This is a genomic window from Vibrio sp. RE86 (assembly GCF_013114545.1).
Taxonomy (GTDB): Bacteria; Pseudomonadota; Gammaproteobacteria; order Enterobacterales; family Vibrionaceae; genus Vibrio.
Genome location: NZ_VTXI01000013.1, coordinates 1 through 113,495, shown reverse-complemented (window position 1 = coordinate 113,495; position 113,495 = coordinate 1). Strand labels below are relative to the sequence as shown.

Annotated in this window: 112 protein-coding genes; 69 read left to right on the top strand and 43 right to left on the bottom strand. The window is 45.6% G+C overall.

Features of this window, described 5'->3' with window-relative positions:
* Nucleotides 1-204: 204 nt before the first annotated feature.
* From metF to F0231_RS13660, 3 genes are all read right to left on the bottom strand, one after another.
* The gene (gene metF / locus F0231_RS13670) at nt 205-1,095 is read right to left on the bottom strand and encodes a methylenetetrahydrofolate reductase (RefSeq protein ID WP_171760263.1); all 891 of its coding nucleotides are present in this window, start codon (nt 1,093-1,095) and stop codon (nt 205-207) included.
* A gap of 225 nt (nt 1,096-1,320) precedes the next feature.
* A complete protein-coding gene (locus F0231_RS13665) occupies nt 1,321-3,732 on the bottom strand; it encodes a bifunctional aspartate kinase/homoserine dehydrogenase II (protein WP_171760262.1) in 2,412 nt (803 codons plus the stop codon).
* The gene (locus tag F0231_RS13660) at nt 3,732-4,898 is read right to left on the bottom strand and encodes an O-succinylhomoserine (thiol)-lyase (protein WP_171760261.1); all 1,167 of its coding nucleotides are present in this window, start codon (nt 4,896-4,898) and stop codon (nt 3,732-3,734) included. Before F0231_RS13660 ends, F0231_RS13665 begins: the two co-directional genes overlap by 1 nt.
* A gap of 219 nt (nt 4,899-5,117) precedes the next feature.
* Between F0231_RS13660 and metJ the strand changes: the two genes are divergently transcribed.
* Nucleotides 5,118-5,438, top strand: coding sequence for a met regulon transcriptional regulator MetJ (gene metJ, locus F0231_RS13655; protein WP_004415993.1), 321 nt, complete (start codon nt 5,118-5,120; stop codon nt 5,436-5,438).
* A 106-nt stretch (nt 5,439-5,544) separates the two neighbouring features.
* On the opposite strand, the gene F0231_RS13650 is transcribed toward metJ, so the two are convergent.
* On the bottom strand, nt 5,545-6,822 hold the full coding sequence (locus F0231_RS13650; RefSeq protein ID WP_171760260.1) for a malic enzyme-like NAD(P)-binding protein: 1,278 nt from the start codon (nt 6,820-6,822) through the stop codon (nt 5,545-5,547).
* A gap of 260 nt (nt 6,823-7,082) precedes the next feature.
* Nucleotides 7,083-7,301, bottom strand: a complete 219-nt coding sequence (gene rpmE / locus F0231_RS13645) for a 50S ribosomal protein L31 (protein WP_004743259.1) — start codon at nt 7,299-7,301, stop codon at nt 7,083-7,085.
* A 281-nt stretch (nt 7,302-7,582) separates the two neighbouring features.
* On the opposite strand from rpmE, the gene priA reads away from it, so the two are divergent.
* The 5 genes from priA to hslU all read left to right on the top strand — a co-directional run bounded on the left by priA (nt 7,583) and on the right by hslU (nt 13,918).
* Complete coding sequence (gene priA, locus F0231_RS13640) at nt 7,583-9,784, top strand: primosomal protein N' (protein WP_171760259.1); 2,202 nt, start codon at nt 7,583-7,585, stop codon at nt 9,782-9,784.
* A gap of 366 nt (nt 9,785-10,150) precedes the next feature.
* Complete coding sequence (gene cytR, locus F0231_RS13635) at nt 10,151-11,158, top strand: DNA-binding transcriptional regulator CytR (RefSeq protein WP_171760258.1); 1,008 nt, start codon at nt 10,151-10,153, stop codon at nt 11,156-11,158.
* A 115-nt stretch (nt 11,159-11,273) separates the two neighbouring features.
* A complete protein-coding gene (locus tag F0231_RS13630; RefSeq protein ID WP_171760257.1) occupies nt 11,274-11,819 on the top strand; it encodes an SPOR domain-containing protein in 546 nt (181 codons plus the stop codon).
* A gap of 169 nt (nt 11,820-11,988) precedes the next feature.
* Nucleotides 11,989-12,531 carry an ATP-dependent protease subunit HslV gene (gene hslV, locus F0231_RS13625; RefSeq protein WP_171760256.1) on the top strand — a complete coding sequence of 181 codons (543 nt, stop codon included), beginning with the start codon at nt 11,989-11,991 and terminating at the stop codon, nt 12,529-12,531.
* A gap of 52 nt (nt 12,532-12,583) precedes the next feature.
* Nucleotides 12,584-13,918 carry an HslU--HslV peptidase ATPase subunit gene (gene hslU / locus F0231_RS13620; protein WP_171760255.1) on the top strand — a complete coding sequence of 445 codons (1,335 nt, stop codon included), beginning with the start codon at nt 12,584-12,586 and terminating at the stop codon, nt 13,916-13,918.
* Between the two features lie 71 nt (nt 13,919-13,989).
* On the opposite strand, the gene frdD is transcribed toward hslU, so the two are convergent.
* Genes frdD through frdA form a run of 4 tightly spaced genes read right to left on the bottom strand, consistent with a single transcriptional unit; the run spans nt 13,990 to nt 17,349 of the window.
* Nucleotides 13,990-14,367, bottom strand: a complete 378-nt coding sequence (gene frdD / locus F0231_RS13615; protein WP_171760254.1) for a fumarate reductase subunit FrdD — start codon at nt 14,365-14,367, stop codon at nt 13,990-13,992.
* 12 nt (nt 14,368-14,379) lie between these two features.
* Complete coding sequence (frdC, locus tag F0231_RS13610) at nt 14,380-14,763, bottom strand: fumarate reductase subunit FrdC (RefSeq protein WP_171760253.1); 384 nt, start codon at nt 14,761-14,763, stop codon at nt 14,380-14,382.
* A gap of 1 nt (nt 14,764) precedes the next feature.
* Complete coding sequence (locus F0231_RS13605) at nt 14,765-15,529, bottom strand: succinate dehydrogenase/fumarate reductase iron-sulfur subunit (protein WP_171760252.1); 765 nt, start codon at nt 15,527-15,529, stop codon at nt 14,765-14,767.
* Nucleotides 15,529-17,349 carry a fumarate reductase (quinol) flavoprotein subunit gene (frdA, locus tag F0231_RS13600; RefSeq protein ID WP_171760251.1) on the bottom strand — a complete coding sequence of 607 codons (1,821 nt, stop codon included), beginning with the start codon at nt 17,347-17,349 and terminating at the stop codon, nt 15,529-15,531. The genes F0231_RS13605 and frdA overlap by 1 nt, the downstream gene beginning before the upstream one ends.
* A gap of 381 nt (nt 17,350-17,730) precedes the next feature.
* Between frdA and epmA the strand changes: the two genes are divergently transcribed.
* From epmA to cysE, 5 genes are all read left to right on the top strand, one after another.
* A complete protein-coding gene (gene epmA, locus F0231_RS13595; protein ID WP_171760250.1) occupies nt 17,731-18,702 on the top strand; it encodes an elongation factor P--(R)-beta-lysine ligase in 972 nt (323 codons plus the stop codon).
* A 147-nt stretch (nt 18,703-18,849) separates the two neighbouring features.
* Complete coding sequence (locus tag F0231_RS13590) at nt 18,850-19,284, top strand: rhodanese-like domain-containing protein (protein WP_171760249.1); 435 nt, start codon at nt 18,850-18,852, stop codon at nt 19,282-19,284.
* A 157-nt stretch (nt 19,285-19,441) separates the two neighbouring features.
* On the top strand, nt 19,442-19,909 hold the full coding sequence (gene secB, locus F0231_RS13585) for a protein-export chaperone SecB (protein ID WP_171760248.1): 468 nt from the start codon (nt 19,442-19,444) through the stop codon (nt 19,907-19,909).
* 171 nt (nt 19,910-20,080) lie between these two features.
* A complete protein-coding gene (gene gpsA, locus F0231_RS13580) occupies nt 20,081-21,115 on the top strand; it encodes an NAD(P)H-dependent glycerol-3-phosphate dehydrogenase (protein ID WP_171760266.1) in 1,035 nt (344 codons plus the stop codon).
* 61 nt (nt 21,116-21,176) lie between these two features.
* Entirely contained in the window at nt 21,177-21,998 is an 822-nt protein-coding gene (gene cysE, locus F0231_RS13575) for a serine O-acetyltransferase (protein WP_171760247.1), read from the top strand.
* 62 nt (nt 21,999-22,060) lie between these two features.
* On the opposite strand, the gene F0231_RS13570 is transcribed toward cysE, so the two are convergent.
* The 17 genes from F0231_RS13570 to aspA all read right to left on the bottom strand — a co-directional run bounded on the left by F0231_RS13570 (nt 22,061) and on the right by aspA (nt 43,937).
* A complete protein-coding gene (locus F0231_RS13570; RefSeq protein WP_171760246.1) occupies nt 22,061-22,600 on the bottom strand; it encodes a PadR family transcriptional regulator in 540 nt (179 codons plus the stop codon).
* 429 nt (nt 22,601-23,029) lie between these two features.
* Nucleotides 23,030-25,663 (bottom strand): phosphoenolpyruvate carboxylase, encoded by a 2,634-nt coding sequence (gene ppc / locus F0231_RS13565; protein WP_171760245.1) that lies wholly within the window; start codon nt 25,661-25,663, stop codon nt 23,030-23,032.
* Between the two features lie 187 nt (nt 25,664-25,850).
* Nucleotides 25,851-26,333 carry a hypothetical protein gene (locus F0231_RS13560; protein ID WP_171760244.1) on the bottom strand — a complete coding sequence of 161 codons (483 nt, stop codon included), beginning with the start codon at nt 26,331-26,333 and terminating at the stop codon, nt 25,851-25,853.
* 169 nt (nt 26,334-26,502) lie between these two features.
* On the bottom strand, nt 26,503-28,230 hold the full coding sequence (locus F0231_RS13555; RefSeq protein ID WP_171760243.1) for a sodium:solute symporter family protein: 1,728 nt from the start codon (nt 28,228-28,230) through the stop codon (nt 26,503-26,505).
* 12 nt (nt 28,231-28,242) lie between these two features.
* Nucleotides 28,243-28,506, bottom strand: a complete 264-nt coding sequence (locus F0231_RS13550) for a DUF4212 domain-containing protein (protein WP_004410602.1) — start codon at nt 28,504-28,506, stop codon at nt 28,243-28,245.
* 221 nt (nt 28,507-28,727) lie between these two features.
* Nucleotides 28,728-29,354, bottom strand: a complete 627-nt coding sequence (locus tag F0231_RS13545; protein WP_171760242.1) for a MarC family protein — start codon at nt 29,352-29,354, stop codon at nt 28,728-28,730.
* 104 nt (nt 29,355-29,458) lie between these two features.
* Nucleotides 29,459-30,094 carry a response regulator transcription factor gene (locus F0231_RS13540; protein ID WP_171760241.1) on the bottom strand — a complete coding sequence of 212 codons (636 nt, stop codon included), beginning with the start codon at nt 30,092-30,094 and terminating at the stop codon, nt 29,459-29,461.
* A gap of 329 nt (nt 30,095-30,423) precedes the next feature.
* Nucleotides 30,424-32,217 (bottom strand): protein-disulfide reductase DsbD, encoded by a 1,794-nt coding sequence (locus F0231_RS13535; RefSeq protein ID WP_171760240.1) that lies wholly within the window; start codon nt 32,215-32,217, stop codon nt 30,424-30,426.
* Nucleotides 32,218-32,383: 166 nt separating this feature from the next.
* On the bottom strand, nt 32,384-32,872 hold the full coding sequence (locus F0231_RS13530) for an arginine repressor (protein ID WP_171760239.1): 489 nt from the start codon (nt 32,870-32,872) through the stop codon (nt 32,384-32,386).
* 287 nt (nt 32,873-33,159) lie between these two features.
* A complete protein-coding gene (pyrI, locus tag F0231_RS13525; protein WP_171760238.1) occupies nt 33,160-33,624 on the bottom strand; it encodes an aspartate carbamoyltransferase regulatory subunit in 465 nt (154 codons plus the stop codon).
* Nucleotides 33,625-33,640: 16 nt separating this feature from the next.
* Nucleotides 33,641-34,570 carry an aspartate carbamoyltransferase gene (gene pyrB, locus F0231_RS13520; protein WP_171760237.1) on the bottom strand — a complete coding sequence of 310 codons (930 nt, stop codon included), beginning with the start codon at nt 34,568-34,570 and terminating at the stop codon, nt 33,641-33,643.
* Between the two features lie 414 nt (nt 34,571-34,984).
* Complete coding sequence (locus F0231_RS13515; protein ID WP_008078865.1) at nt 34,985-35,995, bottom strand: ornithine carbamoyltransferase; 1,011 nt, start codon at nt 35,993-35,995, stop codon at nt 34,985-34,987.
* Nucleotides 35,996-36,088: 93 nt separating this feature from the next.
* Nucleotides 36,089-37,000, bottom strand: coding sequence for a carbamate kinase (arcC, locus tag F0231_RS13510; protein ID WP_171760236.1), 912 nt, complete (start codon nt 36,998-37,000; stop codon nt 36,089-36,091).
* Nucleotides 37,001-37,063: 63 nt separating this feature from the next.
* A complete protein-coding gene (arcA, locus tag F0231_RS13505; protein WP_171760235.1) occupies nt 37,064-38,287 on the bottom strand; it encodes an arginine deiminase in 1,224 nt (407 codons plus the stop codon).
* Between the two features lie 823 nt (nt 38,288-39,110).
* A complete protein-coding gene (locus F0231_RS13500) occupies nt 39,111-40,559 on the bottom strand; it encodes a YfcC family protein (RefSeq protein ID WP_171760234.1) in 1,449 nt (482 codons plus the stop codon).
* A 465-nt stretch (nt 40,560-41,024) separates the two neighbouring features.
* The gene (locus F0231_RS13495; RefSeq protein WP_171760233.1) at nt 41,025-42,332 is read right to left on the bottom strand and encodes an anaerobic C4-dicarboxylate transporter; all 1,308 of its coding nucleotides are present in this window, start codon (nt 42,330-42,332) and stop codon (nt 41,025-41,027) included.
* 153 nt (nt 42,333-42,485) lie between these two features.
* Complete coding sequence (gene aspA / locus F0231_RS13490; RefSeq protein WP_171760232.1) at nt 42,486-43,937, bottom strand: aspartate ammonia-lyase; 1,452 nt, start codon at nt 43,935-43,937, stop codon at nt 42,486-42,488.
* Between the two features lie 330 nt (nt 43,938-44,267).
* On the opposite strand from aspA, the gene F0231_RS13485 reads away from it, so the two are divergent.
* From F0231_RS13485 to F0231_RS13450, 8 genes are all read left to right on the top strand, one after another.
* Nucleotides 44,268-44,786: an FxsA family protein gene (locus tag F0231_RS13485; protein WP_171760231.1), complete on the top strand. Its 519-nt coding sequence runs from the start codon at nt 44,268-44,270 to the stop codon at nt 44,784-44,786.
* Between the two features lie 348 nt (nt 44,787-45,134).
* A complete protein-coding gene (locus F0231_RS13480) occupies nt 45,135-47,738 on the top strand; it encodes an ExeM/NucH family extracellular endonuclease (protein ID WP_171760230.1) in 2,604 nt (867 codons plus the stop codon).
* Between the two features lie 134 nt (nt 47,739-47,872).
* Nucleotides 47,873-48,460 carry an aminodeoxychorismate/anthranilate synthase component II gene (locus tag F0231_RS13475; RefSeq protein ID WP_171760229.1) on the top strand — a complete coding sequence of 196 codons (588 nt, stop codon included), beginning with the start codon at nt 47,873-47,875 and terminating at the stop codon, nt 48,458-48,460.
* A gap of 401 nt (nt 48,461-48,861) precedes the next feature.
* Nucleotides 48,862-50,076, top strand: coding sequence for an aspartate aminotransferase family protein (locus F0231_RS13470; protein ID WP_171760228.1), 1,215 nt, complete (start codon nt 48,862-48,864; stop codon nt 50,074-50,076).
* 112 nt (nt 50,077-50,188) lie between these two features.
* Entirely contained in the window at nt 50,189-51,208 is a 1,020-nt protein-coding gene (gene astA / locus F0231_RS13465; protein ID WP_171760227.1) for an arginine N-succinyltransferase, read from the top strand.
* Between the two features lie 33 nt (nt 51,209-51,241).
* Complete coding sequence (astD, locus tag F0231_RS13460; protein ID WP_171760226.1) at nt 51,242-52,699, top strand: succinylglutamate-semialdehyde dehydrogenase; 1,458 nt, start codon at nt 51,242-51,244, stop codon at nt 52,697-52,699.
* Nucleotides 52,700-53,042: 343 nt separating this feature from the next.
* On the top strand, nt 53,043-53,834 hold the full coding sequence (locus tag F0231_RS13455; RefSeq protein WP_171760225.1) for a DUF1338 domain-containing protein: 792 nt from the start codon (nt 53,043-53,045) through the stop codon (nt 53,832-53,834).
* 228 nt (nt 53,835-54,062) lie between these two features.
* A complete protein-coding gene (locus tag F0231_RS13450; RefSeq protein WP_171760224.1) occupies nt 54,063-56,495 on the top strand; it encodes a CAP domain-containing protein in 2,433 nt (810 codons plus the stop codon).
* A gap of 58 nt (nt 56,496-56,553) precedes the next feature.
* On the opposite strand, the gene crp is transcribed toward F0231_RS13450, so the two are convergent.
* The 6 genes from crp to F0231_RS13420 form a co-directional block, all read right to left on the bottom strand.
* Complete coding sequence (gene crp, locus F0231_RS13445; protein WP_004410522.1) at nt 56,554-57,186, bottom strand: cAMP-activated global transcriptional regulator CRP; 633 nt, start codon at nt 57,184-57,186, stop codon at nt 56,554-56,556.
* A 241-nt stretch (nt 57,187-57,427) separates the two neighbouring features.
* Nucleotides 57,428-58,297 (bottom strand): phosphoribulokinase, encoded by an 870-nt coding sequence (locus tag F0231_RS13440; RefSeq protein ID WP_171760223.1) that lies wholly within the window; start codon nt 58,295-58,297, stop codon nt 57,428-57,430.
* A 90-nt stretch (nt 58,298-58,387) separates the two neighbouring features.
* The gene (locus F0231_RS13435; RefSeq protein ID WP_171760222.1) at nt 58,388-58,600 is read right to left on the bottom strand and encodes a YheU family protein; all 213 of its coding nucleotides are present in this window, start codon (nt 58,598-58,600) and stop codon (nt 58,388-58,390) included.
* 40 nt (nt 58,601-58,640) lie between these two features.
* Nucleotides 58,641-59,615: a hydrolase gene (locus tag F0231_RS13430; RefSeq protein ID WP_171760221.1), complete on the bottom strand. Its 975-nt coding sequence runs from the start codon at nt 59,613-59,615 to the stop codon at nt 58,641-58,643.
* Nucleotides 59,616-59,629: 14 nt separating this feature from the next.
* On the bottom strand, nt 59,630-60,109 hold the full coding sequence (locus F0231_RS13425; protein ID WP_171760220.1) for a TIGR02444 family protein: 480 nt from the start codon (nt 60,107-60,109) through the stop codon (nt 59,630-59,632).
* Nucleotides 60,106-62,028, bottom strand: a complete 1,923-nt coding sequence (locus F0231_RS13420) for an ABC transporter ATP-binding protein (RefSeq protein WP_171760219.1) — start codon at nt 62,026-62,028, stop codon at nt 60,106-60,108. The genes F0231_RS13425 and F0231_RS13420 overlap by 4 nt, the downstream gene beginning before the upstream one ends.
* 170 nt (nt 62,029-62,198) lie before the next feature.
* On the opposite strand from F0231_RS13420, the gene kefG reads away from it, so the two are divergent.
* The 7 genes from kefG to F0231_RS13385 all read left to right on the top strand — a co-directional run bounded on the left by kefG (nt 62,199) and on the right by F0231_RS13385 (nt 68,896).
* On the top strand, nt 62,199-62,783 hold the full coding sequence (gene kefG, locus F0231_RS13415) for a glutathione-regulated potassium-efflux system ancillary protein KefG (RefSeq protein ID WP_171760265.1): 585 nt from the start codon (nt 62,199-62,201) through the stop codon (nt 62,781-62,783).
* On the top strand, nt 62,773-64,569 hold the full coding sequence (kefB, locus tag F0231_RS13410; RefSeq protein ID WP_171760218.1) for a glutathione-regulated potassium-efflux system protein KefB: 1,797 nt from the start codon (nt 62,773-62,775) through the stop codon (nt 64,567-64,569). The genes kefG and kefB overlap by 11 nt, the downstream gene beginning before the upstream one ends.
* A gap of 17 nt (nt 64,570-64,586) precedes the next feature.
* A complete protein-coding gene (locus F0231_RS13405; protein ID WP_171760217.1) occupies nt 64,587-64,781 on the top strand; it encodes a YheV family putative zinc ribbon protein in 195 nt (64 codons plus the stop codon).
* A gap of 91 nt (nt 64,782-64,872) precedes the next feature.
* Complete coding sequence (gene slyD, locus F0231_RS13400) at nt 64,873-65,454, top strand: peptidylprolyl isomerase (RefSeq protein WP_171760216.1); 582 nt, start codon at nt 64,873-64,875, stop codon at nt 65,452-65,454.
* Nucleotides 65,455-65,579: 125 nt separating this feature from the next.
* Entirely contained in the window at nt 65,580-66,521 is a 942-nt protein-coding gene (locus F0231_RS13395) for an isoaspartyl peptidase/L-asparaginase (RefSeq protein WP_171760215.1), read from the top strand.
* A gap of 172 nt (nt 66,522-66,693) precedes the next feature.
* Nucleotides 66,694-68,010: an adenylosuccinate synthase gene (locus F0231_RS13390; protein ID WP_171760214.1), complete on the top strand. Its 1,317-nt coding sequence runs from the start codon at nt 66,694-66,696 to the stop codon at nt 68,008-68,010.
* A 247-nt stretch (nt 68,011-68,257) separates the two neighbouring features.
* Nucleotides 68,258-68,896, top strand: a complete 639-nt coding sequence (locus tag F0231_RS13385; RefSeq protein WP_171760213.1) for a tetratricopeptide repeat protein — start codon at nt 68,258-68,260, stop codon at nt 68,894-68,896.
* A gap of 109 nt (nt 68,897-69,005) precedes the next feature.
* Here F0231_RS13385 and F0231_RS13380 read toward each other — a convergent pair whose 3' ends face one another.
* Entirely contained in the window at nt 69,006-70,415 is a 1,410-nt protein-coding gene (locus tag F0231_RS13380) for an amidohydrolase (RefSeq protein WP_171760212.1), read from the bottom strand.
* A 253-nt stretch (nt 70,416-70,668) separates the two neighbouring features.
* On the opposite strand from F0231_RS13380, the gene rnr reads away from it, so the two are divergent.
* The 30 genes from rnr (at nt 70,669) to rplQ (ending at nt 88,007) form a co-directional block, all read left to right on the top strand.
* Nucleotides 70,669-73,128, top strand: a complete 2,460-nt coding sequence (rnr, locus tag F0231_RS13375) for a ribonuclease R (protein WP_171760211.1) — start codon at nt 70,669-70,671, stop codon at nt 73,126-73,128.
* A gap of 24 nt (nt 73,129-73,152) precedes the next feature.
* The gene (gene rlmB, locus F0231_RS13370; RefSeq protein WP_171760210.1) at nt 73,153-73,890 is read left to right on the top strand and encodes a 23S rRNA (guanosine(2251)-2'-O)-methyltransferase RlmB; all 738 of its coding nucleotides are present in this window, start codon (nt 73,153-73,155) and stop codon (nt 73,888-73,890) included.
* Nucleotides 73,891-74,347: 457 nt separating this feature from the next.
* Nucleotides 74,348-74,659, top strand: coding sequence for a 30S ribosomal protein S10 (gene rpsJ, locus F0231_RS13365; RefSeq protein ID WP_004410492.1), 312 nt, complete (start codon nt 74,348-74,350; stop codon nt 74,657-74,659).
* A gap of 14 nt (nt 74,660-74,673) precedes the next feature.
* A complete protein-coding gene (gene rplC / locus F0231_RS13360; protein ID WP_171760209.1) occupies nt 74,674-75,303 on the top strand; it encodes a 50S ribosomal protein L3 in 630 nt (209 codons plus the stop codon).
* Nucleotides 75,304-75,320: 17 nt separating this feature from the next.
* Nucleotides 75,321-75,923 (top strand): 50S ribosomal protein L4, encoded by a 603-nt coding sequence (rplD, locus tag F0231_RS13355; protein ID WP_004745875.1) that lies wholly within the window; start codon nt 75,321-75,323, stop codon nt 75,921-75,923.
* The gene (gene rplW, locus F0231_RS13350) at nt 75,920-76,222 is read left to right on the top strand and encodes a 50S ribosomal protein L23 (protein ID WP_004398471.1); all 303 of its coding nucleotides are present in this window, start codon (nt 75,920-75,922) and stop codon (nt 76,220-76,222) included. The genes rplD and rplW overlap by 4 nt, the downstream gene beginning before the upstream one ends.
* Before the next feature lie 14 nt (nt 76,223-76,236).
* The gene (gene rplB / locus F0231_RS13345) at nt 76,237-77,061 is read left to right on the top strand and encodes a 50S ribosomal protein L2 (RefSeq protein WP_171760208.1); all 825 of its coding nucleotides are present in this window, start codon (nt 76,237-76,239) and stop codon (nt 77,059-77,061) included.
* 21 nt (nt 77,062-77,082) lie between these two features.
* A complete protein-coding gene (rpsS, locus tag F0231_RS13340) occupies nt 77,083-77,361 on the top strand; it encodes a 30S ribosomal protein S19 (protein ID WP_004745876.1) in 279 nt (92 codons plus the stop codon).
* Nucleotides 77,362-77,371: 10 nt separating this feature from the next.
* Nucleotides 77,372-77,704 carry a 50S ribosomal protein L22 gene (rplV, locus tag F0231_RS13335; protein WP_004410462.1) on the top strand — a complete coding sequence of 111 codons (333 nt, stop codon included), beginning with the start codon at nt 77,372-77,374 and terminating at the stop codon, nt 77,702-77,704.
* Between the two features lie 19 nt (nt 77,705-77,723).
* Nucleotides 77,724-78,422 carry a 30S ribosomal protein S3 gene (rpsC, locus tag F0231_RS13330; protein ID WP_005383161.1) on the top strand — a complete coding sequence of 233 codons (699 nt, stop codon included), beginning with the start codon at nt 77,724-77,726 and terminating at the stop codon, nt 78,420-78,422.
* Nucleotides 78,423-78,433: 11 nt separating this feature from the next.
* Nucleotides 78,434-78,844 (top strand): 50S ribosomal protein L16, encoded by a 411-nt coding sequence (gene rplP, locus F0231_RS13325; RefSeq protein WP_004410459.1) that lies wholly within the window; start codon nt 78,434-78,436, stop codon nt 78,842-78,844.
* Nucleotides 78,844-79,035 (top strand): 50S ribosomal protein L29, encoded by a 192-nt coding sequence (gene rpmC / locus F0231_RS13320; protein WP_004410456.1) that lies wholly within the window; start codon nt 78,844-78,846, stop codon nt 79,033-79,035. The genes rplP and rpmC overlap by 1 nt, the downstream gene beginning before the upstream one ends.
* Nucleotides 79,035-79,289, top strand: coding sequence for a 30S ribosomal protein S17 (gene rpsQ / locus F0231_RS13315; RefSeq protein ID WP_171760207.1), 255 nt, complete (start codon nt 79,035-79,037; stop codon nt 79,287-79,289). Before rpmC ends, rpsQ begins: the two co-directional genes overlap by 1 nt.
* A gap of 164 nt (nt 79,290-79,453) precedes the next feature.
* Complete coding sequence (gene rplN / locus F0231_RS13310) at nt 79,454-79,825, top strand: 50S ribosomal protein L14 (RefSeq protein WP_004745883.1); 372 nt, start codon at nt 79,454-79,456, stop codon at nt 79,823-79,825.
* Between the two features lie 13 nt (nt 79,826-79,838).
* Nucleotides 79,839-80,156, top strand: a complete 318-nt coding sequence (gene rplX / locus F0231_RS13305) for a 50S ribosomal protein L24 (RefSeq protein WP_004410445.1) — start codon at nt 79,839-79,841, stop codon at nt 80,154-80,156.
* A gap of 23 nt (nt 80,157-80,179) precedes the next feature.
* A complete protein-coding gene (rplE, locus tag F0231_RS13300) occupies nt 80,180-80,719 on the top strand; it encodes a 50S ribosomal protein L5 (RefSeq protein WP_004410443.1) in 540 nt (179 codons plus the stop codon).
* 17 nt (nt 80,720-80,736) lie between these two features.
* Nucleotides 80,737-81,042, top strand: a complete 306-nt coding sequence (rpsN, locus tag F0231_RS13295) for a 30S ribosomal protein S14 (RefSeq protein ID WP_004410442.1) — start codon at nt 80,737-80,739, stop codon at nt 81,040-81,042.
* Between the two features lie 29 nt (nt 81,043-81,071).
* On the top strand, nt 81,072-81,464 hold the full coding sequence (gene rpsH / locus F0231_RS13290) for a 30S ribosomal protein S8 (RefSeq protein ID WP_053438824.1): 393 nt from the start codon (nt 81,072-81,074) through the stop codon (nt 81,462-81,464).
* A 12-nt stretch (nt 81,465-81,476) separates the two neighbouring features.
* Nucleotides 81,477-82,010: a 50S ribosomal protein L6 gene (gene rplF, locus F0231_RS13285; protein ID WP_138972782.1), complete on the top strand. Its 534-nt coding sequence runs from the start codon at nt 81,477-81,479 to the stop codon at nt 82,008-82,010.
* Between the two features lie 9 nt (nt 82,011-82,019).
* Nucleotides 82,020-82,373 (top strand): 50S ribosomal protein L18, encoded by a 354-nt coding sequence (gene rplR, locus F0231_RS13280; RefSeq protein WP_171760206.1) that lies wholly within the window; start codon nt 82,020-82,022, stop codon nt 82,371-82,373.
* Nucleotides 82,374-82,387: 14 nt separating this feature from the next.
* Nucleotides 82,388-82,891 carry a 30S ribosomal protein S5 gene (gene rpsE, locus F0231_RS13275; RefSeq protein WP_004745894.1) on the top strand — a complete coding sequence of 168 codons (504 nt, stop codon included), beginning with the start codon at nt 82,388-82,390 and terminating at the stop codon, nt 82,889-82,891.
* A 7-nt stretch (nt 82,892-82,898) separates the two neighbouring features.
* Nucleotides 82,899-83,075: a 50S ribosomal protein L30 gene (gene rpmD, locus F0231_RS13270; RefSeq protein WP_006963207.1), complete on the top strand. Its 177-nt coding sequence runs from the start codon at nt 82,899-82,901 to the stop codon at nt 83,073-83,075.
* Nucleotides 83,076-83,080: 5 nt separating this feature from the next.
* On the top strand, nt 83,081-83,515 hold the full coding sequence (gene rplO / locus F0231_RS13265) for a 50S ribosomal protein L15 (protein WP_171760205.1): 435 nt from the start codon (nt 83,081-83,083) through the stop codon (nt 83,513-83,515).
* Between the two features lie 20 nt (nt 83,516-83,535).
* Entirely contained in the window at nt 83,536-84,870 is a 1,335-nt protein-coding gene (gene secY, locus F0231_RS13260) for a preprotein translocase subunit SecY (protein WP_004410423.1), read from the top strand.
* Nucleotides 84,871-84,909: 39 nt separating this feature from the next.
* Nucleotides 84,910-85,023: a 50S ribosomal protein L36 gene (gene rpmJ, locus F0231_RS13255; RefSeq protein WP_000868186.1), complete on the top strand. Its 114-nt coding sequence runs from the start codon at nt 84,910-84,912 to the stop codon at nt 85,021-85,023.
* Nucleotides 85,024-85,171: 148 nt separating this feature from the next.
* Complete coding sequence (gene rpsM / locus F0231_RS13250) at nt 85,172-85,528, top strand: 30S ribosomal protein S13 (RefSeq protein ID WP_164647230.1); 357 nt, start codon at nt 85,172-85,174, stop codon at nt 85,526-85,528.
* A gap of 18 nt (nt 85,529-85,546) precedes the next feature.
* Complete coding sequence (gene rpsK / locus F0231_RS13245) at nt 85,547-85,936, top strand: 30S ribosomal protein S11 (RefSeq protein ID WP_001118870.1); 390 nt, start codon at nt 85,547-85,549, stop codon at nt 85,934-85,936.
* 27 nt (nt 85,937-85,963) lie between these two features.
* Entirely contained in the window at nt 85,964-86,584 is a 621-nt protein-coding gene (gene rpsD / locus F0231_RS13240; RefSeq protein WP_006878395.1) for a 30S ribosomal protein S4, read from the top strand.
* A 24-nt stretch (nt 86,585-86,608) separates the two neighbouring features.
* The gene (rpoA, locus tag F0231_RS13235) at nt 86,609-87,601 is read left to right on the top strand and encodes a DNA-directed RNA polymerase subunit alpha (RefSeq protein WP_126575282.1); all 993 of its coding nucleotides are present in this window, start codon (nt 86,609-86,611) and stop codon (nt 87,599-87,601) included.
* A 25-nt stretch (nt 87,602-87,626) separates the two neighbouring features.
* Nucleotides 87,627-88,007 carry a 50S ribosomal protein L17 gene (gene rplQ, locus F0231_RS13230; RefSeq protein WP_004410405.1) on the top strand — a complete coding sequence of 127 codons (381 nt, stop codon included), beginning with the start codon at nt 87,627-87,629 and terminating at the stop codon, nt 88,005-88,007.
* 132 nt (nt 88,008-88,139) lie between these two features.
* Here the strand turns inward: rplQ and F0231_RS13225 are convergent, their stop codons facing one another.
* Both F0231_RS13225 and F0231_RS13220 read right to left on the bottom strand, forming a co-directional pair.
* Complete coding sequence (locus F0231_RS13225) at nt 88,140-88,643, bottom strand: DUF2780 domain-containing protein (RefSeq protein WP_171760204.1); 504 nt, start codon at nt 88,641-88,643, stop codon at nt 88,140-88,142.
* Nucleotides 88,644-88,790: 147 nt separating this feature from the next.
* Complete coding sequence (locus F0231_RS13220; protein WP_171760203.1) at nt 88,791-89,411, bottom strand: FKBP-type peptidyl-prolyl cis-trans isomerase; 621 nt, start codon at nt 89,409-89,411, stop codon at nt 88,791-88,793.
* Nucleotides 89,412-89,644: 233 nt separating this feature from the next.
* Between F0231_RS13220 and F0231_RS13215 the strand changes: the two genes are divergently transcribed.
* On the top strand, nt 89,645-90,208 hold the full coding sequence (locus F0231_RS13215) for a LysM-like peptidoglycan-binding domain-containing protein (RefSeq protein WP_171760202.1): 564 nt from the start codon (nt 89,645-89,647) through the stop codon (nt 90,206-90,208).
* Here F0231_RS13215 and F0231_RS13210 read toward each other — a convergent pair.
* From F0231_RS13210 to cpdB, 4 genes are all read right to left on the bottom strand, one after another.
* Nucleotides 90,154-91,062, bottom strand: coding sequence for an EamA family transporter (locus F0231_RS13210; protein ID WP_171760201.1), 909 nt, complete (start codon nt 91,060-91,062; stop codon nt 90,154-90,156). The genes F0231_RS13215 and F0231_RS13210 overlap by 55 nt on opposite strands.
* Nucleotide 91,063: 1 nt before the next feature.
* Nucleotides 91,064-91,516 carry a GNAT family N-acetyltransferase gene (locus F0231_RS13205; RefSeq protein WP_171760200.1) on the bottom strand — a complete coding sequence of 151 codons (453 nt, stop codon included), beginning with the start codon at nt 91,514-91,516 and terminating at the stop codon, nt 91,064-91,066.
* A 70-nt stretch (nt 91,517-91,586) separates the two neighbouring features.
* Complete coding sequence (locus F0231_RS13200; RefSeq protein ID WP_171760199.1) at nt 91,587-92,150, bottom strand: Crp/Fnr family transcriptional regulator; 564 nt, start codon at nt 92,148-92,150, stop codon at nt 91,587-91,589.
* Nucleotides 92,151-92,271: 121 nt separating this feature from the next.
* Nucleotides 92,272-94,251, bottom strand: a complete 1,980-nt coding sequence (gene cpdB / locus F0231_RS13195; protein WP_171760198.1) for a 2',3'-cyclic-nucleotide 2'-phosphodiesterase — start codon at nt 94,249-94,251, stop codon at nt 92,272-92,274.
* 273 nt (nt 94,252-94,524) lie between these two features.
* Between cpdB and cobA the strand changes: the two genes are divergently transcribed.
* Genes cobA through cysC form a run of 5 tightly spaced genes read left to right on the top strand, consistent with a single transcriptional unit; the run spans nt 94,525 to nt 100,183 of the window.
* The gene (gene cobA, locus F0231_RS13190) at nt 94,525-95,394 is read left to right on the top strand and encodes a uroporphyrinogen-III C-methyltransferase (protein WP_171760197.1); all 870 of its coding nucleotides are present in this window, start codon (nt 94,525-94,527) and stop codon (nt 95,392-95,394) included.
* Between the two features lie 55 nt (nt 95,395-95,449).
* Nucleotides 95,450-96,358 carry a sulfate adenylyltransferase subunit CysD gene (gene cysD / locus F0231_RS13185; RefSeq protein ID WP_171760196.1) on the top strand — a complete coding sequence of 303 codons (909 nt, stop codon included), beginning with the start codon at nt 95,450-95,452 and terminating at the stop codon, nt 96,356-96,358.
* A gap of 20 nt (nt 96,359-96,378) precedes the next feature.
* Nucleotides 96,379-97,806, top strand: coding sequence for a sulfate adenylyltransferase subunit CysN (gene cysN, locus F0231_RS13180; protein WP_171760195.1), 1,428 nt, complete (start codon nt 96,379-96,381; stop codon nt 97,804-97,806).
* 22 nt (nt 97,807-97,828) lie between these two features.
* Nucleotides 97,829-99,553, top strand: coding sequence for an SLC13 family permease (locus F0231_RS13175; protein ID WP_171760194.1), 1,725 nt, complete (start codon nt 97,829-97,831; stop codon nt 99,551-99,553).
* Nucleotides 99,554-99,565: 12 nt separating this feature from the next.
* Nucleotides 99,566-100,183: an adenylyl-sulfate kinase gene (cysC, locus tag F0231_RS13170; RefSeq protein ID WP_171760193.1), complete on the top strand. Its 618-nt coding sequence runs from the start codon at nt 99,566-99,568 to the stop codon at nt 100,181-100,183.
* A 78-nt stretch (nt 100,184-100,261) separates the two neighbouring features.
* Here cysC and F0231_RS13165 read toward each other — a convergent pair whose 3' ends face one another.
* The 4 genes from F0231_RS13165 to F0231_RS13150 form a co-directional block, all read right to left on the bottom strand.
* The gene (locus tag F0231_RS13165) at nt 100,262-100,723 is read right to left on the bottom strand and encodes a chemotaxis protein CheX (RefSeq protein WP_171760192.1); all 462 of its coding nucleotides are present in this window, start codon (nt 100,721-100,723) and stop codon (nt 100,262-100,264) included.
* Nucleotides 100,724-100,740: 17 nt separating this feature from the next.
* Nucleotides 100,741-101,205, bottom strand: coding sequence for a zinc uptake transcriptional repressor Zur (zur, locus tag F0231_RS13160; RefSeq protein WP_171760191.1), 465 nt, complete (start codon nt 101,203-101,205; stop codon nt 100,741-100,743).
* Nucleotides 101,206-101,387: 182 nt separating this feature from the next.
* Nucleotides 101,388-104,984: a response regulator gene (locus F0231_RS13155; protein ID WP_171760190.1), complete on the bottom strand. Its 3,597-nt coding sequence runs from the start codon at nt 104,982-104,984 to the stop codon at nt 101,388-101,390.
* 15 nt (nt 104,985-104,999) lie between these two features.
* Nucleotides 105,000-106,037 (bottom strand): two-component system response regulator, encoded by a 1,038-nt coding sequence (locus F0231_RS13150; RefSeq protein WP_171760189.1) that lies wholly within the window; start codon nt 106,035-106,037, stop codon nt 105,000-105,002.
* Nucleotides 106,038-106,304: 267 nt separating this feature from the next.
* Between F0231_RS13150 and dusA the strand changes: the two genes are divergently transcribed.
* The 7 genes from dusA (at nt 106,305) to F0231_RS13115 (ending at nt 113,344) form a co-directional block, all read left to right on the top strand.
* A complete protein-coding gene (gene dusA, locus F0231_RS13145; protein ID WP_367613477.1) occupies nt 106,305-107,309 on the top strand; it encodes a tRNA dihydrouridine(20/20a) synthase DusA in 1,005 nt (334 codons plus the stop codon).
* A gap of 162 nt (nt 107,310-107,471) precedes the next feature.
* Complete coding sequence (gene pspG, locus F0231_RS13140) at nt 107,472-107,681, top strand: envelope stress response protein PspG (RefSeq protein ID WP_171760188.1); 210 nt, start codon at nt 107,472-107,474, stop codon at nt 107,679-107,681.
* Between the two features lie 133 nt (nt 107,682-107,814).
* On the top strand, nt 107,815-108,477 hold the full coding sequence (locus tag F0231_RS13135; protein ID WP_171760187.1) for a TIGR04219 family outer membrane beta-barrel protein: 663 nt from the start codon (nt 107,815-107,817) through the stop codon (nt 108,475-108,477).
* A 151-nt stretch (nt 108,478-108,628) separates the two neighbouring features.
* The gene (locus tag F0231_RS13130) at nt 108,629-108,859 is read left to right on the top strand and encodes a hypothetical protein (protein WP_171760186.1); all 231 of its coding nucleotides are present in this window, start codon (nt 108,629-108,631) and stop codon (nt 108,857-108,859) included.
* Between the two features lie 126 nt (nt 108,860-108,985).
* Nucleotides 108,986-110,839: an assimilatory sulfite reductase (NADPH) flavoprotein subunit gene (locus F0231_RS13125; RefSeq protein WP_171760185.1), complete on the top strand. Its 1,854-nt coding sequence runs from the start codon at nt 108,986-108,988 to the stop codon at nt 110,837-110,839.
* Nucleotides 110,839-112,575 (top strand): assimilatory sulfite reductase (NADPH) hemoprotein subunit, encoded by a 1,737-nt coding sequence (gene cysI, locus F0231_RS13120; protein ID WP_171760184.1) that lies wholly within the window; start codon nt 110,839-110,841, stop codon nt 112,573-112,575. Before F0231_RS13125 ends, cysI begins: the two co-directional genes overlap by 1 nt.
* Nucleotides 112,568-113,344, top strand: coding sequence for a phosphoadenylyl-sulfate reductase (locus F0231_RS13115; RefSeq protein WP_171760183.1), 777 nt, complete (start codon nt 112,568-112,570; stop codon nt 113,342-113,344). The genes cysI and F0231_RS13115 overlap by 8 nt, the downstream gene beginning before the upstream one ends.
* Nucleotides 113,345-113,495 lie beyond the last annotated feature (151 nt).

Here is a 113,495-nt window from a genome sequence, read left to right as displayed (position 1 = left end):
TTTAAAGCCTAGTGTGTAATCACGCTGATTGCGCTTAACGTAGGTATTATTTGAAGTAGTCATAATTCGTCCTCAATGTGTAAACACATTTCAGGACGGGACACGCGACAGAATTGAAGAGGCCGAACATAGTGTTCGGCCTTTTTGTGTTTGAAGTATAAAAAAGGCCGACACAATTGGTCGACCATTTTAGAAGTTCTAAGATTACGCTTTAGGACGAACGCCTAGCGTATGACATAGCGCGTAGGTCATTTCTGCTCGGTTTAGAGTATAGAAGTGGAAGTCCTTCACTCCTTCTCGACTCAGCGTACGCACCATATCGATCGCTTGGCTTGCTCCAACAAGCTGACGAGTTGTTGGGTCGTCATCTAACCCTTCAAACTGCTGAGCCATCCAACCAGGTACTTTTACGTTGTTCATTGCCGCAAAACGAGACGCTTGTTTGAAGTTAGACACTGGAAGAATACCTGGAACGATTTCTACGTCGATGCCAGCAGCAACACTACGGTCACGGAAACGTAAGTAGCTCTCTACATCGAAGAAGAACTGAGTAATAGCGCGATTTGCACCAGCATCTACTTTACGCTTTAGGTTTAGCAGATCTGCTTGAGCGCTTTTCGCTTCAGGGTGTACTTCAGGAAACGCTGCTACTGAGATATCGAAATCATGACGTTCTTTAAGCAGTGTCACAAGGTCAGAGGCATACATCTCAGGTGCGCCGCCGCCAGGAGGAATATCACCACGCAATGCAACGATGCTTTGGATGCCGTTCGCCCAGTAGTCATCAGCGATTTGGATTAGCTCTTCACGAGATGCGTCAATACACGTTAGGTGAGGTGCTGCGACTAAGCCAGTTTGGTCTTTGATCTCTTTGATGATTGAGTGGGTTCTATCACGCTCGCCCGAGTTTGCTCCGTAAGTTACGGAAACAAATTTCGGTTGAAGAGTTTTTAGACGATGAACGGAATTCCACAATGTCTCTTCCATCTTTTCACTACTTGGTGGAAAAAACTCGAATGACACATTGATATTGTCAGAAAGTTCAGCGATATTCTGATTTAAAGCGTCAATATGACTGGCGTGTGTGTATCCCATCTTACTCTCCCTGTGGCAATCCGCGCCGACAAAACTCAAAAATTCCAAATCGACGTTTAGACGTCTATATGTCTACAGAATGTATTGAATACGATTTAATGTCAACAGTGTGATTATGAATTTTTTTCAAGTTTATTATGAGTGAATCTCAAGTTAAGTTGAAAGTGATTCATGATGGGATTGGGGATATCAAGAAGGCGCAGCCAGTGACTGCGCCTGTTGTGGTTAAAGTAGGCTAGAAAGCAGGTTGAGATCCGATTGGATAGCACCCGCGGTGACCTCACGACCAGCCCCTGGACCACGAATGACAAGTGGGTTGTCTTTATACCACTTACTCTCGATAGCGAAGATGTTGTCACAAGGAAGAAGGTTAGCAAGGGCATGTTCTTTGTTTAGCGCTTCTACGCCGACTGTTGCTGTACCATTTCTTTCTAGACGCGCTACGTAACGCAGCACTTTATCTTCGCGCTGCGCTTTCTCTAGACGCTCTGCCAGTAGTTCACTGAGGATGTGGCTCTTATCCAAAAAGTCATCCAGAGAGAGCTCTGCTAAGTCTGATGGAACTAGGCTTTCTACCTTGACCGCTTCCGGCTCGATGGCAAGTCCAGATTCACGCGCCAAGATGACTAGCTTACGCATTACGTCTGAACCATCTAGGTCATTGCGAGGGTCGGGTTCTGTTAACCCTTGCTGCCATGCTAGATCAACCAACTCTGCAAATGGCACACTGCCATCGTACTGTTGGAATAACCAAGAAAGCGTACCTGAGAAGATCCCTGAAAGTGCGATAATGTCATCACCACTTTCACGTAAATCTCGCACTGTGTGGTTGATAGGTAAGCCAGCACCTACTGTGGCGTTATAAAGCCAATGGCGATTGATCTTAGCAAATGCATCTTGTACTTGGTGGTAGTAATCGCTAGAAGCTGAGCCAGCGACTTTATTCGCTGAGATTAAGTGCATGCCTTGTTCGGCAATTTCCAAATAGCGATTAGCAAGAATTTGGCTTGCGGTAACATCAAGCACAACTACATCATCATAGCCTTGCAGAGCACCAAGCTTTTCAATCCAGTTACTGCCTTCATGGCTTACTGACTCTTCATCAAAGTGGCTAGATACTTTGGCTGCATCGATGCCCTTATCGTCAAACCAATAAGTCTGGCTATCAACTACCGCGACCAGTTCAAAGTTCATACCGTGACGTTTTTCGAGTTCGTTCTTCTGAACAGTAAATAACTCTAACCAGCTAGAACCAATATTGCCTTTGCCACATAGTGCGATAGCCACACGCTTCTGAGCTTGGAACAACTGGCTATGAATTGACTTCACCAGAGGATTGGTATCGGTCGAACGCAGCACTGCGACTAAGCTCAAGCCTGATAGAGATTCAGAAATAAACTCGATAGGTGCATTCTTCAGCTGTTGATAGAAGCCGTAGCAGTGATTGGCGTTGGTTGTTACGCCTGCACCAACTGCTGCCACCATTGAGTAGCCTTCTTTGAGCTTAATCTCCGCTTCAATTGCGGCATCTTGTAAGTACTCTAGTGCGCCACCTGCGATTTCTGCGGTGTATGCAAGGCGCAAGCTGTGTTGGTCTGGTTGAGACTCATATGTCAGCGGTTCTAGTTGTGCGCGCTTTAGGCTTGTGAGCACTTCACTTTCAGCTCGTTTGAAATCATGACCAGAGGCGAAATTAAGCTGAATCAGTAGGATTTCATCCAGTGAAGAGATGATTTTAGCGCCTCGACCTGAAGCCAGTACACGCTCAATTCTTGTTGAACCCGATTCTGGTTCGTAGCTGCAGCGTAGATGTAAATCCATCGCGCTTTGAGCGACAGGTTGAAGCGTGCGGCTATGCAGTACAGGGGCTGCAAGACGAGCCAGTTCACTTGCTTCATCTAAGCGAAGCAAAGGCAACAGACAGGCGTCAGAGACAAGACGAGGGTCTGCACTGTAAACACCCGCAACATCGCTCCAAATGGTGACACGTTTTGCTTCAGCTAACGCACCAATGACGGTTGCTGAGTAGTCTGAACCATTACGACCCAGTAGCACAGTGTGCCCTTGGCTATCTTGAGCCATAAAACCAGTAATAACGATACGGTGCTGTGAATGTTGAGCTAATACTTCTTTGATTAGAGGGTAAGACTTACCAAACTCGACTTCTGGTTGTGTTCCTGCTTCCGCTCGTAAGAAAGCACGTGCATCTTGAGCGACCGCTTGTAATTCGTTTTGATTAAGCAGTGCGGCAAGCAGACGAGAAGACCATACTTCACCATGACCAAGTACCGCCGATTTTTCAGCTTCTGTTAGTGGAGCGGTTAGCTCACCCAGTGTGCTGAATTCATCGTTTAGTATCGCAATCAGTTGTTGTTGATCGTCATTGTCTAACAGCTCTTCAATGAGCGACGTTTGAAATTGACGCAAAGCTTGCAGCTCTTCATGAGCAATGCGGCCATCTTTATTCAAGCCTTCAAGAAACGCGATCAAGCGATTGGTTGTTTTACCTGCTGCCGAGACAACAATGAGGTCATCAGGCTTTGAATACTCTTTTAGAATTCCAACCACTCGACGGTAGCACTCCGGATCAGCAAGGCTACTACCACCAAACTTATGCAGTTGACGCTCGATAGTCATTAGAATGCCTCCTTCGCTTTAGCAAAGGCTTGAGTTAAATCTTCAATTAGGTCGTCGGCATCTTCTAGTCCCACAGATAGGCGCAGTAGTTGTTGGGAAACGCCGGCTTCCGCTAACGCTTCTTCACCCATAGCACGGTGTGTCATCGATGCAGGGTGGCAGATAAGGCTCTCTACACCGCCAAGTGACTCTGCAAGAGAGAATAGCTCTAATTGACCAACAAAATATTTTAGCTGCTCGAAGTCACCTGAAAACTCAAAGCTCAGCATTGAGCCAAAGCCAGTTTGCTGCTTCTTAGCAATATCGTGGCCTGGGTGGTCAGGTAGGCTTGGGTGATAAATGTTACCAACCAGGCCTTCTGTCTGAAGGTAGCTTAGGATTTTTGCAGAACTCTCTTCATGAACTTTCATGCGAGCACCAAGTGTGCGAATCCCGCGTAGGGTCATGTAGCTGTCAAACGGTGTTCCCGTTGCGCCAATACAGTTACCCCACCATGCCAACTCTTCGGCATGCTCTTCTGTTTTGGTTATCACCACGCCGCCAATAACATCTGAGTGACCGTTGATGTATTTGGTGGTTGAGTGAATAACGAAGTCAGCACCAAGCTCTAGAGGTTTTTGGAACACAGGGGTCAAAAAGGTATTGTCGACGGCAACTAAGGCGCCAACTTGTTTAGCTTGTTGACACACTTTTGCAATATCAACCACGCGAACCAATGGGTTAGATGGCGTTTCTAATAAGATGAGTTTTGGCTTTTTAGCAATAGCGGCAGAGAGCGCTTGTTCATCTGACTGATCAACGAACTCTACTTTGAAGTCACCTTTATTCGCACGCGTATTAAAAAGGCGGTAAGAGCCACCGTAGCAGTCATGAGGTGCGACAATGAGGTCGTTAGGGCCTAGGAATGCAGACGCCCAAAGGTTGAGTGCTGATGTACCACAGTTAGTCACGACGGCGCCTTTGCCGGACTCAAGTTCAAATAGTGCTGTCTCTAGTAAGCCACGGTTTGGGTTACCAGAACGGGTATAGTCGTATTTTGGTACTTCACCAAAAGCGGGGAAGCCATAGTTGGTCGATAGGTAGATTGGTGGAACAACTGCGTGATGCTGAGTGTCAGACTCGATACCAGTACGTACCGCGATTGTGGCTGGTTTGCGGGTGCTCATAAGTGTTTCCTTTCGAACTTTAGTGACTTCTAATAGGGAATACGCTATACCTGTGGGTTGTTAGATATATGTTACTCCAAATCCATATCTGTTCACTTTACTTGTCATTTATGTGGCCGTCAACACTTCTAGACGTCCATATGTCTTTGCTTATGGCCATAAATCCCGCTAAAATTACGCTTTCGAATTCAAAACATAAATATTTACAAAAGGTGCGCAATGGCAGACTGGAATGGCGAATACATTAGCCCATATGCTGAACATGGAAAGAAAAGCGAACAAGTAAAGAAGATTACCGTTTCTATTCCATTGAAAGTATTGAAGGTTTTAACTGATGAGCGTACTCGTCGTCAGATTAACAACCTACGCCACGCGACAAACAGCGAGCTATTGTGTGAAGCGTTTCTACACGCGTACACCGGGCAGCCACTGCCAACGGATGAAGATTTACGTAAAGATCGCCCAGATGATATCCCTGCTGAAGTGAAAAAACTGATGACAGAGATGGGTATTGAGTTCGAAGCGTTTGACGAAGAATAAAAAGAAATCTAAGCACCTAAGTTTTTCGCTGCGAGCCATAAAGAAATGACATAAAAAAACCGCTGTTACTGACAGCGGTTTTTTCTTTATTCATTATTAGATGCGATTACGCTTCCATGTAGTTCTCTGGCATCTCAATACGAGCCACACCAGATTCTATGGCGGCTTGGGCAACTGCTTTTGCTACGCGAGGAAGCAAGCGAGAGTCCATTGGTTTTGGAATGATGTAACCAGGGCCAAACGATAGCGAATCAACACCTGCAGCTGTGAGAACTTCTGCTGGTACTTCTTCTTTTGCTAGCTGACGAATCGCGTCAACCGCTGCCAGTTTCATCTCATCATTGATCTCACTAGCGCGAACATCTAACGCACCACGGAAAATGAATGGGAAACATAAAACGTTGTTTACTTGGTTCGGGTAGTCACTGCGACCCGTACCCATGATGATGTCATCACGAACTTCGTGTGCAAGCTCTGGCTTAATCTCTGGATCTGGGTTTGAACATGCGAACACAACAGGTTTATCTGCCATCAGTTCTAGTGCTTCTGGAGACAGAAGGTTCGGGCCTGATACACCAAGGAATAGGTCAGCACCTTCGATAACATCTTCCAGTGTGCGCTTGTCTGTGTTGTTAGCAAATAGCTGTTTGTATTCGTTAAGATCTTCACGACGAGTATGGATCACGCCTTTGCGGTCAAGCATGTAGATCTTCTCACGCATTGCACCACATTTAATCAGTAGTTCCATACATGCAACCGCTGCCGCACCCGCACCTAGACAGACGATAGTCGCCTCTTCTAGCTTCTTGCCTTGCAGCTCGATTGCGTTCAGCATGCCTGCAGCCGTTACAATCGCGGTGCCGTGTTGGTCATCATGGAAAACTGGAACGTCACAACGCTCGATTAGCTGGCGTTCAATTTCAAAACAGTCTGGCGCTTTGATGTCTTCAAGGTTAATACCACCGAATGTATCAGCAATGTTCGCCACTGTATCGACGAACTCTTCAATGGTGCGGTGCTTAACTTCGATATCAATTGAGTCTAAACCTGCAAAGCGTTTGAACAGAAGAGACTTACCTTCCATTACAGGTTTTGATGCTAGAGGACCTAAGTTACCAAGACCAAGAATTGCGGTGCCGTTAGAGATCACTGCAACCATGTTACCTTTTGAAGTGTACTTGTAGACGTTATCGGCATTTTGTGCGATTTCACGTACAGGTTCTGCTACGCCTGGGCTATATGCTAGAGCGAGATCTTTTGCTGTCTCGGCTGGTGTTGTTAGGGCAACACCGATTTTCCCTGGAGTCGGGTACGCATGGTAGTCCAAAGCTTCTTGGCGGAATTGTTCTTCAGCGGATAATTCTTGGCGATTGTCATCTGACATGGGTGTAGGTACTCATTGTTTTTATTTGGAAAGGGGGAAATCCATTCTAGAGTAACTAAGTCAAGCTATCTAGGTCAGAATGCGAGCTGAAGCAATAAAATGTGTTAAATGACTGGAGATAAGACCAGATGAATAGAGATATGGCTAGCGAATATCAAATTCACTAAACGATTACTCTATAAAATGAGAGAAAGGTAAGTTAGAGGGCAATAAAAAAGGACGCCGGAGCGTCCTTTTTCAGATTCGATATCAGAGCAGAATTACTTCTTGCTTGATAGAGCACCGAAACGCTTGTTGAAGCGATCAACACGGCCGCCAGTATCAACGATACGCTGCTTACCAGTGTAGAATGGGTGACATTTGTCACATACGTCTAGGTGGATAGACTCTTTAGCTAGAGTTGAGTTGAACTCGAAAGAGTTACCGCAAGAACAAGTTGCTTTAACTGCTTTGTATTCTGGGTGGATACCAGCTTTCATGGGAGAACCTCTAATATAGGCCGTGTCGCTATCCGATTCTAAGCCGGACACCACACGTAGTTAATAAAAAATGATTTAGGATACCGCTACACCAAGGTAGCCATATCTCTAAGGCGCGATATAGTAATGAATAGATGAGGCAGGATCAACCCGTTTGAGCCATAAACTGCTACTTTTTTAGCCTGTATAGCAGATAGCCACTGATTGTTGCTCTCTTTCCAGCTCTCTCCTTTTACCTTAGACTAACAACGTTTCCTTCCAGCGAGCTTTATAGCCAAACTATGCGACCAATGATTGCCCGAGTTGCACTACCTGTGCCACTTGATAAACAGTTCGATTACCAAATTCCTAGTCACCTATTTCCTATTATAGGCGGACGGGTTTCTGTGCCTTTTGGTCGTCAAACGTTAGTGGGTGTTGTGACCGCATTGGTTAATGAGTCTGAATTCGGCTTCGATAAACTGAAACCGATTAAGCAGGTACTTGATAGTCAACCAGTTTGGCCTGATACCTTGTACTCACTGTTGAACTGGTGCAGTCAGTTTTATCAGTATCCATTGGGCGATACGTTGCTCAATGCGATGCCCAGTGCGCTAAGAAAAGGTAAAGAAGCCGACTTTGCGACGCTGGTGGAGTGGCAACTGACTTCAGCTGGGCGTGACCAATTCATGCAAGGGTTCGGTCGTGCAGTTAAGCAAGCCAAGGTTATGCATATGCTAGAAGGGGGCTCTGTTCCTCATCAACGCTTTATTGATGAAGAGGTCTCTTCGTCGGTATTAAAGACCTTAGCGGAGAAAGGTTGGATCGAGTCGATTGAAAAGCGTCCGGTAGTCCGAGATTGGCAAAAAGATGTAGAGGCGCAAGTCGATAAGCCCAAATTGAATGCAGAGCAAGCCGTGGCGATTGCGACAGTGAACAGTGCGGACGGATTTGGCTGCTATTTATTGGAAGGGGTCACTGGCTCGGGCAAGACTGAAGTTTACCTGAACCTAATCAAACCAGTATTAGAAAAAGGGCGACAAGCTCTGGTACTTGTTCCTGAAATTGGTTTAACGCCACAAACCATTAACCGCTTCAAAAAACGTTTCAATGTACCTGTTGAAGTGATTCATTCAGGCCTTAATGATACTGAACGCCTGAATGCTTGGTTGAGTGCACGCGACAATGTCTGCGGCATTGTGATCGGCACACGTTCGGCATTGCTGACGCCTTTTGCTAATTTGGGCATTATCATTGTTGATGAGGAGCACGATGCGTCCTACAAGCAGCAAGATAGTTTGCGTTACCATGCTCGCGATGTGGCGGTAATGCGTGCGAATAAAGAGCAAATCCCGATTGTGCTCGGTTCAGCAACACCTGCATTAGAAACGCTCCATAATGCACTGGCGGGCAAATATCACCACCTTATCCTCTCTTCGCGAGCAGGCAGCGCGACACCGACTACTAATAAAGTGCTCGATGTTAAAGGGTTGTACCTTGAAAGCGGCTTGTCAGCGCCATTAATTGCCGAAATGCGCAAACACCTAACGGCGGGCAACCAGGTGATGCTGTTTTTGAACCGACGAGGCTTTTCGCCAGCCTTAATGTGCCATGAGTGTGGTTGGATTGCAGAGTGTAAACGTTGTGATGCTTACTATACCTATCATCAAAACAGTAATGAGATCCGTTGCCACCACTGTGGTTCGCAGCAGCCAACGATTCATCATTGCCAAGGGTGTGGTTCAACACACCTTGTTACGGTTGGAGTGGGTACTGAGCAGCTTGAAAAGCAACTGGCTGAGCTTTTTCCTGAATACAAAACGATTCGTATTGATCGCGATAGTACGCGCCGCAAGGGAAGCTTAGAGAGTGCACTTGGAGCAATTCGCAATGGGGAGTATCAGATCTTAATTGGGACTCAGATGTTAGCAAAAGGGCATCATTTCCCTGATGTGACCATGGTAGGTTTATTGGACGTGGATGGCTCTCTCTACAGTAGTGATTTCCGAGCCTCTGAACGTTTGGCTCAGCTGTTTATACAAGTGGCAGGGCGAGCAGGACGTGCGAGTAAGCCAGGAGAAGTCGTCTTGCAGACTCACCACCCAGAGCACAGTTTGTTGCAAGCGCTGCTGAATAAAAGTTACCGTCATTTTGCTGAAACGGCATTAGAAGAGCGTAAGCATGCTCAATTGCCACCATACTCCTTCCTTACTCTGTTTAGAGCCGAGGCAAACCACTCTCAAGAAGTGGAAGATTTCTTGCGTCAGGTGCGCCATACACTAGAAGCCCATCCATTGTTTGATAATTTTTGCCAAGTATTAGGTCCAACTCCTGCACCTATGGCTAAAAGGGCGGGTAAGTTTCGTTGGCAGCTTTTGCTACAAACACAAAGTCGTCCTGTTATGCAGAAATTATTGTCGAGTGCTAAGCCCGCTATCCAGATGCTGCCTAATGCCAAAAAAGTGCGTTGGTCACTCGATATTGAGCCACAAGATCTGAGTTAATCAACGGCTCTCTTTGATCTGATTTTTTATAAAATCAGACTCAATCCTCTCCTTTGGTCTGCTTTTAAGAATATTGCATGCATGCCTTTTTCATTTAATTGTGACCAAGATCTCCCATTGGCTGCTCATTTTGTTAAATCTCCCGTAACTTTGTGCCCTTAAATGAATAAACTAGGTGATGTGCAAAGTATTGTTTTCAAGTCATAGTTTGATAGTTAAACGATTGCGTTGTCGAAATTAATGAGAAGATAGGTACTAACCTACAAATAACATCGTATTGTCCGTTTGGTCGATGAGATGCAATTCAATTAGGTTTAGGTGGCAACTGAGCTACCAGATAAGGTTATTTAAGAGGGTTAAGAAAATATGGCGACAATGAAGGATGTTGCCCAGCTTGCGGGAGTTTCAACAGCGACGGTTTCACGAGCGCTAATGAATCCAGAAAAAGTATCATCAGCAACAAGGAAAAGAGTTGAAGATGCGGTTTTAGAAGCTGGTTATTCACCAAACTCGTTAGCACGTAATCTACGTCGTAACGAATCCAAAACAATCATCGCAATCATTCCTGATATCTGTGACCCGTACTATACCGAGATCATTCGTGGTATCGAAGATGCGGCTATGGAGCATGGATACATCGTTCTATTAGGTGATAGTGGCCAACAGAAGAAACGTGAAAGCTCTTTCGTTAATCTCGTGTTCACTAAACAAGCTGATGGAATGCTGTTGCTAGGGACTGATCTTCCATTTGACGTCAGTAAACCTGAGCAGAAAAACTTACCACCTATGGTCATGGCGTGTGAATTTGCGCCAGAGCTTGAATTGCCTACCGTACACATTGACAACTTAACTTCAGCGTTTGAAGCGGTTAACTATCTGACTCAGATGGGGCATAAACGTGTGGCTCAAATCTCAGGGCCAGAATCTGCAGTGCTGTGTCAGTTCCGCCATCAAGGTTACCAGCAAGCGCTGCGCCGTGCGGGAATCACAATGAATCAAAACTTCTGTACATACGGTGATTTCACTTTTGAGGCTGGTGCGAAAGCCGTTCGTCAATTACTTGCTCTGCCTGAACCACCGACCGCGATTTTCTGCCACAACGATGCGATGGCGATTGGCGCAATCCAAGAAGCGAAAAAGCTCGGTCTGCGAGTACCACAAGATCTTTCTGTTGTGGGCTTCGATGATATTCATTTCGCGCAGTACTGCGATCCACCGCTAACCACTATTTCTCAGCCTCGCTACGAGATTGGCCGTCAAGCTATGTTGATGATGCTTGAGCTATTGAGAGGCCATGACGTTCGAGCGGGCTCTCGCTTACTCGAAACCACTTTGGTTGTTCGTGAAAGTGCGGCACCACCTCGTATGATTTAAGCTAGATATCCTAAGCGGCGCATTTTGATGCGCCGCTTCCATTTCTAGTCTGTCATCGCATCGCATTCTGGATTAACATACCGACAGTGGTAACCAACTTTATTGATGTTTAGTCGTGGCAAATAGAGATTATGTAAAACGTGGCCGTGGTGGAAATAGCCGTAAGCCCGCAAAAAAGACAGCGCCTCGCCGTAAGCCTTGGCGCAGTGGTTTACTGGCAGTATTGCTTGTCAGTGCGTTTGGTTATGGCCTGTATCTTTTAAGCAATGATCCTGAGCCGCCAACACCGGTTGTTGAGCCTGCTAAAACAAAACCTAAGCCAAAACCGCAAGCGAAATTACCACCGCCTCCAGAAGAGAAGTGGGATTACGTGGAAAGCTTGCCTAGTCGTGAAGTAGAAGTGCAAGCGAAAGAGCAGGTAATATCGAAAATCCCATACATCATGCAGTGTGGTGCGTACAAGAAGGCTCAGCAAGCTGAAGCGCGCAAACTGGACATCGCATTCCAAGGTATTAGCAGTGAAATCCGCAAGAAAGAGGGCAGCAGCTGGTATCGAGTAGTACTTGGTCCATACAAGCTCAAGCGTGATGCAGAGCGAGATAAGCACAAACTGCAACGTGCGAAGATTGAACCTTGTGCGATTTGGAAAGAGTCGCAGTAAATAGATGAAAAGCGAACCTCGATGGGTTCGCTTTTTTATTTGCTCTAGATGGCGGCAGAATAAATAGATTTCTCATCATTTGTAACCTTCCTTCTCCCCTTGAATTCCTTTGTCTATAACCTCATATAACTTTTAACACCGAGATTAAAACAACTATGAGGCCCTACTCGTGACTACCATTGTATCTGTACGTCGTAATAATAAAGTCGTCATCGCTGGTGATGGCCAAGTATCTCTGGGTAACACAGTAATGAAGGGCAATGCGCGCAAAGTGCGTCGCCTGTACAACAACAAAGTTTTAGCTGGCTTTGCTGGTGGTACGGCAGATGCTTTCACGCTGTTTGAAAAATTTGAAAGCAAGCTGCAAATGCACCAAGGCCATTTAACCAAAGCAGCCGTTGAACTGGCAAAAGATTGGCGTAGTGATCGTGCTCTGCGCAAGCTAGAAGCGCTGTTAGCTGTAGCCGATGAAACAGCATCACTTATCATTACAGGTAATGGTGATGTGGTTCAGCCTGAGAACGACCTGATTGCCATTGGTTCAGGTGGTAACTTTGCTCAAGCGGCAGCCACTGCTCTATTAGAAAATACCGAATTAGATGCTCGTGACATCGCAGAAAAATCACTGAAAATTGCCGGTGATATCTGTGTGTTTACGAACCATCACCACACTATCGAAGAACTAGAAATCCCAGCCGATCAAGCCGAGTAATCTGGCGGAATAAACAAAGATAGTGGCAACAAGAATTTAAAGGAAACTGACTATGTCTGAAATGACTCCTCGCGAAATTGTTCATGAACTGAACCGTCATATCATTGGCCAAGAAAAAGCAAAACGTTCTGTGGCGATTGCACTACGTAACCGCTGGCGTCGTATGCAGCTTGAAGAGAGCTTGCGTGTTGAAGTAACGCCTAAGAACATTCTGATGATTGGTCCAACGGGTGTAGGTAAAACTGAAATCGCTCGTCGTCTTGCTAAGCTAGCCAATGCGCCTTTCATCAAGGTAGAAGCGACTAAGTTTACCGAGGTGGGCTACGTAGGTAAGGAAGTGGAAACCATTATCCGTGACCTAACTGACGTTGCGATTAAGATGACTCATCAGCAAGCGATGGAAAAAGTTAAATTCCGCGCAGAAGAGCAAGCTGAAGAGCGTATCTTAGACGCGCTACTTCCACCGGCTCGTGATGCTTGGGGTCAAAACGAGCAACAAGATGAAAGTTCATCAAACACACGTCAAATCTTCCGCAAGAAGCTTCGTGAAGGCAAGCTAGACGACAAAGAGATTGAAATCGATGTTGCTGCACCACAAATGGGTGTGGAGATCATGGCTCCTCCTGGTATGGAAGAGATGACAAACCAGCTTCAGGGCATGTTCCAAAACCTAGCAGGCGATACGAAGAAAAAGCGCAAGCTGAAAATCAAAGAAGCATTCAAAGCACTGACTGAAGAAGAAGCGGCGAAGCTTGTAAATCAAGAAGAGCTAAAAGAGCAAGCAATCTTCAACGTAGAAAACAACGGTATCGTGTTCATTGATGAAATCGACAAGATCTGTAAGCGTGGTGAGAGCTCTGGCCCTGACGTTTCTCGAGAAGGTGTTCAGCGTGACCTACTGCCTTTGATTGAAGGTAGCACGGTATCGACTAAGCACGGCATGGTTAAGACCGACCATATCCTATTTGTTGCTTCAGGCGCATTCCAAGTGGCCAAGCCATCAGATCTGATTCCTGAACTACAAGGTCGTCTGCCTATTCGTGTTGAACTCGAAGCGCTATCTAGCCATGACTTCAAACGTATTCTCACTGAGCCAAAAGCATCGTTAACCGAGCAATACGTTGCGTTGATGAAGACAGAAGAGGTCGATGTTGAGTTTACGGAAGAAGGTATTACTCAAATCGCTGAAGCGGCGTGGACAGTGAACGAAACCACGGAAAACATCGGTGCTCGTCGTCTACATACTGTGATGGAGCGTTTGATGGATGAAATATCATTTGAAGCAACCGATAAGTCAGGCTCTAAGCTAACCATCGACGCTGAGTACGTGAAAGCGAAACTGGGCGATACGATTGAAGACGAAGATCTAAGCCGCTTTATCCTGTAATCCCAATCGGGATATCAATAGAAACGAAAAAGCCCGCTCAATTGAGCGGGCTTAGTTTTATCTTCTGCTGGTTAAATCATGAAGATAAAAATAACAGCCAATGCCGAGATAAGACCTGCAAATGCGTAACACGCTACTTTACCGACTAAACCAGTATGGAATTTTAGGTCGTGCATACCGTGGTGTACGCGGTGCATTGCATGCCACATTGGTAGGGCAAGCGTACCAATGATAAACAGTGCGCCGATAATGCTGGTGGCAAAGTCTGCAACACGCTCATAGCTTAGCGCTTCTGAGTTAATCACGCCTAGTGGTGCTAATACGCCAAGCACCAAAATAGTGATTGGAGTGATCATCGCAAACCAAGTACCGCCTGCGCCAAATAGGCCCCACCAGATTGGCTCATCAGAACGCTTAGGGGCTCTATCTACAGAATAATTCGGTTTCATAGTCATAGCTCCTTAAACAACGACAAGCACAATCAGTGAAATAAACGCGACTGCAGCCCACTGAGTCAGCACAATGATTTTCTTATCAACTGGCTTTCCTTTAAGGCGAATCGGCATTACTTGCGGCATCATGCTAAAGAAAGTTTGAGCATGCAGCAGGCTACCAAGTAGAGCAACGATGTTAATCGCGATCACAACTGGGTTTGCCATGAAGTTTAGCCACGTTTGCCAAGCTTCAGGGCCTTTCACTAGCGAACCTAGGCCAAAGGTCAGGAACAGTGTGAACAAGATTAGCGGCAGAACGGTTGCTTCACGCAGCATGTAGAAGCGGTAAAACGGGTGGTTCTTCCACCAAGTACGTTTAACTTCGCGAACGTAAGGTTTACGGTTGCTCATCTTACGCCTCCTCTGCAGTTTTTGTTGGTGTGCCATCAGGCTTGAACATAGAGATAACGAAGTCCATTGAAGACTCCACTTTACCTTGGTTTACCGCTGCCGCTGGGTCTACGTTCTTCGGACAAACGTCAGAACAGTAACCCACGAACGTACAGCCCCAAGCACCGTTTTCACCATTGATCAGTGCCATACGCTCTGATTTACCGTTGTCACGGCTATCTAGGTTGTAGCGATGAGCCAGTGTCAGTGCCGCTGGGCCAATAAACTCTGGGTTTAGGCCAAACTGAGGACACGCTGCGTAACACAAGCCACAGTTGATACAGCCAGCGAACTGCTTGTACTTCGCCATCTGCTCAGGTGTTTGCAGGTTCGCGCCATCTTCAGGCTTACGGTCGTTACCAATGATGTAAGGCTTGATTGCTTCTAGGCGCTCGATAAACGGCGTCATATCAACGATTAAGTCTTTCTCGATTGGGAAGTTTGCTAATGGTTCGATCTTCACGCCATTTGGGTAATCACGCAGGAAGCTCTTACATGCTAGCTTAGGCACGCCGTTAACCATGATGCCGCAAGAACCACAGATCGCCATACGACAAGACCAACGGTATGAAAGGTCTTTGTCTAGGTTGTCTTTGATGTAGCCCAGAGCGTCAAGCGTTGACATTGTTTCATCAAACGGCACTTCGAAGGTTTGAAAATGCGGCTCTGCGTCTTTCTCAGGATCGTAACGAAGAACCTCTACTTTTTGGATGCGATTCGCTGACATTATGCTTGCTCCTCTGCTTTCTTCGCTTCTGCTTCAGCAGCTTTTTCAGCAGCCGCTGCTTTCTCTGCGGCTTCACCGTATAGACGTGCTTTTGGTTGTGACTTAGTAATCTTCACGTTGCTGTAGTCGATACTTGGCGCTGCATCTTCTTTAAAGAAGGCCAGAGAGTGCTTAAGGAAGTTCACGTCATCACGTTCCGTGCAGTTGTCATCTAGACGTTGGTGCGCACCGCGTGACTCTTTACGTAGGATTGCAGAGTGAACCATAGCTTCAGCAACTTCTAGGCCGTAGCCCACTTCGATAGCGTAGAGAAGGTCAGTGTTGAACACTTTGCCTTTGTCTTTGATGCTGATGTTTTTGTAGCGTGATTTCAGCTCAGTGATCTTATCGATCGTTGCTTGCATCAGATCTTCTTGACGGTAGATACCACAACCCGCTTCCATGGTGTGACCCATCTCAGTACGGATATCAGCCCAGTTTTCATCGCCTTCTTGATTCATCAGTGCTGCGATGCGCTCTTCAACCGCTTTCACTTGAGCCGCGATAGACTCTTCATTCCAGCCTTTGAATTCTGCAGCGCGCTTCACTGCTTGCTCACCTGCTACGCGGCCGAATACCACGAACTCAGCCAGTGAGTTAGAACCTAAGCGGTTTGCACCGTGAAGACCAACGGAAGCACATTCGCCAACCGCGAATAGACCTTTAATGCGTGTTTCACATTCGCCGTTGGTTTCAATACCACCCATGGTGTAGTGAACAGTTGGACGAATTGGAATCGGCTCTTTCGCAGGGTCAACGTTCACGTAAGCTTTTGCTAGTTCACAGATGAACGGTAGACGCTCTTGTAGATACTCTTCACCTAAATGGCGAAGGTCTAGATGTACGACATCACCAAGAGGGTGCTTGATGGTGTTGCCTTTCTGCTGTTCGTGCCAGAAAGCTTGCGAAACTTTGTCACGAGGACCCAGTTCCATGTATTTGTTCTTCGGCTGGCCAACTGGAGTTTCTGGGCCCATGCCGTAATCTTGTAGGTAACGGTAGCCATTCTTGTTGACGATGATACCGCCTTCACCACGGCAACCTTCGGTCATTAGGATGCCTGTACCAGGAAGACCTGTTGGGTGGTATTGAACGAACTCCATATCACGTAGAGGAACGCCGTGACGGTAAGCCATCGCCATGCCGTCGCCCGTTACGATACCGCCGTTAGTGTTACAGTGATAAACACGACCTGCGCCACCCGTTGCAAGTACAACGGATTTAGCTTTGATAGTGACCAATTCACCTTCTGACATGTGAATCGCGATAAGGCCTTGAACCTCACCTTCGTCCACAAGTAGATCCACCACAAAGTACTCATCAAAACGTTTGATGTTGTCGTACTTCATTGATGTCTGGAATAGGGTGTGAAGCATGTGGAAGCCGGTTTTATCGGCTGCGAACCAAGTGCGCTCAACTTTCATACCGCCGAAGCGGCGTACGTTGACTTCACCGTTCTCTTTACGACTCCATGGGCAGCCCCATTGCTCCATTTGGATCATTTCGCGAGTCGCATTTTCTACAAAGTATTCAACAACGTCCTGTTCACATAGCCAGTCGCCACCGCCAACAGTGTCGTTGAAGTGGTTGTCTAGGCTATCTTCATCCTTGATAACTGCTGCTGAGCCACCTTCTGCAGCGACCGTGTGGGAACGCATTGGATAAACTTTAGAAATAAGCGCTACTTCTAAGTCAGGGTTTGCTTCAGCTGCTGCAATAGCAGTACGAAGACCAGCGCCGCCTGCGCCGATGACTGCGATATCTGTGGTGATAATTTGCACAGTTATCCTCCAGTGTGAAATTGCGGAATAGTCCGCTTGTTATAATAAAATGGGGTTACTCCCCAAAAGTGGTAGGGTTAGTGTAGAAGAGCTAATTTGCAGAAAAATTGATTTATTTAGGGTTTTGCTTCGGTAATGCATCAGAGGGCATAAAAAATATAGGTTATGTGACTGCAATCACGGCAACAATCAATTACCTTGCTCGCCTTTAATAGGGCTTGTTAAAGCGCTGTTACATGACATTGCCATCATTGATATCAGAGTTAATAAAGGATGTTTTTTGCACTGTGCAACGTTATTAACTTGCTTCAATATTGAACTAGGCAAAGCACAGCAAACTTGATATTTTCCTTGCCAGATTTTTATATGAGATTTTCTGCTATGAGCACTGAATGGAAGCCGACCGCATCGGTTGAACAGCTTCGCCAACGCGCAGGTATTTTGGCCAAGATTCGTCAGTTTTTCGCTGAGCGTGATGTTCTTGAGGTCGACACCCCAGCAATGAGTCACGCCACGGTGACTGATGTCCATCTCCATACCTTCCAAACCGAGTTTGTTGGTCCAGGTTATGCGGATGGCAGTCAGCTCTATTTTATGACTAGCCCAGAATTCCATATGAAGCGACTACTGGCGGCGGGCAGTGGTTGTATCTATCAGATTAATAAAGCCTTTCGCAATGAAGAAAACGGTCGTTACCACAACCCTGAGTTCACCATGCTTGAGTGGTATCGAGTCGGGTTTGAGCACCACAAGTTGATGGATGAGATGGATGCACTGCTTCAGCTTGTCTTAGGCTGCGCTTATGCTCAGCGAATGACTTACCAGCAAGCCTTTATAAAAGTGCTAGGGGTATGCCCACTAGAAGGCTCAATGGATGAACTAAAAGCGTCTGCTCGAACGTTAGGCTTGAGTGATATCGCTGATCCTGAAGAAGACAGAGATACACTACTTCAGTTGTTATTCAGTATTGGTGTTGAAGGCAAGATTGGTCAGGATGTCCCTGCCTTTGTCTACGACTTCCCAGCGTCACAAGCGGCATTGGCGAAAATTAATCAAGCGGATCCACGAGTGGCGGACAGATTCGAAGTCTATTTTAAAGGTATTGAATTGGCGAACGGTTTCCATGAGCTGGATAACCCACAAGAGCAGCTCAATCGATTCGAATCAGATAATGTAAAACGTATCGAGATGGGGCTTTCCCCTCAGCCTATCGATCACCATTTAATTGCAGCCCTAGAATCGGGGTTACCAGAATGTGCCGGGGTTGCACTGGGTATCGATCGACTCATTATGCTGGCGATCGGCTGTGATCATATTGATCAAGTGACCGCGTTTCCGTTTCCACGAGCGTAGAGAAATGTGTAATAGATTCCTATTCTGAGTGTAATTGACTCGCTTAGGCATCTTAACCTCGCTATACTTCAGAACTGAATTTTTAGCCTAGAATCGCAATCCCCTTCATCTTAGAAGCTGCGGTTCTATTATCAAAGAGCACAGGACATGCAAGAGTACATCGCATTTTTTCAAGAGAACATGATTCTATCTGTGGTTTGGGTAGGTCTTGTTATCGCCCTGATCATGAACATCGTTAAGTCAACGACAGCGGCTTACAAAGAGATCACTGCAGCACAAACCACTCACCTAATGAACCGTGAAAACGGCGTTGTGGTCGATATCCGTAGTAAAGATGAGTTCCGCAAAGGTCACATTACTGATGCACTTCACATTTTGCCGTCAGATATCAAAGCGGGTAACTTCGGTAGCCTTGAAAACCACAAATCAGACCCAATCATTGTGGTATGTAAGACTGGTCAAACGGCTCAAGAGAGTGCAAACCTTCTTGCTAAAGCAGGTTTTGAAAATGTGAACCTGCTGAAAAGCGGTTTGGTCGCTTGGAGTGAAGCAAACATGCCTTTGGTTAAAGGCAAGAAGTAATTCCAACGCTGATTATCGAAACGCTGATTGAAAAATCGGCGTTTGTTTTAGAGAGATGTGAAGAGTTCCACGAATTTCATTGGAAACCTAGTCATAGCAACGTCTCTCGGTTAGTCTCCAATCAGACTATTTATTGCAGGATTAAAGGATTTTAATAATGGCTGAAGCAGCACCACAACAAGACGCACAGAACTTTGCGATTCAACGTATCTTCCTAAAAGACGTTTCTTTTGAAGCGCCAAACTCACCAGATATGTTCCAAAAAGAGTGGAACCCAGATGTGAAACTGGATCTAGACACTCAAAGCCGTGAACTAGGTGAAGGTGTATACGAAGTTGTTCTACGTCTAACAGTGACAGTTAAGAACGCTGAAGACAATGCATTCCTATGTGAAGTTCAACAAGGTGGTATCTTTACTGCTGGTAACATGGAAGCAGGTCAACTAGCTCATTGCCTAGGTGCATTCTGCCCGAACATCCTATTCCCTTACGCTCGTGAAACTATCTCAAGCCTAGTGGTTAAAGGTACGTTCCCTCAACTAAACCTAGCGCCAGTTAACTTTGACGCTCTGTTTATGAACTACCTACAGCAGCAAGCTCAGACTGAAGGTCAAGCTGAAGCGTAATTGACTTCCTCTGTATAGCAGAGGGGCTGTATAAAATGCACAGAGTGTCCCAGTTGATGCGATGTGCATTTTTTGTTTTTTACACCCAAAGACTGGGCGCTTGTTTTTGATTTCTGCGCAGTGCAGTGGTTAACGACAAGATTCTAGTCACCTTAATGACAATTAGGCGGAATAATGAAAGATAAGACCAACAATGGCTACGGTAGAGAGATTGCAATGACAGTCATCGGTGCGGGCTCATACGGCACATCACTGGCTATCTCATTGGCACGTAACGGTGCGAACGTAGTAATTTGGGGGCACGATCCTGAGCACATGGCTCGACTTGAAGCGGATCGTGCTAACCATGAATTCTTACCAGGCATTGAGTTTCCTGAGTCGTTAATTGTTGAATCAGATTTAGAAAAGGCAGTTCAAGCGAGTCGTGACCTACTGGTTGTGGTGCCTAGCCATGTATTTGGTATTGTGTTGAACAGCGTTAAGCCACACCTACGTGAAGACACTCGAATTTGTTGGGCAACCAAAGGTCTAGAGCCTGAAACAGGTCGCCTACTTAAAGAGGTTGCGTTCGATGTGATCGGTGAAAACTATTCACTGGCGGTACTATCAGGGCCAACGTTCGCGAAAGAGCTTGCGATGGGTATGCCAACGGCGATTTCTGTTGCGTCACCTGATGCTGATTTTGTGGCTGACCTGCAAGAGAAAATCCACTGTAGTAAGACATTCCGTGTATACGCTAACAGCGACTTCATTGGCATGCAGCTCGGTGGGGCGGTGAAGAACGTAATTGCGATTGGTGCGGGTATGTCGGATGGTATTGGTTTTGGTGCCAATGCTCGTACCGCATTAATCACTCGTGGCCTTGCGGAGATGACACGCTTAGGTGCAGCTTTAGGCGCGCAGCCCGAAACCTTTATGGGTATGGCTGGTCTTGGTGACCTTGTTCTTACATGTACTGATAACCAGTCACGTAACCGTCGCTTCGGTTTAGCATTGGGCCAAGGTAAAGATGTTGATACCGCGCAGGAAGAGATTGGTCAGGTTGTTGAAGGTTACCGTAATACCAAAGAGGTTTTCTTGCTCGCTGAACGCATGGGCGTTGAGATGCCAATTGTTGACCAAATTTATCAAGTATTGTATCAAGGGAAAGATGCACATCTTGCAGCGAAAGACCTGCTTGCACGAGACAAAAAATCAGAAGCTTAATAGCGCTCTGTAAGCATAGAGTTATTATCTAGAGACTAGGGATTCAGTACTAGGAATTGAAATGAAACATTGTGAGAAACAGAAGGTTTGGCAAACTATTGTAAAGGAAGCACGAGAGCTTTCTGAGCAAGAGCCAATGTTAGCAAGCTTCTATCATGCCACTATTATTAAGCATGATAGCCTAAGCGCCGCGCTAAGCTATATTCTAGCGAATAAGCTTAATACCGCTTCAATGCCAGCGATGGCGGTGCGTGAAGTGGTTGAAGAGGCACTGAACGCCGATCCAAGTATTAGTGCTGCTGCTGCTTGCGACATCTGTGCGACGGTGAACCGAGATCCTGCTGTCGCAATGTATTCGATGCCTTTGCTTTACTTAAAGGGTTATCACGCTCTGCAAGGCTACCGAGTGGCAAATTGGCTGTGGAAACAGGGCCGTATTGCTCTTGCTACCTATCTTCAAAACCAAATCTCTGTTGCATGTCAGGTGGATATTCATCCGGCGGCTCGCATTGGTCATGGCATCATGCTTGACCACGCGACTGGTATTGTTATTGGTGAAACGGCAGTAGTAGAGAATGATGTGTCTATTCTGCAGGACGTAACCCTCGGCGGTACAGGTAAAGAGTGCGGTGATCGACACCCGAAAATCCGTGAAGGTGTGATGATCGGTGCTGGTGCGAAAATTCTAGGTAATATTGAGGTGGGTGAGGGCGCTAAGATTGGCTCTTGTTCTGTGGTGCTACAGCCAGTACCTGCTCATACAACGGTTGCAGGTGTGCCAGCGAAAATTGTTGGACGACCTAAAACAGATAAGCCTTCTCTGGATATGGACCAGCAGTTCAATGGTCGCTCACAAAGCTTTATCGGTGGGGATGGAATTTAATTCTTAACCTCAAAAACAAGAAAAGGTTGGCAATTGCCAACCTTTTTTCGTTTATGTGTCAGTTATGCCAGCTCTTCTAGCTCGGCTAATACTTCTTCAGCCCACTCGATCCAAGCTTGACGGATTAATAGGTTGCGACGAAGTGTTAGACGCTCCAGACGTTGCTGCTTATCAAGTGCAGCTGTCGCTGGGTAGTATGCATTCTCAATCTCTTGGTAGTGCGCTACTAGCTTGCGAGACTCTTCTACCAATTCAGCAAGCTGTGCTTGGTATGGTGCCGCTGGTTGTACTGCACAAGCCATCAGTTTCGCTGAGAATTCGTCGCGAACTGTTGGGTGTGCCGTTGGTTGGTCGAACCATTCCCCTAGGGCAATGCGACCTGCGTCTGTGATTGAGTAAACCTTACGGTCAGGTTTACCTTCTTGAGGTTCTAAAACACAAGTAACCAAGTTGTTCTGCGCCATTTTGTTTAGCTCGCGGTAAACTTGCTGGTGGCTAGCTTTCCAGAAGTAGCCGATCGTCGCAGAAAACTCTTTAGTGATATCGTATCCAGTTGCGTCGCGTGTGCTTAGAACGGTTAAGATAACGTGTGGTAATGACATGTCTTCAATCCAAATGGTAAATAAACTAAAAAATACAACCACTTATTTGCTGTCGTGCTTCTTGAGGCACTGATCATCAGTAGAGAAAGTGGCACCAACACTTGTTGGTCATGTCACCTTAAAAGCCGTTTATCACCTAAGATCGATAAATGAATTATCGAGGAGCTGCAGTATGTAGATTTGTTATGTGTTACTTACAGCGGTTGAGTAGTATATCTAAATAATAAGCATAAAGTGGAATAGAAGGACAAAATAACCCAAAAAACTGACAAAAATCTCAATAGGGCGGATTGAATGGATTTTTGTATTGATGATTTTGTTTATTTGTCTCTTTTTGTGGTGGTAAATATTGGACTTTTGAGTTTGAGAGATACAAAAAAAGGTTGGTGTTTTCACACCAACCTCTCAGTTTTCTAGGTTATAAAGTGATTAACCTGTGTTACGCATACCCGCAGCGATACCTGCAATAGTCACCATCAGTGCTTCTTCTAGCTCTGGTGCCGACTCTTCGTTTTGACGAGTACGGTATAGAAGTTCTGCTTGAAGCATGTTCAATGGCTCTACGTAGATGTTGCGTAGGCGGATTGATTCTAAACCCCAAGGGTCGCTCTGCATTAAGTTCTCGTTGTTCTCTACATTTAGCACTGACTTGATGTCTTGCTGCAGTTGATCACGTAGACGATCACCAAGTGAAAGCAGGTTATTGTCAACAAGGCGCTCATCGTAGTAGCGAGAAATTTCAAGGTTACATTTGGTGTAAACCATTTCAAGCATACCTAGGCGAGTTGAGAAGAATGGCCACTCACGACACATCTCTTCCAGTAGCGCCTGATGGCCTTTATCTACCGAGTATTGAATCGCTTCACCTGCACCCAACCATGCTGGCAGTACAAGGCGGTTTTGACTCCAAGAGAAGATCCATGGAATCGCACGTAAGCTCTCTACACCACCGTTTGGATTACGCTTCGCAGGACGAGAACCAAGTGGCAGTTTGCCTAGCTCTAGTTCAGGAGTCGCTTGACGGAAGTAAGGAACAAAATCTGGTTCACCACGAACAACGCGGCGGTACGCTTCACAGCTGACTTCAGATAGAACATCCATCAGGTCACGCCATTCTTGCTTAGGCTCTGGTGGCGGCAGCAGGTTGGCTTCTAGAATGGCACTCGCGTACAGGTTAAAGCTGTTCACGGCTACGTCTGGAAGGCCTAACTTAAAGCGAATCATCTCACCTTGTTCAGTTACACGCAGGCCGCCTTTAAGACTCTTTGGTGGCTGAGATAGCAGTGCTGCATGGGCAGGAGCACCACCACGACCAATCGTACCGCCGCGACCGTGGAATAGCGTCAGTTCAACGCCTTCTTCTTCGGCAACTTTTACCAGTGAATCCATTGCGTGGTATTGAGCCCAACCTGCTGACATTACGCCTGCATCCTTTGCTGAGTCAGAGTAGCCAATCATGACCATTTGGTGGTTTTGAATAAAGCCACGGTAGAGGTCGATGCTCATCAACTGTTTGATAACCGCTTCTGCGTTGTTCAAGTCATCCAGTGTTTCAAACAGAGGACATACGTCCATGCGATACGGACAACCGGCTTCTTGAAGCAGAAGGTGAACGGCAAGAACATCAGACGCAGTACGCGCCATTGAGATTACGTAAGCACCAAAGGCTTCACGTGGTTGGGCTGCGACGATCTTACAGGTATCCAGTACCTCTTTAACCGCTTCTGATGGCTCCCAGTCGCGAGGCAATAGAGGGCGCTTAGATGCTAGCTCATTGGTTAGGAACGCAACTTTATCTTGCTCGCTCCATTGGTCGTAATCACCAATACCTAGGTAACGGGTAAGTTCAGAAAGGACATCTGAGTGACGTGTACTCTCTTGGCGAACATCAAGACGAACTAAGTGAACACCAAACGCTTTAATTCGACGTAGCGTATCTAGTAGAGAACCGTCGGCGATGATGCCCATGCCACACTCATGCAGCGATTGGTAACAAGCGTATAGCGGTTCCCACAGTTGCTCTACACGTTGGAGTGGCGCTTTTACAGCCAGTTTTTGACCGTGAACTTTCGCGTCTAGAATCTCTTTAGTTTCGTTTAGCAGTGCACGCAGTTGTTTTAGAACAGCACGGTAAGGTTCATGCTCATCATCACCCGCTAAAGCGCGGACGGCGTCATTACACTGCGTCATCGATAGCTCACTAACAAGCTCATTGATGTCGTTTAGGTAAAGGTCTGCAGCTTTCCAACGTGAGAGTAGTAGTACTTCGCGTGTTACTGTGTGAGTCACAAACGGGTTACCATCGCGGTCGCCGCCCATCCAAGATGAGAAGTGAACTGGGCGAGCATCGATCGGTAGGCCTTCACCTAAGTAACCTTCTAAACGCTCATCAAGTTCGCGTAAGAAATCTGGTACCGCTTCCCAAAGCGAGTTTTCCACAACCGCGAAGCCCCATTTCGCTTCATCAAGTGGTGAAGGGCGCTGCTGACGAATAGTGTCAGAGTGCCAACTCTGTGCAATGAGCTGCTCTAGACGACGTTCTGTTTTCGCGCGCTCTTTTACTGATAGGTCGTTGAGCTCAAGTTTAGAAAGGCACTCGTTGATTTTGACCAGCTTGTTGATCATGGTGCGACGAGTGATTTCAGTTGGGTGTGCAGTCAAAACAAGCTCGATGTTCAAGTCACGTACGGCTTGCGCAGTATCGAACTTGCTGATGTCGCTTTGGCTTAGCTTAGAGAAAAGAGTGTTGATGGCGTCAGGTTCACAAACGTGCGCATCACAATGGCGAGAAATAGTATGGTACTGCTCCGCCATGTTAGTTAGGTTTAGAAATTGGTTGAATGCATGAGCAACTGGTGTGAGCTGATCATTTGGCAGGCTTTTAATCTCTTCGATCAAGCTGTTTCGGTCGGTTTGATTGCCTGCTAGGGCGGACTTAGAAAGTTTACGAATGGTTTCTACTTTCTCTAGAAGTACGTCACCATGTGCGTCCTTGATGGTGTTGCCGAGCAAGTGTCCAAGCATGCTCACATTGCTTCTGAGCGCAGAGTATTTCTCGTTCATTATCATCCTGCCTTGTAAAAAAATTACATCCAATGTTCCTTGTTAGGTAGACAATCTAGCGAAAAATGTTGCTTCGAGTCAATTACTGTAGGCTAAGTTTGCAAATATTGTGCAAGTGAATGTAACGCCTTGCGAGTCACTGCAATACCTATTTATGTTGAAATTTTATTACAGTTCTTGATTCACGTTATTCAGTAAACAAGGTCTCATATTTTACAAAAGCGGTTTGGGTTTCGCCGTAGTACAGTGTGCCTTCAGCTTGAATCGCGACTCTTAGCCAACTCTCTGCTGAGGTTGGTTTTGGTAGTGAGACTGCCCAATGTTGTCCAGTGCTGTCTGTTGATGCCATTTCGATAGGTTGAGCATTCTGTTCTTGGCTATCAACAATCGATAATTTAACCCCTTCTAATGGAAAAGCGGCTTTTAAGGATAGGTCTAGTCCTTGTGCGGTGAGTTTGTCTGAGCGGAACTGCACTTTAAATTCACCATTTGTCATATCGCACAAACCACTGGTGTAGCGGCAGTTTGATTTCGCGGCCAGCTTATAGGTTTCTCCCTCTTTCGCCGCATGAGGCTTCTCACTCAGCGCCATATCAGTACCAAAGTAGGCAATCAGAGAAAGAATTGGGGCAATTAATAATGCGATTAGAAAGTGCTTATTTTTGAACATAAAATACTAGTTCCATCAATTATCTGTTCGTTTTCCGTAATCCCTGAATATAGAACCAATGGCATTCCTATACGTCCTTGCTACTGTTCAGAGAATCTTTAATTATTAGAATAAGTTAAGCGAATAAAAAAGCCCCAAGCGGGGCTTTTGTGGTTTAAGTATTGTTTTATTAGTGGTCTACCGCACCGCCAGCACCTGCTGGTACACGTACGTGCTCAACCAAATCTTTTACTTCTTGTGGAGTTTCAGCTGTTACTTTCGATACAGCGAACGCTACTGCGAAGTTAAATACTGCGCCGATGGCACCAAATGCGTTTGGCTCGATGCCTAGGAACCAGTTGCTACCCCAGCTTTCTAGGTACTTCCAATCAGCAACGAATAGGATGCCTTTGTGTTGGAATACGTAGAATAGCGTGATACTGATACCTGCAATCATACCTGCGATTGCGCCTTCCTTGTTGATACCCTTGCTGAAGATACCCATCATCAGAGCCGGGAAGATAGACGACGCGGCGAGACCGAAGGCCAGAGCTACCGTACCGGCGGCAAAGCCTGGTGGATTGAGCCCGAGGTAACCCGCGACTGCAATCGCCACCGCCATAGATATTCGACTGGCGAGCAGTTCTTTCTTCTCGGATATATTCGGATTGATGACGCCTTTAATTAAGTCATGGGATATTGCGGACGAGATAGCGAGCAATAGACCTGCTGCAGTGGAGAGTGCCGCTGCTAGACCACCTGCTGCCACAAGCGCGATTACCCAGTTTGGTAGCTTCGCAATCTCAGGGTTAGCCAGTACCATGATGTCACGGTCAACTTTTAGCTCGTTTGTTTCTGCGCTAGAAGTGTATTGGATTACGCCATCGCCGTTCTTATCATCAAAGCCAAGTAGACCTGTTTTCTCCCAGTTCTTGAACCAGTCAGGACGCTCATCATAAGCAAGGTGCTGACCTGGTGCTGGATTAACTGTATCCATTAGGTTTAGACGAGCCATTGCAGATACTGCAGGAGCCGTTGTGTATAGGATAGCGATGAACACTAGAGCCCAACCAGCAGATGTACGTGCGTCACGAACCTTAGGTACTGTGAAGAAACGGATGATTACGTGTGGAAGGCCTGCAGTACCGATCATCAGTGACATGGTGTAAACAAACATGTTTAACGTATCACCACGGACTTGAGTGGTGTATTCACTAAAGCCGAGTTCGGTGACCACCTGGTCGAGCCGGTCGAGTAGATAGACATCGGTGCCTTGGATGGTACTACCTAGACCAATCTGAGGAAGAGGGTGACCAGTCAGTTGCAGAGAGATAAAGATTGCAGGAATAGTGTAAGCTAAAATGAGTACGCAATATTGAGCAATCTGCGTGTAAGTGATCCCTTTCATGCCGCCCATTACCGCGTACATAAATACGATACACATACCGATCAGTAGACCAGTAGAGTAATCAACTTCTAGGAAACGACCGAACGCTACACCCACCCCTTTCATCTGACCGATAACGTAAGTAACCGACGCGATGATAAGACACACAACCGCTACGATACGAGCTGCGTTAGAGTAGAAACGTTCACCTACGAACTCTGGTACTGTGAACTTGCCGAATTTACGTAGGTAAGGAGCAAGTAGAAGTGCTAGAAGTACGTAACCACCAGTCCAACCCATAAGGAATACGGAACCACCGTAACCCATAAAGGCGATGAGACCAGCCATAGAGATAAATGATGCTGCTGACATCCAGTCTGCTGCTGTTGCCATGCCGTTTGCGATTGGGTTTACACCACCGCCTGCAACATAGAACTCTTTAGTTGATCCAGCACGTGCCCAAATCGCAATACCGATGTAAAGGATAAAGGTCGCACCAACAACGAGGTAAGTGATTGTTTTCAAATCCATCTGAGTGACTCCTTACTCATCTACGCCGAATTCACGGTCAATTTGGCGCATTTTCCACGCGTAGTAGAAAATAATACCTAGGAAGGCATAGATTGAGCCTTGTTGAGCAAACCAGAAACCTAGCTTGTAACCACCTAGTTGAAATTGATTAAGTTGATCGACAAATAAGATGCCGCAGCCGAAAGATACAACGAACCAAATCACCATTAGAGTGATCATCAGCTTCACGTTCTTATCCCAATAGGCTTTGGCTTTATCCTGACTTTCAAACGCCATTGCCGCCTCCTTACGATTGGTTTGGGTTGTTAAAAAAATGTTTCACCATGTACATTAGCAAGGGCTTGGCAAGAACTCTTTTCAACTTTAGTCGGGGCGATAAAAACGAAAAGTGCCCATATAACGGGCACTTAGTAAGGAGCTATTGATTTTTGTGATGTTAACGTTGTGTTAAATTAGCCTAAAGTCTAACGTTTTATTGTTCGTTTTATAAATTTGTATTAGCCAGCATAGAAATCTTTGATCCCCATCAGCAAGTTATTAACCGCAACCGCGGCTAAAATGAGTCCCATCACGCGACTAATGATCGCAGCCCCGACGTTTCCGATCCATTTTTGAATGTGGGTAGCGCCTAGCAGCAGCACGAGAGTAATTAAAAGTACTCCGACCATAACGCCAGCGGTGATCCCCTGATCGACAAGAGAGAAACGATGGTTGTCCGTGAGCATGACGATCGCCATCATCGCTCCGGGAGAAGCAATAGAAGGAATCGCGAGCGGATACACTGCTAAATCAGCGAGATCTGAGCGGCTTACTTCCTCTGAGAGCTTGGTTTCCTGCTCAGGTTTAGACTCACCAAAAATCATCGTTAATGAAAAGAGCAGTAGAACCAATCCACCTGCGGCTTGAAACGCAGGAAGAGGAATCTGCATTGCTTCGAGCAGTAACTGTCCAGCTATTAAGAAGAACAATAACACGCCAGTTGCAATGGCAACGGCCTTAAGGGCAACTAAACGTCGCTGCTTGGCAGAGAGATGCTGAGTTTGAGATAGATAGACAGGAACTGAGCCAACGGGATCGATGACAGCCCAGAGAACAACGAATTGGGTAATGATGATGCTTAACAAGAGAAGTACTCCCAGAGTTAGTGAACAGAGGGGTAAATCAGATTGTCGCCTGATGCCCTAAGTTTAGCAGATTTCTGAGAGTGTCAATGTCAGATGAAGGTAAGTTAAACCTCTGATTCTAACTGTTGAAGTAGAATCACTGCTTGAGTTCGGTTTTTTACACCTAATTTTCTAAAGATCGCCGTCATATGGGCTTTGATCGTAGCTTCCGATACATTTAATTCATAGGCAATCTGCTTGTTTAGCAGCCCATCAGATAACATTCCAAGTACTTTGTATTGCTGCGGTGTCAAAGTGGCAATTTTCTCAGCAAGATCGTTGCAAGCTGCGTTATTTGTAATGGAACCTTCAGGAAAGAAAGGTTCGCCATTGAGTACTTGGTTGAGCGCGCTAACGAGCTCTCTCATGTCACTTGATTTCGGAATAAAACCAAACGCGCCATGACTTTTGACTTGTGTTACCACTGCCGGTTCTTCACTGGCTGACACGACGACGATCGGCAAATCTGGATACTCTGCACGTAACTGAATCAAACCAGACATACCGTTGGCACCTGGCATTTTAAGATCGAGCAAGAGAAGGTCTGGTTCATCTTCTTTCTTGAGTAGATTCAGCAAGGCTTCAAGTGAATCAGCTTCCAGTAAGTTGGCACCACTCACGGCCATATGCACGGACTGAAACAGTGCATTACGAAATAGCGGGTGATCATCGGCAATGATAATGGTGTAGGTCGAATCCATGACGTTAACTACTTATGAAGGTTTAGTTAATAGGATTATTGTCATCTTTGCTGTTGTGGACAATATTTATACGCTAAAAGTCTGAACTCTATCGGCTTTTATTAGCAAAATTGCATATAGATACCAACCAAAGCAAACCAATGCCGATTTCTGCTGGTTAAAATTGCTTATAACGTCGTTATGGCTTTTGAAGTTAGACCCGCTAGCTCGCAGCAAACCATGCCTAGTTCTAAGCAATTTTTCCTACGCAGATTATAGGCACTGGCTCACTTTGGCTGGTATTACCGTTTGTTCTCTAAATGCGGCAATACCAGTAGTCGCTGAAGAGCTTAAAGACTATGGGTGTCCAAATGCCTTAGGAAGGTCTCTTCGTTCATAAAGCCAGTGATACGAGCGTTTGAAATTGGCTCTCCCTGTGCATCCCAAAACTCAATGGTAGGAAGGCCTAAAACGCTCATCTCTTTTAGCAGTAGAATGTCTTGAGGTTGGTTGCGTGTTACATCCGCCTGAAGCAATACGAAGTCTTTTAACTTGGCTTCGACCGCTGGCTGGTGGAAGGTGTACTTTTCAAACTCTTTACAAGCGACGCACCAATCGGCGTAAAAGTCTAGCATCACGGGCTTACCAGCGAGCTTTGCTTGTGCCAACTGCTGATTTAACTCTTCAATGTTCGCAATGCGTGTGAAAGCAATTTGATGTTGTGGCTGTTCACTGGTGTTGCCGCCAAAGTAGTAGTTGAGGGCTGGCTGCGCTGATGCAAATAGACCCAGCACGGCAACGATGCCAACAACACTTTGCTTCCAACCACCAAAGGGCAGTGAGTTCTTTACGTGATAAAGCCAACCGAACGCTAAGATACCTAAGCCCGACCAAAGCACGGTTGCCCACAATTCAGGAATGATGCGCTCAAGTAGAAATATTGGTGCGGCAAGTAAAACAAAACCAAACAACGTCTTCACACGATCCATCCAGTTGCCCGCTTTTGGCAGTAACTTATTGCCAAATACCGCAACTAACATCAATGGGATACCCATGCCCATCGCTAACGCATACAGAGCGATACCGCCAGTGAGGAGATCACCACTTTGAGCCACATACAATAGCGCACCAGACAGCGGCGCTGTTGTACAAGGCGAACAAACGAGGCCAGAAATCGCGCCCATGGCAAACACGCCCCATGAACTGCCACCTTGCTGTTTATTACTGAGGTTGTTTAACCAAGTTTGCGCAGCGCTTGGAAGTTGAATGGTGTACAAGCCAAACATGGACAACGCAAGCGCGACAAATAGAAGGCTTAATCCAATCAATACGTATGGATGCTGCATCGCCGCTTGAAATTGCATACCTGCTGATGCGACGACAAGGCCTAACAAGGTGTATGTCAGTGCCATACCTTGCACGTAAACGAAGGATAGCCCTAATGCTCGGCGATGACTCAGCTTACCGCTGCCGAGTACGATGCTGGTTAAAATTGGGTACATCGGCAGTACACATGGTGTGAAGGCAAGACCTACACCGAGTGCGAGAAACAGTAATGGCGTCCACCAGTTGTCACTCAGCTTTGAAGCTAAATTTGATTCACTCGACACCGGTGCTGCTGGCGTTGCTGGTTTAGGCTCGGTGTAGTTTGGCGTTGGTTCTGCAGTCGTCTGCGTTGTATTGCTTGTTGAGGTGAAACTTGTTAAGTCAACTACACGTGTCTCTGGTGGGTAGCAAAACCCGGCTTTTGCACAGCCCTGATATTGAACAATAAGACGCGCGCCGTCTTGATAGTCGGCAAGAGGGACTTCAACAAACAACGGGGTGGTGTAGATGTTTACATCACCAAAAAACTCATCTTTGTATGGCTCACCATCACGCATTTCTACGGTACCAATCGTGACGTTCTCACCACTGATCGAAATACGATGTTGGTACAAGTAGTAATCTTCTTTGACCTGCCAATCTATTAAGACTTGATCACCTTGTTGAAAGGCATTGAAAGGGAAGGCTTGGTCTACCGGAACAAACGTATTGCTGTTATTTCCGAAGCTTGGTGCTGAATTGGATTGACCAAACAGTGCCAATGCCGGAGCGGAAACAACCGAAATACACAACAGTAAAAGAGATAAAGCAAAGCGCATAGAAGAGCCACTTGAGTTAAGTTTTCATCATTTTAACTCAATCAGACAGAGGATAGGGCGAATAAGTTTCACGCTAAGCGAAATATTCCCATTTGCTTGTTGAGAAAGGGAGTGACCACTCATCTTCGGGAGGAGAAAGAATCGTAGAGTGGTCACGTAAAGCGCATTAAGCTACGCCGAGTCGCGCTCGAACCACACGTTCGCAAGCATCAATATGATCCGTATCTTTTGGGATCACTAATACCGTATCATTGCCACCCACTGTACCAAGTATTTCGGTGTGTGGATCAATATCGACTAAGCGGGCAACAAGCTGAGCACTACCAGGGTGAGTTTTTACCACCACCATGGCTTGGTTGTGAGTAATAAACTCAATTTGAGAAGAGATAGAGGACTCAACCCGCACTGGTGCCGTTTCTACAGTAATGCAGTAGACCTTTTTGCCACAGGCATTTTGGACTTTGACCACGCCTAACTGAGAAAGCAGTCTCGAGACCGTGGACTGGCTAATGCCTCTAAAGCCTATATTGACTAGAGCTTCGCGTAACTCGTTTTGCGTAGTGAAGCTTTGTTGTTGTAATAGTCGCTTGCAAGCGGCTGTCAGCGTTTTATCTTCGCTGTAATCGACGTTATTTGGATTTAGAGTTTCACTCATGCGAACTCCTTAAAACATGACGTAATGATCAATCGTCCATGCACAGACAGCACCAATTCCATATCAGTGCGTTATGTTGTGAGCGGTCATTCTTTGATGACTTTATTTTGTCATCTAGTCTACCACTAAAGGATATGCGGCTTTGTGAATAGGATCGCCAAATAAACAACTGCTTAACTGGCTGTAATTAGAGGTGAATTCTGTGGTTTTGCGGATATTTATCCAAGCAAGGGAATAAATATCCGCATGATTTTATAGAAGGGAGTGCAGGCTCAACTAAGATGAGCCTAGCGCGCTTCGGTCATAATCTCGCGAGAGAATACTTTTTCACAATAGTGGCATTTGAGCTGAACACTTTCGTGTTTTTCTTGCACTTTAAATTTGCTTTCTACAGGTTCGCCATGAGAAATACAGTTGCTGTTCGGGCACTCAAACACGCTAACGATACTATCAGGTAGCGCAAGATTGAGTTTGTTGACCACCTTGTACTCTTCAATTTGGTTAACGGTAGCTTTAGGAGCGTAGAGCGCCAGTTGATTCGCTTGCTCCTTGGTCAGGTAAATGTTCTCAATCTTGATGAGATCTTTCGCACCCAATGCCGACGATGGCAAGTTAAGGCCAATCGTGATGCGTTCATTGGTTTTATGCATCTTGAACAGTTTCAGCACTTTAATGCCGATGTTTGCAGGAATATGGTCAATCACGCTGCCATTACGGATCGCTTCTACCTGAAGTTGAGTTTCTTTCGCCATGATATCTCTCCTGCAATTAAAGGGTTTCGTTAAGAACTAGCGCCAACAAGGCTTCACGTGCATAGACACCATTTTCCGCTTGCTCGAAGTAGTAAGCGTGCTTGGTTTTATCTACATCTACGGTGATTTCATCAACACGAGGAAGTGGATGAAGCACTTTTAGGTTGTCACGCGCTTCGGTTAACGTCGCAGCCGTTAAGATGAAGGCAGACTTCATATGTGCGTATTCGGACTCATCAAAACGTTCTTTCTGCACACGAGTCATGTACAGCACATCAAGCTCTGGGACCACTTCTTCGATGTTGCTGTGCGTGCTAAATTTAATGCCTGCCTCTTCGAGCTCTTCACAAATGTAGTCAGGCATTGCTAACGCGTCTGGTGCGATAAAGAAGAAGCGCACGTTGTCGAATTTCGCTAAGGCTTGAGTCAGAGAATGAACAGTGCGGCCGTATTTTAGGTCGCCAACAAATGCGACGTTGAGATTATCGAGCGTTCCCTGCGTTTCATAAATGGAGAACAGGTCGAGTAGTGTCTGTGTTGGGTGTTGGTTAGCACCGTCACCACCGTTGACGATAGGTACTCCGTTTGAGAATTCCGACGCTAAACGAGCAGCCCCTTCTTGTGGGTGACGCATAACAAATGCATCAACGTACGAAGCAATTACTTGGACGGAGTCTGCGAGCGTTTCACCTTTTTTCGCCAGTGACGTATTGCCCCCATTGTCGAAGCCGATCACGCTGCCACCTAATCGCTCCACCGCTGTTTCAAAAGAGAGGCGAGTACGAGTCGAAGGTTCAAAGAAGCAGCTCGCTACTACCTTGTTTTTCAATAGTTCTGGATTAGGTTCTGCTTTCAACCTTGCTGCGGTATCAACAATAAGTTCTAGCTCTTTTCGGCTGAGCTCTGGAATTGAAATGATGTGCTTTTTGTATAATGAATGCGCCATTGCAGTGCTTCCTCGTCTCGAATTAAACGTGAATTTCAGACAAAAAAAAGCCCCCTAAAAAAGGAGGCTTCAAAACAAAATCAATAGAGAAAACGAAACAGACAGCGATCCCAGTTGAGGGCACTTTTTAATACAGCAATGAGCAGTAGTAAACGGTTTCATTGTTCTCTCCGAAGACAAATTGCGGAGGATTATACGCACAAAAAAACGCCACGCAAGCGTTCGAATGAAGTATCCAAAAATTGGATTTTTATGCGTGTTTCGCATCTTTTCGAAACTTTTAACCAGCCTTTGGCCGATCTTGCTTGTGGGCGTTTTTGTCATCAAGTTTGCTAATCTTCCATGAAAAAAAATGCGGGCTTTATTCAGACGTAATCGAGAAGAGTCATCATGCCACCCGCATTTCCCTGCAGATTAGTCGCCTAGAGTCGCAACCATTACCGCTTTGATTGTGTGCATACGGTTTTCCGCTTCATCGAAGACGATAGAGTGTTTAGACTCAACCACTTCATCTGTTACTTCCACACCGTCTTTTAGTTGAGGGTATTCCGCTGCTAACTGCTTACCTACTGTCGTGTCTTCACCGTGGAATGCAGGTAGACAGTGCATGAATTTCACATGTGGGTTGCCTGTCGCTTTTAGCATTTCCATGTTGACCTGGTAAGGCATCATTAGGTTGATACGCTCAGCCCATGCTTCTTTCGCTTCGCCCATAGATACCCACACGTCAGTGTATAGGTAATCACAACCTTGAACGCCTTCCTGAACGTCTTCAGTTAGGGTAATTTTCGCACCAGTCTCTTCAGCGATTTCGCGACAAGTTGCGACTAGCTCTTCTTCTGGCCAGAACGCTTTTGGAGCCACTAGGCGGATGTCCATGCCCATCTTCGCTGCGCCAACCATTAGCGAGTTACCCATGTTGTTGCGAGCATCACCAAGGTAAGCAAACTTCATTTCGTGCAGTTGTTTGCCACGGCCGTGTTCCATCATGGTTAGGAAGTCAGCAAGAATTTGAGTTGGGTGGAACTCATCAGTCAGGCCGTTCCATACTGGTACACCAGCGTAGGCACCTAGCTCTTCAACGATCTCTTGACCAAAACCACGGTACTCAATGCCGTCGTACATGCGACCAAGAACGCGAGCCGTATCTTTCATTGATTCTTTGTGGCCGATCTGAGAGCCAGATGGGCCTAAGTAAGAAACTTGCGCGCCTTGGTCAAAGGCCGCGACTTCAAACGCACAGCGAGTACGAGTTGATGTTTTTTCGAAGATTAACGCAATGTTTTTGCCTTTTAGGCGAGGTTGCTCATAGCCGTTGTATTTCGCTTTTTTCAGTTCCGCCGATAGGTCCAAGAAGTGCTGGATTTCACGTGGAGTAAAGTCTAATAGTTTTAGGAAGTTACGGTTACGTAGGTTAAAAGCCATGATGTTTTCCTTCTTATGTTTTGATTGCGCTTTCTCGGTTGCAGGGAAAGAGGTAAGAAAGCGCAGATAATTTTGTCTTGAGTAATGAAGTCGTTAAGCTTTGACGATATTTGTGCCAGCGGTGCCTTCTAGGATGCGTAGACCATCTTCTAGCGAGCCGATGCCAACCACTTTGCCACCTTGCTTGATGAATTCGCACGATGCTTCAATTTTTGGCCCCATAGAGCCTGCGTCGAACTGGTATTTAGCAAGCTCAGTTGGGTTAGTGCTGCGCAGAGCATGTTGAGTAGGTTTGCCCCAATCGAGATATACCGCGTCAGCATCAGTCAGAATCAGTAGCGCATCTGCATCTAGCTGTTTAGCTAGGAATGCTGCCGACATGTCTTTGTCGATAACGGCTTCAACACCGACCAATTTGCCGTTTTCACGTTTAACTGGAATACCGCCACCACCAGTACAGATCACCAAGTGACCTTCATCGATGAGTTTGGTAATCGCTTCATGTTCGATGATGCCTGTTGGCTGAGGGCTTGGAACAACGCGGCGGAAGTGTTGACCGTCAGGTTTAATTGTCCAGTGGTACTTCTCAGCCAATTCACGAGCTTCTGCTTCTTCATAGATTGGCCCGATTGGCTTCGTTGGGTCAGCAAATGCAGGGTCTTTTGGATCAACCGTCATTTGCGTCAACATGCAGGTTGCGTTGACGTGAGGCATTTGGTTTTTGAACTCTTGCATCAGCATGTAGCCGATCATGCCCTGAGTTTCACTGCCCAATACATCAAGCGGATAAGGAGCAACTTTCTTGTACTCTAGGCCTTGTAGAGCCAGTAAACCCACTTGAGGGCCGTTACCATGCACAAGTACGACGTTGTACTCTTGTGCAATTTCAGAAATGGCTTTAACAGCAAGTTCAATATTGTGGCGTTGGACTTCAGCTTCTAATGGTTCACCACGACGAAGAAGAGCATTACCACCGAGTGCGACAACAACAGTTTGTTTTTTCATTGTTTTAATCTCTCTGCAGGGGCGGGAGGATAAGTCTCCCGCCGAGTCATTGGTTGAGTAGGCTTAGATACCATCACGTTCGATTGGGCAGCTCATGCAGCGAGCACCGCCACGGCCACGGCCAAGTTCATCACCTGGGATTGGTAGAACTGTGATGCCTGCTTTGTCATATTTCTCGTTGGTGTAGGTATTGCCTTCGTAACCGACAACCACACCTGGTTTCACAGTAAGAACGTTGTTTGCGTCGTTCCATTGCTCACGTTCTGCGTGGAAGTTGTCACCACCTGTTGTGATTAGATTTAGCTGACCAACACCAAGCGCTTTCTCAATCGCTGTTACGAAGTAGCCTTCTTCTTTCACATTAACAGCACCAGATGCATCACCTGTTAAGCTCCAGCATTTAACATCTTTACGAACCACTTCTGGGTAAACAGAGAAGGTGTCTTCGTTCATGTGTGTCATTACGGTGTCTAAGTGCATGCAAGAGCGGTGTTTTGGCAGCTCCATTGCAATCACTTGTTTCGCCTGACCGTGTTTGAATAGACCTGACGCTAAGTGTTCAACACCTTGTGCAGTTGTGCGCTCAGACATACCGATAAGTACAGTGCCACGACCAATAACAAGTACGTCACCACCTTCGATCGTTGAGTTGTCGTAGTTGATGGTCTCTTCGTCACCGAAGTACTTGATAAAGTCTTGGCCAGCGAAGGTAGGGTGCCAGCGGTAAATCGCGCGAACATGGTTGGTTTCACGTTGACGAGCTGGTTTTGCCATTGGGTTGATAGACACACCGCCGTATACCCAGCATGACGTATCACGAGTGAATAGGTGGTTCGGTAGTGGTTCGATAATGAAATCAGTTGGAGCATGAAGACCTTGCATCATTGAAGAAGACTTCATTGGCATCTCAGCGTAAGACAGACCACCTGTTAGGATTTTTGCTAGTTCAAGGTTTGGTAAGTCGCCTAGGTAGCAGCGCACATCGTTAGCGAATGTCTTACCCAAACGGTAATCAGATACTTGACGGTTCAGTAGCCAGTCTTTTGCTTCTGGAACGGCAAGTGTGTCAGCAAGAAGGTCAGTCAGTAGTAAAACCTCAACGCCTTGGTCACGCAGTGTTTGTGTGAACACATCGTGCTCTTTACCTGCACGTTCTACCGCAAGCACATCATCAAACAGCAAGTCATGGCAGTTAGAAGGTGTTAAGTGAGTGAGAGCGCGTCTTGGACGGTGAACAAGAACGCGACGTAATTGACCGATTTCAGAACCTACGTATAACTTACTCATGATCGTATCTCTCTTATATTTCTATTTAGTTTTAATGTTTAAAACTAATATTTAATTTGTAGGGAATAGGTTGGTGAATTTATTTATTCACTTATTTTGTTTCTGGAATTCATATTACTCTTGTTGGCGGGGGGATCTTAGAGGTCAATCACAGTTCGTTTTTTATGCTCGAAGCCTTGATTTACAAGGCTTTTAACAATATCTATTCAGTTGTTGCTTGGATGTAAATGCCCTAATTAGCCATTAAGTAGGGAAGTTTATGCATCGGTTTATTCACTGTGTAAGGCTGGGTATGGTTAATGGGAAAAATATTCAATTTTATTGCAGTGATAAAACAATGAATAGAGTGGAAATATGCACTCTAAATTCTTAGATAATTGATTTTGAGTTGCGAATTAATTCTTTGATAACAAAATATTTGGTGATAAATGTTGTTCTGATCACATTGGCTATTTAAAACATACCAAGCACTAAAGTAAGTTAGATTAATAAAGTTAATTAACTACGATAGTTTTTCTTATTATTAAATGTCGGAAAATATAGATTTATTGAATGGTGTTAATTGAATTGGTCATTCCATAGAGCGACGAAGGAGAGAATAGGGAATCTCTAAAATAGTGCGACTAGCTTTACGAGATCCCCAATTCGTTCGTTCCTCGCTCTTGAGGATGACAGAATAAATTATTGAAATAAAAGGGTTCAACTTAAGTGCCAACACTTAAGAATCTCTCCAGCTCTCCAAACACAAGAAAAGCCGCACTGAGGCGGCTTTGGGAGAGGGCTCACTTCCTGTGAGCCTGGGTAAGGAAAAGAAATGACCAGATTAGATTAGAGCTGCAACACTTAGACATACGATGCAGAACAGGGTCAGAATCGCGAGGAGTGGTGCAACCCATTTAACCCAGCGAACGTATGGCACACGAGCGATAGCCAAACCACCCATTACCACCGCTGATGTCGGCGTAATTAAGTTCACTAGACCTGAAGCAGACTGGTAAGCAGTGATAACAAGTTCACGACCTACACCAGCAAAGTCAGCAAGCGGTGCCATGATAGGCATGGTTAATACTGCTAGACCTGACGTTGAAGGAACAAGGAACGACAATAGAATCTCCAAGAAGAACATCACGTTAATGAAGACCACTGACGATAGACCCGTCACCATCTGTTCTGCCGAGAACAAGATAGTATCGGTGATCATACCGCGGTCCATAACCACTACGATGCCGCGAGCAATACCGATGATAAGAGCAACGCCAAGTAGGTCACGAGCGCCGTCGATAAAGCTGTTGGTAAAGTCCTCTTCGCTCATGCGTGCCACTAGGCCAACAAGGATTGTTGCTGCGAGGAACATTGCAGAGATCTCTGCCATCCACCAACCAGCAACGGATACGCCGTAAATCATCACACCGAAAGAGCCACCAAAGATGGTCAGAATGATTTTACGTGTTGTCGTGAACTCAAGGCCCTCTTCCGATTGATTACCTAGGAAGTGCGCTTTGTTCTCTTGATATTTATCGTAAACAATTGATTTGCTTTGATCCGCACGAACCATGCGAGCGTAACGCATCACGTAAGCGACACAGATGCCGTAGCCAATCACCAGCATTAAAACACGCAGCATAATGCCATCGGTAAATGGAATGCCTGAAGCGTTAGCGGCAATCACGGTTGCGAATGGGTTGATGGTTGAGCCAAGAACGCCGATACCAGCACCAAGCAATACCGTAGCTGCAGCAACCAATGGGTCAAATCGCGCTGCCATCATGACAGGTACTAGTAGAGTGTAGAAAGGTAGCGATTCTTCAGCCATGCCGTAGACGGTGCCCCCTGCGGCAAAGAGTGCCATTAAGATAGGGATCATCATCTCTTCTCGGCCTTGTAAGCGATGCGTGACTCGTTCTATCCCCGCATCAATCGCGCCGGTTTTCGTTACAAGCCCTAAGAAACCGCCAATCACAAGAATGAATAGGGATACGTCAATCGCGGCTGCTTCGTAACTGTTGTGGTCGTAGAAACCATCGATAGGTGCTAGTAGAACATCAATCACACCTTGAGGGTTGCCCTCTACGGCTTGATAGGTGCCTGTTACAGGAACTTCACGCCCGAGGTCTTCGTTCATTGCACGGTCATATTGGCCAGCAGGAACAATCCACGTCAGCATGGCTACGAGAGCGATCAGTACAAAAAGGATGGTGTAAGCAGATGGGAATTTAAAGTTGGCAAAGAAGCCGCCTTTTTTCTCTTCAGTCGGTACAGTTTGGGTTGTCATGGCTATCTCCTTACTTTTATTCATATACCAATAAATAAAAGTGAATCAGCGACTCATTGTTATTAGAAAAATAACTCTGTAGGGAAGTTATTAGTATTTGGAATTCTTATTAGGTGTTTAACCTTTACAGACATTCTAATGCGAGGCGATAAAGCTAACTTTGTCGATCTTCACAAATTATTGTGGTGATATTTGGCCGGAAATTTTGGGGTGTTTTTTATAAGGGTATTTGTTTAAAAAGTGTGGATTAATATTCTCGCCATTTTAAATCTAAGCCTTACTTTATGAGACTCTTTGTCTTGTTCTTAATAGGGAGGGAATTTTATTCAAATGATGGAAATAAAATTCAAGATTAACTTTTGGAAGGTTTATTGATTAAAGTCAAAAATAAAGTGTGATCTGGGGTTTTTTACGTTTAAGAAAATAAAAAAGGGAGCCGAAGCTCCCTTATATGATGTATTTAAACTAGATGAATAAACCACCAAACGCGAAACCAAGAGCAACAGCCGATGCAATAGTTGCGACGCCCGGAATAAAGAACGGGTGGTTAAACACGTATTTACCGATACGTGTCGAGCCAGTGTCGTCCATCTCAACGGCTGCAAGCAGTGTTGGGTACGTTGGTAGTACAAACAGGGCGCTTACTGCCGCAAATGAAGCAACAGCAGTGAGTGGTGCTACGCCGATAGCCAGTGCTGCTGGCATTAGCGCAACTGTCGTTGCACCTTGTGAGTAAAGCAGCATTGAAGCAAAAAACAGTACCATAGCCAGCATCCATGGGTAATCTGCTAGCAGTGCACCGGCCACTTCTTTGATGCCATCTACGTGTGCGTTTACAAACGTTGAACCAAGCCATGCTACACCTAGTACACACACACACGCTGTCATACCAGAGCGGAATGTTGCTGCGCCTGGGATCTTGCCAGCGTCGATTTTACAGCTCATTACGATAGCAGCTGCGGCAGCAAGCATGACCGTCATGATCGCTTCGTTACGGCCCAGTGCTGGGTTTTCGATTAGGCCAATCGAGTTAGAAATGGCCGCTGCGTAACACACCACAAAACCAATCGCAGCAAGGAAGATGTAAGTCGCTTTTTTCGCTGTTGGCAAAATTTCACGTTTCTCTTCTGTTGATAGCTTGATTAGGCCTTTCTCAAGACGTTCTTGGTAAACAGGATCGTCTTTTAGCTCACTGCCCATAAAGTTGGCAACGAATGCGCCGATCATACAAGCTACAAAAGTGGTTGGAATGCACACAGCCAGCAGTGTTAGGTAATCAACGCCCATTGGTGCCAGCATTGCTGCAAACGCGACAACCGCCGCTGAAATTGGTGAAGCTGTAATGGCAATTTGAGATGCAACAACCGCAATCGAAAGCGGGCGAGAAGGACGCACGCCTTGGCCTTTTGCGACTTCTGCAATAACAGGAAGAGTAGAAAATGCGGTGTGACCTGTACCTGCCATCAATGTCATTAGGAAAGTCACAATCGGTGCGTAAAAGGTGATGCGCTCTGGGTGCTTACGTAAAAAGTTCTCCGCCACTTGTACCATCCAGTCAAGGCCACCGGCGACTTGCATTGCTGCAATTGCGGTAATGACTGACATGATGATTAGAATAACGTCGATAGGGATGAACGCTTGGCTAGTGGGTACACCCAAAAACAGGGATAGTGCGATAACGCCTGCACCACCGGCTAGACCAATACCAATGCCGCCAATTCTTGCTCCTAAATAGATAAAGAGCAGAACGACAAAGAGTTCGACTGCTACCATATTGATACCTCTCAATGTAAATAATGATTCTGATTATCTAACGACTCAGTGTCTAAATAGTTAGATAATGGGAATGGAAAGACCTTTGAATTATTGTGGTTAACCGTATAAGAGCCCAAAAAAGGGCCCCGTATGGGACCCTTATCTGTTCGATTACTCGTAACGTTTGGCTTTATACGTTGGGTGCATAAAGTTTTCAACAGAAAGAATGTCATCAAGTTCGTCAGCCGTCAGTAGGCCGCGCTCTAGAACCACTTCACGTACGCTCTTACCTGTTTCCGCACAAATCTTACCAACAATGTCACCTTCGTGGTGGCCAATGTAAGGGTTTAGGTAAGTCACGATACCGATAGAGTTGTAAACGTAGTTTTCACATACTTCTTTGTTTACCGTGATGCCATCAACACACTTATCACGTAAGTTGACACATGCGTTGTGCAGTAGCGAGATAGACTCAAATACGCTTTGTGCGATCACAGGTTCCATTACGTTTAGCTGTAGCTGGCCGCCTTCTGCTGCGAAAGAAACCGTGTTGTCGTTACCTAGAACTTTAAAGCAAACTTGGTTTACTACTTCAGGGATAACAGGGTTTACTTTCGCTGGCATGATTGATGAGCCTGCTTGCATTTCTGGTAGGTTCAGCTCGTTTAGACCAGCGCGAGGACCAGAAGAAAGTAGACGAAGGTCGTTGCAGATCTTAGACAGTTTTACCGCTAGACGTTTAAGCGCACCGTGCGTCATTACGTAAGCACCACAGTCAGACGTCGCTTCGATGAGGTCTTCTGCTGGTACCACTTCTAGACCCGTTACTTCAGCAAGGTGTTTAACCGCTGTTGCTTGGTAGCCTGCAGGAGCATTTAGACCAGTACCAATCGCCGTTGCACCTAGGTTAATCTCAAGCAGTAGCTTAGAAGTGTAGTCTAGGGCACGAATCTCTTCATTTAGCGTCACTGCCCAAGCGTGGAACTCTTGGCCAACCGTCATAGGCACGGCATCTTGAAGCTGAGTTCGACCCATCTTCAATACATCTTTGAACTCTTGAGATTTAAGCTCGAATGCGCCTTTAAGGTATTCGATCGCTTCCATTAGCTGGTGAACGCTGTTGTAAACCGCAATACGGAAGCCCGTTGGGTATGCACAGTTGGTAGATTGGCTCTTGTTTACGTGATCATTTGGATTGATGAACTCGTATTGGCCTTTCTCTTTGCCCATGATTTCAAGTGCAACGTTAGCGATTACTTCGTTGGTGTTCATATTCACTGACGTGCCCGCACCGCCTTGGAAGACATCTGACGGGAATTGATCCATGCACTTACCTGTTTCAAGAATCAAATCACACGCTTCTAGAATGTAGTTTGCAACGTCTTTTGGAATCGCGCCAAGCTCTTTGTTTGCAAGAGCTGCGGCTTTCTTCGTCATCACCATACCACGGACGAACTCAGGTACGTCAGAGATGGTTGTGTTTGAAATGTTGAAGTTTTCGATGGCACGAAGAGTGTGAATACCGTAGTACGCATCAGCGGGTACGTGGCGTTCGCCTAATAAGTCTTCTTCGATACGAGTGGCAAGGTTAGCTGCTTGAGATGCATCAGTTAGGGTAGCCATACAGGATCCTTAGATATTTATTCTGATAATAAAGTTAATTTCTAGCCATTCTGTAGTTGAAGAATCCGTTCGGCAGAATTTTTGGCTGTATAATCCGTCCTGACTTATGTGGCACATAATACTGCACCTAGCGTATAAAAATAGTAAGTTGATCACCTTTTTTTGCTTTCGTTGAGTCAAAGTTTGGTTAGATATGAATAGGGTATTAATAGCCCTTTAGTAGTAGGGTCTTATTGAGTTTTTTATCATGGTTCTGTCACGTTTTTTTACCCCTTAGATTTGAGGTCAAGAAGGGTTTCGACGTACACTGCTCTTAACAAAGGAGGGCGTGTGTTTCCTATCTTACTATTGCTATTTATTTTCGTTCCTATCATTGAAATAGGCCTATTTATTTCAGTGGGTGGTTACCTAGGGTTGTGGCCAACCATTGCACTCGTACTGCTGACCGCATTCGTCGGTGCGTCACTGGTTCGTAGCCAAGGCATTCAAACCTTAATGTCGGTACAAAACCGCCTACAACAAGGTGAAATGCCAGCTCAACAGATTTTTGAAGGAGTGATGCTTGCTGTGGCTGGCGTGTTGCTACTGACGCCTGGCTTTATGACAGATGCGTTAGGCATGCTGGTGCTGCTGCCAGCGCCAAGAGCTGCGATAGCAAAATACCTGATGAGTAAAATGGTGGTTAAGTCGATGGGGCAAGGTGGATTTCACGGTAGCTTCCATGGTGACCAGTTTGGCCAAAGCCCGTTTGAGCAGGACCCATTTCATCGCAGCGGCTCTGACCAAGGCTCAACATTTGAAGGTGAGTTTGAACGCAAAGATGACGACGATCGAAATCGTCTCAATTAAGTCATTTTTAATTGAACCAAAGGCGCTAGTGATAGCGCCTTTTTTGTCACTGTTGCTTGCGCATAAGCTAGGGTTAATACTCTATTAATTAGTAAAAGCTTAATTAAATCAGCCGACTAGTCTCATTTATGAAACTTCTGTTATCCCCAATTGTTGAAAACTTGATGACGCTTCAATTATTCACCATGCCTATGAGATCGAAATCTCACTGTCACTGAATCTTATTTTTTGTTTCATAAAAAACGTCAACACTGAGCATGATTTATTAAAACGTAGTCACAGAAAAAGTGACATGGAACACGCTTTCTAGTTGCTGTTTAACATTGAAAGCGATAGACGGTGGATAACATGAAACAAAAACTCACTCCTACTCTACTTGCCGCAGTGGTGGCTGGCGCGCTCTCGTCTCCAGCAATGGCGGACATCATCATTTCTCAATACGTGGAAGGTGGTAGCTACAATAAAGCGATTGAGATCGCGAACACTGGCGATAGCGCCGTTTCTTTAGATGGCTATGAACTGGCAAAACAGAACAATGGCGCAGGTGCATGGGGCAGTCAATTGTCGCTCAATGGCCAAGTATTGGCAGCTCAGGGCGTACTAGTTGTCGCGCATACAAGTGCCAGTGACGACATCAAAGCGGTAGCCGATATTCTTAATAGTGTAACGGCTAACTTCAATGGTAATGACCCGATGGCACTGCTTAAAGACGGTGCGGTGCATGATGTAATTGGTACTCAAGACGGCGGCAGCAGTAACTTTGCTAAAGACATCACGCTGGTTCGTAACTCGGATGCGATGACACCCTCTTCTACATATGACGCTTCTCAATGGTCATCGCTACCGAAAGACAGCATTGAAGGACTAGGTTTACTCGATGGTGGAACAGCACCAGAGCCATTTGCATGTACACAAGATGGTTCGGCTCCAGCCTTTACTTCTATTCAAGAGATTCAGGGCGAAGGGGACACTTCACCATTCATCAATGGTTACCCGTACATCACTGACGAAGAGTTCTTTGTTAAAGGTGTAGTAAGCGCAGTAACAACCGGCCTGACAAAAGGCTTCTACCTACAAGCACTAACAGACGACTACAACCCAGAGACATCAGAAGGTCTATTTGTTCATACCAACCAGTCTAGCTCTGAGTTGAAAGCGGGCGACGTGGTGTGTGTGAAAGGTAAGGTTCAAGAGTTTTACGATCACACTCAGCTTAAAGTCGAGAACAACAATTGGGTAAAACAGGGTGAGCAAGACGCGCCAAGCGCAACTGACATCGAAATCCTAGCAACGGATGACAACTTTGACCGCACTTTAGAGCGCTACGAAGGTATGTTGGTTCGTACAACCGAAGCGCTTGATATGCGTGTTACACGTACTTTCGGTTATGACTACGCGGCACGTCGCAACAACATGGTTCTTGCGCAAGGCCGTATTAATATGCAGCCAAACCAAAACTTTGCGGCGGGTTCAGACGAGGCGAAACAACAAACTATTGAGAACGCAGAGCGTCGCTTGTACGTCGAGTCAGATGAGAAAGCACCTAATGGGTCTATTCCTTACTACCCTAACTTCGGCCGTACCGACATCGACCAAGATGGTTCAACAGAAGATTACATTCGCATCGACGACACCATCGTTGGCTTGGAAGGTGTGATTACTTACAGCTATGGTGATTACCGCTTAATCCCAACAAACACGCTAACAAGCGAAAGCTTTATTCGTAATGACCCACGTACTGACGATATCGAGATGAAAGAGGGTGATTTACGTATTGCGACCTTCAACGTCCTTAACTACTTCAACTCGCCATTTGGTGGTGATGCTAATCCTCATGGTGATAACCGTGGCGCTGATAGCTTTGAAGAGTTTGAAGTACAGCAAGCGAAGATCGTCAATGCGATTTTACGTTTGGATGCCGACATCATTGGTTTGATGGAAATCGAAAACAACGGCTTTGGTGATAGCGGCGCTATCCGTCAATTGGTTGATCAACTGAACTCACGTATTGAGAAGAAGAAAGATCGCTACGACATTGTTGCAATCGACTCTAACGGCGACAAAGTGACGGACGAGAATGACTACATTGGGACTGACGTGATCACGACTGGTGTTATCTACCGTCCTAAAGTGGTGAAGCTGAAAGACTCTCGCGTGATTCCAATGCCAAGCCAACAAGCACCAGAAGTATTGGATGATGATGGCAAAGTTATCGAAGATGGTAAAAACTACCAGCGTGATTCCCTAGCGCCAACCTTCAAAGTGAAAGGCACGAAAGAGAAAATTACTGTTGCGATTAACCACCTTAAATCGAAAGGGTCTAAGTGTTGGGAAGATGCAGCGCCAGTTGAGCAAGGTGGCCAAGGCGGTCAAGACTTAGATAAGCAAGGTTCTTGTGAAAACTTCCGCGTTGCGGCGGCGGTTGCTCTGGGTGATGCGCTGGCAGAGATCGATGGACACAAAGTCATTCTGGGTGATTTGAACGCATACGGCATGGAAGATCCACTGCTAGTACTGACAGATTACAGCCAAGAGAAATACGGCAAGACAATCAAAGCGGCACGTAACACTTACATTGACGGCCAAGTTCAGTTTGGTGATGACGGCGCTGTGATCACTGACAGCTACGGTTACATCAATGCGGTAGCAAAAGCGCACCCGACGAGCTGGAGCTACTCATTTAATGATGAAGTGGGCGCACTTGACCATCTGCTTATCAGTGAAAGTCTAGAAAAGCACTTCGTTGATGCGACAGATTGGCATATCAATGGTGGTGAATCTACGCTGTTTGATTACAACGATGAGTACAAAGGTGACTTGCCGAAGTACAACGACCACTTCCGTTCTTCAGACCACGATCCAGCGGTACTTGAGCTGAATATGGCGGGGTCATTTGGTTTTGGTGCCATGATGTCGCTATTTGGTTTAGCGATGTGGCGTCGTCGCAAGTAACCTCATAGGTAGCGTGTAAACAGATAAGGTCGGTGTATGCCGGCCTTATTTTATCGTTTGCACTTGCCTTTATTCGCTCATGCTGCACAATACCGCTCCTGACCATCCCATTAATCAATGCTGTTCGTTTCATCATGTTGCTGATTATCGATAACTACGACTCTTTCACTTACAACCTTTACCAATACTTTTGCGAGTTGGGCGCTGAGGTTAAAGTCGTACGAAATGACGAAATCACCCTAGAACAGATTGAAGCAATGAATCCAACCCATCTGGTGATCTCTCCTGGGCCATGTACGCCAAACGAAGCGGGTATTTCGCTCCGTGCTATTGAGCATTTTGCGGGAAAACTGCCAATTCTTGGTGTTTGCTTAGGTCATCAGGCGATTGCGCAGGTATTTGGTGGAGAAGTCGTTCGAGCTAGGCAGGTGATGCATGGTAAAACCTCGCCAATTACTCATAATGACCACAGTGTTTTTTCGGGTTTGAATAATCCGTTAACCGTAACGCGTTATCACTCGTTGGTCGTGAAAAATGGTACTTTGCCGGATTGCTTTGAGCTTACCGCTTGGACTGAACTCGAAGATGGCAGTATGGATGAGATTATGGGTTATCAACATAAAACCCTGCCAATCGACGCCGTTCAGTTCCATCCAGAGTCAATTAAAACAGAGCAAGGGCACCAAATCCTTGCCAACTTTATTGCTCGCAAGCCACTTTAAACGCGCAATTCCTCTACCCAGTGTTCGGTTAAATACTGACTGAGATCACTATTCTTAACATTTTCTTCATAATCATCGCCGCGGATAATTTGTGAAAAAGTATGCGCAGCGTTTGTCACGCCTACTTCTCAGCCCTTATCCAGACTAAGATTAACCATAGCTTATCTTTGCTATAAGAATATATTGCTTCATAAATGTGAAAGGCTAATGCATAAATACTCAAGCTTAGTGATTATTAGACTTCATAGTGGCAAGTAAAAAGAATAAACCACTATTGAAATGGTTAATTAAATGTAAATACAATGCCGATGGTGCTTAATAGCAAAACAAAATCTTATTTCATTGAATGGAAGTAAGGACACCATATTCGCTATGCATGCGGTATTAAGAGGGAATGTGCAATGACTGTAGAAAATAATGTAGAACGCGGTTTGTTTGATGAGGTAATGGTACCTTGTTACAACCCAATGGAAATGATCCCAGTAAAAGGCGAGGGTGCTCGCGTTTGGGACCAGCAAGGTACTGAGTACATCGATTTTGCTGGTGGTATTGCCGTGAGCTGCCTAGGTCATTGTCACCCTGCTATGGTTAATGCGCTAACAGAGCAAGGCCAGAAAATTTGGCACCTAAGTAACGTAATGACTAACGAGCCTGCATTGCGTCTAGCTAAGAAGCTAACCGACGTGTGCTTTGCAGAAAAAGTTTTCTTTGCTAACTCAGGTGCGGAAGCGAACGAAGCGGCTCTAAAGCTGGCGCGTCGTTACGCTGCAGATAAGTTTGGTCCTGAAAAATCAGAAATCATCGCATTCAAACAAGGCTTCCACGGCCGTACTTTCTTCACGGTAACGGTTGGTGGTCAAGCGGCTTACTCGGATGGTTTTGGTCCTAAGCCGGGTGATGTTACGCACCTACCATACAACGACGTTGAAGCACTGAAAGCACATATCTCTGATCGCACTTGTGCCATCATGATGGAGCCACTTCAAGGCGAAGGCGGCATCATCTCTCCAACTGACGAATTTGTTCAGACTGTTCGTGAACTTTGTGACAAGCACAATGCACTGCTTATCTTTGATGAAGTTCAAACTGGTAACGGCCGTACCGGTCACTTTTACGCATACCAAGGTCTTGGTGTAACGCCAGACATTCTTAGCACGGCTAAATCACTTGGTGGCGGCTTCCCTATCGGCGCTATGCTGACAACGACTGAGCTTTCTAAACATTTGAAAGTGGGTACTCATGGCTCGACTTACGGTGGTAACCCATTGGCGTGTGCCGTTGCTGAAGCCGTTGTTGATGTTGTTAGCGCTCCTGAAACACTGGCAGGTGTTGCTGAGCGTGAAGCGCTGTTCCGTGACGGTTTAGCTAAACTTAACGATAAGTACAACATGTTCGCAGAAGTCCGTGGTAAAGGCTTACTACTGGGCGCTGCATTGAACGAAGAGTGGCAAGGCCGCGCTCGTGACGTATTAGTTGCGGCGGGCAAAGAGGGCCTAATGGTATTGGTAGCGGGCACAAACGTTGTTCGTTTCACACCATCACTCGTCATTACTAAAGAAGAAATTGAAGAAGGATTAGCTCGCCTAGATAAAGCTCTAGCTACGCTAGTTAAATAATTAATAACAATATCGGAGGCTTATTACTTTAGTAAGTCTCCCTATACCAGTGTTACCGTTCATTTGTTCGATGGACGGGAGCGCTGGTATCCCGCATCAGGAGGGAGTATCGATGCTGGTTGTTCGCCCTATCGCAATGTCGGACTACGACGCACTGCACACATGTGCTGTGGAGTCAGGTCATGGATTTACATCTCTACCGGTTAACGAAGAACTGTTAACTAACCGAATTACTCATTCAGAATACAGCTTTACTAAGCCCGACGTAACGGAGCCAGGTGATGAAGGTTACCTAATGGTTGGCTTCGATAGCGAATCAGGTGAGGTCGCAGGCTGTACGGGTATTGAAGCCTCAATTGGCTGGGATGTACCGTTTTATTCATACCACATCAGTACGGTTGTACACTCATCTCCAAAACTGGGTGTAAACAACGTGGTTAAGTTGCTGACTTTCGGTAACAACTACACGGGTTGTAGCGAAATTTGTACTCTGTTCTTAAGACCGTCATTCCGCCAAGGCTTGAATGGCCGTTTGATGTCGAAGTGCCGCTTCCTAATGATGGCAGAGCACCCACACCGTTTTTCTAATACGGTTTTTGCTGAGATGCGAGGTGTATCGGACGACGAAGGTAACTCGCCGTTTTGGCAGTGGCTACAAGAGCACTTCTTCTCGATTGATTTCACTATGGCGGATTACCTAACGGGTATTGGCAAGAAAGGCTTCATTGCTGACCTTATGCCTAAGCTGCCTATTTACATCAACCTATTGAGCAAAGAAGCTCAAGCGGTGATTGGTCAGGTACACGACAACACCAAGCCAGCGCTACGCCTACTAGAGAAAGAAGGCTTCACTTGCCGTAACTATGTCGACATTTTCGATGGTGGCCCAACCGTTGAATGTGATGTGCGAAATATTGAGTCAGTTCGCCACTCTTTCCGTGCGAAAGTGACAGTCTCTGAGCATACGAGCTCTCAAGATTACCTTATCTCAAACACATCGTTTGAAGATTTCCGTGCAACAGCGGCTAAGGCGGCTTATGACCAAGCCTCTGAGTCAGTGATTCTTGCGCCAGAAGTGGCGACAGCACTGAAGCTGAACGAAGGCGACTACGTTCGCATGCTGGCTCTGTAAGCCTTAAATAGAAAGAATGTGAAGGAACAAGTTATGACACATTGGATTGCTGGTGAGTGGGTGAAAGGTCAAGGTGAGGCAATGGACTCACAAAGCCCATACAACAACGAAGTGATTTGGCAAGGCGAAAGCGCAACACCGCAGCAGGTCGAGCAAGCGGTATCAGCTGCGCGCAGTGCGTTTGTCGGCTGGAAGAAAATGAGCTTTGCTGAGCGCGAAGCGATTGTTCTGGCTTTTGCTGAGAAAGTGAAAGAGAACAGCGAGCAAATTGCTGAAATCATTGCTAAAGAAACGGGTAAGCCGATTTGGGAAACTCGCACAGAAGCTGCTGCTATGGCTGGCAAAATTGCGATTTCAATTCGTGCATACCATGATCGTACTGGTGAAGCTCAGCGCGAAGCCGCGGGTAATCAGATCGTACTGCGCCATCGCCCATTGGGTGTCATGGCAGTCTTTGGCCCTTACAACTTCCCAGGCCACCTACCAAATGGTCATATCGTACCTGCGCTTTTGGCTGGTAATACCGTGGTATTCAAACCTTCTGAGCAAACGCCATTAACGGGTGAGTTTGCGATGAAGCTGTGGGATCAAGTAGGTCTACCAAAAGGTGTGATTAACCTAGTGCAAGGGGCGAAAGAGACAGGTATTGCCCTAGCTGACTCAAAAGGCCTTGATGGTGTGCTCTTTACCGGCAGCGCCAACACGGGACATATCCTTCATAAACAGTTTGCAGGACAACCAGGTAAGATGCTGGCGCTAGAGATGGGGGGTAACAACCCTATGGTTATCTCTGACAGCTATGGTGACCTTGATGCGACGGTTTACACCATTATTCAATCGGCGTTCATCAGTGCAGGCCAACGTTGTACGTGTGCTCGTCGCCTATATGTACCTGTGGGTGAAAAAGGCGACTTGCTGGTGAGCAAACTCGTTGAAGCTACTAACAAGATTCGTATCGATCAGCCATTTGCAGAACCTGCGCCATTTATGGGTCCACAGATTTCTAAAGCTGCGGCTGACTTCATCCTTAACGCGCAAGCAAACCTGCAGCAGTTAGGCGGTGAAAGCTTGATTGAAGCGCGTGCGGGCGAGGCGGCATTCGTCACTCCTGGCATTATCGATGTCACCGCAATTGCAGAGCTTCCTGATGAAGAATACTTCGGTCCGTTGCTGCAAGTTGTGCGCTACCAAGGTCTAGAACGAGCGGTTGAGCTGGCGAACGATACTCGCTTTGGCTTATCAGCGGGTCTCGTGTCTACGGATGACAGCGAATGGGAATACTTTGTTGACCATATTCGTGCTGGCATCGTAAACCGCAACCGACAACTTACAGGCGCAAGTGGTGATGCACCATTTGGTGGCCCGGGCGCATCAGGTAACTTACGCCCAAGTGCTTACTACGCTGCTGATTACTGTGCTTACCCAATGGCATCGATGGAAGGAGGAGAGACTCTACTTCCTGCAACCTTGAGCCCTGGTGTTGAGCTTTAATACCAACCAGAATAAATATTTGTTCGTTCTTGCTGGTTAAAATCGCTGATAGCTTCGTTATAGCTATGTTTTTAAAGAATGGTGTAGGTAGGTCAACTAGCTAGCTGCAATCTATGCCTTGCTCTAAGCGATTTTTCCTGCGCAATTATCTGAACACCTATTTATCCAGATTGGTATAACAAAAACAATTTCCCTTTTAGCCTCTCCGAGTCGAGAGGCATTTTCGTCACAGGCTGAAGGCTATCTAATCATACTTTCTGGACATTTTGGTTAGGTGGCCTTTTTTACATCAAGATAAAAACAATAACCCTAACAACGTAAACCACCCCTACAAGGAGGCGTTATGACGCCAGATGTTCTGTTCCAATCGTTATGGAATGACTATATTCACCGCTTATGTCCCTCTGCCGATAAAGTGCATCAACTTCTACAAGAAGAGGAAGCACTGATTAATGACCATATTGCTTTGCGCACCTTTAATGTTGAACCATTAGGGATTGCGACATTAGCTCAGCCGTTCTTAGATGCCGGCTACAAGCCATGTGGCGACTATGAGTTTGAAAGCAAAAAGTTGGTGGCTAAACATTTTGAACATCCTGATCCAAAACAACCGAAAGTATTCATCAGTGAGTTGAAAGTGAATGAGTGTTCTGCAGAGCTTCAGGTAATTGTTGCTAAGCTTGTCGAGCAATTGGACACCCATGATCTAAAAGGTGCGGACTTCCTATGGGGTGGCCGTCTATGGGACTTGAGTTACCAAGATTTCCAAACACTAGCGAAAGAGAGTGAATACGCGTCTTGGTTAGCGGCACACGGCTACGGTGCGAACCACTTTACTGTCAGCGTTAATCAGCTGAACGCTTTCGATGAAGTAAAAGAAGTGAATGACCATCTTCGACACGCAGGTTTTACGATTAATGAGTCGGGCGGCGAAGTAAAAGGTTCTCCTGAGGTGTTACTTGAACAATCATCAACTATGGCTGATAAAGTCTCAGTAACCTTCAGCGATGGTGAGCAGAGTATTCCTGGCGGCTTCTACGAATTTGCCAAGCGTTATCCAATGACCAATGGTGAGCTTTACCCAGGTTTTGTTGCAGCGTCTGCTGACAAAATTTTTGAAAGTACCCACCAGTAAGATTACGTAGGTGATAGGGATGGTTCTTTATATCTTTATCACCTGACTCTAGCCTTATTTTTAGCAAAGAATATCGCTTAACGTTAACCTTCCAGTTTATCTCTTTCTTATCTACACGATTTCAAAACGAATCTCGTTAATTCGTCTTCATCTTAGCCATCCAATAGATAACAGGTATTTTCTTTGCTAATATTTTTACGGTCTATTGTTCTGTAAATTGGTGGCAGCATGGAGAAGCTTCGAACACTGTCCTTGAGCTTGATTGCGAGTTCGATCTTAGTGGGTTGTGGTATAGAAAACGAAATACGTCAAGACTCTTCAGAGGCGGAGTACACGGCGATTGATGGCTACTTACGCAACGCACAAGTCTGGGTCGATCTTAATGAGGATGGTTCAATGGATGCCAATGAGCCTCAAGGGTTAACGAATCGCTTAGGTAAAGTGAGGCTGAAAATCTCTGATGGCCTTAATATTCTTGATTACCCTGTCGTTGTACAAACGATTCCTGGGCAAACCAAGGACTTTGATCCTGATTCTGGCCTTGTTCGAGTCGTAAATAAAGCGTTTACATTATCGGCCCCAAAAGGGCAGAAAGAGATCACACCGCTCTCGACGTTAGTCAATGAGAAGGTTAAGAAAGGACTTTCTATTGAAGAAGCGATATCAGAAGTGGCTGAAGTACTTGGTGTTGAACCTTCCGAAGTTTTAGGCGATTTCTTTGAGAAGAAGAATAAAAAAGTGGCCAAAATTGCTGTCAGCATGGTTGCTAGTGATCTACTTAATGATCCAGAAATCCTCGAAGACTTTGACAGTGTTGCAGAACAATTAGAGGAAATTGCAGGTTGTTCCGAAGGCATCTCACAAGATCCTAATGCGGTATGTGAAATTAATGAGCTTGGGGAGATTGAAGAAGGGGTTCTTCCTGAAGGTGAACTAGACAGTGAAGACGATTCTTCAAATTCCCCGCTTGATGGTGAATATCCTAGTTACGATGACCCAATTAACCCAGGAACACCAAGTTATGGTGGCGGCGGTAGCGGCAGTAAACCAAACCCTGGAGGCAGCACTGGTGGTGGTGGGTCTACTTCACCTGGAGATGGTGGTGGGGAAGACGGAACATCTCCTCCAAGTGATGAGTTACAAGGACTCAGCCTAGAGCCACTAAACACTATTCGTCAAAACCAGTTTGGTGATAAGTCTAAGCTGTCGACTAGACTGCAGTTGAAGCAAAGCGATGCAATGCTTGAACTTGCACGTACGAGAATGAATGCTCTTATCGAGAGTCAAGAATTTACAGAATATGACTTCTCGACGCTGGATGTGGGAGATCTGTTTATCGATCCCACAAAAGATATAGGAGAGATTCGATTCCTTTCAGATAACTCATCAGTATCGATCGAGAGCGCAGCCGAGGCGTGGAAGACGCAAGGCGCAACGTATGACTTTGATGCTTTTGATTATGATAAAAAACGCTTTATTACGGCCTGTAGTGATGAAAAGCCATGTTACAACTACGCTCAAATAATCACGAGCCGAGCGACAGAAGCGGCTTGTGTGACTGACAGTTATAAAGAGGGTGATTTGGCCGGTAAATCGGCGGTAGTGTGTACGTTCAATAGAACGTTTATCCCTTACTTTCGTGCGTACAATCCTCGTCAGCAGTCTACAGCGCAAATCGACGCTTACATAGATAAGCATAATTATTATCGAGATATCCACGATCCGAATAAACCTCTGCACTTTAACGAAATCCTTGAACTTGAGGCTCAAGACTACGCCGATTATTCTGCGATATATGGATTATGGCGCCATGCAACAGGAAAAGAGAAAAACTCAGACCTGACTGATGCCGGTTATCTTCAAGGCGAAAACTTGTTTATTGGTGGCGCTAGGCCAGAAGTGGCCGACACGATTCGAATTTATTATGAAAATGAAGTTGGGAACTTAGTTTATGATGCAGCTTCAGGCCGTTCTAAGTGTGAAGCCGGCAAAATCTGTGGTCATGCTACGCAAGTCGCTTGGCAGCCAACGCGTTTAGTTGGATGTGCTGATTCATACTACAAAGACCCTGTGGGTGAGGGCGCAAGTCGAAAAGGAAAGTTCCTATCTGTTTGTCGTTACTGGCCAGCGAAAATTGGCTCCGGACAATTTGTATGCCCTGAGCAGTTTGAGGGTGACATCCTATTTGAAGCGCCTCATTTGGCACTACCTTATACAAAAGAAAGTCTTATTCCATTTACTCCAGAGTTGGTTAAGAACGATTTTTCTTTGACGACTTATACTCAAAATCGAGCTGATGGTGATTGTACAATAACGACAGGAACGCCCTCTCAGCTTTCCTTAGACGGTGGCTCTATTAGCAATGTTACGTTAGAGCTGTATGTCGCTGCGGGTGGCGGTCGTGTGCAGCGCAAGACAGATGAGTTCAATGTTAGCAGGGTTACCTACTCGATTAATGAGTTAGGCCAGTTAACTGGGAGTGGCATTGTAGGTGCTGCCGCGGTGCAGGCTACGCTTTACTTCACCTACAGCATTTTGAAGCAAAGAGAAGATGGCAGTTATATCGTGGAGGCAGACTATGAACTGTCAGAACTTTATTGGTCGAAAGGAAGCATAGCTGAGTACAGAACAACGCAGCGTGTTATCCAATTGATGAACTAGACTGTAATGCAAAAAAGCCACCCTGAGGTGGCTTTTAAATTCTGATTCGCTAATTAAATTAACGAGTGCCGTATACTACGATAGTTTTACCGTGTGCAGAAATTAGGTTCTGCTCTTCTAGCATCTTCAGGATACGACCAACTGTTTCACGTGAACAGCCAACAATCTGACCAATCTCTTGACGAGTGATCTTGATTTGCATGCCGTCTGGGTGAGTCATCGCGTCAGGTTGTTTCGCTAGGTTTAGTAGCGTTTGAGCGATACGGCCAGTCACGTCTAGGAATGCTAGGTCACCTACTTTTTGGCTAGTCACTTGTAGGCGGCTTGCCATTTGCGCAGAAAGACGCATTAGGATGTCTGGATTAACTTGGATAAGCTGACGGAACTTCTTGAAAGAGATTTCCGCAACTTCACAAGGAGATTTAGCACGAACCCAAGCTGTACGCTCTTGATCTTCTTCAAATAGACCAAGCTCACCGATAAAGTCGCCTTGGTTTAGGTAAGAAAGGATCATTTCCTTACCTTCTTCGTCTTTGATAAGAACCGCAACAGAGCCTTTAACGATGTAGTACAACGTTTCAGCTTTCTCGCCCGCGTGAATTAGCGTGCTTTTTGATGGGTACTTATGAATATGACAGTGTGAAAGGAACCACTCTAATGTTGGATCGGTTTGAGGTTTACCTAGAACCATAATATCTCACTTCCTCTGCAGGGTACGCTTGCCGCTTTCCATATTTTAGCGAAGCCTTAAATTGGCTTACTAGGATAAGAGCACTTTACAAATGCTGCAAGCTAACTTGTGTTTCGGTTTGAAATAGTATCCTTTTTCGAAAACGATTTCTTGATTTTAATCGGGTCGTACGGTGTATTTACTACGCAAAACTGTGCACATGATCACGGTATGAAAAGTAATCGTGTTCTACGCCTGAGCCTTAACCAATTTTGCCAGTTTCAATCAGCTGTTGAAGGATAGGGCGCACAATCAACTCCATTGCAAAACTCATCTTGCCACCAGGGACAACAATGGTGTTGTGACGGGACATAAATGAACCATCAATCATCGCCAGAAGATATGGGAAGTCGACATTTTTGATACCACGTAGGCGAATGACGACGAAACTCTCATCTAAGCTAGGGATGCCTTTTGCATTAAGAGGGTTTGATGTATCAACGGTCGGGACACGCTGAAAGTTAATGTGAGTACGTGAAAATTGAGGAGTGATATAGTTGAGATAATCGTCCATTGAGCGAACGATTGAATCCATAACGGCTTCACGAGAGTGGCCTCTATCGCGAGTGTCACGAACAAACTTCTGAATCCACTCAAGGTTTACAATCGGTACCATACCAATCAGAAAATCGACATGTTGAGCGACGTTGACATCACCATCGACCACACCACCATGCAATCCTTCATAAAAAAGGACATCTGAGTTTTCTGGTAGGTCTTGCCAAGGTGTGAATGTGCCGGGCATTTGATTGTAAGGCACAGCCTCATCAAAGGTGTGTAAGTAGCTACGAACCTGCCCGATACCTTCTTGACCATACTTACGGAAGAACTCAGCTAGACCGCCAAAATCATTGGCCTGTGGACCAAAGTAGCTAATGTGGCGACCTTGTTCACGCGCTTTGCGAATCTCGACGTCCATTTCTGGGCGAGTAAAGCGGTGGAAGCTATCGCCTTCAACCCAAGCGGGTTTGACGTTCATCATATTGAACATCTTACGGAAAGCTTCTGAAGTCGTAGTAGTACCAGCACCAGAGGAACCAGTAACGGCGATAATAGGGTGTTTTGCGGACATGACAAACCTTGTCTGTGAGTAACGTTCCTGTTTTCAATGCGCACTATATCATGCTTTCTATTGCCGTCACTGCATGATGTGTTTTAAAACTTAAAAACGCTGCTTGAGTTGAATATCGACGGTTTCGTGCAGTTCAGAAAAGACCACAACCGCCTCGCCAGACTCAAGTTGAGAGCGAATTTGGTCGACTTTGTCTTGGGTTGATATCTCGACGTCACCGTAGTCAGTACCTTCGCGCAGGACAAATTCTCGGATGAGATTGTCTAGAGTGTCTGAGTCGATTTGTTGCCATGGAACGATCATAAATACCTCTGTCTTTTATGTTCGTGAAAATACCCGCGTATTATGCCGTATCTGCCAAACTTTCATAGTAGGCAGGAAGCGCCTCTTCTAACCAGAATCTCGGTTTAATCGCACTGCCTGTGACAAAGCCAACATGACCACCTTGCTCAAACAAGCGATAGTCGATGTTATCTGGCAACACATACTTTGGGATCACCGCATCAGTCATGAAAGGATCGTCTTTGGCGTGAATGATCTGAGTCGGCAGTTTGATCTCTTTTAAGCGATGAATCCCAGAGCATTGCTGATAGTAATCTTCCGCATCTTTAAAACCATGCAATGGCGCTGTGATCAAATCATCAAACTCATACAGCTTAGTGACTCGCTTAATGTTGTGATAATTGAGCCCTAGTTTTCCTTTGAGTAGCTGGTGTTTTTGCAGCGCGCTCTTTTTCAGAGATGAAAGCAGATAGTTTTTGTAAAGCCTAGAGAACCCTTGTTCGATCCGTTCCGAGCAAGCCGAAAGGTCAAAAGGAGCTGACACAATTGTCGCTGCATCGAGTAGTGGTTCATCGCTGTATTTGGCTAAATAGTTCGCCAGCATATTGCCACCCAGCGAGATCCCGACCGCGACCTTGGTTTGGTTTGGAAAACGTTGGTTCAAATGTTCGAGGAAGAAACGGGCATCTTCCACTTCACCAGAGTGGTAAGCGCGAGCCAGTTTATTCGGTTTACCGCTACAGCCTCTAAAGTGCATCATGACGGAAAGCCAGCCTTGTTTGGCAAACGCGTTCATTAATCCATTGGCGTATGGGCTGTAGAAACATCCTTCTAAGCCATGAAAGAGAACAAAGATAGGTTTGCTTGTATCCGAGTTCTCAACCTCCTCACTCCATGCAATGTCTAAGAAGTCTCCATCAGGCGTGTCGAGCGTTTGCCAAATCGGTTCAAACAACGCTTTCTTGCGGATAAAGCGCGGAGCTAGGGTTTGCAGGTGTGGGTTCGCTAATCCTTTAGCGGCAACAAATTGAGTCATAGGCAGTCTCTAAGCTAGAGGTTGGCAATATTATCGATGGGCTGGGCAAATGAACTGTAGAGTTGTTCACCACCCAATTGGCGGCAGTAACGCAGAGTGAGTGGTTCACCGTGATTCACTTCCAGTTGGATGCTGTTGATGCAGTCAACTAAGTCAGATTGCTGCTGCTTTTCTAGCTGCAATTCAAACTGAAGAGATTCGCGGTAAAGGGTGTCTGTCACGTGAGACTTGAGTTTACGTCTTAGCTCTCGGTAGCTCAGTAATAGCGCTTCTGATCGGCCAAGACACTCTTCAACACGGTGCCAGTCCTGTTCTTGAAAGCATACCTGCTGCTCGTCGAGCCATTTAAGCAGTAGCAGCAGGTTTACATTACCTTTGAACTGGTTTTGCAGATTCAAGCACGCCTCTTTCACTTCACGCACACTGTAGTATTGCAAACTGAATTGCCATAAACGTTCCAGTGTTAGGGAAATCGTGACGTGCTTTGAACTCATAGGCTGTTGAACTCCTGTTCCATCTGTTCTAGTTCTTCTTGTAGAGCCATCCACTCCATTTCAACGTCTTCAAGTTCACTTTTACTGTTCGCCTGAACAGCCAGTACTTGATTAAGTTTAGCTTTATTTTCGGCATCATAAAGTGAGTTATCGGACAATTGCGTTTCGGCCTCAGCTAATTGGCTACCCAACTTATCCATTTTTTCTTCAAGTTTTGTCAGGTTTTTGCGAAGAGGAGCGGTCTGTTTACGGAATTCTGCTTCACGGCGCTTTTGGTCTTTTTTCGCAGCAGCACTGTTGGTGGTCTCTTTTGCAGGTTGCGATGCTTGCGCTTCTTTACGCTCCGCTTTTTGCTGCTCAGTCAGCCACTTATAGTAATCATTGAGGTCACCATCAAATGGAGCGACTTGGCGGTCGTGAACTAGATACAGATCATCGGTCGTTGCGCGCAGTAGATAACGATCGTGCGAGACAATCACCATCGCCCCTTCGAAGGTTTGCAGTGCCATGGTGAGGGCTTGACGCATATCGAGGTCCAAGTGGTTGGTTGGCTCATCGAGTAGCAGCAAGTTCGGTTTTTGCCATACGACCAGTGCCAATACGAGACGCGCTTTTTCACCCCCTGAAAAGGGTGCCACTTTCTCGAGCGCTTTATCACCTTGGAAACCAAAGCTACCTAAATAGTTACGTAGCTCAAGCTCGTTCTTATCAGGCGCGATTTGCATCATGTGTTGCAGTGGTGTCTCTTCTGGATGCAGTGTCTCTAACTGGTGCTGAGCAAAGTATCCAATCTTTACCCCTTGAGAATAAGTCAGATCACCGCCTTGAGGGTTCAACTCACGCGAGAGCAGCTTAATGAGGGTCGATTTACCTGCGCCATTGCGTCCAAGAAGACCGATACGGCTGCCTGGTACCAAGTTAAGGCGAATCTTCTCGAGAATCAGGTTGTCATCATAGCCTGCTGAGACTTCGTCCATCATGATGATTGGGTTTGGCAGAGCATCAGGATCGCGGAACTGGAAGCTAAATGGGTTATCCAGCTGAGCAGGTAGCACTTTTTCCATGCGCTCCAGTGCTTTGATGCGACTTTGAGCTTGGCGTGCTTTTGATGCCTTGTAGCGGAAACGATCAATGTAGCTTTGCATGTGCGACATCTGTTTCTGCTGCTTCTCAAATTGAGCTTGTTGAAGGATCAGCTTCTGAGCGCGTTGATCTTCAAACGATGAGTAGTTACCGGTGTACTCATTGAGCTCTTGATTCTCAACATGAATAATACGGCCGACGATCGGGTCTAAAAAGTCACGATCGTGAGAGATCAAAACAAGTGTGCCGGGGTAGTTTTGTAGCCAGCGTTCGAGCCACATAACCGCATCCAAGTCTAAGTGGTTGGTCGGTTCATCGAGTAGCAATAGATCAGAGCGGCAAAGCAGAGCTTGAGCTAAGTTCAGGCGCATGCGCCAGCCACCTGAGAATTGAGTCAGGTTCCAGCTCATTTGCTCTTGGCTAAAACCTAAACCATCTAGCAGCTCAGAAGCGCGTGCGCGAATGCTGTAACCACCGATGGTTTCGATCTTGCCGTGAATCTCAGCCACAAGCGTGCCGTTGTCTTGCTCTTCGGCTTTGGATAGGTCGGCTTCTAAAGCACGGTACTCACGATCACCATCAATGACATATTCAATTGCACTGCGTTCAAGCGCTGGCGTTTCCTGTGCAACCCAAGCTAATTCCCAATGCGCAGGTTTACTAAAGTTGCCCGCATCAATAGAAAGTTCATCTTTAATTAGGGCGAATAGGGTGGATTTACCACAACCGTTTTTGCCCACAAGACCCACTTTATCGCCTGGGTGAATAGTAGCGGAAGCTTGATCCAATAGCGGTTTTCCACCACGAAGAAGCTGGATGCCAGAGAAGGTAATCATAATCTTTTGCTTTGTCTTTGCTCGTATTGCGTCGAATAGTAGGGCAGTTATCTGTTTATGTCGATCGTTGCGTTATGATGGCTAACAACGTATAACAAACTGATAACGATAAATTACAACAAAAACAATCGTACACGGCTATGAATAATATAAGGATTGCTGTCCAAGGAATGCAGACTTCACTGTCCGATAAACCTAAAGTGCTGGTGCTTTACGCTCACCCTGAATCGCGTGACTCAGTCGCCAATCAAATGATGCTCAAGAAGATCGAATCGCTTGAGCATGTCACGGTGCATGATCTTTATGCCCACTATCCAGACTTCTTTATTGATGTCAGCGCAGAACATCAACTTCTTAATGAGCACGATGTGATCGTCTTTCATCACCCTCTCTATATGTACTCTTGTCCTGCCTTGTTAAAAGAGTGGTTGGATCGAGTATTAGGTAAAGGTTTCGCCTTTGGTAAGGGAGAAGCGCTGAAAGGGAAGCATTGGCGCAGCGTGATTACGACAGGCGGTAAAGAAGACGCCTTTAGTAAAGCGGGCTATAACCGCTATCCTTTATCAGAGATCCTTCAACCTTTCGAGCTCACAGCTGCATTGTGCCAAATGCATTGGATTGAGCCTTTAGTACTGTATTGGGCTCGCAATGTCTCCGAGATGGAGCGCTATCAACATGCTGAGTTCTATCGCCAGTGGTTGAATGATCCCCTTTATGCTTATCCGCAGGAGTTAGGAGGTGAGCATGGCGCTTGAGAGTGATTTTTTACAAAGCAGTGCAATCTTTCTGACTGCCGCTGTTGTTGCTGTTCCTTTAGCTCAGCGTTTAGGGCTGGGCTCTGTGCTGGGTTACCTATTGGCGGGTGTGGCTATCGGCCCGTGGGGCTTAGGTCTGATTCGAGATGTTGAAGCGATTTTGCACTTCGCCGAGTTTGGCGTGGTTTTACTGCTGTTCTTAATTGGCTTAGAGCTGAACCCTAAAAAGTTATTTGCGATGCGAGGGCCGATCCTCGGTTTAGGTGGCGCCCAAGTGGTGGTGACAACCTTAGTCTTGGCGAGCGTGGCTTACCTTGCTGGAACCAGCTGGCAAACGAGCTTAGTGATCGGAATGGGGCTGGCTCTTTCCTCCACAGCGATTGCACTACGAGTTATTGAAGAGCAAGGCTTAGCCGGTGGCGAAACGGGTCAGTCAGGTTTTGCGGTACTGCTGTTTCAAGATATCGCGGTGATCCCAATGCTGGCGATACTGCCTGTCCTTGCGGGTAATACCGCAGGGGATTGGCTTGATGCGTTATGGATGTTGGGCGGTGTTGGTGGCCTGCTTGTCGGCGGTCACTTCTTATTAAGACCGTTATTTCGTTATGTCGTATTAAGTGGTGTGCGAGAGTTGTTTACGGTCGCGGCGCTGCTGCTGGTCATCGGTATTGCCTTGATGATGAAACAGCTCGGCCTATCGATGGCGTTGGGGACTTTCTTGGCCGGGGTACTTCTGGCTGAAAGTGAATATCGACATGAGCTAGAAATTGCCATCGAACCTTTTAAAGGGCTGTTACTTGGCCTGTTCTTTATCGCGGTCGGCATGGCGGTCAACTTAGGCCTATTAGCACTGCAACCTTTTGAGGTGATTTCAGCGGTAGTGGGCTTGGTCATTGTCAAAGGGATGATTCTTTACATCTTGGCGCGGATTGCAGGTAGCGGCCCTAAATCGCGCAGTAAGATGGCGGCGATATTGAGCCAAGGTGGTGAGTTTGCTTTCGTTATCTTTACTGCAGCTGCAACCGAAGGGTTACTTGATTCAGAGCAGACGGCTTTTCTTTTGGTCGTCGTTAGCTTGTCTATGGTGACCACGCCATTGCTTTTGATGGCTCAAAGCAAGTGGTATGCACGCGGCCTAAATGCAGGCACAAGTGAAGAAGTAAGAAGTGACATCATCAACAAACAGCCTCGAGTGATCATTGCAGGCTTTGGTCGTTTTGGACAGATCATAGGCCGTTTGATGTACGCCAATAAGATCAAAGTGACGGTTCTTGAAAGTGATGCAAGCCAAATCCAGCTACTTAGGAAGTATGGTTACAAAGTGTTTTATGGTGATGCGACTCAAGTTGATCTATTAAGGGCGGCTGGAGCCGATAAAGCAGAAGCGATGATCATCTGTACCGATTCACCAGATGAAATCATGCAAATTATCGAGCTTTGTCAGACTCACTTCCCAAATTTGAAGTTGCTTGCTCGTGCGCGTAGTCGTGTTGAAGCGTATCAGTTATTAAGCCACGGCGTAGAGAGCTATTCACGAGAGACCTTCTTAGGAGCACTCGATTTAGGTCGCCAAGCATTGGTTGATTTAGGCATGCACCCATATCAAGCAAAGCGAGCTGAAGCGCATTTTAGAAAATTAGATAATGCTATGCTCAAAGAGCTGTTACCTCAGCATAGTGATGATAAACAATTGGCCCAAAGAGCCAAAGAAGCCCGTAAAGAACTGGAAGAGATATTTGGTCGTGAAATAGAAAACGATCAACAAGCAAAGAACTTCTGGGATTAATCCAATAGAGTTGTACCATGAAAAAACGATTTATCGCAGGGGCCAGCTGCCCTAAGTGTGCTCAGCAAGACACACTTCGCTGGTGGATAGAGAACAACATTGAGTTAGTTGAGTGTGTGGAGTGTGGTCATCAAGATCAGCGTAAGCCAGAATCTGTAAACAAAACCGACCACAATGCACAAGAAATGATCGGTATTTTTAAGCCGGATTGATTGAGTTTCTCCAAATCATCCCCATAATACCCCTGTAGAAAGTTAACGACCGTAGCACTGACTGCGGTCTTTTATTCTCCTTGGAGTAAATATGAAAATTGAAAAGAACGTAGTAGTAAGTCTTGCTTACCAAGTAAAACTAGAAGACGGTGTTGTTGTTGACCAATCAACAACTGAAGCACCTCTAGATTACCTTCACGGCAACAACAACCTAATCACAGGTCTGGAAACTGCACTAGAAGGCAAGGAAGCGGGCGCTAAGTTCTCTGTAACTGTATCTCCAGAAGAAGCGTACGGTGAGCACAACGATGCTCTAGTTCAGCGTGTTCCTGCAGATGTATTCCAAGGTGTTGATGAGATTGTGGAAGGTATGCGTTTCCTAGCGGATACAGACCAAGGACCAATCCCCGTAGAAGTAACAGAAGTTGACGGCGACGAAGTTGTTGTTGATGGCAACCACATGCTAGCTGGCCACACTCTAACGTTTGACGTTGAAGTTGTTGCGCTACGTGAAGCGACAGCAGACGAGATTGAGCACGGTCACGTTCACCAAGCTGGCGGTTGTGGTCATGACCACGATCACGAAGGCGGCTGTTGTGGTGGCGAAGGTCACGACCACGGTGAAGAGAAAAAAGACGGCTGCTGCGGTGGCGGTAGCTGTGGTTCTCACTAATAGAGAGTTTTAGACGCTAAATTCTAGCCTCTATTCACTGTTGAAAGCGCAAGTTGAGAGATCAACTTGCGCTTTTTGCTTTTATACGGTGTTATTTGCTTAAAGATAAACAACAGGAGCGTTGTGTGAGCCAACCTTTTTCAATTGCTATCCATGGCGGCGCTGGCACTATTTTACGCGAGCAGATGAGCGAAGAGCTCAAAGCTTCGATATTAACGGATCTAGAGAAGTCAGTTCGAGCGGGATACGAATTGCTTCAACAATCGGGGGATGCATTAGACGCAGTAGTCGCTGCGGTCAAAGTGCTAGAAGACTCACCTAATTTTAACGCTGGTAAAGGATCGGTTTTGACCAACAAAGAGATGGTCGAGATGGATGCTTCCGTTATGCATGGTAAAACGTTGGACGCTGGTGCGATTGCTGGCGTGCGCCATATCAAAAACCCAATTGAGTTAGCACGTGATGTGATGAAAAAAAGTGAGCATGTGCTTTTAATTGGAGAAGGTGCAGAAGAGTTTGCTTTCACCAACGGTTATGAGTTCACTGAGCAAGATTATTTCTTTACCGACCGCCGCTATGAACAGTTGCAGTCAATGAAAGAGAAAGGGCTCTTTGCGTTATCTGAATCAAAATATCCGGATGACAAAAAGTACGGTACGGTCGGTGCGGTTGCGCTCGACCAGCATGGCAACTTGGCCGCGGCGACAAGTACAGGCGGTGTAACGAATAAAAAGTATGGTCGTGTTGGTGACTCTTCCATTATCGGTGCAGGCACTTACGCTGAGAATGGGAACGTGGCGGTTTCAACAACAGGTATGGGTGAATACTTTATTCGTAAAACGGTTGCAGGAGATGTGGCAGCAAGAATGCGCTACCTGAAAGAAGATGTACATACCGCTAGTGAGACCGTCATTCAGGGAGATCTAAAAGAGATGGGCGGTGAAGGTGGTTTGATCGCTATCGATGCTCAGGGTGAGCAGCATTTTGCGATGAACAGTTCAGGCATGTATCGAGCGGGCATCGATCCTAACGGTATTCTGACCGTTAAAATATATACTGACGAGTAGCACATCTACAGCAGATATCGCCAAAGACAAAACTAACGGGCTGATTTATTTCGGCTTAGCTTCAGCTCAATGTGGATTCGCATCATATTACACTTGCATGATTAAAAAATGACTGCAAGAAATGTGATTCAGTGCTAGAATCCATTTTTAACTAGCAATCAGAACTGGAAAGATGGGAAATAACGTAGTCGTTCTAGGCACCCAATGGGGTGACGAAGGTAAAGGTAAAATTGTTGACCTTTTAACTGAAGATGCAAAATATGTGGTTCGCTACCAAGGCGGTCACAATGCAGGCCACACATTAGTAATTGACGGTGAAAAAACCGTTCTTCACTTAATTCCATCAGGCATCCTACGTGATAACGTAAAATGTGTTATCGGTAACGGCGTTGTATTATCGCCTGAAGCACTTCTTAAAGAAATGAAGCCTCTAGAAGAGCGCGGTATCCCAGTACGCGAGCGTCTTTTCGTTTCTGAAGCTTGTCCTCTAATTCTTCCGTACCACATCGCTATCGACAACGCGCGTGAAATCGCTCGTGGCGCGAAAGCTATCGGTACAACAGGTCGTGGTATCGGTCCAGCATACGAAGATAAAGTTGCTCGTCGCGGTCTACGTGTTGGCGATCTTTTCGATAAAGAGATGTTCGCTGAGAAGCTAAAAGAAGTAATGGAATTCCATAACTTCCAACTAGAGCACTTCTACAAAGCTGAAACAGTAAGCTACGAAGAAGTACTTGAGCAATGCATGGGTTACGCAGAGCTATTAACTTCAATGGTTATGGACGTAACTGACGAACTAGACGCAGCACGTAAGCGCGGCGACAAGATCATGTTCGAAGGCGCTCAAGGTACTCTACTAGATATCGACCACGGTACTTACCCATACGTAACTTCTTCTAACACGACTGCTGGTGGTGTTGCTGCAGGTTCTGGTTTCGGTCCTCGTCACATTGGTTACATCCTTGGTATCACTAAGGCTTACTGTACTCGTGTTGGCTCAGGTCCATTCCCAACAGAACTTTACGATGGTCTAGACAAGCAAGATCCTGTAGGTAAGCACCTAGGAGATGTTGGCCACGAGTTTGGTGCAACAACTGGTCGTCTACGTCGTACAGGTTGGTTCGATGCAGTGGCAATGCGCCGTGCAATCCAAATCAACTCTCTAACAGGTATGTGTCTAACTAAACTAGACGTTCTTGATGGTCTTAAAGAGATCAAGATCTGTACTGGTTACAAGATGAAAGATGGCGCTATCCTAGAAGTTTCTCCAATGGCTGCTGAGTCTTTCGAAGAAGCAACGCCAATCTACGAAACAATGCCAGGTTGGTCTGAGACTACCTTTGGTGCTAAGTCAATCGACGCGCTTCCGCAAGCTGCTCTTGACTACATCAAGCGTATCGAAGAACTAACAGGTGTACCAGTAGATATCATCTCTACAGGTCCAGACCGTAACGAAACAATCATCAAAGTTCACCCATACAGTGCTTAATGATTGATTGTTAAAGTCTTTGAAAAGCCAGCGTCTAACGCTGGCTTTTTTTTCATTTTTTTTCCTTGCGATCTGAACTGCTTACGGCAACAATTTGCCAGAAAGCGGCAATTTTGATTAAAGAGTTAGCACTGGTTGCCGATATAACTTTCAAGCTTGCCACAATAGAGTGGCACAAATAACGTTGCTGAAACGGCTCAAAGAGTTGAACAGTGGTGTTGATAATTCGAAGTTAAGAGTGCAGACAATGAAGCTAAGAAGATTAGCGGCTTCGATGGTATTGGCATTGAGTGCTTCCATGGTTCAGGCAAATGAAGCGCCTGATATTGGTGAGCCGGTGCCCATCTATACCGAAGCGGAACTAATTAAACTTATCAACAACAATCAACATTTAGAACGCGTTCAAGCGGACAGTTGTCAGCTTGTGGAAGATATCGTGGCTCGTGCGACACGCATTAGCCTACCTGCTTACGAATTTTTGTATGGTGATATGCTGGCGTGGGGAGTGTGTGTTGAACAAGACGTAGAGCTAGGGCTTTACTACATGGAAAACGCAGCCCACCAAGGTTTACCTGCGGCGTTAGAACAGATTGGACGATACTACTCTCGCGGCACGATTGTGCAGCAAGACAAAGAGCGTGCAATTCCTTACCTGCGTGAAGCGGCGGCGATGGGGAACCTCAATGCACGTATTCATTTAGCCGAGTTATTGTTGCGTGACTACGGAAGCCCGTTAGATTACGAAGATGCCTACCGCTGGCTGTATAATTCCGTTACTGGCGATAAGCGTACTCACAAAAGAATCAGTGTACTGCGCCAAGGTTTGGAAAGGCGAATGCCTCAAAACATCATCGCTAGAGCGAAAAGGCGCGATACCTTCTGGTAACAAGCATTGTAAACCGAACTGCACTTTGGTTTATCTAAGCTCAGAGACAAAAATGCCCAGCACTTGCTGGGCATTGTTTTATCTACGAGTTGGTTTTTCTAACAGTGGATTATTGAACCACTTCACCTGCGTCGATTACGGTTTGACGAACGACTTTAGTAAATTCTAGTGCTTCTTCGCGGATGGCATCTTCATCAACCGTCAGCATCTCACGGTCTTTCATGAGCATCTTACCATCAACGATTGTGTGCTTAACGTTACCTGAGTTAGCTGAATAAACCAATGCAGAGTATGGGTTGTAAACGGGTACCATGTTTGGTGCTTTAGTATCAACAACGATGATGTCAGCAAGCTTACCAATTTCAAGAGAGCCAATCTTATCTTCCATATGAAGTGCTTTAGCAGCGCCCATGGTTGCCATGTCGATGACTTTAATTGGTGGCATAGCCGCGCGGTCTTTGTTCGCTAGTTTATGCACTTTTGCCACTTGGTTGAACTCATCAATTGTGCTCAATGTGTTACCTGACATTGGGCCATCTGTACCTAGACCGATACGTACATCTTCATCGTACATTTTAAGGGCTGGAGAAACGCCTTTTGCAGATTTGATGTTTGCACTCATGTTGTGTGCGACGCCCATATTTGACTCTTTCACTAGTTCGATATCTTTATCATCCACTAGAATCATGTGTGCGCCGACTAGGTTCTGGTTTAGAGCACCGATGCTGTGCATGTACTGTACTGGCGAAAGCCCATCAGCACGTTTGGCGATCTTCTCTTCTTCACGATGAGATTCTGCTAAGTGAATCATGACAGGCACATCGTGCTCAAGAGACAGCTTTGCAACTTTCTGCAGGATCTCAGTGGTGTTTGTGTAAGGTGCGTGCGGAGCAAATGCTGGTGTAATACGCGGGTGATCTTTGTACTCTTCAATGAAGTTCAATGCGTATTTGATACCTTCCTCTGCATTGGCAGCGTCAGCTACCGGGAACTTAATAACGGTTTCACCAAGAACAGCGCGCATACCAATCTTATCAACGGTCTTTGCGACTTCATCTTCAAAGTAGTACATGTCGGCATAAGTCGTTACGCCACCTTTAACCATTTCAACGTTACCAAGGTTTGCGCCAATACGAACCATGTCACGAGAAACAAGCTTTGCTTCCAGTGGGAAGATGTAACGGTGTAGACGATCTGGCACGTCATCCGCCAAAGAACGGAACACGGTCATAGAAACGTGAGTATGCGTGTTGATCAAGCCTGGCATGACGATGTCACCATCTACATCCAGTACTTTCTTTGCGTCGTACTGCTTCTCTAGTAACTCATCACCAACGGCAATAATCTTGTTACCTTTTACTACCACAGTCCCGCTTTCATAAACGGTTTTATCTTGGTTCATTGTTAGAACCATAGCGTCTGTAATCATTAGATCAGCTTTTTCTGCCGCTGAAGCGGATAGTGAGAACAGACCAAGACCAGCGATAGCCGTTGCTAGTAGTGTACGTTTCATACTCATAGGAATTACCTGTAGTAAAAGGGAAAGTAAAATTTTCCTGAATCATACTTGTTAATTTACCTTCTGCAATCGTTTGCTTCATCAGTTGCATTAAAGTGTGATCTTAATCGTATGGTGTAATGGAATGTTAAAGGAGATGCCAAGTTATGAAAAAGCCGCTGAAAAAACACGATTTTAAGTCGACTTACCTGTAGCTTAAACATGGAGTCAGATATACTAGATTTAATTCCTTCCTTCTTTAATAGGCACGCCTATGTCAGACAATACCCATAACGACCCATTTGCGGCTCGTGAATCGGAAAACTATGAAAACCCGATCCCAAGCCGAGAGTTCATTCTAGAGTTCCTCACTCAAGCTGGGGTTCCGATGAATCGCAATGACCTATTTGAGGCACTCAAGCTTTCTGGTGAAGATCATTATGAAGGTCTGCGTCGTCGTCTTCGTGCGATGGAGCGTGATGGTCAATTGGTGTTTACGCGTCGTCAATGTTACGCACTGCCTGAAAAACTCGAAATGGTGAAAGGCTATGTTATTGGCCACAAAGACGGTCATGGCTGGGTACGTCCTGAAGGAAGTGTCGGCAAAGATAACGACATCGTTCTGCCTCATCACCAGATGAAGAACATCATCCACGGTGATTATGTTTTAGTTCAGCCGACAGACAATTCAAAACGCGGTCGAAAGGAAGGTCGACTGGTACGTGTACTCGAAGAGCGCACTACGCAAATTGTTGGACGTTTTTTCCTTGAGTATGGTTACTCTTATGTTGTGCCTGATGACTCTCGAATCAGCCAAGATATTCTTATCCCAAATGAGCTTCGTGCTGGGGCACGTATGGGTAACGTTGTCGTGATTGAAATCACCGATCGTGGTTCACGCTCACGAGGCATGATGGGTAAAGTGGTTGAAGTACTTGGTGAGAATATGGCGCCGGGGATGGAAACACAAATCGCGATTCGTACTCACCAGATCCCTCATGAGTGGCCAGAAGCGGTCACAAAGCAAGTTGCCGATCTGACAGAAGAAGTACCTGAAGAGGCAAAAATAGGGCGTGTCGATCTACGTGAACTGCCACTGGTTACGATAGATGGCGAAGACGCTCGTGACTTTGATGATGCTGTTTACTGTGAGAAGAAGAAAGGCGGTGGTTGGCGTTTATGGGTTGCGATTGCGGATGTGAGCTACTACGTTCGCCCTGATTCTGCACTCGATAAAGAAGCGATTAACCGTGGTAACTCGGTTTACTTCCCATCTCAAGTCGTTCCTATGTTACCAGAGGTGTTGTCGAACGGGCTTTGTTCGCTTAACCCACAAGTGGATCGTTTGTGTATGGTGTGTGAGATGACGGTTTCTGAAACAGGTAAGCTGTCTGGCTACAAACACTATGAAGCAGTAATGAACTCGCATGCTCGCCTGACTTACAACAAGGTACACGATATTTTAGAAGGTAACGAAGAGCTTCGTATGCGTTACCACAAGCTAGTGCCTCACCTAGAAGAGTTGCACAGCATGTATAAAGTTCTGAAACATGCACGTGATAATCGTGGTGCGATTGAGTTTGAAACGGTGGAAACCAAGTTTATCTTCAATGCCGAGCGTAAGATTGACAGTATTGAGCCTGTGATTCGTAACGATGCACATAAACTGATCGAAGAGTGCATGATCTTAGCGAACATCGCTTCTGCATCACTTGTCGAAAAAGCCAAAGCCGCGGCTCTGTATCGTATCCATGAAACGCCAGGAGAATTACGCCTGCAAGGTTTCCGTGATTTCCTCGGCGAGTTAGGTTTGCACCTAAACGGTGGACTTGAACCGTCACCGACGGACTATGCTGATTTAGTTAAGCAGATTGCTGAACGCCAAGATAAAGAGCTGATTCAGATCATGCTGCTGCGCTCAATGAAGCAAGCGGTGTATAACGCAGATAACTGTGGTCACTTTGGCTTAGCACTCAAACGCTATGCGCACTTTACCTCGCCAATTCGTCGTTACCCAGATTTACTATTGCACCGCGCTATCAAATACTTGATCGCGAAAGAGAATGGCACAGTTAAAGACCGTTGGACACCAACCGGTGGTTACCATTACTCGTTTGATGATATGGACTTCTACGGTGAGCAGTGTTCAATGACAGAGCGCCGTGCAGACGATGCGACTCGTGAAGTGTCAGATTGGCTTAAGTGTGAGTACATGCAAGACCACGTCGGTGAAGAGTTAGATGGGGTTATTGCCAACGTAACCGGCTTTGGTTTCTTTGTACGCTTAAATGAACTTCATATAGATGGATTGGTTCACATCTCAGCGCTGGCGAATGACTACTATCAATTTGACCCGATTGGTCAAAGACTTATCGGTGAAAGCTTTGGGGCAATCTATCGTCTAGGTGATGCGGTTAAAGTGAAGGTACTGTCCGTTAACTTAAACGATCGCCAAATTGACTTTGAATTAGTCGAAACAAGTCGTAAGCTACGCGGCGAAGGAAAGACCGCTAAGAAACGTGCGGCAGAGGCAAAGAGAAAAGCCAAAGAGAAAAAACGCGCGGCAACTAAAGGTAAAGGCCGCAAAGCGAGCCCAGAGGTAGAGCCAACCAAACGCCCTGAAAAGCCAGAGGCGAAAGGTCCGGCGAAGAAGCCTAAAGTCACTAAGGCTCGTAAGAAAAAGCCAGGTGCTAAACCTAAGAAAGCGAAGCGCCCAAATAAACCCGCGCAGTAAGCGTTAAACGAAACAGGTTTTTAAATGAGTAACGAATTTATCTACGGTATTCACGCAGTTAAAGCAGTATTAGAGCGTGAGCCAGAGCGTTTCATTGAAGCGTTCGTACTAAAAGGCCGTCAAGATGATCGCCTAATGCCAATCCTGAATGACTTACAGGTATGCGGTGTATCGATTCAACAAATGACACGTAAAACATTGGATGACAAAGCACGCGGTGCAAATCACCAAGGTATTATGGCTCGCGTAAAGCCAGCTAAGCAGCTAAACGAAAATGACTTAGATGACATTCTTGCGCAGCATGAGTCACCACTTCTGCTAGTGCTTGATGGCGTGACGGACCCACATAACTTGGGTGCTTGTCTACGTAACGCAGATGCAGCAGGGGTTGCTGCGGTTATCGTACCAAAAGATAAATCAGCGAATATTACTGCAACAGTTAGTAAAGTAGCATGTGGTGCGGCTGAAACCGTACCTCTAGTGCGTGTAACTAACCTAGCTCGTACCATGCGCGCACTGCAAGAACAGGGTGTGTGGTTTGTTGGAACAGCGGGTGAAGCAACGCATGACATCTACCAAGCTAAGTTAACGGGCTCGCTTGCAATCGTTATGGGTGCAGAAGGTGACGGTATGCGACGCCTGACTCGTGAAACTTGTGATGACCTGATTAAGATCCCGATGGCAGGCAGTGTATCAAGCTTAAACGTATCGGTAGCATCAGGCGTATGTCTATTTGAAGCAGTACGTCAGCGCCTCGCTTAATAGATAAATAACTAAAAGTTACGAAGCGCAGGTTGTTCATTCAATCTGCGCTTTTTATTTACTCAGCGTCCATAGCGCATACAATCAGCGACTTAGAAAAACTCTCGTTTATTTTTCAAACAGCACTTGCATGAAAAACTGTGATCTGTATAATGCGTCGCACTGGTTAAGCCAGTTGTGAACCAATGAGCGAAGAGGAGCTAATAAATCTACGGATTTTTTAGGTAATGTAGACTCAGCTTATGTTCGCGGTTAATACAATTAGCTACTTATTCTTCGGAATAACTATCCCCAGACGTGATTCTGGTACATAGGGGTAGTTAATCGAAAATTAACTGACAATACTTCCTAATCTTGGAAGTTACGGTTTCACATAAATCAATCGTACATTCTCTCGTCTTCACGAGTCTGAGTGGCGATATTGTTTGTGTAATTTTTAATATTGGAGCTCTGTCTCATGCAGAACCAACGTATCCGTATCCGCCTAAAAGCTTTCGATTACAAACTAATCGATGCTTCTACAGCGGAAATCGTTGAAACAGCTAAGCGCACAGGCGCACAGGTTCGTGGTCCAATCCCACTACCTACTCGTAAAGAGCGTTTCACAGTTCTTATCTCTCCACACGTTAACAAGAAAGCACGTGACCAGTACGAAATTCGTACTCACAAGCGTCTAATCGACATCGTTGAGCCAACAGACAAAACTGTTGATGCTCTAATGCGTCTAGACCTTGCTGCGGGCGTTGACGTTCAAATTAGCCTAGGTTAAGGGAGATTAGAAGAATGATTGGTCTAATCGGTCGTAAAGTGGGCATGACCCGCGTATTTACTGAAGACGGCGTTTCTATCCCAGTAACAGTTGTTGAGGTTGAAGCTAACCGTGTTTCTCAGGTTCGTACTGTAGAAACTGACGGCTACGCAGCAATCCAGGTAACTACTGGTGCAAAGAAAGCTAACCGCGTAAACAAAGCAGAAGCAGGTCACTTTGCTAAAGCTGGTGTTGAAGCTGGTCGTGGTCTTTGGGAATTCCGTTTGGAAAACGGTGAAGAGTTCGCAGTTGGCGCTGAGCTAACAGTTGAACTATTCAACGATACTAAGAAAGTAGACGTTACTGGTACATCTAAGGGTAAAGGTTTCCAAGGCGCTGTTAAGCGTTGGAACTTCCGTACTCAAGATATGACTCACGGTAACTCATTGTCTCACCGTGCTCCTGGTTCTATTGGCCAATGTCAAACTCCAGGTCGCGTATTTAAAGGCAAGAAAATGGCAGGTCACATGGGTGCTGAGCGTGTAACGACTCAAAACCTAGAGATCGTACGTGTTGACGCTGAGCGCAATCTGCTTCTTATTAAAGGTGCAGTACCAGGCGCGACTGGCGGTAACGTGATCGTTAAACCAGCTATTAAAGCATAACGTCTCAGGAGTAAGTAATGGAACTAATGGTTAAAGGTGCTGATGCACTAACTGTTTCCGAAACTACTTTCGGACGTGAGTTTAACGAAGCTCTTGTACACCAAGTAGTTGTTGCATACGCAGCAGGTGCTCGTCAAGGTACTCGTGCTCAGAAAACACGTTCAGAAGTTTCTGGCGGTGGCGCTAAGCCATGGCGTCAAAAAGGTACTGGCCGTGCACGTGCTGGTACAATCCGTAGCCCAATCTGGCGTACAGGTGGTGTTACTTTTGCTGCGAAACCACAAGATCACAGCCAAAAAGTAAACAAAAAAATGTACCGTGGTGCTATGAAGAGCATTCTTTCTGAGCTAGTTCGTCAAGAGCGTCTAATCGTTGTTGATAACTTCTCAGTAGAAGCACCAAAGACTAAAGAACTAGTTGCTAAGCTTAAAGAGCTTGAGCTAACTGACGCTTTAATCGTGACTAGCGAAGTAGATGAGAACCTATTCTTAGCTGCTCGTAACCTATACAAAGTTGACGCACGTGACGTAGCTGGTATTGACCCAGTTTCTCTAATTGCGTTCGACAAAGTTGTAATTACTGCTGATGCAGTTAAACAAGTAGAGGAGATGCTAGCATGATCACTGAAGAGCGTATCCTAAAAGTTCTACGTGCACCGCACATCTCTGAAAAAGCAACTATGGCAGCTGAGAAAGCGAATACTATCGTTTTCAAAGTAGCTAAAGATGCAACTAAAAAAGAGATCAAAGCAGCTGTAGAAAAGCTATTTGAAGTTGAAGTTAAGTCTGTAAATACTCTTATCACTAAGGGTAAGACCAAACGTCAGGGTCTACGCCAAGGTCGCCGCAGCGACGTTAAGAAAGCGTACGTTACTCTGAAAGAAGGTCAAGATCTTGACTTCGTTGGCGGCGCGGAATAACAGGAGTAGTAAAAATGGCTATTGTTAAATGTAAGCCGACTTCCCCTGGTCGTCGTCACGTTGTTAAAGTTGTTAACGCTGACCTACACAAGGGCAAGCCATACGCACCACTTCTAGAGAAAAACTCTAAGAACGGTGGTCGTAACAACAACGGTCGTATCACAGTACGTCACATCGGCGGTGGTCACAAGCACCACTACCGTGTAATTGACTTCAAACGTACTAAAGACGGTATCCCAGCGAAAGTTGAGCGTCTTGAATACGATCCAAACCGTAGCGCTAACATCGCTCTAGTTCTGTACGCAGACGGTGAGCGTCGTTACATCCTAGCACCTAAAGGTGTTAACGCAGGTGATGCTATCCAATCTGGTGTTGATGCACCAATCAAAGTTGGTAACACTCTTCCAATGCGTAACATCCCAGTAGGTTCAACTGTACACAACGTTGAACTTAAGCCTGGTAAAGGTGGTCAGCTAGCTCGTTCGGCTGGTGCTTATGCTCAAATCGTTGCTCGCGACGGTGCATACGTAACTATCCGTCTACGTTCTGGCGAAATGCGCAAAGTACTTTCTGAAGGCCGTGCAACAATCGGTGAAGTTGGTAACTCTGAGCACATGCTACGTGAACTTGGTAAAGCTGGTGCTAACCGCTGGCGCGGTGTTCGTCCAACCGTTCGTGGTGTTGTGATGAACCCAGTAGACCACCCACACGGTGGTGGTGAAGGTCGTACTTCTGGTGGCCGTCACCCAGTTTCACCATGGGGTCAGCCAACTAAAGGCTTTAAGACTCGTAAGAACAAACGCACTGACAAGTACATCGTACGTCGTCGTAACAAGTAATCTATATAAAGAGGAATCGCCATGCCACGTTCTCTCAAGAAAGGTCCTTTTATTGACCTACACTTGCTGAAGAAGGTAGAGAAAGCGGTGGAAAGCGGAGACAAGAAGCCTATTAAGACTTGGTCCCGTCGTTCAATGATCATCCCTACGATGATCGGTTTGACCATCGCTGTCCATAATGGTCGTCAGCACGTACCAGTATTTGTAACTGAAGAAATGATCGGTCACAAACTGGGCGAATTCGCACCAACACGTACTTACCGCGGCCATGTCGTGGATAAGAAAGCTAAGAAGCGTTAAGGAGTAGATGATGGAAGCACTAGCTAAACATAACTTTGCTCGCATTTCGCCTCAGAAAGCACGCTTAGTTGCGGATCAAATTCGTGGAAAATCTGTAGACCAAGCTCTAGAAATCCTGACTTTCAGCAACAAAAAAGCTGCTGAACTAATCAAGAAAGTTCTAGAGTCTGCTATCGCTAACGCGGAGCACAATGAAGGCGCAGATATTGACGATCTAAATGTCGCAAAAATCTTCGTAGATGAAGGCCCTATCATGAAGCGTATTATGCCTCGTGCTAAAGGTCGTGCGGATCGTATCTTGAAGCGTTCAAGCCACATCACTGTTGTTGTAGCAGATCGCTAAGAGACTAGGAGAGTAAGCAATGGGTCAAAAAGTACATCCTAATGGTATTCGTCTAGGCATCGTTAAGCCTTGGAATGCTACATGGTTTGCTAACACCAAAGATTTCGCTGACAACCTAGACGGCGACTTCAAGGTACGTCAGTTCCTTACAAGTGAACTGAAAAAAGCATCACTTTCACGCATCGTTATCGAGCGTCCTGCTAAGAGCATCCGTGTGACTATTCACACTGCTCGTCCAGGCGTAGTAATCGGTAAGAAAGGTGAAGACGTAGAGAAACTACGTGCAGCTGTAGCTAAAATCGCAGGTGTACCAGCGCAGATTAACATCGCTGAAGTACGTAAACCTGAGCTTGATGCACAGCTTGTTGGTGACAGCATCGCGTCTCAGCTAGAGCGTCGTGTTATGTTCCGTCGTGCTATGAAGCGCGCGGTACAAAACGCTATGCGTCTAGGCGCTAAAGGCATCAAGGTAGAAGTAAGCGGTCGTCTAGGCGGCGCTGAAATTGCACGTTCTGAGTGGTACCGTGAAGGTCGTGTACCTCTACACACTCTACGTGCTGACATTGATTACGCAACTTCTTCGGCTCACACTCAATACGGTGTGATCGGCATTAAGACTTGGATCTTCAAAGGTGAGATTCTTGGCGGTATGCCTGCAGCTAACGCTGTAGAGCCTAAAGGCGATAAGCCTAAGAAGCAGCGCAAAGGCCGTAAGTAAGGAGTCGACAGATGCTACAACCTAAACGTACTAAGTTCCGTAAGGTTCAGACAGGTCGTAACCGTGGTCTAGCTAAAGGTACTGATGTAAGCTTCGGCGAATTCGGTCTTAAAGCTACTGGCCGTGGTCGTCTAACTGCTCGTCAAATCGAAGCGGCACGTCGTGCAATGACACGTCACGTTAAGCGTCAAGGTAAAATCTGGATCCGTGTGTTCCCAGACAAGCCTATCACAGAAAAACCACTTGAAGTTCGTCAGGGTAAGGGTAAAGGTAACGTTGAGTACTGGGTAGCCCAAATCCAACCTGGTAAGGTTATGTACGAAATGGGTGGTGTACCTGAAGAATTGGCACGTGAAGCGTTCCGCCTAGCGGCACGTAAACTGCCATTCAAAACTACATTTGTAACTAAGCAGGTGATGTGATGAAAGCACAAGATCTACGCGAAAAAAGCGTTGAAGAGCTTAACGCAGAGCTATTGAATTTGCTACGTGAACAGTTCAACCTGCGCATGCAGGCTGCAACTGGTCAGCTTCAGCAAACTCACACTCTAAAAGCTGTACGCCGTGATATCGCACGTGTGAAAACGGTTTTGACTGAGAAGGCAGGCGCATAATGAGCGAAGTAAAACGTACTCAACAAGGTCGTGTAGTTAGCGACAAGATGGACAAGTCTATCGTTGTTGCTATCGAACGCATGGTTAAACACCCAATTTACGGTAAATACGTAAAGCGTACGACTAAAGTACACGCACATGACGAGAACAACGAATGTGGCCTAGGCGACAGCGTTGAAATCGCAGAGTGTCGTCCACTGTCTAAGACTAAGTCTTGGACTTTGGTAAAAGTTCTAGAAAAAGCTAAAGGTTAATCTTAGCTAATTCTATGAAATTAAACGGCTCCAAAATTATTTTTGGGGCCGTTTATTTTTTGACTACCCAATCACAAAAAAGGGTGGTACAATTCGCGTCCCTTTTAAAGAGGCAGCCCGACCCGTGATGGGTCTAGTTATTAATATTTAGCGGAGCACTAACAATGATCCAAATGCAAAGTACACTTGACGCAGCTGATAACTCTGGCGCGCGCAAGGTAATGTGTATTAAGGTCCTGGGTGGCTCACACCGCCGTTATGCACATATCGGTGACGTTATCAAAGTTACTGTGAAGGAAGCAATTCCTCGCGGTAAAGTTAAAAAAGGTGACGTTCTGAAGGCGGTTGTTGTGCGCACTCGCAAAGGCGTTCGTCGTCCAGACGGTTCTGTCATTCGCTTCGACCGTAATGCTTGTGTATTGTTGAACGACAACACTGAGCAACCAATCGGTACACGTATCTTTGGCCCTGTGACGCGTGAACTTCGTGGCGATAAGTTCATGAAGATCGTTTCACTGGCTCCAGAAGTTCTGTAAGGAGCACGTAGAAATGGCAGCTAAAATCCGTCGTAATGACGAAGTAATCGTTCTTGCTGGTAAAGACAAAGGCAAGAAAGGTAAAGTAACTAAGGTTCTAGCAACTGGTAAAGTTATCGTTGAAGGTATCAACCTAGTTAAGAAACATCAGAAACCTGTTCCAGCTATGGGTATCCAAGGCGGTATCGTAGAGCAAGAAGCAGCAATCGACGTTTCTAACGTGGCGATTTTCAACGCAGCTACTGGTAAAGCTGACCGTATCGGTTTCCGTTTTGAAGATGGTAAGAAAGTACGTTTCTTTAAATCTAACAACGAAATCGTTTCTAACTAATAGAAGTAATTTGGAGTTCTACTATGGCGAAACTGCATGATTACTACAAGTCGTCTGTAGTCGCTGAACTGACCAAACAGTTTAGCTACACAAGCGTCATGCAAGTCCCTAGAATCGAGAAAATCACCCTAAACATGGGTGTTGGTGAAGCAATCAACGATAAGAAACTGCTAGAAAACGCAGCAGCTGATATGGCAACGATCTCTGGTCAAAAGCCACTTATCACTAAAGCGCGTAAATCTGTTGCAGGTTTTAAAATCCGTGAAGGCTACCCTATCGGTTGTAAAGTAACCTTGCGTGGCGAACGTATGTGGGATTTTCTTGAGCGTTTGATTAACATCGCTCTTCCACGAGTACGTGACTTCCGTGGCGTTAGCGCTAAGTCTTTTGACGGACGCGGTAACTACAGCATGGGCGTTCGCGAGCAAATCATCTTCCCGGAAATCGACTTTGATAAAGTTGATAAAGTACGCGGTCTAGACATCACTATTACGACGTCTGCTGGTACTGATGAGGAAGGCCGAGCTCTGCTGGCTGCCTTTAACTTCCCATTCCGTAAGTAAGGTGAAGGGTTACTGTTATGGCTAAAAATTCAATGAAAGCACGTGAAGCAAAACGTGCAAAGCTTGTAGCTAAGTTCGCTGAAAAGCGTGCAGCGCTTAAAGCTATCATCAGCGATGTAAACGCATCTGAAGAAGATCGTTGGAACGCGGTTCTTACACTGCAATCTCTTCCACGTGATTCAAGTGCATCTCGTCAGCGCAACCGTTGTAACCAAACTGGTCGTCCACACGGTTACCTACGTAAGTTCGGTCTAAGCCGTATCAAAGTTCGTGAAGCTTGCATGAAAGGCGAGATTCCTGGACTTCGTAAGGCTAGCTGGTAATTGCCACTTAATCATTTGGAGTAAATCATATGAGCATGCAAGATCCGATTTCGGATATGCTGACCCGCGTTCGTAACGGTCAGGCAGCAAACAAAGTTGCTGTTAAAATGCCTTCTTCAAAGCTTAAAGTTGCAATTGCTGCACTACTAAAAGCTGAAGGTTACATCGTTGATTTCGCTGTTGAAGGCGAAGTTAAACCTGAGCTTGAAGTTACTCTTAAGTACTTCCAAGCTAAACCAGTAATCGAGCAACTTAAACGTGTTTCTCGTCCAGGTCTACGTGTTTACAAGAAGAAAGATGAACTTCCTTCTGTAATGGGTGGTCTTGGTGTTGCTATCGTTTCAACTTCCAAGGGTCTTATGTCAGACCGTGCTGCACGTAAAGCAGGTCTTGGTGGTGAAATCATCGCTTACGTAGCGTAATAGGAGTAGATTATGTCTCGTGTTGCTAAAGCACCTGTCGCTATTCCAGCTGGCGTAGAGGTGAAACTAAACGGCCAAGAAATCACTGTAAAAGGTGCTAAAGGCGAACTATCACGCGTTCTTAACAACGCTGTAGTTGTAGCTCAGGAAGAAAACAATCTTACTTTCGGTCCACGCGAAGGTGTGGTTAACGCATGGGCACAAGCAGGTACTGCTCGCGCTCTAGTTAACAACATGGTTGTTGGTGTTACTGAAGGCTTTACTAAGAAGCTAACTCTTAAAGGTGTTGGTTACCGTGCTGCTATCAAAGGCAACGCTGTAGGTCTAACACTAGGCTTCTCACACCCAGTTGAGCACGAGCTGCCAGCGGGTATTAAAGCTGAGTGTCCAAGCCAAACTGAAATCGTGATCACTGGTTGTGACAAACAACTTGTTGGTCAGGTTGCGGCTGACATTCGTTCTTACCGTGAGCCTGAGCCTTACAAAGGTAAAGGTGTTCGTTACGCAGATGAAAATGTGCGTACTAAAGAAGCTAAGAAGAAGTAAGGTAACACTATGGATAAGAAAGCATCTCGCATCCGTCGTGCTACACGTGCACGTCGTAAGATTGCAGAACTGGGTGCAACTCGCCTAGTAGTACACCGTACTCCTCGTCACGTGTACGCACAGGTGATTGCAGCTAACGGCTCTGAGGTTATCGCAGCAGCTTCTACTGTAGAAAAAGCGATCCGTGAGCAAGTTAAGAACACTGGTAACGTTGATGCAGCTAAAGCAGTAGGTAAAGCTATTGCTGAGCGCGCTCTTGAAAAAGGCGTAGAAGCAGTTGCATTTGATCGTTCTGGTTTCCAATACCACGGTCGAGTAGCGGCGCTAGCAGAATCTGCTCGCGAAGCTGGTCTGAAATTCTAAGGTAGGGTTGGAAGATGGCTAAAGAACAACAAGTTCAAGCGAATGATTTGCAAGAAAAGCTAATCGCAGTTAACCGCGTTTCTAAAACGGTTAAAGGCGGTCGAATCATGAGCTTCACTGCACTAACAGTAGTTGGTGACGGTAACGGTCGCGTAGGTTTCGGTTACGGCAAAGCTCGTGAAGTACCTGCAGCGATTCAAAAAGCAATGGAAAAAGCACGTCGTAACATGACTACGATCGCGCTAAACGAAGGCACTCTTCACCACCCAGTGAAAGGTCGCCATTCGGGCTCTAAAGTTTACATGCAGCCTGCTGCAGAAGGTACTGGTGTTATCGCTGGCGGTGCTATGCGTGCAGTACTAGAAGTTGCTGGTGTACACAACGTACTATCTAAAGCATACGGTTCTACGAACCCTATCAACATCGTTCGTGCAACGATCGATGCACTAGGTAGCATGAAGTCACCAGAAATGGTTGCTGCTAAACGTGGTCTAACTGTTGAATCTATTTCGGAGTAAGAACACCATGGCAACTATTAAAGTAACTCAAACTAAAAGCTCAATTGGTCGTCTACCTAAGCACAAAGCGTGTCTTAAAGGTCTAGGCCTTCGTAAAATCAACCACACTGTAGAACTTGAAGATACTCCGTGCGTGCGCGGTATGATCAACAAAGTTTTCTACATGGTTAAAGTTGAGGAGTAATCAGAATGCGTTTGAATACTCTATCACCAGCTGCTGGTGCTAAGACTACTGCTAAGCGTGTAGGTCGTGGTATCGGTTCTGGCCTAGGTAAAACTGGTGGCCGTGGCCACAAAGGTCAAAAGTCACGTTCTGGCGGTTCAGTTCGTCCAGGTTTTGAAGGCGGTCAGATGCCTCTAAAACAACGTCTACCAAAATTCGGTTTCACTTCTCGTAAGAGCCTAGTGTCTGCTGAAGTTCGTCTAGGTGAACTAGCGAAAGTAACTGGTGACGTAGTAGATCTAAACAGCCTTAAAGCTGCTAACGTTATCACTAAGAACATCGAATTCGTAAAAGTTGTTCTATCTGGTGAAATTAACAAAGCAGTGACTGTTAAAGGTCTACGTGTGACTAAAGGCGCTAAAGCTGCAATCGAAGCTGCAGGCGGTAAAATCGAGGAATAATCTCGAGGAACGAGGTACAGATGGCTAAGAAACCAGGACAAGATTTTCGTAGTGCTCAGAGCGGCTTAAGTGAACTAAAGTCGCGCTTATTATTCGTAATTGGTGCACTTTTAGTATTCCGAGCAGGCTCTTTTGTGCCGATCCCTGGTATTGACGCTGCTGTACTTGCCGATTTGTTCGAACAGCAAAAAGGTACCATCGTTGAAATGTTTAACATGTTCTCCGGTGGTGCTCTTGAGCGTGCATCTATATTAGCGTTGGGCATCATGCCGTATATTTCGGCATCTATTGTTGTCCAACTGCTAACTGTAGTTCATCCAGCGTTAGCTGAACTCAAAAAAGAGGGTGAAGCAGGCCGTCGTAAGATCAGCCAATATACACGCTACGGCACGCTTGTACTTGCAACATTCCAGGCAATTGGTATCGCAACAGGCCTACCAAACATGGTCGATAATCTGGTTGTTATCAACCAAACCATGTTTACGCTAATTGCGACAGTAAGTTTAGTAACCGGCACCATGTTCCTAATGTGGTTAGGTGAACAAATTACAGAGCGTGGAATTGGTAACGGTATTTCGTTACTTATCTTTGCAGGTATTGTTGCTGGATTGCCTTCTGCAATCGGTCAAACAATCGAGCAAGCGCGTCAAGGTGAATTGCATGTACTTCTTCTGTTGTTGATTGCTGTACTTGCTTTTGCAGTTATCTACTTCGTTGTTTTCATGGAGCGTGGTCAACGTCGAATCGTTGTAAACTACGCGAAGCGTCAACAAGGTCGTAAGGTATTTGCTGCGCAAAGCACTCACTTGCCACTTAAGATTAATATGGCAGGTGTAATTCCAGCAATCTTTGCATCAAGTATTATCCTGTTCCCAGGAACACTGGCTCAGTGGTTTGGTCAGAATGGTGAGAGCAGCGCGTTCGGTTGGTTAACTGACGTGTCATTGGCTCTTAGCCCAGGTCAACCTCTGTATGTAATGCTTTATGCTGCAGCGATTATTTTCTTCTGTTTCTTCTACACGGCGTTGGTATTCAACCCGCGTGAAACAGCGGATAACTTGAAGAAGTCCGGTGCATTCGTACCCGGCATCCGCCCAGGTGAACAGACAGCTAAGTACATTGATAAAGTAATGACGCGTTTAACCCTAGCTGGTGCGTTATACATTACATTTATCTGTCTGATTCCAGAGTTTATGATGGTCGCGTGGAACGTACGTTTCTACTTCGGCGGTACATCACTACTAATCGTAGTTGTTGTTATCATGGACTTTATGGCACAGGTACAGACTCATCTGATGTCTCAACAGTATGATTCTGTGTTGAAGAAAGCAAATCTGAAAGGCTATGGCCGTTAATTCGGCGGTAGACTCAGATTTCATTTACGGAGTTTAGCAATGAAAGTTCGTGCTTCCGTTAAAAAAATCTGCCGTAACTGTAAAGTTATCAAGCGTAACGGTGTCGTTCGCGTGATTTGCAGTGAGCCAAAGCACAAGCAGCGCCAAGGCTAATTAGCAGAAATTTTTACTTGAAATACAAGGTAGTGTCGAGTATATTGCTCGACCTACCTTTTGCGTGCAAAAGAAGTAGTATCCCACAGCGTATCCATCACGGGCTTTGCTGTGGTTAATTCTTTTATGAAACACTTAGGAGTGAATAATGGCCCGTATAGCAGGCATTAACATTCCTGATCAAAAACATGCTGTAATCGCACTAACTGCGATCTACGGTATCGGTAAAACTCGCTCTCAAGCTATCCTAGCTGAAGTGGGTATTGCTGAAGATGTTAAGATCAGTGAACTATCTGATGAGCAGATCGATCAACTGCGTGATGGTGTAGCTAAATACACTGTAGAAGGTGATCTACGTCGTGAAGTATCAATGAACATCAAGCGTCTTATGGACCTTGGCTGTTACCGTGGTCTTCGTCATCGTCGCAGTCTACCACTACGTGGACAGCGTACTAAAACCAACGCTCGCACCCGTAAGGGTCCGCGTAAGCCGATCAAGAAATAATCGGGAAGGTAGAGTACAATGGCTAAACAACCAACTCGCGCGCGTAAACGCGTTCGCAAACAAGTTGCAGACGGTGTTGCGCACATCCATGCTTCTTTCAATAACACAATCGTAACTATTACTGACCGTCAAGGTAATGCTCTAGCATGGGCTACTGCAGGTGGTTCAGGTTTCCGCGGTTCTCGTAAGTCTACTCCGTTCGCAGCACAGGTTGCAGCTGAGCGTTGTGCTGAAATGGCTAAAGAATACGGCCTAAAGAACTTGGAAGTTATGGTTAAGGGTCCAGGTCCAGGTCGTGAATCTACTGTTCGCGCACTGAACGCTGCTGGTTTCCGCATCACAAACATTGTTGATGCTACACCAATCCCTCATAACGGTTGTCGTCCACCTAAGAAACGTCGCGTATAACGTTTTTTAGATTACTGGAGAAAGATCATGGCAAGATATTTGGGTCCTAAGCTGAAGCTTAGCCGTCGCGAAGGTACTGACTTATTCCTTAAGTCTGGTGTACGCGCGATCGATACCAAGTGTAAAATTGATAACGCACCAGGTGTACACGGCGCTCGTCGCGGTCGTCTATCTGAGTATGGCGTTCAGCTTCGTGAGAAGCAAAAAGTTCGTCGTATGTACGGCGTTCTAGAAAAACAATTCCGTAACTACTACAAAGAAGCTGCACGTCTTAAAGGCAACACAGGTGAAAACCTGCTTCAGCTTCTTGAAGGTCGTCTTGATAACGTAGTTTACCGCATGGGCTTTGGCGCAACTCGCGCAGAAGCACGTCAGCTAGTTAGCCACAAAGCTATCCTAGTTAACGGTAAAGTTGTAAACATTCCTTCTTTCAAAGTTGCGGCTAATGACGTTGTTTCTATCCGCGAGAAAGCTAAACAGCAATCTCGTATTAAAGCGGCTCTAGAAGTTGCTGAACAACGTGAAAAACCAACTTGGATTGAAGTAGATGGCGGTAAGATGGAAGGTACGTTCAAGCGTCTGCCTGAGCGTTCAGATCTATCTGCTGATATCAACGAACAATTGATCGTCGAGCTTTACTCTAAGTAAGGTTTAAATTAAAGAGAGGACACAATGCAGGGTTCTGTAACAGAATTTCTTAAGCCACGTCTTGTTGACATCGAACAAGTTAGCACGACTCACGCAAAAGTAACTCTTGAGCCATTAGAGCGTGGTTTCGGCCATACTCTTGGTAATGCACTTCGCCGTATTCTTCTATCTTCTATGCCAGGTTGTGCTGTAACAGAAGTAGAAATTGAAGGCGTACTTCATGAGTACAGCACTAAAGAAGGCGTTCAAGAAGATATTCTTGAAATCCTACTTAACCTTAAAGGTCTAGCTGTGCGCGTTGCCGAAGGCAAAGATGAAGTGTTCATTACTTTGAACAAATCAGGCTCGGGCCCTGTGGTTGCAGGTGACATCACCCATGATGGTGATGTAGAGATCGCTAACCCAGAACACGTTATTTGTCACCTAACGGATGACAACGCTGAGATCGCTATGCGTATCAAAGTTGAACGTGGTCGCGGTTATGTTCCAGCTTCGGCTCGTATCCATACTGAAGAAGATGAGCGTCCAATTGGCCGCCTACTGGTTGACGCTACGTACAGCCCAGTAGACAAGATTGCTTACTCTGTAGATGCAGCTCGTGTAGAGCAGCGTACAGACTTAGACAAGCTTGTTATCGACATGGAAACGAACGGTACTCTAGACCCTGAGGAAGCTATCCGTCGCGCAGCTACTATCCTAGCTGAGCAATTGGATGCGTTCGTAGATCTTCGTGATGTACGTGTACCTGAGGAGAAGGAAGAGAAGCCAGAATTCGATCCGATCCTACTGCGTCCTGTAGACGATCTTGAACTAACAGTTCGCTCTGCTAACTGTCTGAAAGCAGAAGCGATTCACTACATCGGTGATCTTGTACAGCGTACTGAGGTTGAGCTACTTAAAACGCCTAACCTTGGTAAAAAATCTCTTACTGAGATTAAAGACGTACTTGCATCACGTGGTCTGTCTCTAGGTATGCGCCTAGAAAACTGGCCACCAGCGTCTATCGCTGAAGATTAATCGATAAAGTTAGAAGGATTAGGTCATGCGCCATCGTAAGAGTGGTCGTCAACTCAACCGCAATAGCTCACATCGTAAAGCGATGTTTAGCAACATGGCTAGCTCTCTAGTACGTCATGAAGTTATCAAGACTACACTGCCAAAAGCAAAAGAGCTACGTCGCGTAGTTGAGCCTTTGATTACACTAGCTAAGACTGACAGCGTTGCTAACCGTCGTCTAGCATTTGCACGTACTCGTGACAACGAAGTAGTTGCAAAACTATTTAACGAACTAGGTCCACGTTTTGCTGCTCGTCAGGGCGGTTACACACGTATCCTAAAAGCTGGTTTCCGTACTGGTGATAAAGCTCCAATGGCTTACATTGAGCTTGTAGATCGCCCAGCTGCTGAAGAAGCTGCTGAGTAATCAGGTTCGTAAAGAACGAAAAAGCCGAGCATTAGCTCGGCTTTTTTGTATCTGAAATTCATTGAATCTAATTTTCTCTACGCGTAAAAAAGGCCAACTATTTGCTGACCTCTCTAAACAACGCATTCTACATTATTGCCAAATCGTCGATAGGGCTTGAGTTAAGCCGCTGCTTGCACCTTGTGTTTGCAGCGCACTGATAACCAGTGGTGCAAATGTTGAAACAAGCGCTGGATCCATACCAAGTGCTGAGAACGCACTATCTACAGCTCCGCTATTCGTAATCAATGATGATAGACCGCTACTTTGTAGAACGTCGTAACCTGGAATTAAACCACCCAGTTCTTGGTTTTGAGTTGAGCCTAAAGAGTTTTGCGCAAGAGCAAGCAGAGAGCCTACGCCACCAACCGCTTGGTCGGATGTGACGTTTGTCGCTTGCTGAATTTGGCCAGCTAAATCTGTATTCGCTGCACCTTGTTGGCTCCATGCTTGAATAGCTCCCGTCAACGCAGCTCCAGCCAGTGCGTTGTAGTTACTGTTGTTTGATTCAGAAGTTGTTTGTGACTGTTCACCAGTACTTTGGCAACCAACCAGTGCAAAAGTTAATGCAGCAGTGAGAACGACGCGTTTATTCATATCATTTCCTTATAATTCGTTTAACGTCATTCTGTATCTTATACCTAACCTACCCTAAATTGCTATTGGCAGTGTAACATCAGTACATAAAAAAACGGCAACACCTAAGTGCTGCCGTTCTTATAATCGTTAACCTCTAAGTAGAGATTAAAGGATATCTAGTAGCTCTACTTCGAATACTAGAGCAGCAAATGGAGGGATTGCTGCACCTGCGCCACGCTCACCGTAAGCTAGGTCTTGTGGGATGTATAGCTTCCACTTAGAACCAACAGGCATTAGTTGAAGTGCTTCAACCCAACCTTTGATTACGCCAGTTACAGGGAACTCAGCAGGTTGACCACGAGATACAGAGCTGTCGAATACAGTGCCGTCAGTTAGTTCGCCGTGGTAGTGAACACGTACTTGCTTGTCAGAAGTTGGGATTTCACCAGTACCTTCAGTGATGATTTCGTACTGTAGGCCAGACTCTAGAACTGTTACTTCTGAACGTAGAGCGTTGTCTTTTAGGAAAGCTTCGCCGTCAGCTGCTGCTGCTTTTGCTGCTTCTTGACGAGCTGCTTCTACGCGAGTGTGTAGCTCTTGTAGTGCGTTGTTGATTTCGTCTACTTCGATAGCTGGCTGTTCACCAACTAGTGCTGTTGCAATACCTGCAGCGATAGCGTCAACGTTTAGACCTTCAAGACCAGAACCAGCTAGCTGCTGACCCATTTGTAGACCGATACCGTAGCTTGCTTTCTGCTCTACAGTCTCAAATTTAACTTCAGACATGGTGTCTCTCTTTGTATGGTGTATAAAGGGTAAAGGATACCAGTAATAGCCTTGTGATGAAACGCCAGTAACTCGATACTCTTTTCCGCATAACAATGTGGGATTCAGATCGACTTTCGGCAAGCAGAGTGTCAATTTTTGCGCTTTGATGTCGTTGCGATGCGAAAATCTCTATACTCAAGGCATCGGGTTTTTTTATACTGGCAGTAAGACCCGTTAGGAGGCTAAGTGCGATGAATCGCAGAAAGAAAAAGAAACAGCAAGTTGATCATTTAGAACAATTAAAAGCGAAGTTAGCGGGGATTGATTGGAAAGATCTTAAGCAGCGCGCTTTAGCAAAGTGGAATCTTTTGCCAAGACTGCATCAACGCGCATTGATGGTCTTAGTTCCAGCGCTGTTTATTCTGTTGATAATGCCTTTACCTGAGCCGAATACGGAGCCAGAAACTTCAACGCCAACACAGCGAGTGCAGATCGATATTAATACGCGCAGTCTGAGTGAAGAAAGAAGCACCGCACAACAATCTTTAACCTCTGATGCTTGGAAGGAGTATCAGGTTAAAAGCGGAGATACGCTTGCTCAAGTTTTCCGTAACAACGGGTTATCGATGTCAGACCTTAATGCACTGGTGAAAGTGGAAGGCTCTGATAAGCCACTCAGCCGAATCAAGCAAGGGCAGCTTGTCCGTTTTAAACTAGAAGAGAGTGGCCAGCTCGATATCTTACAGTTAGAAAAAAGCAATCAATCGGTGATGTTCTTCCGACTTTCTGACGGTGGATTTGGTCGAAGTAAGTAATTACTTACCTTTCCTCTTGCAACACGCTTCCACGGCATTAGGGGTAACACAATCAGAGTTATTCCCAGTGCCGTTAACCAATCTGGCATCTCGTTAAACCACACTACCCCGAATAGTGCCACGAACACTAATCCAGAGTTTTCCGCAACCGCGATGTTATTTGCTGACGCTTTTTGGTATGCCTTTACTGCTAAGCCATTGTAGATAAGAATTAATGCTGCGCTTGCCAGAATTAGCGTAATCGCGTCTCCTGTTATGGGCTTCCAATAGACATAAGCTAGGACTCCTGACAGCGGGAGAGAAAGTAGCGATGTCCAAAAGAGTGTGCTCACGACATTTTGCTGAGTAGGCAGTTTGCGCGCCGTGATGTTAAACAAGGCTAGGGTTACTGCTGTACCTAAAGCAAAGATTGCGGCCCAATGAAACTCTGAGGGTCTGAGTACGACCATGACTCCGATAAACCCGACTGAGGTTGCTGCGATTCTCTGCACGCTAGGCTTTTCCCTCAATAGTAAAGCAGAAAGCGGTAGCATGAGTAATGGAGCGGCATAGAAGACTGCATTGGCTGTCGCAAGAGTTAAATGAGTGATGGCGACGACCATACAGCCACTGCCGATGATAATCAGGTGTGCTCTCAACGTATTGAGTGGCCAGTTGTGGAGACGTTTTTTTTCCGAGCTCTGTCGCCACCAAAGTGGGAAGATAACAAGCGTTGATAAGAATTGGCGCAGAAATATGTATTGGTACGGCGACACTTCACCATCAAGGAGCTTTACAGCCACATCTGAGAGTGCAGCTGTAAAATTACCGATAATGAGCAGAAGAATTGCAGAGTATGTCGCCGAACGAATCACGCTACTTTTCCAGCTTCATATCGATATGAGGAATATCGTCTTCTAAATACATCTCTGAAGTTTGAATAAAACCATGTTGCCCATAGAAACTTGCAAGATGTTCCTGGGCGCCGATTTCGATACTCTCCCCAGGCCAGAGTGACTCGCATTCTTTTAATGCTTGTATGAGTAGCTGATGGCCAAGGCCGCCGCCTCGTTTATTTTCCATCGTGGCGACACGTCCAATGCTTACCGAAGAGTAGCTTAACCCTTTGGGAAGTAATCGTGCACATGCGACTAACTCTTTCCCTTGGTAACCTAAAAGGTGATGAACTCCACTTTGGTGATCCTTATCGTCCAATTCTGGGTAAGGGCAGGTTTGCTCTACAACAAAGACATCAACACGCAGTTTAAGCAGTTGATAAAGTTGTGTGGTATCTAATTGAGAAAATGGAATAAGTTGCCAATCAGTCATGCTAGTTTCGCGTTCATTTAAGTCATAGAGCGAATGTAGCAATTCAATCTTGAATCGACATTAACAAATGTTAACTCTGGCTGCGTTTTTTAATCCTGCTCAAACTGATCGCCGTGATGCCAAGATAGGCGGCAATTTGATAGTCGTTGAGTCGCTCAAGAAGCTCTGGGTAGTGTTGGCAGAATAGCTCATAGCGCTCCTCTGGGCTGTAGAGCAGCATGAAACGTTCTTTGTTCTCTTTATACATTAGCTGAGTCTCAAGCAGCTTGAGGTAAATACTGTGCTTCTCTTCCCGCCAGTCGCGAAGTGTCTCGGTGGGCAGGGACAAAATCGAGCACGGGGTTAGAGACTCAAGCAAATAAGGCGATGGCTGTTGTTTGATCAAACTTTCAAAGCCAATAATCCAATCGTGTTCCCAGTAGAATTCTTTGCTGAACTCTTTGCCTTTTTCGGTCAGATACGATGAATGGCAAATGCCTTCAAGTAAGAAATAGATCTCTGAAGCTACTTCACCTTGCTGAAGCAAGATATGACGGGTTGGCAGTTCAATGAAGCGAGCTGAAGCCTCCAGTTGCTCAATCTCTTGGTGAGTAAAGCCATTGCTGGTTAATTGTTGTTGGAACGCATCAGACATTGATCTATTTCTTTATTGAGTGAGATTAGTCAAAGTGTACCGTCAATCTCCAAAAACGAAAATGCCGCAATCGAAATTGCGGCATGGTTTAGAGTGAAGCTATTTCTAATAGAAGAATAAATTACTTCTGAAGGTCGATACGGTAAACGCCGAAGCCAACATCGTCTGTTGCAACACGTTCCATTGGGTACTGACCTTTCTCTTCAATGAACTTCGCAGCTTTCTCACTTGGTGAAGTTTCAAAACGGATGTCTAGCTTCTTATCCGATTTGATTGGTGCGAATGTCCAGTTGTTATCCGCGCTTGGTGTTACTTCACCTTTCTCTTTGCTCACGCGAGAGATGTAAGCAGCGATAACTGAACGGTTTTCATCTGGAGAATCAAACGCGACGAAGTCAGAACCTGTACCAGGGAACTTATTGCTGTATGCACGGTAGTTGTTCGTTGCAATAATGAAGTCTTGCTTCATATCGATTGGCTTACCTTGGTAAGTTAGACCAACAATACGCTCAGCGCCTTCGTTGATAACTTTACAGTTGCCATCATACTTCGCTGGTTGAGTGACGTCGATTTGGTAGTTAACACCATCGATAACATCGAAGTTGTAAGTACGGAAACCATCCCAATCAATCAGTTGTTGTGGTGCAGTGCTGTTTACATCGATCTGTTGGAATTGACCAGCAGTACACTCTAACCACTCTTTCACTTCTTTACCGGTTACCTTCATCGCAACAAGTGTGTTCGGGTATAGGTAAAGGTCCGCTGCGTTACGGAATGTTAGCTGACCAGACTCCACTTCAGTAAAGTTTGCTGGGTCATTCTTACGACCGCCTGCTTTAAATGGCGCTGCTGCTGAAAGAACAGGGATATCGGCTAGGTCTGGGTCACCTTGGATAAAGCGCTCTACGTAATCTTTTTGAGCAAGGTTAACAATCTGTACCGTTGGATCGTCTTGTACTAGTGCTAGGAAGCTGTACATCACGTCGTTAGCTTTACCGATAGGTTGGTTAACGAAGTCACGTGTGCCTTTGTGGTCAGCTTCTAGTGCCTTAACGATACCAGCGTCAGCCTCTGCTAGAGACTTCTTCTCTTCCTTGCTGTAAATCGGACGAGCTTCAGATTGACCATTTTCTACTTCCCACTTGCCATCTTTCTGAACCAGAGTGAGATCCATAATACCTACATGGCTGCCCCAACGGCCTGGCATGACAGCGGCAACACCATTGATGGTGCCATTCTCATTGTCGATGCCTTGCATGTTGTCAAAGCCCTTACCTGGGAAGACTGCGTGTGAGTGACCAAATGCGATCGCATCGATGCCTTCAACTTCAGATAGGTAGTAAGTTGAGTTCTCTTCACCTTGTTTGTACGGGTCCATTGAAACGCCAGAGTGTGGGATAGCAACGATCACTTCCGCACCTTCAGCTTTCATTTGAGGAACCAACTCTTCCGCAGACTCTTTGATATCTTTAGCGAATACTTTGCCTTCTAGGTTCTTCTTATCCCAAATCATGATTTGAGGTGGAACAAAACCGATGTAACCCACTTTTACTTCGTGTTCTACACCAGCCGTGTCTTTAAACGTGTGAGTCTTAATGATGTATGGCTTGAAGTAGTGTTCACCCGTCTCTGCATCAAATACGTTCGCGCTGATGTAAGGGAAGTTCGCATCATTGATTGACTCAGCTAGGAACTCTAGGCCGTAGTTGAATTCGTGGTTACCAATGTTACCTGCATCGTATTCCAGTTGGTTCATTGCTTTGTACGCTGGGTGAACTTCACCAGCTTTGATGCCTTTGTCTGCCATGTAGTCACCCATAGGGCTACCTTGCAGTAAGTCACCGTTATCAACAAGTACGCTGTTGGTTACTTCAGCTTGCGCCTCTTTTACCAGTGTTGCTGTACGAGCAAGGCCGATTTTTTGGCTTGGCTTATCTTTGTAGTAATCGTAGTCCATAAGGTTTGTATGGATGTCGGTTGTTTCAACAACACGTAAGTGGATTACTTCGTCAGTATCTGGAGTAGTTGTACAGCCAGATAGAGTCGCAAGGCCAAGGCCAGCCATTACTGCGATTGATAAAGGTTTCATTACCGATTTCATGGAAAACTCCAATTGGGATGGAAGAGATTTGTTGCGTAATGTAACAAACTAGTGTGCAAACTAATTTGTTTGTAGCTCGAAATTGTGAACTATTCCGAATTTAGTACCGGAAAATTGGAGGAAGTATAAGAATTTAGAATCTATCTGGCAAATGGCATGCTGTTTGGCAAATGTTACTTATCAGATTAAGTAATAAAAAATGAAATTTTAGAATTTCAGGTAATATAACTTGAGCGCCATAATGCCAATCAGAGATATGGAAAGGGTGACATTATGGCGAGCAAGGATACGATTTCTCAATTCCCATTGAGTAGTCAGCACGCACAGCGCAGCAATCAAACCAACCTAAACAGTTTAGGTCACAGTCAAATTGTACCAGGTGAAGTTGCCTTAGTTGGCTCGGGGCCTGGTGATGTTGAACTGCTGACGCTGAAAGCGATTCGATTTCTTCAGCAAGCGGACGTGGTTTTATACGACTACCTCGTATCTGATGAAATTATGGCGCTAGTACCAAGTGACACCATTCTTGTTTGTGTAGGTAAACGTGCCGGTCACCACAGCGTGCCTCAAGAGAAAACCAATCAACTATTGGTCGATTTTGCACTGCAAGGCCATCGCGTTGTCCGTATTAAAGGCGGCGATCCATTTATCTTTGGTCGTGGCGGAGAAGAGCTAGAAGTACTTGCCGATGCAGGGATCTCTTTTCAGGTTGTGCCAGGTATTACTGCAGCTGCAGGGGCGACAGCTTATGCGGGCATCCCACTTACGCACCGTGATTACGCACAATCAGCCATGTTTATCACCGGCCACCTAAAAGCTGAAAGTGACCAAATGGATTGGTCTACGCTGGCACGTGGTAATCAAACCTTAGTTATCTATATGGGCTTAATGAAGTCCGAATATATCCAAAGTCAGCTGATTGAGCATGGTCGCCAGTCAGACACTCCAATTGCCATTGTTGAACGTGGCACACAACAAACCCAGAAAGTTTTTAAAGGTCAGCTTGCAGAGCTCTCTGACCTTGCGAAAGACGCTCAATCACCATCGCTTATAATTATTGGAGAAGTGGTGAATTTGTCAGACAAGCTTGCGTGGTTTACGCCACACACTCAGTCGTCTAGCGATCAGCGTCAATCAGCTTAACGCCTTATTCTGATTAGCCATAAGCTCGTAGTGAGCGATAAAGGAAGCAACTAACATGGACCAAGAACGTTTAACCCACCTCAAACAACTCGAAGCGGAGAGCATTCACATTATTCGTGAAGTTGCCGCTGAGTTTGATAACCCAGTGATGATGTACTCCATTGGTAAAGACTCATCCGTCATGCTTCATCTTGCTCGTAAAGCATTTTACCCGGGCAAAATTCCATTCCCTCTACTGCACGTAGATACCGATTGGAAGTTTAAAGAGATGATCAAGTTCCGCGATCGTACCGCAGAAAAATACGGTTTCGAGCTTTTGGTACATAAGAATCCAGAAGGTCTTGCGATGGGGTGTAGCCCATTTGTGCATGGTTCTTCAAAGCACACTGACATCATGAAAACTCAGGGTCTAAAGCAGGCGTTGAACAAGTATGGTTTTGATGCAGCGTTTGGTGGTGCTCGCCGTGATGAAGAGAAGTCTCGTGCTAAAGAGCGTGTGTATTCCTTCCGTGATAAGAATCATACATGGGATCCAAAAAACCAGCGTCCAGAACTGTGGAAGACGTACAACGGCCAGATCAATAAAGGGGAAAGCATTCGAGTGTTCCCACTGTCGAACTGGACGGAACTCGATATTTGGCAATACATCTATTTAGAGAATATTGAAATCGTTCCTCTTTACCTCGCGGATAAGCGTCCAGTGGTTGAGCGTGATGGCATGCTGATCATGGTTGATGATGAGCGCATGGAATTACAACCTGGTGAGAAGATCGAAGAGAAAAGTGTTCGATTCCGTACTCTTGGTTGTTACCCACTCACAGGGGCGATTGAATCAGAGGCGAATACGTTAACAGGCATTATTGAAGAGATGCTTGTGGCGACGTCTAGTGAACGACAAGGGCGAGCGATCGACCACGATCAGTCAGGATCGATGGAGCTTAAGAAACGCCAAGGTTACTTCTAAACAGGATCTAAGGAAAGAAAATGAATAGCGCAGTTGAAGCTCAACTCGAAGAGCTTGGTATCGAGGGATACCTAAAACAACATCAATACAAATCACTACTTAGATTCCTAACTTGTGGTTCTGTTGATGACGGAAAAAGTACACTGATCGGTCGCTTACTGCATGACTCTAAGCAAATTTATGAAGATCAACTAGCGGCAGTTCACAATGATAGCCAGCGTGTAGGCACGACTGGAGAGCGCCCAGACTTGGCATTGCTTGTTGACGGTTTACAAGCTGAGCGTGAGCAGGGGATTACGATTGATGTAGCGTATCGTTACTTCTCTACCCAAAAGCGTAAGTTCATCATTGCAGATACACCAGGGCACGAGCAATACACTCGTAACATGGCGACAGGCGCTTCGACGTGTGATGTAGCGGTGATCTTGATTGATGCTCGTAAGGGCGTACTGGATCAAACTCGTCGTCACTCTTTCATTTCAAACCTACTTGGACTGAAACACTTTGTCGTAGCAGTAAACAAAATGGATCTTGTTGATTATTCGCAAGATCGTTTTGAGCAGATTCGTGATGAGTACTTAGAGTTCTCGAAGAATCTACAAGGTGAAACAGACATTCAAATCTTACCGCTTTCGGCACTGGAAGGTGACAATGTGGTAGAAGCAAGCCCAAGAATGAGCTGGTTTGAAGGTCCATCGTTACTTGAAATCCTTGAAACGGTCGATGTTGATCAAGATAAAGAAGTCGGTGAGTTCCGCTTCCCTGTTCAATACGTTAACCGACCAAATCTCGACTTCCGTGGCTTTGCAGGCACAATTGCCTCTGGCACGGTGAAAGTCGGTGATGAGGTTAAAGCTCTGCCGTCGGGCAAAACATCGAAAGTAGCACGTATCGTGACATTTGATGGTGACCTAGAGCAGGCTCAAGCAGGTCTTGCAGTGACATTAACTCTGGAAGATGAAATCGACATCAGCCGTGGTGATCTGATTGTACTAGAGAGCGCACAAGTTGCTTCAAGTAATCACCTATTGGCTGACATCGTTTGGATGACAGAGCAAGCGCTACAGCCTGGTCGTGAGTACGACATCAAGATTGCAGGTAAGAAGACAGTTGGACGTGTAGAGGCGATTCGCCATCAATACGACATCAACAACCTGTCGACGCACTCTGCGGCTGAACTGCCTCTGAATGGTATTGGTTTATGTGAACTGACATTAACGGAGTCAGTGGCACTGGATACCTATCTTGAGACTCAAGATACAGGTGGTTTCATCATTATCGATCGCTTAACCAACGTGACCGTCGGTGCAGGCCTAGTTCGTGAGAGCTTAACCAGTGTTGAAGCGAAAGTCGGTGATATCTCTGCGTTTGAATTGGAGTTAAACGCTCTTGTTCGTAAGCACTTCCCACATTGGGAAGCAAAAGATATCAGCCAACTGCTGAAATAACCGACTAGGGCAAGGAAGCGATATGTGGCAACAAGGATTGGTGTTGGCAATTTTACTAGGCATAGTAACTTGCCTACTGACAACACGAATTAAGCCAAGCTTTATCTTTGCAGGTGCGGCGTTTATCGCTTTCCTTGCAGGAATGATTGAGCTAGGGGATGTTGCTACTAATTTCACTAACTCTTCTTTGCTTACTCTAGTGCTGTTGATCTTAGCTTCAGCAGCACTCGAAAAGACTCGCCTGATCAGTTGGGTGAGTCGCTCTTTATCAACAGGGTGTTTGGGCACCGTGGTTGCCAAACTTGGTATCTCAACGGCTTTGCTCTCATCGTTTACCAACAATACCGCAGTGGTGGTCTCGTTGATCAGTGCGATCAAACGTAACCAACAACATGCGCCTTCTAAGCTGCTAATCCCACTCTCTTATACTGCTATTTTGGGTGGTACGCTGACGTTGATCGGTACCTCAACCAACTTGATCATCAACAGCTTTGTTGAAGATGCTGGGCTGCCAAGTTTAAGCTTTTTTGCGCCCACATTGATCGGCTTGTCGGTGCTGTTCGGTGGCTTGTTGATCTTGATCCCTTTAAGTTACCTATTGCCCAACTACGACGATCAAAGCCAAGATGAATTGCCTTACTTCCTTGAAGCTAGGGTAGAGCCCGGCTCCCCGTTAGTGGGGCGTAGTATCCAAGAAAATAATCTGCGAGCATTGCGTAAACTGTTCCTCGCCGAGGTCGTTCGCGATGGTCAAACAATGGCGTCAGTTGAACCTGATTTCGTACTTCAAGCTCGTGATAGGCTTCTATTTTGTGGCGATATCGAGAGCGTTGCGACTCTGCAAGAGATTCAAGGACTAACCCTGTTTGGTCAGCATCATCTAAATGGCCAAGGTTTCGTTGAAGTTGTCGTAAGTTCATCCGCGAGTTTTTGTAATAAAACGCTTAAATCGAGCCATTTTCGTGATCGCTTTGATGCTGTTGTGGTGGCGATTCGCCGCGGGCATGAGCGTCTGCAAGGTGGACTAGGTAATATTGAGCTGATCGCTGGTGATACTTTAGTTCTTGTGCCTGGAAAACGTTTTGAACAAGAACGCCAAGCTCACCGCAAAGAGTTCGTTCTCATCAATGACCTGGATTCGAGTGCACGACTCGACGCCAATAAATCGGCTCTAGTCTTGGTGGGGTTTGCTTCGGTCATTGCGCTGGCATTGCTTGATATCGTGCCATTGATTAAAGGCCTTTCGGTTTTCTTGCTCGCCGCACTCTTTTTTGGCGTGACGCACTTGGGCGAGTTGCGTCGCCGGTTCCCTGTCGACATCGTTGTGATTGTAGGTTCGGCTCTCTCTATCGCTCAATTGATGCTGTCATCGGGTTTGTCCGTGACTTTAGGCCAAATGTTTATCGAGGCATTTAATGGTTGGGGTGTCTTTGGTGCACTCGTCGCGACTTATCTACTTACGCTAATTTTGACTGAACTTGTCACCAACAACGCAGCTGCAGCACTCGCATTTCCTATTGGCTACAGTATGGCCATTGGCTACGGCGTTGATCCTATGCCGTTCATTATGGCGGTGTTGTTTGGCGCGAGTGCCAGTTTTATCTCGCCTTATGGCTATCAAACGAATTTATTGGTCTACAGTGTAGGCAATTACAAGATGACAGATTATGTTCGAGTGGGGATCCCATTATCGATAGTGTATTCGGTGATCGTATTAACTCTAATCCCACTCTTCTTCCCATATTAAAAGGACTGACTTATGACCACGTATACACCGGTTAAAGATGAAAATGTCGTTTGGCATCAGCATGCAATAGACAAAGCGTTTCGTTCACAGATTAAAAAACAGAAACCGGTTGTACTATGGTTTACCGGTTTATCTGGTGCAGGAAAATCAACAGTAGCAGGTGCGCTGGAGACTCGTTTGGCGGAACTTGGTCATCACACCTACCTTTTGGATGGAGACAATGTTCGCCATGGGTTGTGTAGCGATTTAGGCTTTTCTGAGCAAGATCGTCGTGAAAACATCCGCCGAATAGGCGAACTGGCTAAGCTAATGGCTGATGCGGGTTTGATTGTCTTGTCTGCATTCATTTCTCCCCACCGTGCAGAAAGACAGTTAGTCAGAGAAATGCTACCAGAGGGGGAGTTTTTGGAAGTGTTCGTGAATACCTCTCTCGAAGTTTGTGAGCAGAGAGATCCGAAAGGGTTGTACAAGAAAGCGCGCGCAGGAGAGATTGCTAATTTCACGGGCATTGATTCTGAGTATGAAGCGCCTCTTAATCCAGAAATCGATTTATTAGCGGGTGAAAAGTCGATTGATGCGTTAGTGGATGATTGTATTAAGGTGCTAAAAGAAAGAGCGATCATTGCTTAATCTTTTTTAGTTGCTGGTAATAAAAAAACGCTTCTTTTTAGAAGCGTTTTTTTATTCTATCTGATTGAGAAAAACGTTTTATTCGAAGCAGATTTCGATGAACGCATTGCCCCATTGAGAAGTGAAAGGCATGATAATGATTGAACCTTCACATTTATGGCGAATCGTGTGACCTTTACCAGAAACAACAACAGGTGTTGCCATATCAAAGTCGAAGCCGCTTTCAGCTAAAATACGTTTAGCGCCACCCGTCACCATGTTAGTGATCTCACCAACCATATCGGTAACTTCATCGTTCAAACCATTAGGGCGCTCGCCAAGCATGTTCTGCATGATCTCTAGGGCAAGGCCTTCATCAAAGGTAATAGACATAGAACCGCGAGTCTGCTGGCCAACCATCCCTATCAAACCTGAAACATCTCCACGTGCAATCTCATCTTTCTTAACACGAGGTTTCTGTGGCTTCAGTTCCAATGAAGCCATCGTTTTTAAGACATTCATCAGTGAAGCTAAAAACGGGTTTACAAATTCAGCGCGCATAATCTTCTTCTATATCTTTATTTCGACTCGTCAGTACTACAAGACTGACAGATTCCATGTGATTCAATAACGTGGTTGTTGATGGTAAAACCATGCTCTTTCGCATTATTGGCTAACAAGGCTACCAAACTATCATCTTGCAATTCAATAACATTGCCGCAATTATCGCAAATCAATAAGTGCGAAAAGTGTTTATTAGCATTACAAGAGCAGCATTGGATATAACTATTGGTTGATTCCACTCGGTGGATGAAACCTTGCTCTAATAAAAAATCCAACGCACGATAAACAGTTGGTGGTTTAGCTTGAGGTTCACTCTGCTTTAACTCTTCTAACAGTTCATACGCACTGGATGCCTTTGGACTTGCACAAATCAGTTCAAACACACGCTTACGTTGTGTTGTGAGTCGTACGCCTCTGGCGGTACATAGTTCTTCAATTTGTTTTACTAACTGCTGGCCCAAACTTATCACCATTACCATTGGACATTTATAATAATATACCATCTATTGAGGTTTAGCGTTCCTCATTTGGTAATATATTATAGCTTTGTCAGTAAGTTGCTCGCTTACTAAAAAGGAGCAACTTAGTGTTATTTTCGGCCTATAAGTTACCTTATCTATTGATAAAGCGATACCTATTCGCGTAAATAGAGTCGATAACGTCACTGACTTGTTTTAAGGATTGCCAAACCTCGTTCAAAGTCGAATTCTTCTACCGCTCTGGCTAGCTCAGAGAGTTCACCACTTGATAGACCAATCTGTGCGCCACTATCTAGTTGATTAATCATCGAAACCGCTTCTGTTTCACTTTGTTCAATCGCATTTACAATCTGGTTGAACTTATCGGCATCGTAATCGCTAGAGACGACTTCAGGGTTTGTCGCGTTCTCTTGAGACTCAACAAACGATGAGTCGATAGCCGCTACTAGCGTGGCAAGTTTGCTCAGTAGGAGTGTATAGAGCTCTTGGTTATCTAAATCTTGTTCAAGTTCGCTACTCAGTTGATGTAGCTCATTGGCGCCAATGTTTCCTGACACGCCTTTCAACGTATGGATGTTACGCTTTCTTATCTCTTTATCTTCACAAGAGATCGCTGTAGAGACCGCTGCTTGATCTTGATAAGTGTTGGCAAATCGCATCAGCAGCTTTTTGTATAAATCGCTGTTGCCGCTCGAGCGAGTAAGTCCTGTTTGTGTATCGATACCTGCAATCTGCGGCAGTTCCTCCTGCTGACTTACGGTTTGAGCGACAAATTGTTGTGGATGTTTCGGTGTTATCCATTTGGCTAAGGTGCTAAACATACTGCCAACATCGATTGGTTTCGCAATGATGTCATTCATCCCTGCGTGTTGTGCTTTTATTTTGTCGCGTTCCATCACATTGGCAGTCATCGCGATGATTGGAATAGCATGGTCATCAAGCGTCTCTCGTATAAATTGCGTCGCTTCATAGCCATCCATGACCGGCATTTGGCAATCCATCAAAATGCCATCAAAGTCGTTGGTCTTATACATATCAATCGCAATCTGACCATTTTCTGCAATCGTTACATGAATCTGCTGTCCTTCAAGTAACTCTACGGCCAGCTCTTGGTTAATTTCATTATCTTCGACAAGTAACAATTGTGCGCCTGCCAGTTGCTGAACATTGGCCAATTGATGCTGTTCTTCGGCTTCACTACGACTAACTCGTGAATGACTCACACCATAGAGACTAACTATGGCATCAAACAGGTGAGATGCGGTGACCGGTTTATCCAAAATGCTCGGTGTGTTCAGCTGTCTTTGCTCAAATGCTTCGCTTAAGTCTTCACGTCCATAGGCCGTGAGCATCAAGACTTTTGGCTGCTGGTGGTCTTCAAGTGTTTGGCTGAGTGATTCAATAAGATCTATCCCGTCTTTCCCTGGCATTTGCCAGTCAGATATGAGCAGGTCAAACGGGGATTTTTGCACAATCGCTTTGTTGAGTTCGTCTAGTGCATCATCGACATTGCTGACGCACTGAGTTTCAAACTGCAATGAGTCGAGAATATCTTCAACGATAATTCTCGCGCTCGCGTTGTCGTCAACAATCAGTACTTTGAGTTTGTTGATCTCTACAGGGATAGACAGGTCTTCTTGTTTAAGGGCGTGGCTCACTTGAGTCGTAATCGAGAAAGAGAAACACGATCCTTTTCCCGCTTCACTCTCGACTTTAATGTCTCCGCCCATAAGTTGACTCAGCTCTTTACTGATCGCCAATCCAAGACCTGTACCACCATACTTGCGCGTTGTTGAACTGTCTGCTTGGGTAAACTTACTAAACAGTTTCGACGTTTGTTCAGGCGTCATACCAATGCCGCTATCCTCGACGTTAAACTGGAGCGTTAAATCATCGCCGTTTCTTTCCACCACGCTGACAGAAATTTTAATCTCACCTTTCTCGGTAAACTTCACTGCATTGTTGGCAAGATTGATCAGTACCTGTCCCAATCGGAGTGGATCACCAACCAACGTGGTAGGTACATCTCTGTCAATCTGAATAAGCAGTTCTAACCCACGCTCAGAGGCTCTTAGACCAACTAGATTAGAGATATTATCGAGCACATTTTCTAGGTGGAAATCGACTTTCTCAATATCGAGTTTCCCAGCTTCAATTTTCGAGAAGTCTAAGATGTCGTTGATGAGCCCAAGTAACGAATCCGCCGACAGTTTCACTTTGTGAATGTAGTTACGCTGCGCTTTGGTCAAATCGGTCTTGAGCGCGAGATAGCTCATCCCAATAATGGCATTCATTGGTGTGCGTATTTCATGGCTCATGTTGGCTAAAAAGTCAGACTTAGCACTGTTTGCCGAGTTGGCTTCGTCACGGGCAATTGCCAGTTTGTCGGCAAATCGCTCTAGAGCGGCATGAGATTTGTTGGCTAACACGCCGAGTAGCAACAGCGTAAACAAAAATATCCCACCACCGATGGCAAGGTTGGTAGCGATAGCGCCAGAGTCTTCAACCGCTTTTAGCTGACGCTGATAACTCGGAGCGATGCCATCAATAATCCCTTGGTGGCTTTGTTCAAGCTTTTGGATAAGCGTGAGCTTTTCGCTGCGAAGCTCAGTCAATGCACTAAACAGTTGTTTGTACTCTTGGGTAATTGTTTGCAGAGCGTTGATCTGTAACTGCTCGTCTTCGGTGACGACTTGTTCATAAAGGTTATCTAAAAGGCCGAGTGCCGCAGATAAATTATTGAGCACTTCTTGTTTTAATTCATTCTGACGAGAGACAACTTGGGATATCGCGTAGTCTTTATCACTTTGTTGAGCATTGTTTATCTCGGTATGCAGAACCAGTAAGTTGGAGCTAATGGATAATTTGTCACTAATCGAAAGTTGCAGACTGGTCACTGCTTGTTGGGACAGCCTTAAACGAATTTGTAAGTGAGTTCGTAGCTTGGTTGTCGTTCGAATAAGTTCATCGGTCGAACGATCAATTTGAGATGAAATATTCGCTTGTAGAGGTTCTGATAGTTTGGGCCAGCTACGTAACTGAACAAGCGCAGAGCTATAGCGGTTTTTGGCATTGTTGATTAAAACCAGTAGTGACTGACTCTCTTCATCACTGGCCTGATCTTTTAGTAGGGTGATAACGCCTTCTGCTTTCTTTAACTCTAACTGAGCGGTACTGAGTGATTCTTGCTTATTCGTGACGAGATAACTCTGCTGCTCAGCTTGTGAATTAGCAATAAGGCTGACTAACCAGTGAGCTTGAATCGCACTGTCTGATTCGTGATCCACTTTACTGCGGAGTAAATCAATCTCAGCAATACCCGATTCAATAAAAGCTTCATGTTCCATCTGAACAGTTTGGACTAACTCTTCTGTCCTTTGTCCCGTTTCGGAGACTCCGTTGCGCACTGCGGCCGTTTGACTGTTGAGGTCAACGTATTGCTCAAATTGCTGATGATACTCGCTGATACCCAAAGTTACAGATTGCTCCGCACCATTCTCTATCGCAATTAAGGCTAAAGCTTGAGCTTTATTAATCTGCTGAGCTAGTTCGTCTCTTAATTCAGGTTCAGGTAAGCGGATATAGCTCTGCTCAAGCACTTTTATATTGTCGAGAGTAGAGAGAAGTTGAGCGTTGCTTGCATAGTGATCAATGGTGTCGAAGCGTTTGGTAAGGCTCATCCACCCCATGATGCCCGCAATCAATAACATGCAAGACGCTATAACAAAGCCAATTAAGATGCGTTTTGAATCGAGAGAGTAATTTTTAACGGAGTCCATTCTTGCCTCAGTAAATTAGAATTCGTCTTTGAAAGAGTCTTTAATCTCTAAAATTTTATCCATTTGCTGGATGAAAATAGGCACGAGATTTGGGTCGAAGTGAGTGCCAGCGTCTTGCTCTAACACTGCGATTGCCTTTTCTATTGGCCACGCTTTCTTATAAGGGCGTTCACTGGTCAGCGCATCAAACACGTCGGCGATGGCAACAATTCGCGCACTGAGCGGAATCTCTTCACCTTTCAAGCCATGAGGATAACCGCTGCCATCCCATTTCTCGTGGTGATAGAGCGCAATCTCTTGTGCCATTTGTAAAAGTAACGAGTCACTATCGGCGATGATATCCGCACCAATTTTTACGTGAGTTTGCATCACTTCCCATTCGTCACCGTCCAACTTACCCGGCTTGCGTAGCACAGCGTCAGGAATACCGATTTTACCAATGTCATGCATAGGTGAAGCTTGAAAAACCAATTCAACCCAACGCTTACTGACATCCAGCTGCTCGGCAAGAATTTTAGAGTAGTGGCTCATTCTTATGACGTGCATTCCGGTTTCGTTGTCTTTGTACTCTGCGGCTCGTCCTAAACGTTGAATTACCTCAAGCCTTGTCTTTTCAAGTTGAGCTGTACGCTCTCGAACTTGCTGTGCGAGGGAAAGGTTCTGGTCATGTAAAGCGATATGAGTTTTGACGCGAGCCAGAACGATAGGGGGACTGATAGGTTTGGTAATATAATCGACCGCACCCATCTCAAAGCCTTTTTGCTCATCGACGACTTCGGCTTTTGCCGTCACAAAAATCACCGGGATATCGGACGTTCTTGGGTCGGACTTCAATTTTTCGCAGACCTCGTAACCATCCATTTCTGGCATCATGATATCGAGCAAAATGAGATGAGGTTTAGGCGAACTGGTTGCAATCTGCAGTGCTTTGAGGCCAGAAGTGGCTGCTTTTATGCGGTAATCATCAGAGAGGACACCGGATAGGGTATGAATGTTGTCTGGGATATCATCAACGACTAAGACGATGGGCTTATCGATAGGTTCATTGAGCATTGCGGTAGATCCTTTACTGCAGAATTTATTTTTAGTTTACCCTTTAGGATAGTTACCTTTTATAAATTGAGCACTTAATTAATTCCCTTAGTTATCAATAAGCTTGTGGAACGTGATTTACGTTGGAGAATTGAATATTGCCCATTGAACTAATTATTCTGAATCTTTGTGAAGAGCGGTGTATAATCGCGCGATTATTTTTTGATGCCGCCAATGGGAATATGGACGTTATATTTAAAGCGGTACTGACTGTGAAGAGGTAGCTTCGTGTCTAACACTGAAACTCAACAACAATTTCCAATGCAGCGCTTTTCTATTGCCCCAATGTTGGATTGGACAGATCGTCATTGCCGATACTTCCACCGTTTGCTTACAAGTGAAACGCTCCTTTACACTGAGATGGTCACGACAGGTGCGATCATCCATGGTAAAGGTGATTTTCTAGCGTACAACAAAGAAGAACATCCAGTAGCGCTTCAACTTGGTGGTTCGAACCCTCAAGACTTAGCGACGTGTGCTAAGTTAGCGGCTGAACGTGGTTACGACGAAATTAACCTGAATGTCGGTTGCCCATCTGACCGTGTTCAAAATGGTAAGTTTGGTGCGATCTTAATGGCTGAACCTCAGCTAGTGGCAGATTGCGTGGCGGCGATGCGTGATGTGGTTGATGTTCCTGTGACAGTCAAAACACGTATTGGTATTGACGACCAAGATTCGTATGAGTTTTTAACTGACTTCATTTCGACAGTGTCGGAGAAGGGCGGTTGTGATCAGTTTACGATCCATGCGCGTAAAGCTTGGTTGTCTGGTTTAAGCCCGAAAGAGAACCGTGAGATTCCACCCCTGGATTATCCACGTGCATACCAATTGAAGAAAGATTTTCCTCACTTAACGGTAGCAGTGAATGGCGGCGTAAAAACACTAGAGGAAACTCTGGCACACCTAGAACATCTTGATGGTGTGATGGTTGGACGCGAAGCGTATCAGAACCCTTACATCCTAGCGCAGGTTGATCAACAAATCTTTGGTCTTGATAAGCCAGTGAAGAAACGCTCGCAAGTCGTTGAAGAGATGTACCCATATATCGAACAACAACTTTCTCAAGGTGCATACCTTGGCCACATTACCCGTCATATGCTGGGTCTTTTCCAGAATATACCAGGTGCGCGCCAATGGCGTCGTTACATCAGTGAAAATGCTCACAAACCAGGTTCTGGAATCGAAGTTGTACAAGCTGCTTTAGCGAAAATTCCAAAAGAGCTAGATGTGTAAAAATTACCACCATACTTGGTGAAATTTACCTGACTGGTCGATTTTAAGAAGGCGCTCATAACGAGCGCCTTTTTTTATTTATTTTATATCAGACAGTTAGTTGTTTTACTGAGGTTGGCATACATCGTGAAAGAGTAAATAGTGAAAACTAAGGAGAATCATATGTTTGAGCTGATCTTTATATTGGTGTTTGTTGCAACCTTACTGGTTACAGGCGTAACTGTCGTGACGGTACTTGCGGGTGTGGCGTTTTCGATGGTTGTGATGCTTTTACTTGGAATGGTCGGAGCGGTGATTAAGCTGATACCATGGTTGATCGTGATTGCAATTGGTATTTGGTTTTTCAAAACTTACGTGGCTCAACCGAGATAAATGTGAGCCAAAGATAAATACTTGCTGGCTAGTGGTATGAATATGATAGAATTTGAACAATATCATCATTATCTAGCCATCAAGAGCTTGTCTTGCCACGCTGCTTGACGCAAATATCTGGAGAGTTCACCTCATGGGTTTGAAAACCATCACCGCATTAGCTGCTGTTATCTCTACATCAGCCTTCGCTGAGTCATCACTAACGACGAAGTTAGGGGCAGAAATGTGGTGGCCGAGCACCAAAGTTAACGAAGTCAATCGTGATGATACAACGACTCCAACAATCTATGCGGCGATTGAACACGATATCAAGTATGTACCAGATGCTCGTATCCGTTATGGTTCGGTTGATGCTGACTACATGGCATTTGATAAGTTAGATTTGACGCTATACTACCGTATTCTTGAACATGATTTGATGCACTTTGATGCGGGTATCACTATCAGCGACCTTGGCAATACCAAGTATGTTGAAGGTGTGACTCAAGAAGTAAGAACGTTCGATGAAACCATCTGGGCTTGGTATGGCTATGCTGAACTGACGGTGCCAAACACCAACTTCGATATTATTGGTGAGATGAACTTTGGTGATAGCAGCGGCATTAAGAGCACTGACCTGATGGCAGGTATGCAGTATCGACTACCACTTGGTTCAAGTACGCTAGCGTTCCGCGGTGGTTACCGAGTAATTGATCTTGAATCTAAAGAGACCTTTTCGCCAAATGAAGGCTCTGAGTTAGGTAAACCGTTTATCTTTGCCAATGGTTTCTTTGTTGGCGCAGAGTTCGCATTCTAAATCCAGTAAGATCGAGTTTTTAAAACGCCACCTTCTAAAGTGGCGTTTTTTTATATCTATTAATTATAACTAAGTAAATCATTTAGCACTTTCTTATTCATTGACCATGCTTAGTAGGGAGCAGTTTTTTTAACCAAGAGAAAGGAATCTCATGACCATTAATGAGCTAAGAAACCTTTACCGAGAGCAGCAGTTGATCGAAGCTATCATCGAGCCTTCAGCCCAAGAGGGCAGTTGGATTGTCGAGTTTCGTCATGCTAGAGGTGGTTTTGTGTTACTCACGGATTCTCACGGTGAAGAATGTCATTATGTGGACCTCGATCTTGCATCAAAGTCAGCAATGGCGGTGGGTTTCAAGCAAGTTCGAGTCGAGGCTAAGTAATCCTACCTGCACAAACTTTCTCAATTCTTTAATTCAAAAAGTTATAAAACATTCACTTCTATTCTTTCTTGTTATTAAAGAGAGTGGTTAATCTAGCATCACGCAATGAATAGGGATGTCGAGACCATGTCTTTAAACAAGAATGTGTCCTCTCAAGGAAACACACCACAAGAATTACCGTCAATCGCCGCGCCTCTTAATGACCAGCAGCTTAGCTCACTACAACAGACTGTTACGGATCTGTCATCACAGCAGCTTGCATGGGTCAGTGGTTACTTTTGGGGACTAGCACAAGCGCAACCAGCCGCTGCTGCTGCACCAATCAATCAATCTGCCGCAGCCGTTGCTGCAAAACCTGCAGGCAAGCTATCTATTATCTTTGCTTCTCAAACAGGTAACGCGAAAGGCGTAGCTGAAGCACTTGAGCAAGAAGCGAAAGCACAGGGTATTGCTGTCGAGCTGTTTGATGCGAGCGACTATAAAGGTAAAAACCTTGCTAAAGAGACACACGTTATTTTTGTGGCGTCGACCAATGGTGAAGGTGAAGCACCAGACAATGCCATTGAATTGCATGAATTCCTTCAGTCGAAGAAAGCCCCTAAGCTTCCGAACCTACAATACGGTGTCATCGGGCTGGGTGATTCTAGCTATGAATTTTTCTGTCAAACAGGTAAAGACTTCGATGCATTCTTAGCTAAGCAAGGTGCGACTCCATTCATTGATCGAATTGATCTGGATGTTGACTATGAAGCACCTGCTGCTGAGTGGCGTTCTAAAGCACTAGATAAAGTAAAAGAAGCACTCTCTTCTGGCGCTGAAGCGGAAGTCGTACAGCTACCTGTTGGCCAAGCCGCGCCTGGGCACTCTCAATACAATAAACATAACCCATACACGGCAACACTGCTGACCAGCCAAAAAATTACAGGCCGAGACTCAGGAAAAGACGTTCGACATGTAGAGATCGATCTTGATGAGTCAGGTTTGACTTACCAGCCAGGTGACGCTCTAGGTGTATGGTTTGAAAACAGCTCTGAATTGGCAAATGCGATTCTGAGTAAAGTCGGACTCTCTGGTGTTGAAAGTGTTGAAGTTGATGGTGAAAGCCTTTCTATCCACAGCGCTCTTGTCAGTAAGTACGAAATTACAGCCGCGAATCCTCAGTTCGTAACGAAATTTGCTGAATTGTCTGGCAGTAAGAAACTAGAAAAGCTGGTGGAAGATAAAGACAAGCTTCGTGAATACGCGGGTAACACTCAAGTCGTTGATGTTTTATCAGAGAAGAAAACGAAGCTTTCTGCTGATGAACTGGTTGGTTTACTTCGACGCCTAACACCACGTCTATATTCTATTGCTTCGAGTCAAACAGAAGTAGATGAAGAAGTGCATCTAACCGTTGGCCTTGTTGAATATGACAAAGGCGATGAAAAACGCTTCGGTGGTGCGTCAAGCTTCCTTGCTCAAAGACTAGAAGAGGGTGGTGAAGTTAAAGTGTTTGTTGAAAACAACAATAACTTCAAGCTGCCTCAAGATGACAATGTCCCTGTGATTATGATTGGTCCAGGTACGGGTATCGCACCGTTCCGTAGCTTCATACAAGAACGTGACAATAGAGATGCGGAAGGTAAAAACTGGTTATTCTTCGGTGACCGCACATTTACCCAAGACTTCTTATATCAAGTCGAGTGGCAGAAGTACCTTAAGTCAGGATTGCTTAACCGCTTAGATGTTGCGTTCAGTCGTGACCAAGCTGAAAAAGTCTATGTTCAGCATCGAATCTTAGAAAACGCAGCCCAAGTATGGCAATGGCTACAAGAAGGTGCATACATCTACGTATGTGGTGATGCGACTCGCATGGCGAAAGATGTCCACGAAGCACTGATTATTGTCGCAGAGCAAGAAGGCAAGATGTCTCGCGATGATGCTGAAGAATTTATTAACGAACTACGTAAAGCGAAACGTTATCAAAGGGATGTGTACTAATGACTTTTTCTACTGAGAATAATAAGCAGGTTGTATTAGGCGAAGAGTTAGGAAAACTGTCTGATAACGAGCGTCTGAAAACGCAAAGTAATTTCCTTCGCGGTACGATTGAAGAGAACTTGCAAGATAGAATCACGGGTGGATTCACAGCGGATAACTTCCAACTGATTCGATTCCACGGTATGTACCAGCAAGATGACCGTGATATCCGAAATGAACGTGCGAAGCAAAAGCTTGAGCCATTGCATAACGTCATGCTTCGTGCGCGTATGCCGGGTGGCATCATCAGCCCAAAACAGTGGTTGGCGATTGATAAGTTTGCAACGGATCACTCTCTATATGGAAGTATCCGACTGACAACTCGTCAAACTTTCCAGTTTCATGGAGTGTTAAAGCCGAACATCAAATTGATGCACCAAACACTCAATAGCATTGGCATCGATTCAATTGCGACAGCGGGTGACGTAAACCGAAACGTTCTATGTACAACTAACCCTGTAGAATCAGAGTTGCACCAAGAAGCTTACGAGTGGGCGAAGAAGATCAGTGAGCATCTACTGCCTAAAACGAAAGCGTATGCAGAAATCTGGCTAGATGGGGAAAAAGTTGAAACAACCGAAGATGATGAACCAATTCTGGGTAAGACTTATCTTCCACGAAAGTTTAAAACGACGGTTGTGATTCCTCCGCAAAATGACGTGGATGTCCATGCTAACGACCTTAACTTTGTCGCGATTGGTGAGAACGGTAAGCTGGTGGGCTTTAATGTCTTAGTCGGCGGTGGTCTAGCGATGACTCATGGTGACACCTCTACGTATGCACGCCGTGCCGATGACTTTGGCTTTGTTCCTTTAGATAAGACCTTGGATGTTGCTGCAGCAGTAGTAACAACGCAACGTGACTGGGGTAATCGCTCTAACCGTAAGAATGCCAAAACTAAATACACACTAGACCGCGTTGGTATTGATGTATTTAAAGCCGAGGTAGAAAAGCGTGCGGGCGTTCAGTTTTCTGACAGCCGCCCTTACGAGTTCACAGATCGTGGTGACCGCATTGGTTGGGTTGAAGGCCTTGATGGCAAGCACCATTTAGCGTTGTTTATCGAAAACGGGCGTTTATTGGATTTCCCTGGTAAACCACTCAAAACAGGTGTAGCTGAAATTGCCAAGATCCATAAAGGTGATTTCCGCATGACGGCAAACCAAAACTTAATTGTTGCCGGTGTTGCGAAAAGTCAGAAAGCGAAAATTGAAAAGATTGCTCGTGAGCATGGGTTAATTGATGATGGTGTAAGTGAACAGCGCAAAAACTCAATGGCGTGTGTGGCTTTCCCTACTTGTCCGCTCGCCATGGCAGAAGCAGAACGTTTCTTACCTGAATTCGTCACGGACGTGGAAGGTATTCTTGAAAAACATGGCTTGCCAGAAGAAGAGAGCATTATCTTACGTGTAACAGGCTGTCCTAATGGCTGTGGTCGAGCAATGTTGGCTGAAATCGGTCTGGTCGGTAAAGCTCCTGGTCGTTACAACCTTCATTTAGGTGGTAACCGTGCAGGTACACGTATTCCGAAGATGTATAAAGAGAACATCACAGATAAACAGATACTAGAAGAGATTGATCAGCTAGTGGGACGCTGGGCAAAAGAACGTGAAGTTAATGAAGGTTTCGGGGACTTCACTATTCGAGCTGGCATCATACAAGAGGTCAAAGTATCTAAGAGGGATTTGCATGCTTGATTCTGTCGCTTCCAAACCGAAGTTAGCAGAACTACTCTCATTAACTAAGACGGAGCAAATACTCCGTCTAGCAGAAATTAATGGTGAGTTAGAGAAGCTAACCGCTCAACAGAGAGTTGCTTGGGCTCTAGAAAACCTTGAAGGTCAATTTGCTGTATCGTCGAGCTTTGGAATTCAAGCAGCGGTGATGCTACACCTTGTTACTCGTCAGCAACCTGATATTCCTGTTATCTTGACGGACACGGGGTATTTGTTCCCTGAAACGTATCGCTTCATTGATCAATTAAGCGAGCAGTTAACTTTAAACCTTAAAGTGTACCGCGCGGCTGAAAGTCCACATTGGCAAGAAGCGCGTTATGGCAAGCTTTGGGATCAAGGTATAGAGGGAATAGAAAAGTACAACAAGATAAATAAAGTTGAACCGATGCGTAGAGCATTAGATGAACTTGAAGTGGGTACCTGGTTCTCAGGTCTACGTCGAGAGCAATCTAAATCTCGAGCAGGGCTACCGATCTTGTCGGTACAGAATGGCGTATTTAAATTCTTACCAGTTATCGACTGGAGTAACAAAGATGTTCACTATTACTTAGAAGAGCATGGCCTTTCTTATCACCCATTGTGGGATGACGGTTATCTATCAGTCGGTGACACACATACCACTAAAAAGTGGGAGCCAGGAATGGCAGAAGAAGAGACAAGATTCTTCGGTCTTAAACGTGAATGTGGTCTTCACGAAGAAGACAATGAACAGGATGGGTCAGGAATCTGATCTAACTCCGACTATATAGTCGATAAAGGTCGCGTTAGCGGCCTTTATTTTTGTTTTCAGCCCTAAACCACCTACTTCAGTAGGTGGTTATCATTCAGTTGGGCTTTGCCTGTAGTTCTACCCATGTTAAATGCTCCCTTGATTTTTAGCG

Coding starts and splice junctions, on each gene's coding strand:
- metF (WP_171760263.1), bottom strand. CDS start 1,095: ATGGGATACACACACGCCAGTCATATTGACGCTTTAAATCAGAATATC.
- F0231_RS13665 (WP_171760262.1), bottom strand. CDS start 3,732: ATGACTATCGAGCGTCAACTGCATAAGTTTGGTGGTAGTAGCCTTGCT.
- F0231_RS13660 (WP_171760261.1), bottom strand. CDS start 4,898: ATGAGCACCCGCAAACCAGCCACAATCGCGGTACGTACTGGTATCGAG.
- metJ (WP_004415993.1), top strand. CDS start 5,118: ATGGCAGACTGGAATGGCGAATACATTAGCCCATATGCTGAACATGGA.
- F0231_RS13650 (WP_171760260.1), bottom strand. CDS start 6,822: ATGTCAGATGACAATCGCCAAGAATTATCCGCTGAAGAACAATTCCGC.
- rpmE (WP_004743259.1), bottom strand. CDS start 7,301: ATGAAAGCTGGTATCCACCCAGAATACAAAGCAGTTAAAGCAACTTGT.
- priA (WP_171760259.1), top strand. CDS start 7,583: ATGCGACCAATGATTGCCCGAGTTGCACTACCTGTGCCACTTGATAAA.
- cytR (WP_171760258.1), top strand. CDS start 10,151: ATGGCGACAATGAAGGATGTTGCCCAGCTTGCGGGAGTTTCAACAGCG.
- hslU (WP_171760255.1), top strand. CDS start 12,584: ATGTCTGAAATGACTCCTCGCGAAATTGTTCATGAACTGAACCGTCAT.
- frdD (WP_171760254.1), bottom strand. CDS start 14,367: ATGAAACCGAATTATTCTGTAGATAGAGCCCCTAAGCGTTCTGATGAG.
- frdC (WP_171760253.1), bottom strand. CDS start 14,763: ATGAGCAACCGTAAACCTTACGTTCGCGAAGTTAAACGTACTTGGTGG.
- F0231_RS13605 (WP_171760252.1), bottom strand. CDS start 15,529: ATGTCAGCGAATCGCATCCAAAAAGTAGAGGTTCTTCGTTACGATCCT.
- epmA (WP_171760250.1), top strand. CDS start 17,731: ATGAGCACTGAATGGAAGCCGACCGCATCGGTTGAACAGCTTCGCCAA.
- F0231_RS13590 (WP_171760249.1), top strand. CDS start 18,850: ATGCAAGAGTACATCGCATTTTTTCAAGAGAACATGATTCTATCTGTG.
- secB (WP_171760248.1), top strand. CDS start 19,442: ATGGCTGAAGCAGCACCACAACAAGACGCACAGAACTTTGCGATTCAA.
- cysE (WP_171760247.1), top strand. CDS start 21,177: ATGAAACATTGTGAGAAACAGAAGGTTTGGCAAACTATTGTAAAGGAA.
- F0231_RS13570 (WP_171760246.1), bottom strand. CDS start 22,600: ATGTCATTACCACACGTTATCTTAACCGTTCTAAGCACACGCGACGCA.
- ppc (WP_171760245.1), bottom strand. CDS start 25,663: ATGAACGAGAAATACTCTGCGCTCAGAAGCAATGTGAGCATGCTTGGA.
- F0231_RS13560 (WP_171760244.1), bottom strand. CDS start 26,333: ATGTTCAAAAATAAGCACTTTCTAATCGCATTATTAATTGCCCCAATT.
- F0231_RS13555 (WP_171760243.1), bottom strand. CDS start 28,230: ATGGATTTGAAAACAATCACTTACCTCGTTGTTGGTGCGACCTTTATC.
- F0231_RS13550 (WP_004410602.1), bottom strand. CDS start 28,506: ATGGCGTTTGAAAGTCAGGATAAAGCCAAAGCCTATTGGGATAAGAAC.
- F0231_RS13540 (WP_171760241.1), bottom strand. CDS start 30,094: ATGGATTCGACCTACACCATTATCATTGCCGATGATCACCCGCTATTT.
- F0231_RS13535 (WP_171760240.1), bottom strand. CDS start 32,217: ATGCGCTTTGCTTTATCTCTTTTACTGTTGTGTATTTCGGTTGTTTCC.
- F0231_RS13530 (WP_171760239.1), bottom strand. CDS start 32,872: ATGAGTGAAACTCTAAATCCAAATAACGTCGATTACAGCGAAGATAAA.
- pyrI (WP_171760238.1), bottom strand. CDS start 33,624: ATGGCGAAAGAAACTCAACTTCAGGTAGAAGCGATCCGTAATGGCAGC.
- pyrB (WP_171760237.1), bottom strand. CDS start 34,570: ATGGCGCATTCATTATACAAAAAGCACATCATTTCAATTCCAGAGCTC.
- F0231_RS13515 (WP_008078865.1), bottom strand. CDS start 35,995: ATGGCTTTTAACCTACGTAACCGTAACTTCCTAAAACTATTAGACTTT.
- arcC (WP_171760236.1), bottom strand. CDS start 37,000: ATGAAAAAACAAACTGTTGTTGTCGCACTCGGTGGTAATGCTCTTCTT.
- arcA (WP_171760235.1), bottom strand. CDS start 38,287: ATGAGTAAGTTATACGTAGGTTCTGAAATCGGTCAATTACGTCGCGTT.
- F0231_RS13500 (WP_171760234.1), bottom strand. CDS start 40,559: ATGACAACCCAAACTGTACCGACTGAAGAGAAAAAAGGCGGCTTCTTT.
- F0231_RS13495 (WP_171760233.1), bottom strand. CDS start 42,332: ATGGTAGCAGTCGAACTCTTTGTCGTTCTGCTCTTTATCTATTTAGGA.
- aspA (WP_171760232.1), bottom strand. CDS start 43,937: ATGGCTACCCTAACTGATGCATCTCAAGCAGCTAACCTTGCCACTCGT.
- F0231_RS13480 (WP_171760230.1), top strand. CDS start 45,135: ATGAAACAAAAACTCACTCCTACTCTACTTGCCGCAGTGGTGGCTGGC.
- F0231_RS13475 (WP_171760229.1), top strand. CDS start 47,873: ATGTTGCTGATTATCGATAACTACGACTCTTTCACTTACAACCTTTAC.
- F0231_RS13470 (WP_171760228.1), top strand. CDS start 48,862: ATGACTGTAGAAAATAATGTAGAACGCGGTTTGTTTGATGAGGTAATG.
- astA (WP_171760227.1), top strand. CDS start 50,189: ATGCTGGTTGTTCGCCCTATCGCAATGTCGGACTACGACGCACTGCAC.
- astD (WP_171760226.1), top strand. CDS start 51,242: ATGACACATTGGATTGCTGGTGAGTGGGTGAAAGGTCAAGGTGAGGCA.
- F0231_RS13455 (WP_171760225.1), top strand. CDS start 53,043: ATGACGCCAGATGTTCTGTTCCAATCGTTATGGAATGACTATATTCAC.
- F0231_RS13450 (WP_171760224.1), top strand. CDS start 54,063: ATGGAGAAGCTTCGAACACTGTCCTTGAGCTTGATTGCGAGTTCGATC.
- crp (WP_004410522.1), bottom strand. CDS start 57,186: ATGGTTCTAGGTAAACCTCAAACCGATCCAACATTAGAGTGGTTCCTT.
- F0231_RS13440 (WP_171760223.1), bottom strand. CDS start 58,297: ATGTCCGCAAAACACCCTATTATCGCCGTTACTGGTTCCTCTGGTGCT.
- F0231_RS13435 (WP_171760222.1), bottom strand. CDS start 58,600: ATGATCGTTCCATGGCAACAAATCGACTCAGACACTCTAGACAATCTC.
- F0231_RS13430 (WP_171760221.1), bottom strand. CDS start 59,615: ATGACTCAATTTGTTGCCGCTAAAGGATTAGCGAACCCACACCTGCAA.
- F0231_RS13425 (WP_171760220.1), bottom strand. CDS start 60,109: ATGAGTTCAAAGCACGTCACGATTTCCCTAACACTGGAACGTTTATGG.
- F0231_RS13420 (WP_171760219.1), bottom strand. CDS start 62,028: ATGATTACCTTCTCTGGCATCCAGCTTCTTCGTGGTGGAAAACCGCTA.
- kefG (WP_171760265.1), top strand. CDS start 62,199: ATGCAGACTTCACTGTCCGATAAACCTAAAGTGCTGGTGCTTTACGCT.
- kefB (WP_171760218.1), top strand. CDS start 62,773: ATGGCGCTTGAGAGTGATTTTTTACAAAGCAGTGCAATCTTTCTGACT.
- F0231_RS13405 (WP_171760217.1), top strand. CDS start 64,587: ATGAAAAAACGATTTATCGCAGGGGCCAGCTGCCCTAAGTGTGCTCAG.
- slyD (WP_171760216.1), top strand. CDS start 64,873: ATGAAAATTGAAAAGAACGTAGTAGTAAGTCTTGCTTACCAAGTAAAA.
- F0231_RS13390 (WP_171760214.1), top strand. CDS start 66,694: ATGGGAAATAACGTAGTCGTTCTAGGCACCCAATGGGGTGACGAAGGT.
- F0231_RS13385 (WP_171760213.1), top strand. CDS start 68,258: ATGAAGCTAAGAAGATTAGCGGCTTCGATGGTATTGGCATTGAGTGCT.
- F0231_RS13380 (WP_171760212.1), bottom strand. CDS start 70,415: ATGAGTATGAAACGTACACTACTAGCAACGGCTATCGCTGGTCTTGGT.
- rnr (WP_171760211.1), top strand. CDS start 70,669: ATGTCAGACAATACCCATAACGACCCATTTGCGGCTCGTGAATCGGAA.
- rlmB (WP_171760210.1), top strand. CDS start 73,153: ATGAGTAACGAATTTATCTACGGTATTCACGCAGTTAAAGCAGTATTA.
- rpsJ (WP_004410492.1), top strand. CDS start 74,348: ATGCAGAACCAACGTATCCGTATCCGCCTAAAAGCTTTCGATTACAAA.
- rplC (WP_171760209.1), top strand. CDS start 74,674: ATGATTGGTCTAATCGGTCGTAAAGTGGGCATGACCCGCGTATTTACT.
- rplD (WP_004745875.1), top strand. CDS start 75,321: ATGGAACTAATGGTTAAAGGTGCTGATGCACTAACTGTTTCCGAAACT.
- rplW (WP_004398471.1), top strand. CDS start 75,920: ATGATCACTGAAGAGCGTATCCTAAAAGTTCTACGTGCACCGCACATC.
- rplB (WP_171760208.1), top strand. CDS start 76,237: ATGGCTATTGTTAAATGTAAGCCGACTTCCCCTGGTCGTCGTCACGTT.
- rpsS (WP_004745876.1), top strand. CDS start 77,083: ATGCCACGTTCTCTCAAGAAAGGTCCTTTTATTGACCTACACTTGCTG.
- rplV (WP_004410462.1), top strand. CDS start 77,372: ATGGAAGCACTAGCTAAACATAACTTTGCTCGCATTTCGCCTCAGAAA.
- rpsC (WP_005383161.1), top strand. CDS start 77,724: ATGGGTCAAAAAGTACATCCTAATGGTATTCGTCTAGGCATCGTTAAG.
- rplP (WP_004410459.1), top strand. CDS start 78,434: ATGCTACAACCTAAACGTACTAAGTTCCGTAAGGTTCAGACAGGTCGT.
- rpmC (WP_004410456.1), top strand. CDS start 78,844: ATGAAAGCACAAGATCTACGCGAAAAAAGCGTTGAAGAGCTTAACGCA.
- rpsQ (WP_171760207.1), top strand. CDS start 79,035: ATGAGCGAAGTAAAACGTACTCAACAAGGTCGTGTAGTTAGCGACAAG.
- rplN (WP_004745883.1), top strand. CDS start 79,454: ATGATCCAAATGCAAAGTACACTTGACGCAGCTGATAACTCTGGCGCG.
- rplX (WP_004410445.1), top strand. CDS start 79,839: ATGGCAGCTAAAATCCGTCGTAATGACGAAGTAATCGTTCTTGCTGGT.
- rplE (WP_004410443.1), top strand. CDS start 80,180: ATGGCGAAACTGCATGATTACTACAAGTCGTCTGTAGTCGCTGAACTG.
- rpsN (WP_004410442.1), top strand. CDS start 80,737: ATGGCTAAAAATTCAATGAAAGCACGTGAAGCAAAACGTGCAAAGCTT.
- rpsH (WP_053438824.1), top strand. CDS start 81,072: ATGAGCATGCAAGATCCGATTTCGGATATGCTGACCCGCGTTCGTAAC.
- rplF (WP_138972782.1), top strand. CDS start 81,477: ATGTCTCGTGTTGCTAAAGCACCTGTCGCTATTCCAGCTGGCGTAGAG.
- rplR (WP_171760206.1), top strand. CDS start 82,020: ATGGATAAGAAAGCATCTCGCATCCGTCGTGCTACACGTGCACGTCGT.
- rpsE (WP_004745894.1), top strand. CDS start 82,388: ATGGCTAAAGAACAACAAGTTCAAGCGAATGATTTGCAAGAAAAGCTA.
- rpmD (WP_006963207.1), top strand. CDS start 82,899: ATGGCAACTATTAAAGTAACTCAAACTAAAAGCTCAATTGGTCGTCTA.
- rplO (WP_171760205.1), top strand. CDS start 83,081: ATGCGTTTGAATACTCTATCACCAGCTGCTGGTGCTAAGACTACTGCT.
- secY (WP_004410423.1), top strand. CDS start 83,536: ATGGCTAAGAAACCAGGACAAGATTTTCGTAGTGCTCAGAGCGGCTTA.
- rpmJ (WP_000868186.1), top strand. CDS start 84,910: ATGAAAGTTCGTGCTTCCGTTAAAAAAATCTGCCGTAACTGTAAAGTT.
- rpsM (WP_164647230.1), top strand. CDS start 85,172: ATGGCCCGTATAGCAGGCATTAACATTCCTGATCAAAAACATGCTGTA.
- rpsK (WP_001118870.1), top strand. CDS start 85,547: ATGGCTAAACAACCAACTCGCGCGCGTAAACGCGTTCGCAAACAAGTT.
- rpsD (WP_006878395.1), top strand. CDS start 85,964: ATGGCAAGATATTTGGGTCCTAAGCTGAAGCTTAGCCGTCGCGAAGGT.
- rpoA (WP_126575282.1), top strand. CDS start 86,609: ATGCAGGGTTCTGTAACAGAATTTCTTAAGCCACGTCTTGTTGACATC.
- rplQ (WP_004410405.1), top strand. CDS start 87,627: ATGCGCCATCGTAAGAGTGGTCGTCAACTCAACCGCAATAGCTCACAT.
- F0231_RS13225 (WP_171760204.1), bottom strand. CDS start 88,643: ATGAATAAACGCGTCGTTCTCACTGCTGCATTAACTTTTGCACTGGTT.
- F0231_RS13220 (WP_171760203.1), bottom strand. CDS start 89,411: ATGTCTGAAGTTAAATTTGAGACTGTAGAGCAGAAAGCAAGCTACGGT.
- F0231_RS13215 (WP_171760202.1), top strand. CDS start 89,645: ATGAATCGCAGAAAGAAAAAGAAACAGCAAGTTGATCATTTAGAACAA.
- F0231_RS13205 (WP_171760200.1), bottom strand. CDS start 91,516: ATGACTGATTGGCAACTTATTCCATTTTCTCAATTAGATACCACACAA.
- F0231_RS13200 (WP_171760199.1), bottom strand. CDS start 92,150: ATGTCTGATGCGTTCCAACAACAATTAACCAGCAATGGCTTTACTCAC.
- cpdB (WP_171760198.1), bottom strand. CDS start 94,251: ATGAAATCGGTAATGAAACCTTTATCAATCGCAGTAATGGCTGGCCTT.
- cobA (WP_171760197.1), top strand. CDS start 94,525: ATGGCGAGCAAGGATACGATTTCTCAATTCCCATTGAGTAGTCAGCAC.
- cysD (WP_171760196.1), top strand. CDS start 95,450: ATGGACCAAGAACGTTTAACCCACCTCAAACAACTCGAAGCGGAGAGC.
- cysN (WP_171760195.1), top strand. CDS start 96,379: ATGAATAGCGCAGTTGAAGCTCAACTCGAAGAGCTTGGTATCGAGGGA.
- F0231_RS13175 (WP_171760194.1), top strand. CDS start 97,829: ATGTGGCAACAAGGATTGGTGTTGGCAATTTTACTAGGCATAGTAACT.
- cysC (WP_171760193.1), top strand. CDS start 99,566: ATGACCACGTATACACCGGTTAAAGATGAAAATGTCGTTTGGCATCAG.
- F0231_RS13165 (WP_171760192.1), bottom strand. CDS start 100,723: ATGCGCGCTGAATTTGTAAACCCGTTTTTAGCTTCACTGATGAATGTC.
- zur (WP_171760191.1), bottom strand. CDS start 101,205: ATGGTAATGGTGATAAGTTTGGGCCAGCAGTTAGTAAAACAAATTGAA.
- F0231_RS13155 (WP_171760190.1), bottom strand. CDS start 104,984: ATGGACTCCGTTAAAAATTACTCTCTCGATTCAAAACGCATCTTAATT.
- F0231_RS13150 (WP_171760189.1), bottom strand. CDS start 106,037: ATGCTCAATGAACCTATCGATAAGCCCATCGTCTTAGTCGTTGATGAT.
- pspG (WP_171760188.1), top strand. CDS start 107,472: ATGTTTGAGCTGATCTTTATATTGGTGTTTGTTGCAACCTTACTGGTT.
- F0231_RS13135 (WP_171760187.1), top strand. CDS start 107,815: ATGGGTTTGAAAACCATCACCGCATTAGCTGCTGTTATCTCTACATCA.
- F0231_RS13130 (WP_171760186.1), top strand. CDS start 108,629: ATGACCATTAATGAGCTAAGAAACCTTTACCGAGAGCAGCAGTTGATC.
- F0231_RS13125 (WP_171760185.1), top strand. CDS start 108,986: ATGTCTTTAAACAAGAATGTGTCCTCTCAAGGAAACACACCACAAGAA.
- cysI (WP_171760184.1), top strand. CDS start 110,839: ATGACTTTTTCTACTGAGAATAATAAGCAGGTTGTATTAGGCGAAGAG.
- F0231_RS13115 (WP_171760183.1), top strand. CDS start 112,568: ATGCTTGATTCTGTCGCTTCCAAACCGAAGTTAGCAGAACTACTCTCA.